This is a genomic window from Paramagnetospirillum sp., assembly GCF_058402745.1.
Window position 1 is genome coordinate 448,713 of record NZ_JBZVFI010000018.1, and the last position, 108,934, is coordinate 557,646.

Below are 108,934 nucleotides of genomic sequence, written 5' to 3' on the forward strand. Positions count from 1 at the left end.
TGGGCTGGCTGGTCTTCGCCGAGATTCCCACCCTCAACACCCTGGCCGGCGCGCTGGTGGTGATGGCGTCCGGCCTTTACGTGATGCGGAGCGAGAGACGGCCGTCCGTCACATAGCCGGGGGCTGGCCCAAATAGCGCTTGGCCTGCCACCCGCCCCCGCGTATGCTCGGCCCGGCAAGCAACGAAGTCGCATAATTTTTTAGGAGGGGGGAATGGCGAGACCGGGGGCCGCGAGCCTGATCGCCTGCGTCCTGGGGCTGCTTCCCGGGGTGGCGGCGGCCCATTTCCAGGAGCTGATCCCCTCGGCCGACATCGTCGCCGAGCAGGATCCGCGCGACATCCGCCTGGACCTGGCCTTCACCCATCCCATGGAGCGGGGACCCGTCATGGAGATGGCCCCGCCGGTCCGCTTCGGCGTGCTGAGCGGCGGCAAGGTCCGCGACCTCAAGGCCAGCCTCGTGCCCGGCAAGGCCGGCGACAAGACGGTGTTCAGCGCCGGGTTCCGGCTGGACCAGCCCGGCGACCACGTGTTCTTCGTCGAGCCCGCCCCCTATTGGGAGAAGGGCGAGGGCAAGTGGATCGTCCACTACACCAAGGTGGTGGTGGATTTCGCGGGTGGCGGCGGCGGCTGGGACAAGGCGGTGGGCCTGCCCGTCGAGATCGAGCCGCTGGCGCGGCCCTACGGATTGTGGACCGGCAACCTGTTCCGGGGAATCGTCCGCAAGAACGGCAAGCCGCTGCCCTTCGCCGAGATCGAGGTGGAATGGCGCAACGACGGCTCGGTCAAGCCGCCGTCGGACCCCTTCGTCACCCAGGTGATCAAGGCCGATGCCTCGGGCCAGTTCGCCTATGCCATGCCGCGCGCCGGCTGGTGGGGCTTCGCCGCCCTGGTGGACGGCGACAAGCCGGCGAAAAGCCCCGATGGCAAGCCGGCCAAGACCGAACTGGGCGGCCTGATCTGGGTGCGCGCCCAGGACATGAGGTAGGGAGCCCCGCCGCCCATGGCCCATATTCCCGATGGCGTGCTGTCCAATCCGGTGCTGGTGGCGGGGGGAATCCTCGCCGCCACCGGGGTGGCGCGCGGCCTGAAGGAGCTGGAGCCGGCCCGCGTGCCCAAGGTGGCCATGCTGTCGGCGGTGATGTTCGTCGCCTCCCTGATCCACCTGCCGGCCGGTCCCGCCTCGGTGCATCTGCTGCTCAACGGCATGGCCGGCATCGTGCTGGGCTGGGCCGCCTTTCCCGCCCTGCTGGCCGCCCTGCTGCTGCAGGCGGTGATGTTCGGTTTCGGCGGCCTGCTGGTGCTGGGGGTCAACACCGTCAACATGGCCGTGCCCGCCGTGCTGGCCGGGCTGGTGTTCCGCCGCCTGTGGCGCCCCGACCGACCCCGCCGTACCGCGTGGGTCGCCGCCCTGTGCTCGGGGGGTGCCGTGCTGCTGACCGGGCTGATGGTGGCCGGCTCGCTGGCGGCGTCGGGCCGCGAATTCGAGGCCGCCGCCCGTCTGGTGGTGCTGACCCATCTGCCGGTGATGGGGATCGAGGCGGTGTTCGCCTCCGCCGCCATCGGCCTGCTCTCCCGGGTCAAGCCGGAGGCCCTGGCATGAGGGGCGCGGCCGCATTCCTCGCCGTTCTGCTGCTGGCCGCCCCCGCCCAGGCCCACAAGCTGAAGGTGTTCGCCACGGTGGAAGGCGCCGAGATCGCCGGCTCGGCCTATTTCGTCGGCGGCGAGAAGGCCGCCGGCGTACCGGGCCGCATCCTGGGGGGCGACGGGTCGCTGGTCACCGGCTTCGTCACCGGTCCCGACGGCGGCTTCCGCCAGAGGGTGGCGGCGCGCATGGACCATATGGTGGTGGTGGAGTCCGAGGACGGCCACGCCGCCCAGTTCACCATTCCCGCCGCCGAGTTCCCGCCAAGCCTTCCCGAGGGCAAGGCGGCGTCACCCGCCAGCACCGACACCGCCGCCCTGGAAGCCGCCATCGCGCGGCAGATCCGGCCGCTGCGCGAGCAGCTGGACGCCTACGAATCCCGGGTCCGCCTGCATGACCTGATGGGCGGCATCGGCACCATCTTCGGCCTGTTCGGCTGCTGGGCCTGGCTGCAATCGCGGCGGAGGGGATCATGAGCCTGATCGAGCGTCTCGACCCCCGCACCCGGCTGGTGGCCGCCCTGCTGTTCGCCCTGGCCGAGGTGACGGTGCCGTCGCTGGCGGCCCAGGGCGCCGGTCTGGGCCTCGCCGTGGCCGCCGCCGTGGCCGCCCGGCTGCCGCTGGCCGCCACGGCGCGCCGCCTGCTGTGCCTGGAAGGCTTCATGCTGCTGGTGCTGGTCATGCTGCCCTTCACGGTGCCCGGCCGGACGGCGTTCAGCCTGTGGGGCCTGGAGGGGTCCGAGGAGGGATTGCGCCAGGCGGCGGGCATCGCGCTCAAGGCCAATGCCGTGGCGGTGGCGCTGTTCGCCCTGGTGGGCTCCATGGAGGCCCCGGTGCTGGGCCGCGCCCTGGCCCGGCTGGGGGTGAGCGAGCGTTTCGTCCACCTGTTCCTGTTCACCACCCGCTACCTGTCGGTGCTGGAAGACGAGTACCGCCGCCTGCGCCTCGCCATGCGGGCCCGCGCCTTCCGCCCCAGTACCGGCCCGCATTGCTGGCGCTCCATCGGCCATCTGTTCGGCATGCTGATGGTCCGCTCGCTGGAGCGGGCCGAGCGCATCGACGCCGCCATGCGCTGCCGCGGCTTCACCGGCCGCTTCCCCAGCCTGGACGACGACGCCGTCGCCGGGCCGGGCCGCCTGGATCTCGGCTTCGGCGCGGCGTCGGCCGCCGGCCTGGTCCTGGTCATCGCCGTGGGGATGGTGTGAGCCAGCTCATCCGCCTGGAAGGCGTCCGTCACGCCTTCGATGCCGCCCATCCGGTGCTGGACGGCGTGGATTTCGCCCTGCAGGCGGGCGAGCGAGTCGCGCTATTGGGTGCAAACGGCAGCGGCAAGACCACGCTTCTGCACGTCATGGTCGGGCTGATCCGGCCCAAGGCGGGCACCGTTCACGCCTTCGGGCGGGAGCGCCGCGCCGAGGCCGATTTCGTCGAGGTCCGCGCCAAGGCGGGATTGCTGTTCCAGGATGCCGACGACCAGCTGTTCTGCCCCACCGTGGCGGAAGACGTGGCCTTCGGTCCGCTGAACCTCGGCAAGAGCAAGGCGGAGGCGCGCGACATCGTCCGCGCCACCCTGGAGCGGCTGGGCCTCGCGCCCCTCGAGAACCGCGTCACCCACAAGCTGTCGGGCGGGCAGAAGCGGCTGGTGTCCCTGGCCGCCGTGCTGGCCATGGAGCCCGAGGCCCTGCTGCTGGACGAGCCCACCAACGCGCTGGACGAGGCGACCAGGGAAAGGCTGGTGGACATCCTGGCCGGGCTGCCCCAGGCCATGGTGATCGTCTCCCACGACCGCGAGGTGGTGGAAAGCCTCGCCACCCGTCGGGTGGTTCTGGAGAACGGCGCCCTAACCTGAAATGGACATGGGCTTGGAGGTGGGGCCCAGGGCGTCCAGGGCCTGCTTCAGTCTGGGCTGCTTGTCGATGCGCGACGGCCCGGCCTCGACGCCGCCCACATAGGCGGTGGACAGGAGCGCGCCGTAGACCCGCTTCATATCGTCGAGACAGGGCGGCGGCAGCTCGGCCTTGGCCAGGCGCTCGGCCAGCTTGCGCGCCGCGTGCACCTGCCCGCTCTGGCAGAAATCCTGCTTGAAGCGCTGCTCGCCCAGGGTGGCGAAGGCGATCATCAGGAAGGCGGTGAAACGCCGGATGTCGCCGCCCAGAACGGGAAGCAGCGAGCGGATGACGTCCACATGGGTGGCCGACACCTGAGCCACCGCCCGCCGGGGCTGGTTGGTGTCGGTCTTGGGAAACAGCCGGGCCAGATCCATCTGTTGCACCACCCGCCACAGGATGTCGGCATCGATGGTGTCCTTGCCCGCCACCAGCAGCCGCCCGGCCTCGTCCAGCAGCAGGGGCTTCCTGCCGTCGCGGGGCATGTTGCCGGGCGAGGACAGGGCCTGCAGCTCGGCGGCCTCGCGGATGTCCAAGAGGCGCGAGCCGAGATCGCTGACCAGCGACGGGCTCATGGGGGTGTAGTGGGGGATCAGCAGCACCTGCCAGTCGAAGCGCAGGTTCTCGCGGATGGCCTGGTACAGGGCTTCCGAGCGCGAATGGGGCTTGGCGGCGTGCTTGGGGGCCGGCGGCGGATGGGCGAGCCCCAGGGCGAGCCCCACGCGCTTCATCAGGGACGGCTTGGGCGGCGGCGCCTGGAACTTGCTGCGGAAGTCCAGCTTGGCGCGGAAGTAGCGCCGCGCCGAAGCGCGCACCACCAGGGCCACCGCCTCGGCCAGAGTGCGGCCGCAGGCCAGGACGTCGTGATCGGCGGTGATCGGCCGCCTGCCGGAATCCGTCACCACATTGGCGAACAGTTCGGGGCGGGTGCGGAACAGCCGCAGGCATTCGTCGAGCATCTTGGGGTCGTTCATGGCCTTGTCATAGGCGGCATTGCGCGGCAGCCCCTTCAGCGCCAGCACCTCGTGCCGCAGAATCTCGATCACCGGCCCTTCCAGGGCGGCGCGAATCGCCTCGATCCCGGGGTCGGCGTTGGACCAGCGGGAATTCGCCGCATTGGCTTGGGTTTTCTTCGGGCCGTGTCCAGACATGGCGTTTACAACTCAAGCGTACTTGTTCACATCCGGTTCACACTGCGCCTTTGCCTTGAAGAATTCAACACTTATAATGGGATGATCACTTGTATTACGTACGTCATAACTTTCGAACCAATAACGAGCACATGGAAACATCTTTGAATAAAATTTTATCTAATTTTATTATTTATTTCCCTTACGGGTGACGCCGCCATTCCGATTCGTCGGCGACCGGCGTAGAATGGTGCCTCGCATCTGACCGGGAGAAGCGAATGCACGGCGGCCACCATCACGACGAATCCAGCGGGCACGAGCACAAGCATCATCACGCCCACGAGCACAGCCACGTCCATGCCCATCCCCACTCTCACGGCGACGTGACCCATACCCATGCGCACGCCCATACCCATGCGCATGAACACCTGCACCAGCACAGCCACCCCCACGGCCACACCCCCGAGGGCGGGCACGACCACGAGCACGAGCAGTCGAGGCACGGCTGGAAGCCGCACGAGCACAAGCACGCCGAGGAAGACCTGGGCGGCCACGATCACGAGCATTAAAGCGGCCAGCCCTGAATCAGAGACAGAGTGTCACCCTGAGCCCTGGCGAAGGGGCTTTCAGGCACAGGCGGCAATCGCCTCGGGCTGAAAGATGCTTCGCTGCGCTCAGCATGACAGTGCGTCTCGTCGTTGACGCTCGCCGTCTAAGGGGAGTTAATCCTCGCTTTCCAGCGAGGCGACGTAGCGCAACCCGTCCAGCGCGGTGTCGAACCAGTCCTCGCGGGTTTCGTCCTCGGCATGGACCAGGTAGGCCGGGCGGCGGAATTCCGGAGCGCCGGTCACCTCGAACAGCCGGCCGGCCGACAGGTACGAGCGCACCACCCGCATGGGGAAATAGCCGGTGCCGCCATAGGCCAGGATGTGCTGCAACCCCAGCGCGCCGAGCCCCACCGACACCGCCGGGGTCTTGAGGTCGGGGAAGGCTTGGCTGTGGGCGGCGCGGAATTCCGGCCCCCAATCCACCAGGACGTAATCCTCGTCCCATTCCGCCACGGCGCGCCGCCGGGTGGAGACCAGGATCAGCCGCTCTTCCAGCAGCTTCTCGATGTGCAGGCCGGGGCGCGACAGCGGCGAGTACATCACCACCAGATCCAGCATCCCCTCGATCAGCTGGCGCATCAGCTGATCGGAGGCTCCGACCTCGGCCTTCAGCGCCACGTCGGGCATGGCGGTGCGCATCCAGGGAATCCACTGGACCAGCAGGCGGTCCCACAGCGAGAACTGGCCGCCCACGTTGAGCACGGTACGGAATCCCGCCGGCAGGGCCAGTTCCTGGCGCGCCTGCTCCCAGACGCGGACCATGGTGGTGGCGTAGCGGCGGAACTGCATGCCGGCGGCGGTGAGCTGGGTGCCCGACTTGGAGCGCACGAACAGGGGCCGCCCCAACTCGTCCTCCAGCGCCCGGATGCGCATGCTGACCGTCGACTGGGTCACCGACAGGCGCTCGGCGGCCTTGTTGAAGTTTCCGGTGTCGACGATTTCCAGGAAGGTACGGGCGAGATCGATATTCATGACGCGGCCAGAAGGAGTGCAGCCTTATGCTGCGCTGCAATAGATGGCAGCGTTTTATCCGAACCGCGCGGAAACTTCAACTACCCCGCGGCCGGTAATCGGAAAGCTTGATGCATGGGTGGGTCCAGCCCACCCATGCCGGTAGGAAGGACTAGGCCTGGGCACGCGCCTTGACGTTGCCGCGCTGGCGGTCGACGTATTCCTTCAACTGGCGCTCCATGCCGGCGAAAGCCTCGCGCAGCGCCACGTAGATGTCCTCGTTGACATGGCTGTCCTTGGGATCGCGCTTCACCACCAGCTCGTCGCCGGGGACCGTCAGGGCGAGACGGATGTGGAAGGGCTCGCCCTTGTGGTGCAGGTTCGAGGTGTTCTTGTGGTGCTGCTCGATCACCACGCGGCAGCTGGTGATGCGATCGAAGAGATGCTCCAGTTTGGCCACCTTTTCGCGGATGCGGGTTTCGACGGCGTCAGAGTGATCGACACCGTGAAAGGTGATCTGGAGGGGAATCTGCATCAACATCTCCATTCTCTCGGTTCGCCTTCGGCAGGCTCTTGGCGGCGGGCCGGGCGACTCGGTTCTTTTAATCAGTTCCGCCGTCCGGGCGGGACCTTGAAGCTCGGGGCGCCATACATAGCCATTTCCCATGGCCTTGGCAACGCCGGGAGCGAACCTTCATTGTCTCGGAGAATCGCCGCACTTGCAAGCTGGCGCCGCTCCCCTCATATCAGAGCGCCTTTTCATGCAACCCCAGCCCAAGGGAGACGGATAAGCCATGGCCGAAGAAAAGCGTCAATTCCAGGCGGAAGTCGGCAAGTTGCTCGACATCGTCGTTCACTCGCTCTACTCCAACAAGGAGATCTTCCTGCGCGAGCTGATCTCCAACGCCTCGGATTCATGCGACCGGCTGCGCTACGCCGCCATCACCGATCCCGACCTGCTGGAAGGCGAGTCCGAGTTCCGCATCCGCCTGGTTCCCGACAAGGATGCCGGCACGCTCACCATCATCGACAACGGCCTCGGCATGAGCCATGACGAGCTGATCGCCAATCTGGGCACCATCGCCAAGTCGGGCACGTCGGAATTCCTGTCGCGGCTGACCGGCGACGCCAAGAAGGACGTCACCCTGATCGGCCAGTTCGGCGTCGGCTTCTATTCCGCCTTCATGGTGGCCGGGGAAGTCACCGTGGTCACCCGCAAGGCCGGCGAGGCCAAGGGCTGGAAGTGGGTGTCGGACGGCAAGGGCGAGTTCACCGTCACCCCGGCCGAGGACGCGGCGCGCGGCGCCGCCATCATCTTGAAGCTGCGCGACGGCGAGACCGAGTTCCTCGACGCCTGGCGCCTGAAATCCATCGTCAAGCGCTACTCCGACCACATCGCCATTCCGGTGCGGCTCAGGGACGGCGACAAGGACGAGGAAACCATCAACTCGGCCAACGCCCTGTGGACCCGGTCCAAGTCCGAGATCACCCCGGAGCAGTACAAGGAATTCTACCACCACGTGGCGCATGCCTTCGACGAGCCGTGGAGCACGCTGCACTACAAGGCCGAAGGGGCCATCGAGTACACCGGCCTGCTGTTCATTCCCTCCTCCAAGCCGCTGGACATCTTCCACCCCGACCGCAAGCAGCACGTGAAGCTCTACGTGAAGCGGGTGTTCATCACCGACGATTGCGAGGAGCTGCTGCCGCCCTATCTGCGCTTCGTCAGGGGCGTGGTGGACAGCCAGGACCTGCCCTTGAACGTCAGCCGCGAGATGCTGCAGCACAATCCGGTGCTGTCCAAGATCCGCACCGGCCTGGTCAAGCGCATCCTGGGCGAACTGAAGAAGAAGTCCGAGGATGCCGAGGGCAGGTACGAGGATTTCTGGACCGCCTTCGGCCCGGTGCTGAAGGAAGGCATCTACGAGGATTTCGAGCGCAAGACCGACATCCTGGAACTGTGCCGCTTCCGCTCCACCCATGGCGACGGCCTGACCACGCTGGCCGATTACGTGGCGCGCATGAAGGAGGGCCAGGACGCCATCTACACCATCACCGGCGACGACCTCGACAAGCTGAAGGCCAGCCCGCAGCTGGAAGGCTTCCGGGCCAAGGGCGTCGAGGTGCTGCTGCTCACCGACCCCATCGACGAGTTCTGGCCGTCGGCGGTGCCGTCCTATGCCGACAAGCCGTTCCGCTCGGTGGCTGCCGCCGATGCCGACCTCTCGAAGGTCCAGGCTCCCGAGGGCGCCGACGACAAGAAGGCGGACGAGGCGCCCGCCGACGAGCTCACCACCCTGATCGAGGCGGTGAAGCTGGCGCTGGGCGACAAGGTCAAGGACGTGCGCCCCTCGGCCCGCCTGACCGAATCCGCCGTCTGCCTGGTGGCGGCCGAGGGCGAGATGAGCATGCATCTGGAAAAGATGCTGCGCGCCCACAATCAGTCGCCGGGCGAACGCGCCCGCATCCTGGAGATCAATCCCCGCCACGCCTTGATCAAGGGCCTCGCCGCCCGCGTCAAGACCGGCGGCACCGATGGAAGCGTGGAGGACGCCGCCTTCCTGCTGCTGGACCAGGCCCGCATCATCGAGGGCGAGCCCCCCGCCGACCCGGCCGCCTTCGCGCGGCGCATGGTGGCGGTGATGGAAAAGGGCCTGCTGGGGTAAAGTCCGCCGCCCCGGCCCTCCTCCGCGTGCGGGAGAGGGTCGGGGCGAGGGCTCCTCTCTTCTTCTCACGCCGCCTTGTCGAACAGGTCGTAGAGGCGGCTTTCCTCGCGTTCCACCCGCGCCTTGAACAGGCCCAGGATCTCTCGCGTCGCCGCGACGAAGGCGGCGGGATCGCGGCCGATGGCCAGCGGGCCGGCCCAGGCCTTCTTGTAGGCGTCGAAGCGCTGGGACAGGCTGCCCATCTCCGCCTGGAACTCGGCGGCGGTGCGGCGCAGCGCCGCGTCGGCATGGGCGGCGCATTTCGGGTACAGCGTGTTGTCCTCGATGGCCAGATGAATGGAAAACTTGCCGAACAGGTCGAGCACCACCTTGGACACCGAAGCCGGGTCCTCGGCGATGCGGGCCGGCACCAGCATGGGCTCGAGGCGGCCGACGACCTCCCGCAGGCCATCATGATGTTTACGGAAACTGTCGGTCTTTCTCATGGCGGTATTCCTTCGCTTCAGGCAACTGAGGCGACAATACCCAACTAACCAACTATGGTACTTGACGGCGGTCAAGCGCTGCCGGGCGTCATTTGAACCGAGCTGTCATCCTGACGACCGCAGGGAGGAAGGATCTTTCAGCCGCAAACGTCTGCCGCCATGGCGTGAAAGATCCCTCGCAAAGGCTCGGGATGACATGAAGGGTCACTTCTATGGATAGGCCCAAAGGGCCGCGCCGCTTATGCGGCGGGAGCCCAGCCGCCACAGGTGGCGCCCGGCGATTGAGGGCGATGCACTGATCGGTTCCGATCAGTGCATCTTGGTATGAGTGGAGCGCTTCGGGCGGGCTCTACCGCCGCCCGAACAGCTTCTCGATATCGGCGAGACTGAGGGAAACGTGGGTGGGCCGCCCGTGGTTGCACTGGCCCGACAGCGGCGTGGCCTCCATGCGGCGCAACAGGGCGTTCATCTCGGGGATGGTGAGCCGGCGTCCCGCCCGCACCGAGCCGTGACAGGCCATGGTGGCGCAGATGTGCAGCAGGCGCTCCTCCAGCGCGGTGGCGGCACCCCATTCAGCCAATTCGTCGGCCAGGTCGCGCACCAGCCCCTGGACGTCGCCATCGCCCAGCAGCGCGGGGACTTCCCGCACCACCACGGCACCGGAGCCGAAGGGCTCCACCCCCAGGCCCAGGCGGGCCAGTTCCTCGGCGCGCTCGGCGATGCGGGCGGCGCCGGCCTCGCCCAGGTCCACCACCTCGGGCAGCAGCAGGCCCTGGCGGGCCACCTTGCCATCCTCCAGCCCCAGCTTCAGGCGTTCGAACACCAGACGCTCGTGGGCGGCGTGCTGGTCGACGATCACCAGCCCCTGGGCGGTCTCGGCGACGATATAGGTGTCGTGCAGCTGGGCCTTGGCGGCGCCCAGGGGATAATCGGCGGCGGGCTCCTCCACCTCGTCGGCCCGGGCGGCAGGCGCGGCGGGCGGCAGGTCGAGGCCCAGGCTCTGCTCCGCCAGCCCCATGGGCGCCTGGGCGTTGATGCCGGCGCGGACCAGGGCCGAGGAGGGGCGGGCCGGCGGATGATGGCCGAAGGAGGGCGGCGCGGCACTGCCGCTCCCCAGCGCGCCCAGCGCCACGCCGGTGAGCGTCGAGCTGGACCGGTGGCCGGCTCCGGCCAGGGCGTGGCGGATGGCGCCGACGATCAGGCCGCGCACCAGCCCGGAATCGCGGAAGCGCACCTCGGCCTTGGCGGGATGGACGTTGACGTCCACCTGTTCGGGGTCGAGCTCCAGGAACAGGGCGACCACCGGGTGGCGGTCGCGGGCCAGCACGTCCTGATAGGCCCCCCGGACCGCGCCGATCACCAGCCGGTCCTTGACGGGGCGTCCGTTGACGAACAGGTACTGGGCGGCGGAGGTGGCGCGGTTGTAGGTGGGCAGACCGGCCCAGCCGGTGAGGCGCACTCCGTCGCGCTCGGCATCCAGCGCCAGGGCGTTGGGTTCGAATTCGCGCCCCACCACCTGGGCGATGCGGGCCAGCCGGGCGGCGGCGGGCTCGCCGCGCTTGGGCGCCAGGTCCAGCACCTTGCGTCCGCCGTCGGACAGCGAGAAGGCGATACCGGGATGGGCCATGCCGAGGCGCTCGATCACATCGGCGGCGTGGGTCAGCTCGGTGCGGGCCGCCTTGAGGAACTTGAGCCGCGCCGGGGTGGCGTAGAACAGGTCGCGCACCTCGATGCGGGTGCCGAACGGATGGGCGGCGGGCACCGGCTCGCCCTTGGCGCCGCCCTCCACCGACAGGCTCCAGGCGGAGTCCGCGCCCCGGGGCCGGCTGGTCAGCGTCAGGCGCGCCACCGAGCCGATGGAGGGCAGCGCCTCGCCGCGGAACCCCAGGAAGCGGACGCGCACCAGATCGTCGTCGGGCAGCTTGGAGGTGGCATGGCGCTCCACCGCCAGCATCATCTCGTCGGGGCCCATGCCGCTTCCGTCGTCGGCCACCGCGATCAGCGCCTGACCGCCCTCGGCCAGGGTGACGTCGATGCGGGTGGCCCCGGCATCGATGGAATTCTCCACCAGTTCCTTGACGGCGGAGGCGGGACGCTCGACCACCTCGCCGGCGGCGATCTGGTTGACCAGGGTGGGGGGAAGAAGGCGGATGGGCATGGTTACGCCGAACTCTCGCCAAGAACCGCAGCGAGGCGCTCGACAAATCGCCCCGCCCCGGCGACCGCCATGACAGCCCGGTCGAGGGGAATTTCCGCATCGTCGCCAATCTCATAATCGGCGACGGCCTTCAGGTTGTAGCTCTGGGCAAGAAACCGGCGGCACTCGGCATCCAGCCCGGACTCCGCCAGGGCTAGTCGATTGAATTCCGCATGGATCCCATGATGGGATTTGGCAATCTTGCCGATTCGTTCAAAAATCAGGGCCTGATCCGCGTGAAAGGCGGCAAGGTAAGCATTGCGGCCAGCGTCGTTGCCGAGCCCGACATCGAGATTGGTGCGGGCGAAGGCCAGGCAGCGGCGGGCCTTGTTCAGATAGCCGGAGGCCTCGGGCGTCACAGATCGAGTCCCTCGCGGCGAATCTCATGCATCAGCGGGGTGCGTTCGGTCCAGGCGCCGGCCCGGTAAGGCATGGCATGAATGAAGGCACCTGTATCGTCGAGAACCTGGGTGGTGATTTCGGCGATGCGGTCCGCCTCGGCCCAGCGGTCGCCGAGATTGGTCAGGAACACGGCCACATCGTAATCGGAATCCGGGCGGGCATCACCCCGAGCCCTTGAACCGAACAGGACCACCCTCTGGAGGCGTTTGCCGTAGGCCAGGGTCAGGGATTCGCGAAAACGGTTCAGAATCGGATCAACGACAGCCATGCCGAACCATAACATGGAATCCGGCGACCGGACTATTGCCTCTATCCCACCGCCACCCTGTTGCGGCCCGAGCGCTTGGCGGCATAAAGCGCCATGTCGGCGCGCGACAGAACGGAATCGATGGAGGAATCGCCCTCCAGCCGTTCGGCGAGGCCGATGCTGGCGGTGAAGGCGACGTCTCCCTGATCGGTGGGAATTCGGATGGCGGCCACCGCCTGGCGCAGGCGCTCGGCCACCAGCAGGGCGCCGTCCAGGTCGGTCTCGGTCAGCGCGATGGCGAATTCCTCGCCGCCCATGCGGCCCAGCACGTCCTCGTGGCGGATCTCGCGGCCGCAGATATCGGCCAGCGCCCGGATGGCCACGTCGCCCACCGGATGGCCGTAGGTGTCGTTGATGCGCTTGAAATGATCGATGTCGAGCATCAGCGCCACCAGCGGACGGTGATGGCGGCGCGCCCGGTCCAGCTCGGCCCCGGCCAGTTCCATGAAATGGCGGCGGTTCAACGTGCCGGTCAGCACGTCGGTGGTGGCCAGCCGGCGCAGCTCGGCCTCCATGCGCTTTCTTTCGGTGATGTCGAGCAACACGCCGATCACCCCTTCGGCCTTGCGGTCGCGGCCCTGCCAGACGGTCTTGCTGACCACCACGTCAAGATGCTCGCCCAGGCGGACGTCAAGCCGGGCCTCGAACTGGACGCGGCGCTGCTCCCTCAGGGCCTCGGCATCGGCCCGGCCGGAAGCGGCGGCGAAATCCCGGTTGACCGTGGCCTCCATGGTCCGCCCGATCCACTCGGTGGCGTCGATGCCGTGCAGTTCGCGGAAGGCGCCGTTATAGCCGAGATAGCGGCCGTCGGTGTCCTTCCACCACAGGGGATTGGGCACCGCCTCCAGCAGGCTTTCCACGAAGGCGCGGGCCTCGACGGCGCGCGAGCGCTCCTCGGCCAGTTCGCGGGTGCGGGTGACCACCTTCTGCTCCAGGGTGTCGTTCATGTGGCGCAGCGCCGCCACCGCGCGGTTGTGGGCGGTGATGTCGCGGGCCTCGACCATGTATTCCGGCGCCGCGCCGCGCGACGGCAGCCGGGTGGCCTTGATCTGGGCGTCGAACACCGAGCCGTCCAGGCGGGCCAGGCGCATGGGCATGATGCCGCCCTCGTCCAGCAGGGCGGGCAGGTCGGCGGCGACGATCTCGCGGTATTCTCCGGCGAAGATCTCCGACAGCGGGGTGCCGACGAACTGGCTGGCATCGCTGCCGCCCAGGACGTGGACACCGGTGCCGTTGATGTAGCCGATGCGCCCGCCGTGGCACAGCAGCACCAGATGCATGGAGCGCTCCACCAGCGCCTGGAAGCGGTCCTCGCTGTGCCGCGCCGTGCGGGCCAGATGCCCCTGGTGGGAGATGTCGCGCGCGGTCACCACCGCGTGGGCCGGGCCCAGCTCGCGGGCGGGATGAATCTGCAGCTCGGCCTCGAAGGCGGTGCCGTCCAGGCGGAGAATCTTGATGGGAAAGGCGGAATCCTCGATTTCCTTCAGGTGCAGCAGGTCGTCGATCACGCCGGCGTAATCGCCGCCCACCAGATCGCGGAAGGTCCGGCCGGTCACCGCCTCGCCCTCGCTGGCGCCCAGCATGGCGATGCCGGCGCTGTTGACGTCGATCACCACGCCCTCGGCGCACAGGCAGACGAGGTCGCGGGACACTTCCAGCACCGTCATGAAATTGGCGCCGAAGCGCGGCCCCTTGCGCCGCCGCTCGGCCGGCGTCTCCACCCGTCCCATGCTGCCCATCCGTGGCCTGCCCTTCCCGGGATCCCTATCTCAGGTATGGGGCATGCATATACCGGTTCGGCCGCCCCGATACCAGCCCAAATACCGCCTTACGTCAAAGCGGATAAGTTCTGTTGAAACATTGATCATTATTACCGCATTGAGCGGATGGCATTGATGAGATTCTCCGTCGAACAGTCATGGCCGCCGGGTGTACTGCCCGATGAAAGTTCCGGCAGGATGGCCTTGGCCAGCACCTTGCCCAGTTCCACGCCCCACTGGTCGAAGCTCGGCACGTCCCAGATCACGCCCTGGGCGAACACCTTGTGCTCGTAGAGCGCGATCAGCATGCCGAGCGTGAAGGGGTCCAGGCGGGGATAGAGCAGCATGTTGCTGGGCCGGTTGCCGGGAAACACCCTGTGGGGCAGCTGGAAGGCGATCTCGGCCGCGTCCATGCCGGCCTTTTCCAGCTCGGCGCGGGCCTCGGCCTCGGTCTTGCCCTTCATCAGCGCCTCGGCCTGGGCCAGGACGTTGGACAGCAGCAGCAGGTGATGCTCGCCCAGGGGGTTATGGCTGTTGGCGGCGGCGAGGAAGTCGCAGGGAATCAGGCGGGTGCCCTGATGGATCAGCTGGTAGAAGGCGTGCTGGCCGTTGGTGCCGGGCTCGCCGAACACGATGGGGCCGGTGTCCCAGGCGACGCGGGCCCCGTCCCGGGCGGTGCCCTTGCCGTTGCTTTCCATGTCCAGCTGCTGGAGATAGGCCGGCAGGCGGTGCAGGTACTGGTCGTAGGGCAGCACGGCATAGGAATCGGCGCCCAGGAAGTTGGCGTTCCAGATGCCGATCAGCGCCAGGATCACCGGCAGGTTGGCGTCCAGCGGCGCGGTCTGGAAATGCCGGTCCATGGCGTGGCCGCCGTCCAGCAGACGCTGGAAATCGTCGAAGCCCACCGCCACGGCGATGGACAGGCCGATGGCCGACCACAGGGAATAGCGTCCCCCCACCCAGTCCCAGAACTCGAACATGTTGGCGGTGTCGATGCCGAACTCGGCCACCGCCCGGGCATTGGTGGACAACGCCACGAAGTGGTTGGGAATGGCCGCCTCGCCCAGCTTTTCCACCAGCCAGGCGCGGCAGGTCCGGGCGTTGGCGATGGTCTCCTGGGTGGTGAAGGTCTTCGACGCCACGATGAACAGGGTGGTCTCGGGATCGCAGAGCTTCAGCACCTCGGCGGCGTGGCTGCCGTCCACGTTGGAGATGAAGCGCACCGCCAGCCCGTCCTTGTGGTAGGGCTTCAGCGCCTCGGTGACCATCACCGGCCCCAGGTCGGAGCCGCCGATGCCGATGTTGACCACGCTGGCCATGGCCTTGCCGGTGGCGCCCTTCCACTCGCCCGAACGCACCCGGCCGCTGAAATCCTTCATGCGGGCCAGCACGGCATTCACCTCGGGCATCACGTCGGCCCCGTCCACCATCACCGGCCGGCCCGAACGGTTGCGGAGCGCGGTGTGCAACACGGCGCGGCGCTCGGTGACGTTGATGCGGGCGCCCTGGAACATGGCGTCGCGGGCCTCGGGCAATCCGGCCTGTTCCGCCAGACGGACCAGGGCGGCCATCACCGGCCCATCGATGCGGTTCTTGGAGTAATCCAGCAAAAGGTCGCCCAGGCGGGCCGAGAAGCGGTCGAAGCGGCCGGGATCCTCGGCGAACATGTCGCGCATGGGGCGCCGGCCGGTGGTGGCGGCCAGCGCCTCCAGTTCCGTCCAGGCGGGAAGCGTCGTCGGATGTGCCATGGGATCCCCCCTCTTGCCTGGGGGAATCCTACCCTACCAGACGAAGAAGAACACCCCCCACATGCCGATCTGGGCGAAGGCTCCGGCCATGCCCAGCGGCCAGGCGGCCAGACGGCGGGACAGGGGGGCGGCCGGCAAGGAACGCCACAGCAGCACTCCGCTCCAGACCAGCCCCGTCGCCAGGATGCCGGCGCGGGCCTCGGGAACCCAGGCGAGGAAGAGTCCCTCGGCGGTGAGCTGGGTCAGGGTCATGGACGACAGGCCGACGATCAGCCCCGCCGCCCCCGCCGGCACCAGGCCGTAGCCCAGCCGCCACAACAGCTCCGGCCGGCCCACCACCCGGGCGCTCAGTCCCAGTCCGGCCAGCCCGATGGCCCCGAACAGCAGCGCCGCGCCGCCCATGTAGGCCAGGATGCAGAAGCCGTCCAGCAGGGTGAAGACCTCGCCGGTCTCGTCGGAATTGGTGAGCAGCCACCAGGGCAGCGTCCCGGTCATGGGAAACAGGATGTCCCGCTCCACCAGGATCCTGGCCAGCCCCTGCTTCAGCGCGATGAACAGCGGCGAGCCCGCCCACTGGAAGGCGCCCGTCGCCACCCCCATCACTCCGAACAGCAGCAGGACGATGTCCCAGGGCGATACCTCGCGGCCGGGAAGGGCGGCGATCTCGGAACCCGGCAGGCGGGGAGCCAGTTCCACCGCCTCCCGGTGGCCGGAACAGCGGCCGCACATGTGGCACGAGCCGCCGCCGGTCATGGCGCGCACGTCCACCAGGGTGGCGCAGTCCACCGCATGGGTGCGCGGCGCCGCCTTCCAGGCTTCGGCATCGACGCGGAAATGGACGGGGGCGAGGCGCGACAGCAGCGAGAACACGCCGCTGGCCGGGCAGAGATAGCGGCACCACACCCGCTTTCCCCGCCCGTAGACCAGACCGATGCCCAAAGCCATCACCGTCGAGGCCCCCAGAATCAGCAGGGCCGCCTTGGGGTATTCATAGACGGTGATCATCTGGCCGTAGACGGTGGTGCAGACGAAGGCCACGAACGGCCAGCCCTTCCAGCGCAGCCAGGCGGGAATGGCGCGGCCCAGGCCGTGGCGGCTGACCCATTCGGTCATGGTGCCCTCGGGGCAGAACAGGCCGCACCAGGCGCGCCCCATGGCCAGCATGCTGATCATGACGAAGGGCCACCACACCCCCCAGAAGGCGAACTGGGCGAACAGCACCAGATCGTCCCAGATATGCTTGGAATCATCGGGCACCGGCAGGAAGGCCGGCAGCGTCACCAGGACCAGATAGATCACCACCATGCCCCATTGCATCGCCTGGATGGCTCCGGAATGGCGGGCGAGGAAATGGCCGAGGGCGGCCAGGGGGGCGGAGCGGGGCGAAAGGGCGGTCATGGCAGGTCCTCAAGACATGACCATGCCCGGCGCGAAGCCGGGCATGGCCGAGATGCGATTTTCCAAGAACGCGCGTTGGCGTCGCATGGCTAGTAGGTCAGCTGGCCTCGCAATCCCAGGGCGTAGACCACGGCGCTGGACGGGTCGCCGCCGGGGTGGCGGATCATCTGGACATCCGGGGTCAGCTCGAAATTGGGGAGCAGGCGGTAGCGGTAATAGAGTTCGGCCAACTGCTCGAAGGACCCCGCGCGGTAGCCGAAATCCGGATTGCCGTCGTTGTCGTTGTCCAGCGTCGCCGACTTGTCCCGGAACTTCTTGTTGACGTGCGAGGCCACCAGGGCGAGCCCCAGACCGTCGGTGCCGCGCCCCCAATAGGACCCGCCGATCTCGCCGCCGACGCTCAGGCTCTGGTCGAAACGCGGGTCGCCTTTCACCTCGTAGCCGTAGCGGGTGAACAGCGTCACGTAATCATCCACCTTCTGGTCGATGCTGATGCCGAGGCCGGCATGCTTGGCGCGCTTGCCGTCGAAATTGGAGGCGCGGTCGTTGGTCCAGCCGTAGATGCGGTAATTGCCTTCCAGGCCGCCGAAGAAGCGCTGGGTGGTTTCCGCCTGGACGATGCGGAAGGGAAAGTCGGTGGAATTCTGGAAGGCGGCGCCGTTGCCGGTCTCGAAGATGCCCGCCTGCAGGCGCCAGACCTGCGACTTGTCGGATTCGTTGGTGTAGGCCACCCGCAGGCCGGGGGTGAAGCCCACCGCGTCCACGCCGACGTCGCCGCCGGCGTCCAGCAGCGGGTTGTGCACCAGGGCCTGATTCATGAAGAAGCGGGTCTCGTCGGCGGCCACCGTGTTCTGGTCGAAGAACACGAAGGGGTCCATCTTGCCGACGGTGGCCTCCAGCTTTCCGCCCAACCCGTTGGTTTCCAGCATGTAATACGCTTCCACCAGGCCGATGGCGGCATCCGAGGTGTTGGCGTCGGGGCGCTGGAAGGCGGTGGCGTTGACCGAGGAGAAGGAGTTGTTGACCGAGCCGACGCCCTGGCCCTGGCCCATGCGCACATGGGTGAAGATGGTGCCCTTGATTCCGGCGGCCTCGCCGCCGGGCAGGGTGACGGTGACGTCGCCGCGCCAGTTGAGCTGGCTTTCCTTGTCCAGCTGCTGGCCGACCAGGTTCTGGCCGACCATGGTCATGCCGGCACCCACCTTGACGTCGCCCAGGGCGTCGAGGATCTTCTTGCCCTTGCGGTAGGACAGCACGTCGGTCTCGGTGGCCTTGACCCGGGCGGCGATCTGCGGCTCGTTCTCGCTGATGGTGTCCTGGTCCAGGGCCTTTTCCACCGCGGCGTTATGGCTCTCCAGCTTCTGGATGCGCTGCTCGGTCTCGGCGGCGACGGTCTTCCGGCGCTCCAGTTCCTCGACGCGGTTGGCCAGGCGCTTGATCTCGGCCAGCAGCTCGGCGGTGGAGGGGTCCCTGGCCGGGGCGGCCCAGGCCGGGGCGGCGGCGATCAGTCCGATCGCGGCCGCCGTGGCAAGGAAACGGGCGTTCATCAGTACCCGCCCTTCTTGCCGATTCCGGCGAAGACGAATTCATAGTCCAGGGAGAAGGCGGGGAACCACGGACGCACGCCGGTGGCGCGGTCGGTGTGGCGGCCGTAATGCTTGCCGGACGCGTTCTCCGGGGCGTTGGGCGGCAGGATGGTGTACTTCACCTTGTACTTGCCCGGCCCCTTCAGCTTGATGTTGTCGCCGTAATGGGGGCCGTCGCTGGCCACCATGGGCATCATGTCGCCCTTGACCACCTCGCCGGTGTCGACCTTGGTGACCTCGTACTTCACCAGCAGATAGGGAATCCAGGCGCCCTCGGGATAGCCGTTGGGGTTGCCCTGCAGCGCCTTGATGTCGGCCTCGATGTGGATGTCGGACTGCTCGGGCTGCAGCATCATGCCATCGGGCTCCATGCGCACCGCCTGGAGATAGACGGCGCCGATCTCCATGCCGTAGCGGGTCTCGGGGGCGCCGATGGGGTATTCCACCGCCAGGGCCGGGGCGGAAGCGGCGGACAGCCCGGCCATGACGGCGAGGGCGGGAAGGAGGGTCTGACGTTTGATCATGATGGCCTCTATACCAATGGCGATGAAAGTGCAAATGACTCGCAGTTGCCTTTGGTTAAGTCCTGAGACCCTCCCTGTCAACACCCGTAATTTTGCTCCGGTTTTGCCGGCCCGGGGAAAGGGGCGGCGGGGTTCAGGGAAAAATAGCGTGAAAACAACAGATTAATCCTTGATCGACTGATTTCCACAATCCCTGTCTGGACAAAGCGCTAGGACTTGCGTATGAGAATGAGAGTCGCTTTCAGCGAATGAGGGGTGCGTCATGCCGGCCAAACTGCGAATCATTCTCTCTTTCCTGCTGCTTGCCTTATGGAATCCAGGTGCCGAGGCGGCCGACGAGGTGCTGGTCAGGCTGACCATCAAGGATCACCGCTTCAGTCCCGAGCGGCTGGAGATTCCGGCCAAGACCAAGGTGGTCCTGCTGATCAGGAACGAGGATTCGGAGCCCGAGGAATTCGAGTGCCTGCCGCTGCGGCGCGAGAAGATCGTCTTTCCCGGCACCGAGGTCAGGGTGGTGCTGGGGCGGGTCGATCCCGGCGAGTATCCTTTTTTCGGTGAGTACCACGAGGCCACCGCCAAAGGGATGATCGTCGCCCGGTAAAGACCTTAATACGCATGCGCCGTCGCATTTCCCCGCCCGGTGGCGCTTTAATAGCCACTCGTGAAGTATGGTTATTCTCCGGCATGGGGAGGGCGCGGCCATGAAGGATCTTTCCGGTAATCTGCTGATCGCCGCCTTGCCTGGCGGCAGCTACTGGCTGCTGGGGCTGCTGTTGCTTTAGTCGCGGTGGTCATCCGTCTTCCGCCGTGTCAGGATTTGCCGGCGCGGCCGGGAGAGATGGCATGAGGGACGAGGTCGAGATCGTGGCGGGGTGGCAGCCGGGAGCCATCGGCGACATCGTGGCCATGCATTCGCGCTATTATGCGCTGCACTGGAATTTCGGCCCCTATTTCGAGGCCAAGGTGGCCACCGAGCTGGCCGCCTTCGTGCGCGACCGCCATCGCTTCGACAGCCAGTTGTGGTGCGCCGTGGATATCCGGGAACGGATGATCGGTTCGGTGGCCATCGACGGCGCCAAGGGGCTGGAGGCGGGCGCCCACCTGCGCTGGTTCATGGTCGATCCCAATCGCCAGGGCATGGGGGCGGGCTCGCGCCTTTTGGATTCCGCCCTGGATTTCTGCCGCGAGAAGGGTTTCGCCTCGGTCCACCTGTGGACCTTCGCCGGCCTGCACGCGGCGCGGCGGCTGTACGAGGCGCGCGGCTTCACGCTCACCCAGGAGATGACCGGCGAAACCTGGGGCAAGCCGGTGACCGAGCAGTGCTTCCAGCTGGATCTGGCGGGATGAGCCCTTGCGTCGGCCAAGGCTTGCGCCAATAGTGCGGCCATGAACCTGTTCCGCTCCATCGCCACGGTCGGCGGCTTCACCATGCTGTCGCGGGTCACCGGCCTGATGCGCGAGATGATGATCGCCCATTTCCTCGGCGCCGGCGCGGTGGCCGACGCCTTCTTCGTGGCCTTCCGTTTTCCCAACCTGTTCCGCTCGCTGTTCGCCGAAGGGGCGTTCAACGCCGCCTTCGTGCCGCTGTTCACGGCCAAGATGGCCACCGAGGGAACCGAGGCGGCGCGCCGCTTCGCCGAGCAGGCCTTCACGGTCATGGCCCTGGTGCTCACCCTGTTCGTGGCGCTGATGGAGCTGGCCATGCCCTGGGCGGTCTACGGCCTGGCTCCCGGCTTCGCCGACGTGCCGGGCAAGATGGCCCTGGCCGTCGAATTCTCGCGCATCTGCTTTCCCTACCTGCTGTTCATCTCGCTGGTGTCCCTGCAGGCCGGCGTGCTGAACTCCATGGGCCGCTTCGCGGCGGCCGCCGCCACGCCGGTTCTGCTCAACCTCACCTCCATGGCCGGGCTGTGGTTCCTGATCCCCTATTCCGAGACCGCCGGCCATGCCATGGCCTGGGGCACCTTCGCCGCCGGCGTGGTGCAGTTCGTCTGGCTGTCGCGCGCCGCCCGCCGGGTGGGCATGGGCCTGGGCTTCACCCGCCCCCGCCTCTCTCCCGAGGTGGGCCTGCTGTTCAAGCGCATCGTGCCCGGCGCGGTGGGCGCCGGGGTCTATCAGGTCAATCTGGTGATCAACACCATGATCGCGTCCACCGTGGCCGACGGCGCGGTCAGCTACCTCAACTACGCCGACCGGGTGAACCAGCTGCCCCTGGGCGTGGTGGGCATCGCCATCGGCACCGCCCTGCTCCCCACCCTGTCGCGCCAGTTGAAGACGGGCGAGGCCGAGGCGGCGCGGCACAGCCAGAACCGCGCCATGGAGCTGGGGCTGGCCCTGACCCTGCCGGCGGCGGTGGCGCTGATGGTCATCGCCGTTCCGGTGATCCGGGTGCTGTTCGAGCGGGGCAGCTTCGGCCCCGACGAGACGGCGGCCACCGCGTCGGCCCTGGTGGCCTTCGCCATCGGCCTGCCGGCTTACGTGCTGGTCAAGGTGCTGGTCCCCGGCTTCTTCGCCCGCGAGGACACCTCCACGCCGGTGCGGGTGGCCGGCGTGGCCATGGTGCTCAACGTCGCCCTCAACCTGTCCCTGGCCAAGCCGCTGGGCCATGTGGGCATGGCGCTGGCCACCGCCATCGCCGCCTGGGCCAACGTGGTCATCCTGGGCGTGCTGCTGGCCCGGCGCGGCTATTTCACGCTCGACGACCGCCTGAAATCCAAGGCGCCCCGCATCGTCGCCGCCTGCGCCGTGATGGGGGCGGTGCTGTGGAGCGGAAAATGGGCGCTGTGGCCCCTGGCCCAGGGCCAGCTGATGGCGGTCGCCATCCTGGCCGGGCTGGTGGTTGCCGGCGTGCTGGCCTTCGTGGCGGCGGCCCAGCTGTTCGGCGCCTTGAGCCTCGGCGAGATCAAGGGGATGATGCGCAGGAAGCGGGGTTGATTTGGCCGGGCCAGGGAGTATACCTCTCCCCCTGACAGTCGCTCAACGGAGTCCAAACCCGTCATGAACCGCATCTTTTCCGGCGTCCAGCCCACCGGCAACCTCCATCTCGGCAATTACCTGGGGGCCATCCGCAACTGGGTGCGGCTTCAGAACGAGTTCGAGTGCATCTTCTGCATCGTCGACATGCACGCCATCACCCTGTGGCAAGACCCCAAGGAGCTGACGCGGAACATCCGTGAGGTCGCCGCCGGGATGATCGCCGCCGGTGTCGATCCGGCCAGGCACATCGTCTTCAACCAGTCGACGGTTCCCGCCCATGCCCAGCTGGCCTGGATCTTCAACTGCGTGGCGCGCATGGGCTGGCTGAACCGCATGACCCAGTTCAAGGACAAGGCGGGCAAGCACAAGGAGAACGCCTCGGTCGGGCTGTTCGCCTATCCCAACCTGATGAGCGCCGACATCCTGGCCTACAAGGCCACCCACGTGCCGGTGGGCGAGGATCAGAAGCAGCATCTGGAACTGGCCCGCGACACCGCCCAGAAGTTCAACAACGATTTCGGCGTCGAATTCTTCCCCCTGCCCGAGCCCATCATTCCGGGCGTGGCGGCGCGCATCATGAGCCTGCGCGACGGCGCCAAGAAGATGAGCAAGTCGGACGAATCCGATTATTCGCGCATCAACATGACCGACGACGCCGACACCATCGCTCTCAAGATCAGGAAGGCCAAGACCGACCTGGAGCCGCTGCCCGGCACCCTGGACGGGCTTGAAGGCCGCCCCGAGGCCTCCAACCTGCTGGGTATCTACGCCGCCCTGTCGGACAAGGAGAAGGCCCAGGTGGTGACCCAGTTCGAAGGCAAGCAGTTCTCGGACTTCAAGAAGGAGCTGGTGGAACTGGCCGTCTCGGTGCTGGGCCCCATCAACGCCGAGATGAAGCGCCTGATGACCGACACCAGCCATATCGACGCCATCCTGCGCTCGGGCGCCGAACGGGCCGATGCCATCGCCCGGCCGATCATCAGGGACGTCTACGACATCGTCGGGTTCCTGCGCCCATGACCGCACGCTTCGCCGAAGGCCTGCTGAACGCCATCGCCGCCGCCCTGTCGGGGCTCGCCACGGTGCTGCGCCACCCGTCGCGCCGCTTCGTGCTGTGGGCCTTCGCCATCGTGGTGGTGCTGGTCTTCCCCGTCGCCATGCTGGTGATTTCCAAGGTGGACGACAATCCCGACTTCGCCGCCGGCACGGTGGCCGGTCCGCGCTCGCACGGGGTGGCGGTGGCCGCCGCCCTGATCACCCGCGAGCTGGACGTCAGCAAGTGGCACGCCAACGACCCGTTCTTCATGCCCGGCGCCTGGCTGCGCGACATGCCGGCCTTTCAGCTGGGACTGGTGGGCGGGCTGGCCCGCATGGTCGGCGCGCTGAATTCCGAGAAGGGGGTGGCGTTCGGCCCCAATGGCGCCGACGTCAACCTGAACCACGCCGCCGGCCTGCTGAAGTATCCCGGCACGGTGTGGAAGTTCGACACCCGCAAGTCCTGGCTGCCCACCGCCTCGGCCGAGAAGCAGTACCGCAACGCCCAGCGCTCGCTGGACCTCTACAACGACATGGTGGCGGCCGGCCAGGCCCCGTTCGAGCGCCGGCCCGAGGCCCTGGCCTCCATCGTCGAGGCGCTGATCCGCGACCTGGACGAGGTCACCGAGTCCATCGAGCACCATCTGGCCGCCGGACGTCCGGTCCTGCTGGATTTCGGGGTGGACGGGGTGTTCTACGGCAACAAGGGCCGCCTCTACGCCCATTCCATCGTGCTGCGCGAGCTGGGCCGCGATTTCGAGAAGGTGCTGGCCGATCGCCGCCAGCTGGAGGCCTGGACCCGCATGGTGGACCATCTGGCCGCCGCCGCGCGGCTCAAGCCCTGGCTGGTGTGGAGCGCCGCCCCCGATTCCAGTTTCCTGCCCAACCATCTGGCCGCCCAGGGCTACGGCGCGCTGCGGGTGCGCATGCAGGCCGCCGAGGTGCTGGCGGCGCTGAAATAAGGCGGAGGGTCTGTCATGCTGAGCGTCAGCGAAGCATCTTTCAGCCGTCGACGGTTGCCGTCCTGCCTGAAAGATCCTTCGGCTACGCCCACTGCTGTCCGGTTCAATTGCCTGGGTTCTGGCGGACGGGTTTTTTCACCACCAAGACACCAAGGACACCAAGAGGACATTCCAGGTGCGTCGTGCCCGGACTTGTTCCGGGCATCCACGCCCATCGGCAGGGACTATTGTTTCATGAGGCATTCCAGCGGATCCGCGTGGATGGCCGGGACGATGCCCGGCCATGACGGTGAGGTTGGGCGGGGCGATCAGCTCCGTCCTCTTGGTGTCCTTGGTGTCTTGGTGGTTGAAGAGGCTTTTCCGTATCCCCATTCCGGTGGAGCCATCTCAAACCAAGCCTGGGCAAGGCGAGAGACCAGTGCTGGCCGAAGTAAACCGGACGGCGGTGGGCTACGCCTCGGGATGACAGGTCCGGGCACCGAACATTAGAGAACCGTAAAATTCCTGTTGCCATCATACCCCGGTTGGAGCGACAACCTAGGAACCCCGAAAGCGCCGTGTGAGAGCGCAAGGGGCAGGGGGCGGAAGGAATGCAGATCTACCTTCCCATCGCCGAGATGTCGGTGAACGTCTTCGTCATCCTGGGACTGGGTGGCGCAGTGGGATTCATGTCCGGCCTGTTCGGGGTCGGCGGCGGCTTCCTGATGACGCCGCTGCTGATCTTCCTGGGCGTGCCGCCCACCGTGGCGGTGGGGACCGAGGCCAACCAGATCGTCGCCTCGTCGGTGTCCGGCGTGCTGGCCCATTGGCGGCGCGGCAACGTGGACGTCAAGATGGGGATGATCCTGACGCTGGGCGGCTTCGTCGGCTCGACGCTGGGCGTCTATCTCTTCAAGTGGCTGCGCGGCCTGGGCCAGATCGATCTGGTCATCTCGCTGTGCTACATCATCTTTCTCGGCATCGTCGGCTCGCTGATGCTGGTGGAGAGCATCCAGGCGCTGCTGGCCAGCAAGCGCCATGGCGGCAACATCCCGGTGCGCAAGAAGCATCAGCACAGCTGGATGCACGGCCTGCCCTTCAAGATGCGCTTCCGCCGCTCGCAGCTCTACATCAGCGCCATCGTCCCGGCGGTGATCGGCCTGTTCGTCGGCATCCTGGCGGCGCTGATGGGTGTGGGCGGCGGCTTCATCATGGTGCCCGCCATGATCTACCTGCTGGGCATGCCCACCTCGGTGGTGGTGGGGACCTCGCTGTTCCAGATCATCTTCGTCACCGCCAACGCCACCTTCCTGCAATCGACCATGAACCACACGGTGGACGTGGTCCTCGCCCTGCTGCTGCTGCTGGGCGGCGTGATCGGCGCCCAGATCGGCGCCCGCTTCGGCGTCAAGCTGAAGGGCGAGCAGTTGCGCTCGCTGCTGGCGCTGATGGTGCTGGGCGTCTGCCTCAAGCTGCTGTTCGACATGGTGACGGTGCCCAGCGAGCTGTTCGCCGCCGGGACGGGGGGCAAGCACTGATGAGACGGCTGGCGCTCCTCCTCCTCCTCGTGCTGCTGCCCCTGCAAGGCGCCCGCGCCGCCGAGCCGCTGGTCGCCGACCTGTCCAAGCATCTGGTGGCCATCACCACCGGCTTCGCCGGCACCGACGTGCTGCTGTTCGGCGCCATCGAGGAGGCCGGCGACGGCAAGACCGGCGACGTGGTGGTGGTGGTGCGCGGCCCCAACAAGGCCGAGACCCTGCGGCGCAAGGATCGCGCCGCCGGCATCTGGATCAATTCCGGCATCGCCAAGGTGGACAACGCGCCGTCCTTCTATCAGGTGGCCTCGACCCGCCCGCTGGAGGAACTGGCCCCGCCCGCCATCCTGGGCCGCCACCAGATCGGCCTGGACCACCTGGATCTCGCCATCCGGGTCAAGGACAGCGGGGCCGACACGGCGGAGTACCGCAAGGCGCTGATCCGCCTGAACCAGAAGAAGGGGCTTTACGGCGACAAGGTGCTGGACATCGGCATGCTGAGCCAGCGCCTGTTCCGCACCGACGTGCACTTTCCCGCCAACGTGCCGGTGGGCGTCTACATGGTCGAGGTCTACCTGATGGTGGGCGGGCAGGTGGTCAGCGCCCAGACCACGCCGCTGGTGGTCAGCAAGATCGGCATCGGTGCCGACGTCTACGACTTCGCCCACCAGCAGGCGGCGGCCTACGGTCTCATCGCCATCGCCCTGGCCGCCTTCGCCGGCTGGCTGGCGGCGGTGGTCTTCAAGAAGGCCTGAACTTTCCCCCGGAGGACATCATGCCGACCAATCGCGTTTTCCTGGTGGTGGTGGACGATTCGCCCGAGATGCAGGCGGCGCTGCGCTTCGCCTGCCGCCGCGCCTATTCCTCCGGTGGACAGGTGGCGCTGCTGCGCGTGATCGAACCCACCGAATACGAGCACTTCGCCTCCATCGGCAATCTGATGCGGGCCGAGGCGCGCGAGGCGGCCGAGGAACTCCTCAACCGTCTGGCCGGCGACGTCAACCAGCTGTCCGGCCACATGCCGGTGCTCTATGTGCGCGAAGGCACGCCCAGGGACGAATTGATCGCCCTGATCGCCGAGGAGCCGTCCATCTCGGTGCTGGTGCTGGCCGCCGACACCGGGCCGGGTGGGCCGGGGCCCCTGGTTTCGGCGCTTTCCGGCAAGTATATCGGCAAGCTGCGCGTGCCCCTCACCCTGGTGCCGGGCAGCCTGACACCCGAGCAGATCGACGCCATTTCCTGAGAAGGGTCCGGTCGCCGGCCGGCGTGATTCATCCTACTCCTTGACTCGGAGATCGGTGACGCCATCTACTAGGGGCAGTTTTCGTGCCCCGGAGCGTAAGGACCCCCATGTTCATCCAGACCGAACCCACCCCCAATCCCGCCACCCTGAAGTTCCTGCCCGGCACCGTGGTGATGGGGCAGGGCACCGCCGATTTCGCCGATTCCTCGCGCGCCTCGGGCTCGCCGCTCGCCACCCGCCTGTTCGCCATCGACGGCGTGAGCAGCGTGTTCCTCGGCACCGACTTCATCACCGTGGCCAAGGCCGATTCCGCCGACTGGCAGGTGGTCAAGCCGCAGGTGCTGGCGGCCATCATGGACCATTTCAATTCCGGCGACCCGGTGATCAACCCCGGTTCCGAGGCGGCCGCCGCCTCGGGCGACGATGACGGCATCGTCATGCAGATCAAGGAACTGCTCGACACCCGCGTCCGCCCGGCCGTGGCCCAGGACGGCGGCGACATCATCTTCCGCGCCTTCGAGGACGGCATCGTCTACCTGCACCTGCAGGGCGCCTGCTCGGGCTGTCCCAGCTCCAGCGCCACCCTGAAGCACGGCATCGAGAACATGCTGAAGTATTATGTTCCCGAGGTGATGGCCGTCCAGGCCGTGGACTAAGCATCTCTTTTTTCAACGTTTCGTCGGCACGCCCCGTGGCTTCGGCCCGGGGCGTGTTCTTTTTCCGTTCGTATGGCGGGCGGAATTTGGTTGATCTATCTCAATCGCCTCGGGTAAGGTCGTTGCCGATATTGCACTGCAACAAAATGGAGGCAGGCCGATATGCGACGCGGGTCGATCGGATCCCGAATCTTCACAGCCGCCAGTTTCGCCGCCCTTCTCGGCGCGGTTGGCGGGCTTTACTGGATGGTTCTTCAAGACAAGGCCGCGCCCGTCGCGGCACCCCGCCCCCTGGCGAGCGAGGCCACGCCGCAGCAGCAGGCCGCGCCCCTGACCGGCGACGACGTCAGCAGCGCCGCCCGGCTCAACGCCGCCCTGGACCGCATGGGCTATCGCCTCGAGGCGGTGGCGGCCGGTCAGGCCGACGTGCCGCCGCTGTTCCTGCCCAATATTCCCGGCGACATCGACGACCTGCCCGACATCGAGGGCAGGAAGGCCGTGTTCCTGCGCGTCATGCTGCCGCTGGTGCTGGCGGTGGACGAGGAAATCGCCGCCGAACGCTCGCGCCTGCTCGACATCATGAACCGCAAGGCCAACCGCCTGCATATCGCCGCTTCGGATCAGGCCTGGCTGGCCGATCTCGCCCGGCGCTACGAGGTGGAGGACGGCAATCTGCGCAAGCTGCTGTCGCGCGTCGACGTGGTGCCGCCGTCCCTGGCCCTGGCCCAGTCGGCCGAGGAATCCGGCTGGGGCACCTCCAAACTGGTGCGCCGCTCGCGCAACCTGTTCGGCCATACGGTCGAGGTGTCGGCCGACGGGTCGGGCATGCGCAACTTCACCACGCTGTACGAGGCGGTGCGCGCCTATGTGCACAATCTCAACACCCACCGGGCCTATGAAGGCCTGCGCCGGGCACGCGCCCAGGCCCGCGGCGAGGGCGGCCGGCCCGACGGCCATGCCCTGGCGGCGGCGCTGTCGGCCTATTCCGAGCGGGGCGACGCCTATGTGCAGACCATCCGCGCCCTGATCCGCCACAACGATCTGAACCGCTACGACCAGGCCCGCCTCGCCCGGCTGCAGGTCCGGCGGGGCTGAACCACGGCAAGGCGGGTGGGACGCCCGCGCTCCCGCACCATCACGGAGCGCGGGCGTCCCGCCCGTCACTCCCAAGGTCCTGGCGGTCGATGCCCAGGATGTGCTCCATCACCCAGAACCGCAGGTAATGGTCCACCAGAATGCCCAGGCCGTGCCCGCCGGTAGCGGCCAGGTCGTCCAGTTCGGCCAGCATGCGGACATGATCGGCACGGTGGTGCGGCAGCGGCTTGCCCCGGGACTCCAGATACGTCTCCTCGGCGGCGAAGTGGCGGCGGGTCAGATCGAGAAACCGGCGCAGCAGATCGGCGCAGACGGCGTCTTGCCCGCTCCGGGTGGCCCGTGACAGCTGGTTGAACAAATCCACCATGCTCCGATGCTGGTCGTCCACCCAATCGATGCCGATGACCATCAGATCGGCCCATTTCAGGGTCGGGCTGCCGGAATGGGCGCGGATGGCGTCCCAATAGGTGGCATCCTCCAGCATTTCGTGGTCGAGCAGGGTCTGTTCCAGCTCGTCGAGGATGTGATGGCGGGAGGTGGGCGTCGACAAGGTGTCGAGGGTCGCCAGAATGTGATCCAGGCGCCGAAGGATCCGGATGTGGGCGCCGTCATGGCTGGAGGCGGCGTCGAAGCCCGCCCCGCTGAAGATCACCTTCTCCACCGCGAAATGACGCGCGAGCACGCGGCGGAAATCGGCGAGGGCGATCCCGAACGCCGCCGGGTCGCCGCTGTCGCGCGCCGCCAGGGCCGCCCGCTGGATCAGCCCGGTCAGCTGGTCATGCTGCTGGTCGATGAGGGGATTGCCGCTGGGCGGAATCCGGTGTGCCGGAGGCATGTTCTCCACCACGGAACGTGGGGTTGAAGACCAGCATGCCATGATGGTGACGGAACGGCAACGATCATCAGAAAGAGAAAAACCCCCGCCGGCTGCCCGACGGGGGTTTCGCCTGATCACTTGACCCGGGTCAGACGGCGACCTTGGCGGCCATCTCGCTGAACTCGGCGATCTGGTCGAAGTTCATGTAGCGATAGACGTCGGCGGCCTTGGCGTTGACCACGTTCACCTGCTCCAGATACTCGGCCACGGTCGGAATCTTGCCCATCAGGGCGCAGACGGCGGCCAGCTCGGCGGAGCCGAGATAGACGTTGGTGTCGATGCCCAGACGGTTGGGGAAGTTGCGCGTCGAGGTGGACATGGCGGTGGACCCCTTGCGGATCTGCGCCTGATTGCCCATGCACAGCGAACAGCCGGGCATTTCCATGCGGGCGCCCGACTTGCCCAGCACCGAGTAGTAGCCCTCCTCGTTGAGGATCATGGCGTCCATCTTGGTGGGCGGCGCGATCCACAGGCGGGTGGGGATGTCGGACTTGCCCTCCAGCACCTTGCCGGCGGCGCGGAAGTGACCGATGTTGGTCATGCACGAGCCGATGAACACCTCGTCGATCTTGGCCCCGGCCACCTCGGACAGCAGCTTGACGTCGTCGGGGTCGTTCGGGCAGGCGACGATGGGTTCCTTGATGTCGGCCAGATCGATCTCGATCACCGCGGCGTATTCGGCGTCGGCATCGGGGGCCAGCAGGTCCGGCTTGGCGATCCACTCCTCCATGGCCTTGATGCGGCGGCCCAGCGTGCGGGCGTCCTCGTAGCCATTGGCGATCATCCACTTCATCAGGGTGATGTTGGAGCGCATGTACTCGATGATCGGCTCCTTGTTCAGCCGCACGGTGGCGGCGGCGGCGGAGCGCTCGGCGGCGGCGTCGGTCAGCTCGAACGCCTGCTCGACCTTGAGGTCGGGCAGACCTTCCATCTCGAGGATACGGCCGGAGAAGACGTTCTTCTTGCCCTTCTTCTCCACGGTCAGCAGGCCGGCGCGGATGGCGTAGAGGGGGATGGCGTTGACCAGGTCACGCAGGGTGACGCCGGGCTGCATCTTGCCCTTGAAGCGGACCAGCACCGATTCCGGCATGTCCAGCGGCATCACGCCGGTGGCGGCGGCGAAGGCCACCAGACCCGAGCCGGCCGGGAAGGAGACGCCGATGGGGAAGCGGGTGTGGGAATCGCCGCCGGTGCCCACGGTGTCGGGCAGCAGCAGGCGGTTCAGCCACGAGTGGATGACGCCGTCGCCGGGACGCAGGGCCACGCCGCCACGGGTGGAGATGAAGCCCGGCAGCTCGCGGTGGGTCTTGACGTCCACCAGCTTGGGGTAGGCGGCGGTGTGGCAGAAGGACTGCATCACCATGTCGGCGGAGAAGCCGAGGCAGGCCAGATCCTTCAGCTCGTCGCGGGTCATGGGGCCGGTGGTGTCCTGGGAGCCGACCGTGGTCATGCGGGGCTCGCAATAGGTGCCGGGACGCATGCCCTTGCCCTCGGGCAGGCCACAGGCGCGGCCGACCATCTTCTGGGCGAGCGAGAAGCCCTTGCCGGTGTCCTTGGGAACGGCCGGCAGGCGGAACAGGGTGGAGACCGGCAGGCCCAGGGCCTCGCGCGCCTTGGCGGTCAGGCCACGGCCGATGATCAGCGGAATGCGGCCGCCGGCGCGCACCTCGTCGAAGATCACCTCGGACTTGACGGTGAATTCGCTGATGACCTTGCCGTCCTTCAGCGCCTTGCCCTCATAGGGGCGCAGCTCGACCACGTCGCCCATGTTCATCTGGTTGACGTCCAGCTCGATGGGCAGCGCGCCGGCGTCTTCCATGGTGTTGTAGAAGATGGGGGCGATCTTGGTACCCAGGCACACGCCGCCGAAGCGCTTGTTGGGGACGAAGGGGATGTCCTCGCCGGTGAACCACAGCACCGAGTTGGTGGCGGACTTGCGCGACGAGCCGGTGCCCACCACGTCGCCCACATAGGCCACCAGGTTGCCCTTGGCCTTCAAGGCCTCCAGCTGCTTGACCGGGCCGCGGTTGCCGGGCTCGTCCGCCTCGATGCCGGGGCGGGGGTTCTTCAGCATGGCCAGGGCATGCAGCGGGATGTCGGGGCGGCTCCAGGCGTCGGGAGCGGGCGACAGGTCGTCGGTGTTGGTCTCGCCGGTCACCTTGAAGATGGTGACGGTGAGGCTTTCCGGCACCGCCGGGCGCGAGGTGAACCATTCGGCGTCGGCCCAGGACTGCAGCACCGCCTTGGCGTTGGCGTTGCCCTTGTCGGCCAGTTCCTTGACGTCGTGGAAGAAGTCGAACACCAGCAGGGTCTTCTTCAGCCCCTCGGCGGCGACGCCGCCCACCTTGGCGTCGGACAGCAGCTCGATCAGCGGCTTGACGTTGAAGCCGCCCAGCATGGTGCCCAGCAGCTCGGCGGCCTTCTCGCGGCTGATCAGCGCGCAGGCGACGGTGCCCTTGGCCACCTTGTCCAGGAACTCGGCCTTGATCTTGGCGGCGTCGTCCACGCCGGCGGGAACGCGATAGGTGATCAGATCGACGAGGGCCTGTTCCTCGCCCTTGGGCGGGTTCTGCAGCAGGCCCACCAGGGCCTCGGTCTGCTCCGCCGACAGCGGCAGGGGGGGAATCCCGAGCGCGGCGCGTTCGGCGACATGCTGGCGATAGGCTTCAAGCACGGCGTAATCCTCTCGATCAAGGTTGCGGCCCCACTTCCGGGTGGTTCGGCCGATCCGTTGGACGCGCGCAAACGCCGCGACCTTGGCTGTTGCCGAGGTCCCCGGTGTCCGGCGCGCAGGATACCACCCTTAAGTGGGGGTTCAAGCGGAAGAAAACTACCCCCAACCCCTGCCCGGGGAAAAGACAATTTCTTTGGCCCGGTTCGCATGCCGCCCATGAAATCGCCACAATTGGCCCCGATGATCCCCGTCATGGCCCTCCGCAAGGCCGTCGCTCCCCCGTCCCCTCTCGAGCGACAGCCGGCCAGACGCGGCGGCCGATGCTTCCCCCCCTGGCATCGGCCGCCGCACTTATTTTCAAGGTCCCTCAGTCGCCGGGCGCCGCCGGTGGCGGCTTGGCTCCCGTCGCATAAGCGGCCTTTGCGTCACAGCAATGTCGGCGGCTTTTCCTCTTGCTCCAGCCAGGGCGGCGGCAGCAGGAATTCGGACTCGGGGTCGTGTTCGGCGTAACGGCGCTTGGCCAGGGTGCGGGACCCCACCGCGTAGCAATAGGTGCAGCCGTGCGGGCAGGTGTCGTACTCGCCCAGATCCCGGCTTTCATGGCACAGGCAGCCGGGACGGTTGCCCTTGACCTTGGCGTTGATCCGCCGGTCCAGGCCCCAGCCCCTGGCCACGTCCTCCAGCCTTCGTGCGTCGATGCATGACGACGGTTCGATGCCGGGCGCCAGCAGGTCGGGCTGCGAGCACAGGGTCAGACGGATGCCGTGGGCGGCCCCCAACCCGGTCAGCCGGAGCAGCAAAGCCCGCTTGTCGTCGGCTGCCGGATCGCTCCAGGCGAAACGGTGGGCGCGGGCGGCGGCGGCCAGATTGCGTTCGGTCTTGCGATAGACGGTGGCGAACGACACCGACACCTCATCGGTGACTCCTTCGAGGCGCGCCGCGAGGCGGGCGAAGTTCGCCTCGTGCCAGTCGAGCGGCGTCAGCGAGGTGGCCAGGATGGGATCGTAGCGCCACACCACGGCGCGGGGACCATGGGCGCGGGCCAGATCCGCCATCAGGGCCAAAGAGCGCTCCACCTCGATCACCGAACGTTCCAGGACACGGGGATAGCCGGTCAGCGTGCACTGAAGGACGAAGGGCATGTCCGCCCGCCGGACCTCGGCCAGCGCCTCTTGGAACGGCCCGGGATTGCGCGTCCAGAACACGAAGCCGTCCACGCCCCGGCGCAGCGGGATGGTGGAGACCTGCCGCCCATAGGGATTGACCGCCTTGGCCCAGCCCGCCCGGAAGCGGTTGAGGAACCAGGGGCCGTAGAAGGCGGGAATGTCGGTGCGATAGCTGGCCGAGACGATCATTTCCCCATTATGGAGGTTACGGCCGAGTCCTGTCACCACGACTCGGGAGCAAAGTTTAATTCATTGTTTTTACAGGTGAATTTACAATCCATTCACGAATCGCGAGTCGTTTTTCGTTGCCCTGGCGGGGGGCGTCATTTATAAAACCGCTGACCACGATTGGTTTTGTCGATAACCCCGTGGTCCGGTCCCGGCGCGCGATCCGCGAGCGACGGGTGAATCGGACCACCCGCGTATCAGAGGAGAACAGCCTTGCGCGACAGGCTCCTCCCGGCAGTGATGCTGGCGATCATGGCAGCCACCTCCCCGGCCCTGGCGGGCGAAGCCGCCAAGACGGAAAAGGTGCGAATCGCCGCCGCCGATGGCGCCCGCACGGCGGCCATTCTCCCCGGCTCCAATCGCGAAGCCCGCGTCGCCCCCCTGCCCAAACCCCTTTCCGCCGCCGACGCCGAACTCTACAAGCGGGTGATGGCGCTGCAGGCCTCGGGTCAGCTGGCCGCCGCCGACCGCGAGCTGGGCAAGGTCCACGACGAATTGCTGAAGGGCCACGTGCTGGCCGCCCGCCTGCTGGCGCCGGGGGCCAAGCCCAAGTTCCAGGAAATCCGCGCCTGGCTGTCCGAATACGCCGACCTGCCCCAGGCCGAGGCGGTCCACAGGCTGGTCAAGGGCGCCAAGGGCCTTGGCGCGTTGCGCGCTCCGGCCAAGGGCGGGCTCAAGGGCACCAGCATCGAGTTCGAGGCCGATGGCGCCACCTGGGAAGAGGTGGCCTATGACGTGGATTCCTCGCCCGCCAAGGTCAGGACCTTCAAGGCCCGGCTGCGCCAGGCCCTGCGCGACGAGGAGCCGGCCCGCGTCGAGGCCATGATGGCATCGAATGAAGCCCAGGCCATGTCCGCCCTGGATTTCGACCGCATGCGGCTGATGGTCGCCGCCGACCACTTCGCCGGCGGCCGCGACGAGCCCGCCGCCACCCTGGCCGGCCGGTCGGCCGAACGCTCGGGCGAGCAGCTGCCCGCCGCCCACTGGATCGCCGGACTGGCCCAGTGGCGCATGGGCAAGCCCGATTCGGCGCGCCGCCATTTCGAGGAGGTGGCCAAGCTGGCCGACGGCCAGGACTGGCTGTCCGCCGCCGGCGCCTTCTGGGCGGCGCGGGCCAATTTGGTCACCCGGCGCCCCGAGGCGCACAATCACTGGCTGGAATTGGCCGCCACCTCGTCGCGATCCTATTACGGCCTGCTGGCCCGTGCCGAGCTGGGCCACGAGAACCAGTTCTCGTGGGAGGTCCCGCCCTTCACCGAGGGCGATGCCGATCTCCTGATGCGCATCCCCGGAGCGCGCCGCGCGCTCGGCCTGCTGCAGCTGGGCGACCGCGCCGGCGCCGAGGAAGAGCTGCGCAAGCTCTATCCCAATGCCGGCAAGGGGGTGCGCCAGTCCATGCTGGTCCTGGCCTATGCCGGCCAGATGCCCGCCCTGGCGGTGCGCCTGGGCGGCTCGTCGCTGCCGCGCGACAACGGCCGCCTGCACGACGCCGCCGCCTTCCCGGTGCCCGACTGGACGCCCAAGGGCGGCTGGCAGGTGGACAAGGCCCTGGTCTTCGCCCTGGTCCGCCAGGAATCCTCGTTCAACCCCAATGCCCGTTCGGGCGCCGGCGCCGCCGGGCTGATGCAGCTGATGCCGGCCACCGCCGTGGCCGTCGGCGGCCGGGGCGCGCGGGACCGCCTGCACGATCCCGAGCACAATCTCGGGCTGGGCCAGCGCTACGTCGCCAAGCTGCTGGCTGAGGAGCCGGTCAACGGCAACCTGCTGCTGATGGCCGCCGCCTACAACGCCGGCCCCGGCAATCTGAGCCGCTGGCTGGCCAATATCCGCCACAACGACGATCCGCTGCTGCTGGTGGAAAGCCTGCCGTCGCGCGAGACCCGCGCCTTCGTTCAGCGGGTGATGACCAGCTACTGGATCTACCAGAGCCGGCTGGGCCAGCAATCGGACACCCTGGAAGCGGTGGCGTCGGGGGAATGGCCGCTCTATTCCGGCCAGGATCCGGTGCAACCCGTGGCCCGCAAGGCGTCCCGCTGAGTCCTTCCCGGCGCGGCTTGACTCGGGCGGGTGGCGCGGTCACCCTTCGACCATGATTCTCGTCCACGGCACCTGCGTGGCTATCGGCGGGCGCGGCGTCCTGCTGCGCGGCCCCTCCGGAAGCGGCAAGTCGGATCTGGCGCTCAGGCTGATCGATGGCGGCGCCCTGCTGGTGGCCGACGACCAGACCCGGCTGGAGCGGGATGGAGACATCCTGGTCGCCCGCCCGCCCGCCACCATCGCCGGCATGATCGAGGTGCGCGGCCTGGGACTGGTTCGCATGCCCTATCTGGAGCGGGCGCCGCTGAATCTGGTGATCGATCTGGTCGCCCCATCCGAGGTGGAACGGCTGCCGGAAGCGAACGCCTTGGAATTGCTGGGATTGGCGCTCCGGCACCTGTGTCTGGCCCCCTTCGAGGCGTCGGCGGCGGCGAAGGTTCGCCTTGCGATGCGCGACGCGACGCGAGATATAATGCCGCCGTGATGAGCGACCTGCATTCCAGCCCGACGGATTCGACCCCGGCCAGCCCCCAGGCGGGCGGCAGCCGCGTGGTCTTCGTCACCGGCATGTCCGGGGCGGGCAAGACCATGGCCCTGAAGGCGCTGGAGGACATGGGCTGGGAGGCGGTGGACAATCTGCCGCTGGCGCTGGCGGCCAGCCTGGCGCGCCCGGGCGAGGGCATGGCGCGGCCCCTGGCGCTGGGGGTCGATATCCGCACCCGCGATTTCGGGGTGGAGCCGGTCCTGGCGGCGCTGGACCGCCTGATGGGCGAAAGCGGCCTGGACGTGCGCCTGCTGTTCCTCGATTGCGAGGACGACGTGCTGTGCCGTCGCTTCACCGAGACGCGGCGGCGCCATCCCATGGCGGTGGACCGGCCGCTGCTGGACGGCATCCGCCACGAGCGCGCCCTGGTCTCGCCGCTCAGGTCCCGCGCCGACGTGATGATCGATACCACCAATCAGCCGCCCGCCGAGTTCAAGCGGGTGCTGGCCGGGCATTTCGGACTGGAAAGCGCCGGCGGCCTGGTGGTGTTCGTCACCTCCTTCGCCTATCGCAACGGCCTGCCGCGCGAGGCCGACCTGGTGTTCGACGCCCGCTTCCTGGCCAATCCCCATTACGTCCCCGAGTTGAAGCCGCTGACCGGCCGCGACGCGGCGGTGGCCGAATACGTGGCCGCCGACCCGGCCTTCGGCCCCTTTCTCGACTCGCTCACCCGCCTCTTGGAGCCGCTGCTGCCGCGCTTCGCCGCCGAGGGCAAGAGCTACCTCACCATCGCCATCGGCTGCACCGGTGGCCGTCACCGTTCCGTCACCATCGCCGAGCGCCTCACCGACTGGATGAAGCGTCGCGGCGGACGGGTCGAGCTTCGCCATCGCGAACTCGACGAAGGGGGTTCATGATGTCACTGTGCAAGACAAGCGGGATCGGGGCCGGTGGGGCCGGCTCTTGTCCGCTCAAGGGGGATTGAGATGATCGGACTGGTACTCGTCACCCACGGCCGGCTCGCCGACGAACTCGTCGCCGCGCTCGAGCACGTGGTCGGACCGCAGCCCAATGTCGGGGCGGTCTGCATCGGCCCCGACGACGACATGGAGCAGCGCCGCAACGACATTCTGTCCAGCGTGGCCCGTTGCGACGACGGCGCCGGCGTGGTGGTGCTGACCGACATGTTCGGCGGCACGCCGTCCAACCTGGCCATCTCCATCATGGACAAGGCCAAGGTCGAGGTGATCGCCGGCGTCAACCTGCCCATGCTGATCAAGCTGGCCAGCGTGCGCCATTCCGAGCCCCTGGCCGACGCCGTCGCCAGCGCCCAGGAGGCCGGACGCAAGTACATCAACGTCGCTTCCAAGCTGTTGACCCAGGATCGCAAGTAATGTCGGACGTGACCCATACCGGCGGCGAGCTGGTCCGCACCGCCGCCATCACCAACCAGCGCGGGCTGCACGCCCGGGCCGCCGCCAAGTTCGTCAAGCTGGCCGCCACCTTCGATGCCCAGGTCACCGTCGGCCATCGCGGCACCGAGGTGTCGGGGCTGTCCATCATGGGACTGATGATGCTGGCCGCGGCACCCGGCTGCTCCATCGAGCTGAAGGTGAGCGGGGCCCAGGCCGCCGAAGCCATGGAGGCTTTGTTCGACCTGGTCGACCGCAAGTTCGACGAAGACTGACGCCAAGTCCATGACGACGCGCGGGGGAGGCACGGCGGGCGGACGAAGCAGGGCGGGAAGCCACCCGACCGGCATGTCCGGCGGGGAGATCGTCCGCGACGGCCTGGGCGTGTCGCGCGGCATCGCCATCGGGACTCTTTATCTGCACGATTCCGGCACCATCGCCGTGCCCGAATTGCGCATCGCCGCCAACCGGCTGGACGCCGAGTGCGCCCGCTTCGCCGAGGCCGCCGCCAATGCCGGCCGTCAGGTGGAGCAGTTGCAGGACAAGGCGGGGCGCCTGGGCGGCGCCGCCGGCGAGGAACTGGGCTACCTGCTGGACGCCTACCGCCAGATGCTGCACGGCTCGCGCCTGCTCAGGGGCGTGGAAAGCCGCATCCGCACCGAACGCATCAACGCCGAAGCTGCCGTCCAGCAGGAAATCAACGAGATCGTCCGCGGCTTCGAGGCCATGGAGGATCCCTACCTCGCCGCCCGCGTCGCCGACATCAAGGATATCGGCCGGCGTCTGCTGCGCGCGCTGACCAACACCGCCTATCGCCCCTTCACGGCCCTGCCCAGGAATGCGGTGATCGTCGCCGAGGAGATGACGCCCGCCGACACCGCCCTGCTCGATCCCGCCCTGGTGGCCGGACTGGCGGCCACGGTGGGCGGCAGTGAAAGCCACACCGCCATCATGGCCCGCTCGCTGGGCCTGCCCTCGGTGCTGGGCATCGCCGATCTGCTGACCGGGGTCAGGGGCGGCGAGACGGTGATCGTCGACGGCACCAACGGCCTGGTGGTGATCAATCCCCTGCCCGAGACCCTGGCCTTCTACCGCCGTGAGCGCGCCGCCTTCCTGAAGGCGCGCCGCGTGCTGGCCCGGTTGAAGGACGTGCCGGCCGTCACCCGCGACGGCGGGCGGATCGGGCTGCAGGCCAACATGGAGCTGCCCAACGAGGTGGGAGCGGTGCTGGATTCGGGGGCCGAGGGCATCGGCCTGCTGCGCAGCGAGTTCCTGTTCATGAACCGCGACGACGTGCCGAGCGAGGACGAGCAGTACCGTATCCTCAGGGACGTCATCGAGCGCATGGGCGGGCGGACCGTCACGGTGCGCACCTTCGACGCCGGCGGCGACAAGCTGGCCCCCGCCTTGGGCTGCACCATCGGCCCCAATCCCTCGCTGGGCCTGCGCGCCATTCGCCTGGGGCTGGCCCGCCAGGATCTGCTGGAGGCCCAGCTGGCCGCCATCCTGAGGGCGTCGGTTCACGGCCCCGTCCGCATCCTGATTCCCATGATCGCCACGGTGGGCGAGCTGCGCGCCACCCGCGAGGTCATGAACCGGGTGGTGCGTCGCCTGCGCAAGGCCAAGGTTTCCCTGCCCGATCCCCTGCCGCCGCTGGGCGCCATGATCGAGATTCCCGGGGCGGCGCTGTCGGCGGATGCCATCGCCTGGCACGCCGATTTCTTCGCCATCGGCACCAACGACCTGGTGCAGTACACCCTGGCCATCGACCGCGCCGACGAGGCGGTGGCCCATCTCTACAATCCATTGCACCCGGCGGTGCTGCGCCTGATCCAGTTCACCGCCCAGGCCGCCCAGCGGGCCAACATCCCGGTCAGCGTCTGCGGCGAGATGGCCGGCGATCCGCGCTACGCGCCCTTGCTGCTGGGGCTCGGCCTGCGCGAGCTGTCCATGACCACGTCGAACCTGCCGGTGGTGAAGAACCGCATCCGCGCCATGTCGCTGGCCGCGGCGGAAGGCCTGGCCCGCACCATCATGGAGCAGACCGATTCGGGACGGATCGGCCAGTTGCTCGACGATTTCGAACGTCGCTGAAGCATAAGGGGGAAACGCCATGCGTGTCTTGTTTGCGGCGGTGATGCTGCTGCTGGGGCCTGTGGCCGCCTGGGCGCAGCAGGCCTATCCCTCGGTGGAGCTGTTGTCCACCACCACCACGGTGATGGGCGAGCCCATCCGCTATCCCGACAGCGGCCCGGCCAAGGTCACCTCCACCATCGTCACCCTGGGTCCCCACTCAGAGGCGGCGCTGCATCTCCATCCCGCCCCCATGTACGCCTACATCCTGGAGGGCGAGGTGGTGGTGGATTACGGGTCGCACGGCCGGCGCACCTTCACCCAGGGCCAGGCCCTGATGGAGACCATGGCCGTTCCCCACAAGGGCATCAACCTCACCGACCGGCCGGTGCGCATCCTCTGCGTCTTCATGGGCGCCGAGGGGACGGCCAATGTGAGTCTGGTGAAGTAGGTTATGCCGGCTGAACGCCCCTGGATGTGGATCATCGGCGGCCCCAACGGAGCCGGCAAGACCACCCTGGCCAAGGCGATTCTGGGCGAAGCGCTGGAAACGGCTGTTTTTCTCAATGCCGATGAGATCGCCAAGGAACTGGTGGACTTCCGTGCACCACAGGTGAGATGGACTCACATTTCAAGTGCAACACCGAGATCGATGGCTTTTCCGAGGAAAGCCTCAAGCGGAGTTCGATATCCGAGGCACTTTCGCGGGGTGAGGTTGTAGTCCATGGCCAGGTCGTCCAGATCGGCCTGGGAAACTGCCGCGAGATCTGTTTTTCGCGGCAGTCCCCGCCGCATTCGCCCGATGGCGTTCTCGACGCCGCCCTTCTGCCAGGGGCTATGGGGATCGCAGAAATAGGTTTTCATGCGAAGCCTTGTCTTCAGGCGGCGATGGGCCGCGAATTCAGAGCCGTTATCGAAGGTGATGGTGCGGCGCTGCTCGGCAGGAAATCGCCGCAGCATGGCGGTCAGGCTGTCGGCGATTGGCTCGGCGGCTTTGCTGAGGTGATGCCGGAGCAGAAGCAGGCGCGAGCTACGTTCGTGCGCCACCAGGACGGCTTGGCGATAGCGGGAGAACAGCATCAGATCGGCTTCCCAGTGGCCGGTCTGGCGCCGGTCGGCGACCTCGGCGGGACGCTCGGCTACCGGCACTCGCTGGGGAATGAAATGCACCGAGCTGCCGCCCTTGCGGCCACGCCAGCCACGCTGAAACTTGGCGCGCGGCAGCAGCCGGTGCAGATAGTCCTTGTGGCTGTTCACGCGCCAGTAGATGTAGCGGTAAATTGACTCGTGGCTGATCACCGGCCTACCTTGCTCAAGCTCGAGCCGCCCGGCGATCTGCTCCGGGGACCATCCCATCGCAAGGCCGTCCAAGGTCAGTTTCCTGAGCGCGCTCGAGCGCTCCAGTTTGTAAAGCTTGCGCCGCCGCCGGGCGCGGGCCTGGATCATCGCCCAATCCACCTTGTAGCCGACTTGGGCGCCACTGTTGCGCTCCAGCTCTCGGCTGATTGTTGACGCCGCCCGGCCCAAGGCCCGGGCAATGGCTCGCCGAGATTTACCGTCTGCATGCAGACGGTAAATCTCGCACCGCTCATCCAGACTGAGCTGATTGTATCGTTGTCCCATCGCAGCACCCATTATAGCGGGTGTTGCACTTCGATCGTGAGCTTAGGTGATGGCGGCCAGGATGCTGATCGATGCCGTCGATTTCTCCATCGCGGCCAGGCGGTCCTTTGCCGTGGAAACGACGCTTTCAAGCCGCCGCTATCTCCGTATTGCCCAACAGGTTCAGACCGGTGGGGTCTTTGGCAACAATTTCTGGCGAGTCGGACTTCTGTACGTGGGACTGAAGAACGCTGACATGGCGGTTGCCAGAGTTGCTCGCCGCGTCGCCTCGGGGGGCCATCACATCCCCGAGGAGGACATTCGACGGCGCTTTGTCCGGTCTTGCGGACTGCTCCCACATTATACCAACCTGCATTGATTAGAGCATCGGACCTGAAATCTGAATCGCAGGGGATTCCCTTGTAGGCGAAAAAGTGATTCAACCTCATTGGAGGTGGATCATGGGCAAATGGCTATCATCAGATCTTCGGGTCCGTGTTTACGGTAAGATCGAACACGGCGAATCGCGGCGAGCGGCGGCTCGGCATTTTGGAGTGAGCGCCGCGACCAGCGTCCGTCTTGCACAACGGATGGCGGCGACGGGTTCGTTGGAGCCCTTGCGGCAAGGCCGTCCGCCGGGCGGTGGTAAGCTGGCGGCCTTTGCCGCTCTTCTGACCGGCTGGGTGGAGGCGCAAGGCGACATCACGATGCCGGAACTGGCGGCCAAGCTGAAGGCCGAATGCGGCGTCACGGCCCACCCGGCGTCACTCTCGCGGTTTCTGATCGGGCAAGGCTTCAGCGTCAAAAAAAACGCTGCTGGCCACCGAAGCCGGTCGCGATGATGTGGTGGCGGAGCGCCGGACCTGGCTGAGCCACCGCCAGCCCCGGATGTGCCAGGAGCCTCACCGGCTGGCGTTCATCGACGAGACCGCCACCACCACCAAGATGACCCGGTTGCGGGGACGGGCACCGCGAGGGCAACGGTTCAAGGCCCGCGCGCCATTCGGCCACTGGGGAACCCAAACCTTCATCGCCGCCTTGCGCTGTGACGGTCTGACGGCACCCTGGATCATAAACGGCCCCATGAACCGACAAACCTTCGAGGTCTACGTCGAGACCCAACTGGCCCCGACGCTCCAGCCGGGCGACGTCGTCATCCTCGACAACCTCTCCAGCCATAAAAGCGAGAAGGCCAAGGCCATCCTCAAGGAGAGAGGCGCCTGGTTCCTGTTCCTACCCCCATACAGCCCAGACCTAAACCCAATCGAGATGGCCTTTGCCAAACTCAAGGCTCATCTCCGACGGATCGGCGCGCGCACCATCGACGACCTCTGGAAGGCCGTCGGCAATATCTGCGATCTCTACACCCCAGACGAATGCTGGAACTACCTCAGGGAAGCCGGGTATGTTTCAGATTAAACGCACGCCGCTCTAAAACCCATGGGCCCACTGGCGCCGACCGATGGAGATGATTTTCCATGGCTGGTCGATGAGCTTGTTCCAGGCATGGCAGCACAGAGCGATGATCTGATCGTAGGATTCGAAGACACGGTTGGAGAGCCAGTTCTGGCGGATGAACTGCCAGATGTTCTCAACCGGGTTGAGTTCCGGCGAGCGGGGCGGCAAAGGTAGGATGGTGATGTTGTCCGGCACGGTCAGCTTGTCGGTGGTGTGCCATCCCGCTTGATCGAGCATGAGGACGGCGTGGGCTCCCGGCCTCACCTGGGATGCGATCTCATCCAGGTGCCACTGCATGGCCAGGGTGTCGCAGCGCGGCAGGACCAGGGCGGCACCGACGCCGCGCTCGGGGCAGATGGCGCCGAAGATGTAGGCGGACTGGGTGCGCTGGTCATGGGGAGCCGAGGGGCGTGTTCCCCGCTTGGCCCACCGCCGCGTGATCTTGTTTTTCTGCCCGACCCTGGCCTCGTCCTGCCACCAGACCTCTACGTCGGTTCCGTGAGGCAGCTTGGCCCGGATCGCCGCCAGCTCGGAGGGGAAACTTTTTTAAAATCCTCGACGGCATCGCCGTTCTGGGCATGATGGCGGGGGCGGGCCGACAGCTTGCGGAAGCCCAGGGCCTTCAGTTCCCGCCCCAGCGTCGTCTCATCCAGCGAGATGCCGAAATCCTCGAAAATCCACAGGGCCAAATCCTTGAGCCGCCAGCGGACGACGCCATCCACCGCCGGGATCGGGCCGCGCTCCACTTTGTCCACCAAGGCCTGGCGTTGGGCGGTGTTCAGTTTCGACACCGGACCAGGAGCCTTGCGGTCGATCAGGCCAACCGGGCCGTGCGTGTTGAACCGAACAACCCAATCCCGGACAATTTGCAGGCCAACCCCGCCCAGCTTGGCCGCCGATCTCCTGCTGCCACCGTCGTAGATTGACGCCAGCGCCAGAAGACGACGCGTCTGGTCAGCATCCCTCGACCGACGAGCAAGAGCCCGAAGGACGGGACCATCATAATCGAGGCGAAGGGGGATCGGCGCTGCCACGGCAAATCTCCGGCTGTTTGCCAGAGTGACTCACATTCTGCCCTTCTTGGGAATCCCCTTCGTGAGTCGCGGTCAGCGCAGGCTGGTATTACATGCATGGGGTTGATCGGTGCTTGGTGTTCGACAACAGCGGCACCGTTCCCCATCTATTGCTTGATCATTGGGGAGCGCCCGATCCGAAGGAGCCGGCCTGCTTTCCTTGGGATATGGAGAGAGAGTCCGATGACTGAGCGCCAGCGGTTCGATGGTGTCTGGGCCCGCGAGATCGAACGCCGTTTCCAGGCCGAGGTTCTCCGTGAAACGACGCAATGGTGGACCCGCAAAGCCATTGAAGGCTTGGCCGATTCCCATGGGCTGAAGCTCCGTTGGCAATCGGAATCGCTGTGCTTCGTCTCTCATCCTATCGGTCTTGATGGCCTGGTTGCCCTTCGTATCGGTGAGCGAATCACGGACGACCAGATTGCCCAGCTGGAGGATTTGAAGGGGCTGATCGCCACTTCAAGCCCCATACCCACATAAAGATATCTTTATATCATGTTGCGTTTTGGCCGAAGGCCTGCTACACAGGCCCCAGCTGGAACATCATGTCTCAAGGGACCGCCATGACCGCCTTCACCGATTACAAGGTTGCCGACATTTCCCTGGCCGATTGGGGCCGCAAGGAACTGGACATCGCCGAGAGCGAGATGCCCGGCCTGATGGCCACCCGCGAGGAATTCGGCCCGCAGCAGCCGCTCAAGGGCGCGCGCATCGCCGGTTCGCTGCACATGACCATCCAGACCGGCGTGCTGATCGAGACGCTGAAGGCGCTGGGCGCCGACATCCGCTGGGCGTCGTGCAACATCTTCTCGACCCAGGACCACGCCGCCGCCGCCATCGCCGCCGCCGGCATCCCGGTGTTCGCCGTCAAGGGCGAGACCCTGGAAGAGTACTGGGACTACACCCACCGCATCTTCGAGTGGGCCGACGGCGGCTGCCCCAACATGATCCTGGACGACGGCGGCGACGCCACCCTGCTGATCCATCTGGGCATGCGTGCCGAGAAGGACATCTCGGTGCTGAACAACCCGACCTGCGAGGAAGAGGAAGTCCTGTTCGCCTCCATCAAGAAGAAGCTGGAGTCCGACAAGACCTTCTATTCGCGCAACGGCGCCGCCATCAAGGGCGTGACCGAGGAGACCACCACCGGCGTGCACCGTCTCTACGAGATGGAGAAGAAGGGCACCCTGCTGTGGCCGGCCATCAACGTCAACGATTCGGTGACCAAGTCCAAGTTCGACAACAAGTACGGCTGCCGTGAATCGCTGGTCGACGGCATCCGCCGCGCCACCGACGTCATGCTGGCCGGCAAGGTCGCCGTGGTCTGCGGCTTCGGCGACGTGGGCAAGGGCTCGGCCGAGTCGCTGGCGTCGCAGGGCTGCCGCGTCATCGTCACCGAGATCGACCCCATCTGCGCGCTGCAGGCCTGCATGGAGGGCTACGAGGTCGCCACCATGGAAGAGGCCGCGCCCCGCGGCGACATCTTCGTCACCACCACCGGCAACGTGGACGTGATCACCGTCGATCACATGCGGGCCATGAAGGACCGCGCCATCGTCTGCAACATCGGCCACTTCGATTCCGAGATTCAGGTCGCCGGCCTGAAGAACTTCGAATGGAAGAACATCAAGCCGCAGGTGGACGAGATCAAGTTCCCCAACGGCAACCGCATCCTGCTGCTGGCCGAGGGCCGTCTGGTCAACCTGGGCTGCGCCACCGGCCACCCCTCCTTCGTGATGAGCGCCTCGTTCACCAATCAGGTGATGGCCCAGATCGAGATCTTCACCAATCCCGGCAAGTACGAGAAGAAGGTCTACGTCCTGCCCAAGACCCTGGACGAGAAGGTGGCCAAGCTGCACCTCGCCAAGCTGGGCGCCACGCTCACCAAGCTGAACCAGAAGCAGTCCGATTATATCGGCGTGGCGGTCGAAGGCCCCTTCAAGCCGGAAACCTATCGGTACTAAGCTGCGAATACGTTAGACCGACGAAGGCCCCCTTCCGGTGACGGAAGGGGGCTTTTTCATGGGGAGATGCCGTCCGATGTGTACCTGTGGCAAGTCCGGACCGAACCGCCGCCGTCTGCTGACCGGCATGGCCGCCCTGGCGGCCTTCGGCGCCCTGCGCCCCGCCGCCGCCATGACGCCCGAAGGCGGCAGCCTGCGCCAGAGCGGCGGCGCGGTCCTGATCAATGGCCGGCCGGCCCAGGCGGGCAGCGCCGTCGCCGCCGGCGACCGGGTCACCACCGGACCGGGGGGGCAGGCGGTGTTCACCCTGGGCGACGACGCCTTCCTGCTGCGTTCCGATGGCGCGGTGACCGTCGCCGATGGCCCGGCCGGGCGCCGGGTCGATCTGGAGAACGGCGGATTGCTGTCGGTGTTCGGCCCCAAGGCCATCACCCTGAAGACTCCCCACGCCAGCGTGAGTATCCGGGGCACCGCCGCCTATCTCGAGGCCCGCCCGGCCATCACCGACATCTGCCTGTGCTACGGCCATGCGGTGCTGAGGCCCGATGCGGCCCCGGACAGGGCCGAGGAGGTGCGGACCCGCCACCACGACGCGCCCCGCCGCGTCTTCGGTCCCGGACGCCAGCCGGTGATGGAGCCCTATATGGTCACCAACCACACCGACGAGGAACTGGTGATGCTGGAAGCCCTGGTCGGACGGGTGCCGCCGTTCGTGACGAGGTAACGCCCCCCTTGCTCCAAGCCGCGCTTGGCCCCAAACTCTGGCCCCATGCGTCCCCTGATCCTCGCCCTTTGCCTGCTGCTTGCCGCCCCCGCCGCCGCCGAGACGGTGGTGCCGGTGCACGGGCTGGCCATGCACGGCGCGCCCAAATACGGGCCGGGCTTCAAGCATTTCGATTACGTCAATCCCAATGCCCCCAAGGGCGGCGAGATCCGGCTGGCCGAGATCGGCGGCTGGGACAATCTCAATCCCTTCATCGTCAAGGGCGACCCGCCGGCCGGGGCCGATCTGCCGTTCGAGACGCTGATGGTGTCGTCGGCCGACGAGGCGTTCTCCGAGTACGGCCTGATCGCCGAGACGGTGGAGGTGCCCGCCGACCGCTCCTGGGTGGTGTTCAACCTGCGGCCCAAGGCCCGCTGGCATGACGGCAAGCCCATCACCGCCGAGGACGTGGCGTTCTCGTTCGAGATCCTGAAGACCAAGGGCCATCCCCGCTACCGCTTCTACTACGCCGCCGTGGACAAGGTGGAGGTGCTGGGACCGCGCCGGGTGCGCTTTGCCTTCAAGCCCGGCGACAACCGCGAGCTTCCCCTCATCGTCGGGCAGTTGCCCATTCTGCCCAGGCACTACTGGCAGGGCCGCGACTTCGCCGCCACCACGCTGGAACCGCCCTTGGGCAGCGGTCCCTACCGGATAGCCGGTTTCGAGACCCAGCGCACCATCACCTTCGAGCGGGTCAAGGATTACTGGGGCGCCGACCTGCCCGTCCGCAGGGGCGAGCACAATTTCGACCGTATCCGCTATGATTCCTACCGCGACACCACCGTGGCGCTGGAGGCGTTCAAGGGCGGCGAGTACGACTGGCGGGCCGAGAACGAGGCCAAGAAATGGGCCACCGCCTACGAGGATTGGGGGGCGCTGAAGGACGGCCGGGGCCGGAAGCAGGCCTTCGCCAACCAGCGCCCGGCCGGCATGCAGGGCTATGCCTTCAACCTGCGCCGCCCCCTGTTCGCCGATGTCCGGGTGCGGCGCGCCCTGGCCCTGGCCTTCGATTTCGAGTGGACCAACAAGACCCTGTTCCATGGCCAGTACAAGCGCACCGGCTCGTATTTCGCCAATTCGGAACTGGCCGCCACGGGCCTGCCGTCCGCCGCCGAGCTGAAGGTGCTGGAGCCCCTGCGCGGCCAGATCCCGCCCGAGGTGTTCACCACCGAGTTCAAGCCTCCCGCCACCGATGGCGACGGCAACATCCGCCCCAATCTCCGCGCCGCCATGAAACTGCTGGAAGAGGCCGGCTGGGACGTGGTGGACGGCAAGCTGGTCAAGGACGGCAGGCCCTTCGCCTTCGAGATCCTGCTGGTCCAGCCGGCATGGGAGCGCATCACGCTGCCCTTCGCCCGCAATCTGGCCCGCCTCGGCATCGAGGCATCCGTGCGCACCGTCGACACCGCCCAGTACAAGAACCGCCTCGACCACTTCGATTTCGACATGGTGGTGCATGTTTGGGGTCAGTCCCAGTCGCCGGGCAACGAACAGCTGGGCTTCTGGGGGAGCGATTCCGCCGACGCGGCGGGCGGCCAGAATCTGGCCGGCATCAAGAACCCGGCCATCGACACCCTGATCGAGCAGGTGATCTCGGCGCCTGACCGGGAAGCCCTGGTGGCCCGTACCCGGGCGCTGGACCGGGTGCTGCTGTGGAACGACTACGTCATTCCGCAATGGCACCTCGGTCTCGACCGCCTCGTCTGGTGGGACAAGTTCGGCATGCCCGAGGTGACGCCGGCCAACGGGGTGCAGCTGATGACCTGGTGGGTGAAGAAATGATCGCCTACACGCTGCGCCGTCTGCTGCTGATCCCGCTGACCCTGTTCGGCATCATGCTGATCAACTTCACCGTGGTGCAGTTCGCCCCCGGCGGGCCGGTGGAGCTGATGATCTCCAGGCTGCAGGGCACCGCCGTGGACGCCGCCGCCCGCGTCTCGGGCACCGGTTCGGGCGAGACCGTCCAGGCCAAGCCGCCGCCCGGCCAGGGCAGCCAGGGGGCCTATCGCGGCGCCCAAGGGCTGTCGCCCGACTTCATCAAGGAGATCGAGAAGCAGTTCGGCTTCGACAAGCCGGCGCACGAGCGGTTCTGGCTGATGATGGGCCAGTACGCCCGCTTCGATTTTGGCAAGAGCTTCTACCGCGACGTCTCGGTGGTGGGACTGGTCCTGGAGAAGATGCCCACCTCCATTTCCCTCGGCCTGTGGAGCACGCTGATCATCTATCTGGTCTCCATACCGCTCGGCATCTGGAAGGCGCGGCGCGACGGCTCGCGCTTCGACGTCGCCACCTCGTGGGCGGTGATCATCGGCTATGCCGTGCCGGGCTTCCTGTTCGCCATCGCCCTGATCGTCCTGTTCGCCGGCGGCACCTATCTGTCGTGGTTCCCGTTGCGCGGCCTCACCTCGCCCGGCATGGAGGGCGCGTCCCTGGCGGCCCGCGCCGCCGATTACTTCTGGCACCTGGCGCTGCCCGTAACCGCGTTGGTGGTTGGCGGATTCGCGGGTCTCACCATGCTGACCAAGAACTCCTTCCTGGAGGAGATCAACAAGCAGTACGTGGTCACCGCCAGGGCCAAGGGCCTGTCGGAGCGACGCATCCTCTACGGCCACATCTTCAGGAACGCCATGCTGCTGATCGTGGCGGGCTTTCCCCGCGCCCTGGTGGGAATTCTCTTCACCGGCTCGGTGCTGGTCGAGATCATCTTCTCGCTGGACGGCATCGGCCTGTTGGGTTTCGAGGCGGTGAGCAACCGCGATTACCCGGTGATGTTCGGCACGCTGTACGCCTTCTCCCTGCTGGGTCTGGTGCTCAACCTGGCCAGCGACCTCACCTACCACTGGGTCGATCCCCGCATCGATTTCGAGGGGAGGGGGGGATGAGAACGAGGCTGCCGAAAAGCCCCTCTCCCGCGCCAGTGGGAGAGGGAGGGGCCCACCCCTCAAGGGGTGGGAGGGTGAGGGATTTCCAGCGCCTCCTGAATCCGTGCCGCCACGCCCTCGATATTGCCAAGGATGTCGTTGTTCCAGAAGCGCAGCACCCGCCAGCCCTCGCCCGCCAGCCATGCCGTCCGGCGCGCATCGCGTACGCTGTCGGCGTGCTGTCCGCCATCCGCCTCGATGGCCAGACGCAGCTCGACGCAGGCGAAGTCGAGGATGTAGGGGCCGACCGGGTGCTGGCGCCGGAACTTATGTCCGGCGATGCGTCGATCGCGCAGCGCCGACCACAGGCGGCGTTCGGCGTCGGTCATGTCTCGTCGCAGCATTCGGGCTTGGCGGTTGGGCATGTGTGGGACTCTAGCATTGATCCCTCACCCTCCCAAAGCTGCGCTTCGGGCCCCTCCCTCTCCCGCCTTGCGGGAGAGGGGCAGGTTGGGAGGCCCCCATGCACCTGACACCGCTGGACCGCCGCCGCCTCGACGCCTTCTGCCGCAACCGGCGGGGGTTCTGGTCCCTGTGGATCTTCCTGGCCCTGTTCCTGGTGACGCTCGGGGCCGAGCTGGTGGCCAACGACCGGCCCATCATGGTGCGCTATGACGGTGCCTTGTATTTCCCCATGGTCAAGGACTACCCCGAGGTGACCTTCGGCGGCGACTTCAAGACCTACGCCGATTACCGCGATCCCTACGTCGTGGCGAAGATCGCCGAGAAGGGCTGGGCCCTGTGGCCGCCGGTTCGCTACGATTACCGCGCCATCAATTACGACCCGCTGGCCAAGCATCCCTCGCCGCCCTCGCCCCGGAACTGGCTGGGCACCGACGACCAGGGCCGCGACGTGCTGGCTCGGCTGATCTATGGGCTTCGCCTGTCCATCTGCTTCGGGCTGGCGCTCACCCTGGTCAGCACGGTGATCGGCGTGGCGGCCGGCGCGGTGCAGGGCTATTTCGGCGGCAAGGTGGATCTGGCCTTCCAGCGCTTTCTGGAAATCTGGGGCGGGCTGCCGGAATTGCTGATCCTGATCATCATCGCCTCCATCATCAAGCCGGGCTTCTGGACGCTGTTGCTGGTCCTCGTGCTGTTTTCGTGGACCAATCTGGTGGGCGTGGTCCGGGCCGAGTTCCTGCGCGCCCGCAACTTCGATTACGTCCGTGCCGCCCGCACGCTGGGCATGAGCGATGCCCGCATCATGGTGCGACACGTGCTGCCCAACGCCATGGTGGCCACAGTGACCTTCATGCCGTTCATCTTGAATTCCTCCATCGTGTCGCTGACCGCGCTGGATTTCCTCGGCCTGGGGCTGCCGCCCGGCTCGGCGTCGCTGGGTGACCTGTTGCGCCAGGGCAAGGAGAACCTCCAGGCCCCCTGGCTGGGCCTGACCGGCTTCGTGGTGGTCGCTACCCTGCTGTCGCTGCTGGTCTTCGTCGGTGAAGCGGTGCGCGACGCCTTTGACCCGAGGAAGACGACGTGATGAGTGAAAACCCCCCTCTCCTGGTCGTCGACGATCTGGCGGTGAGCTTCGGCCCCGTCCAGGCGGTCAAGGGCGTGTCCTTCTCGCTGAACAAGGGCGAGACCCTCGCCCTGGTGGGGGAAAGCGGCTCGGGCAAGTCGGTGACGGCGCTGTCCATCCTGCAATTGCTGCCCTATCCCCGCGCCGCGCACCCCAAGGGCTCCATCCGTCTGGACGGCGCCGAGCTGGTGGGCGCGCCGGAACCCGCCTTGCGCAAGGTGCGCGGCGGCCGTATCGCCATGGTGTTCCAGGAACCCATGACCTCGCTCAACCCCCTGCATTCCATCGAGAAGCAGGTGGGCGAGGTTTTGGAACTGCATCTGGGCCTCAGGGGCGCGGAATTGCGGTCGAGGGTGGTGGAACTGCTGTCCCTGGTGGGCATTCCCGAGCCGGAGAAGCGCCTGTCGGCCCTTCCCCACGAACTGTCGGGCGGCCAGCGGCAAAGGGTGATGATCGCCATGGCCCTGGCCGGCGAACCCGACATCCTCATCGCCGACGAGCCCACCACGGCGCTGGACGTCACCATCCAGGCGCAGATCCTGGCGCTGCTGAAGGACCTCCAGGCCCGGCTCGGCATGGCCCTGCTGTTCATCACCCACGATCTCGGCATCGTGCGCAAGATGGCCGATAGGGTGTGCGTCATGAACGGGGGCGAGATCGTCGAGGCCGGCCCGCTGCCCCGGGTGTTCGACGCGCCGGAGCACCCCTACACCCGGCGCCTGCTCGCCGCCGAGCCCAAGGGCAAGCCCCATCGTCCGCCGGAGGGCGAGCCGGTGGTGATGGCCGCCCGCGACCTCAGGGTATGGTTTCCCCTCAAGGCGGGCCTTTGGCGCCGGACCATCGGCCACGTCAAGGCGGTGGACGGAGTCAGCCTGGAATTGAGGCGCGGCCACACCATCGGCGTGGTGGGGGAATCGGGCTCGGGCAAGACAACCTTGGGCCTGGCGCTGTTGCGGCTGCTGGACTCCGAGGGCGAGATCGTCTTCGGCGGCACGGCGATCCAGTCCATGGGTGCCGGCGCGCTGCGCCCGCTGCGCCGCCAGATGCAGATGGTGTTCCAGGACCCCTACGGCTCGCTCAGCCCCCGCATGTCGGTGGGCGACATCGTCGGCGAGGGACTCGAGGTGCACGAGCCCGCCATGCCCACGCCCGAGCGCGAGCGGCTGATCGCCGAGGCCCTGGCCGAGGTGGGCCTCGACCCCGCCACCAGGGACCGCTATCCCCACGAATTCTCGGGCGGCCAGCGCCAGCGCATCGCCATCGCCCGCGCCCTGGTGCTCAAGCCCAGGTTCATCGTGCTGGACGAGCCCACCAGCGCGCTGGACGTCTCGGTCCAGGCACAGATCGTCGATCTCTTGCGCGACCTCCAGGCCCGGCATTCCCTGGCCTATCTGTTCATCAGCCACGACCTGCGGGTGGTGCGCGCGCTGGCCGACGACCTGATGGTGATGAAGGACGGCAAGGTGGTGGAGGCCGGCCGGGCCGAGGACCTGTTCAAGGCTCCCAAGACCGCCTATACAAGCGCCCTGATGGCGGCGGCCTTCGATCTGGAGGTGGCGTGACTCCCCAACGCCACACCCATCTCGACGCCCTGGCCATGACCCTGATGGTCGGGCTGTGCGCGTTGTGGGGCCTCAACCAGGTGGCGGCCAAGGTGGCCAATGCCGGCATCTCGCCGGTGCTGCAGGCGGGCATCCGGTCGGCGGGGGCGGTGCTGCTGCTGATGATCTGGTGCCGGTTCAAGGGCGTCCGGCTGTTCGACGCCGACGGCTCGTTCCGGGCCGGGCTGGCGGCCGGCCTGCTGTTCGCGGGCGAGTTCGCCCTGATCTTCTGGGGGCTGGAATACACCCCGGCGTCGCGCGCCGTGGTGTTCCTCTACACCGCGCCTTTCGTGGTGGCGGTGGGATTGCATTGGCTGGTTCCGGCCGAGCGTCTGACCCGCAATCAGGTCGTGGGGCTGCTCTGCGCCTTCGCCGGCATCGTGCTGGCCTTCGGCGACAACCTGTCGCTGCCCGATTCCCGCCAGATGATCGGCGACGTCATGCTGCTGGTGGCGGCGGTCATGTGGGGCGCCACCACGGTGGTCATCCGCACCACCCGGCTGGCCACGGTCCGCGCCAGCAAGACCCTGTTCTACCAGCTGGCCGTCTCGGCGGTCGCCCTGCCCCTGGCCTCCCTGGCCCTGGGCGAGGCGGGAGTGATCGGCACGCCGTCCGCCCTGGTCTGGGCCTCGGTGGCGTTCCAGATCGTGATCGTCGCCTTCGCCTCGTACCTGACGTGGTTCTGGCTGATCTCGCGCTATCCCGCCACCAGGCTGTCGGCCTTCGCCTTCCTCACCCCTCTGTTCGGCCTGCTGTTCGGTTCATGGCTGCTGGGCGAGCGCCTGACCTGGGGCCTTGGCGGCGCCATGGTGCTGGTGGCGGCGGGCATCTGGCTGGTGAACCGGAAGTGAGGGAAAGTGATTCCGGCCGCTTGCATTCCCGTATCGCCCAAGCTATAAGCGTCCCCTTCCTGAGCGGACAAGGCTGTCAGGGCTGCCTTGCCGTTCCTCGTCGCTGAACCATTCAGACTAAGGATAAGCGCAAATGCCCAAGATGAAGACCAAGAGCTCCGCCAAGAAGCGGTTCAAGCTCACCGGCACCGGCAAGGTGAAGGGCAACGTGGCGTTCAAGCGTCACTGCCTGTCGGCGAAGTCCCAGAAGATGAAGCGCCAGGCGCGCGGCACCTTCGTCCTGTTCAAGACGGACGGGGACAACGTCAAGAAGTACTTCCTGCCGAACGGAGGCTGATAAATGGCTCGCGTCAAGCGGGGCGTCACCACGCACGCCCGTCACAAGAAGATTCTCAAGCTCGCCAAGGGCTATCGCGGCCGGTCCAGCACCTGCTTCCGCGTTGCGATCCAGAAGGTCGAGAAGGCCCTGCGGTACGCCTATCGCGACCGCCGCGCCAAGAAGCGCAATTTCCGCGCGCTGTGGATTCAGCGCATCAACGCCGGCGCCCGCGCCAACGGCCTGCCGTATTCGCGTTTCATGGACGGCCTGAAGAAGGCCGGTATCGCGCTCGACCGCAAGGTGCTGTCCGATATCGCCATCCGCGAGCCCGATGCGTTCAAGTCGCTGGTGGAAAAGGCTCAGGCCGCCCTCCGGTAGGACTTCCCGCCGGGAAGCAATGTGTTGGAGAGGGGCCGGCCCGATCGGGGCGGCCCCTTTTCCTGTCTTTGGGGAACGAGAGACATGCAGGACCTCGACAAACTCCGCGCGCAAGCCCTGGCCGAATTGGCCGCCGCCACCACGCTCGACCAGCTGGACGCCGCCCGCGTCGCCGCGCTGGGCAAGAAGGGCAGCATCACCGGCCTGATGAAGACCCTGGGCGCCATGGGCCCCGACGAGCGCAAGGCCGCCGGCGCGGCGCTCAACGCCGCCCGCGACGAGATCGAGGGAGCTCTCGCCGCCGCCAAGGCCGGCCTGGAGGCCAAGGCGCTCGACGAACGCCTGGCGCGCGAGCGCATCGACGTCACCCTGCCGTCCCGGCCCGAATCCCTGGGGCGCATCCACCCCATCTCCCAGGTGATGGACGAGATGGCCGCCATCTTCGCCCAGATGGGCTTCGACGTGGCGGAAGGTCCGGACATCGAGGACGACTTCCACAATTTCAACGCGCTGAACATTCCGCCCGAGCATCCGGCGCGGCAGATGCACGACACCTTCTATTTCGGCGAGAAGCCCGACGGCGGCCGCCACCTGCTGCGCACCCATACCAGCCCGGTGCAGATCCGCACCATGGTGGCCAACAAGCCCCCCATCCGCATCATCGCCCCGGGCCGCACCTATCGCTGCGACTCGGACATGACCCACACCCCGATGTTCCATCAGATCGAGGGTCTGGTCATCGACGAGATCACCCATATGGGCCATCTCAAGGGCTGCCTCTTAGAATTCGTCCGCGCCTTCTTCGAGGTGGACGACGTGCCGGTGCGCTTCCGCCCCAGCTTCTTCCCCTTCACCGAGCCCTCGGCCGAGGTGGATATCGGCTGTTCGCGCGAAGGCGGCGAGCTGAAGATCGGACCCGGCGCCGGCTGGCTGGAAATCGGCGGCTCGGGCATGGTCCATCCCAACGTGCTCAGGAATTGCGGCATCGACCCCGACCGCTACCAGGGCTTCGCCTTCGGCATGGGCGTCGAGCGCATGGCCATGCTGAAATACGGCATCCCCGATCTGCGCACCTTCTTCGATTCCGATCTCCGGTGGCTGAAGCATTACGGCTTCGTGCCCTTGGACGTTCCCACGCTGGCGGGAGGGCTGACCCGATGAAGTTCACGCTGGACTGGCTGAAGACCCATCTCGACACCACCGCCACCCTGGCCGAGATCGAAGTGGGCCTCACCGCCATCGGCCTCGAGGTCGAGGGCATCGACGATCCCTCCAAGCATCTGGGCGGCTTCGTGGTCGGCCATGTTCTCGAGGCCGAGAAGCACCCCGACGCCGACAAGCTGAAGCTGTGCAAGGTGGACAGCGGCTCGGGCATCCTCCAGGTGGTGTGCGGCGCCCCCAACGCGCGGGCCGGGCTCAAGGTCATCCTGGCCCAGCCGGGCACCACCATCCCCGTCACCGGCGACGTGCTGAAGAAGGGCAAGGTCAGGGGCGTGGAAAGCCAGGGCATGATGTGCTCGTGGCGCGAACTCAAGCTGGGCGAGGACCACGACGGCATCGCCGAACTGGACGCCGATTCCCCGGTGGGCGCCAGACTGCTGGACGTCATGAGCTTCGATCCCATGATCGAGATCTCGGTGACTCCCAACCGGGTCGATTGCCTGGGGGTGCGCGGCATCGCCCGCGATCTGGCCGCCTTCGGCATCGGCACGCTGAAGCCCCTGAAGGTCGAGCCGGTGCCCGGCAGCTTCAAGAGCCCCATCGGCGTGCGCCTGGAGTTCCCGCCCGAGGCCGCCAATGCCTGCCCGCTGTTCGCCGGCCGCCTGATCCGGGGCGTCAGGAATGGCGAGTCCCCCCAATGGCTGAAGGACAGGCTCACCGCCATCGGCCTGCGGCCCATCTCGGCCCTGGTGGACATCACCAATTTCTTCGCCTACGACCTGTGCCGCCCGCTGCACGTCTTCGACGCCGCCAAGGTCAAGGGCGACATCCGCGCCCGGCTGGCCCGTGACGGCGAGACCCTGGCCGGCCTCAACGGCAAGACCTACACGCTGGAAGCCGGCATGACGGTCATCGCCGACGAGAACGGCCCCGAGGCCCTGGGCGGAATCCTGGGCGGCGAGCATTCGGGCTGCACCGGGTCCACCACCGAGGTCTTCCTGGAAGCCGCCTATTTCGACCCCATCCGCACCGCCGCCACCGGGCGCAAGCTGGATGTCCTGTCCGACGCCCGCTTCCGCTTCGAGCGCGGCGTCGATCCCGCCTTCGTGGTCGCCTCCATGGAGCTGGCCACCCGCATGATCCTCGATCTGTGCGGCGGCGAGGCCTCGGAAGCGGTGATCGCCGGCACCGAGCCCGACTGGCAGAAATCCATCGTGCTGCGTCCCGGCCGCGTCGCCGAGCTGGGCGGCGTCGAGGTGCCCACCGCCCGCATGGAGGCCATCCTCAACGATCTCGGCTGCGCCGTGGCCGAGCATGCCGACGGCCTGCTGGTCAACCCGCCGTCCTGGCGCGGCGACATCACCGCCGAGCACGATCTGGTGGAAGAGGTCATCCGCATCAACGGCTACGACAACATCCCCGCCACCCCCATGCCGCGCCCGGCCATGCCCAAGCCCGTGCTGACGCCGGGCCAGCGCCGTTCCGGCTGGGTGCGCCGCCAGCTGGCGACGCGCGGGCTGGTGGAGACGGTGACCTGGTCGTTCCTGCCCGAGGCCCAGGCCGTGATGTTCGGCGGCGGCGCCCCGGAAATGCATCTGGCCAATCCCATTTCCGCCGATCTCGACGTCATGCGTCCCTCGGTGCTGCCCAATCTGGTGACGGCGGCCGGCCGCAACGCCGATCGCGGCATGAAGGATCTGGGCCTGTTCGAGCTGGGGCCGCAATTCGACGGCCCCGAGCCCGGCCAGCAGCGTCTGGTGGCCGCCGGCATCCGTGCCGGCAAGGCCCGTGGCCGCCACTGGGCCGAGCCGGCGCGGCCCGTGGACGCCTTCGACGCCAAGGCCGACATCCTGGCCGCCGTGGCGGCCGCCGGGGCCAATCCCGACTCGCTCCAGGTGGTGGCCGAGGCTCCCGCCTGGTACCACCCCGGCCGCTCGGGCACATGCAAGCTCGGCAACAAGCCGGTGGGCTTCTTCGGCGAGATTCACCCGGGCATCCTGGCCCAGCTGGACGTCAAGGGTCCGGTGGTCGGCTTCGAGCTGTTCCTGGAGGCCCTGCCGGCGCAGAAGGCCAAGGCGACCAAGGCCAAGCCGCTGCTCAAGGCCTCGGCCCTGCAGCCGCTCGACCGCGACTTCGCCTTCACCCTGGATTCGGGCGTGGCGGCCGACACGGTGGTGCGCGCCGCCAGGAACGCCGACAAGGCGCTGATCACCGACGTGGCGGTGTTCGACCTCTACGAGGGCGACAAGATGGCGCCGGGCAAGAAGTCGCTGGCCATCACCGTGACCTTGCAACCCAGCGAAAAGACGCTGACCGACGAGGAGATCGAGGCGGTGGGCGCGAAGATCGTCGCGGCGGTGGCCAAGGCCACCGGCGGCGAGCTTCGGGGCTGATGGTCTTGACGCGAAGGGTGAATGTCACTAAGGTGATGAATCGGGTTGAGGGAGTGTGCCGCAATTGCGACGGAATCGCATTCCCTGCACGCGGAAGCAAGAGAAGGCCATGACCGACGCCGTTTCCCAGGTGCCGCAGAAGCGGCCGATTCCTCCGGCAAGCGTCCTTGCCCATTGGACTTTGAAGAATTCCTCGCCGACATTTCCAGATGGCAAGGCGGTCGTCTACCTCGACCGCACGCACGATGCCTATGTGCAGCGCGAAAAGAGAATGATCGCCCGGCTTCTCCGCACTCTGCCGAACGAGTGACGGTCCATGGTGTCGGGGGATAGCCGCCGCCTGCAGAGGCGGACCACCCTGGCGCGGGTCGGGGAGCAGGTGGCCGAGGCTCTGTCGGGAAGCCTCTCGGAGGAGTTCGGTCTCGAGGAACCTGTAACCTTCCACAATCGGCACACCTTGCTGGACGCCATCGTCGATTCCTATTTCACCAGGGTTGCCACCTTCAAGGCGCAGCATGGCTTTGCGCCGGACGAGAAGATCAATCAGACCAAGATTGCGGCGCTGATGGTCGAGACGATCCTGTCCTTCAACGACCTGAAATCACTTTTCGGCTTTCCCGCCGCCGCGGTGGGTTCGGCCATCGAGGCTTACAGTTCGGCAGCCTTCGCCTACCGCGCCATGTGCACCTTTCTGTTCGTCGAGGTGGAGCGCGTCCCGGAAGACCTGGAACTGGACATAAAGTTCAATCTCCTCAGGCACGAGCCCATCCACCATGACTGGCTGTGCAGCTTCGCGGCAATCTTGTACGAAGCGTTCGGGGACAAATCCCAGGTTTCCGCCGACTGATGCCGACCATCATCCTCGTCCGCCACGGGGAAACCCGCTGGAACCGCGAGGGCCGCGTCCAGGGTCACGGCGATTCGCCGCTGACCCCCAAGGGGGCGGCCCAGGCGCGGGCCTACGGATTGCGGCTGCGCGACATCCTCGGCGACCGGGAGCAGTGGCGGGTGGTGTCCAGCCCGCTGGGCCGCTGCGTCCAGACCACCGGCATCCTGTGCGAGGTGGCCGGGCTGGATTTCCGCGCCATCACCTTCGACCAGCGCCTGCGCGAGGTTCACACCGGCCAGTGGTCCGGCCTTTCCAAGGCCGAACTGGCGGCCGGGCATCCCGGCATGATGGAGGGCGAGGGCCTGGATCACTGGGTGTTCCACTGCCCCGGCGGCGAAAGCCATCAGGCGGTGACGGCGCGACTGACCGACTGGCTGGCCGACCTGCGGCCGGGCGACAAGGTGGTGGCGGTCAGCCACGGCATCGCCGGGCGGGTGCTGCGCGGCCTCTATTCGCGGGAGGACCCCGACCGGGCCATGCGGGGGGATTCTCCCCAGGATGCCCTGTTCCTTATGTCAAAAGGGTGTGTCGAACGAATTAGAGCGGCGTGCGTTTAATCTGAAACATACCCGGCTTCCCTGAGGTAGTTCCAGCATTCGTCTGGGGTGTAGAGATCGCAGATATTGCCGACGGCCTTCCAGAGGTCGTCGATGGTGCGCGCGCCGATCCGTCGGAGATGAGCCTTGAGTTTGGCAAAGGCCATCTCGATTGGGTTTAGGTCTGGGCTGTATGGGGGTAGGAACAGGAACCAGGCGCCTCTCTCCTTGAGGATGGCCTTGGCCTTCTCGCTTTTATGGCTGGAGAGGTTGTCGAGGATGACGACGTCGCCCGGCTGGAGCGTCGGGGCCAGTTGGGTCTCGACGTAGACCTCGAAGGTTTGTCGGTTCATGGGGCCGTTTATGATCCAGGGTGCCGTCAGACCGTCACAGCGCAAGGCGGCGATGAAGGTTTGGGTTCCCCAGTGGCCGAATGGCGCGCGGGCCTTGAACCGTTGCCCTCGCGGTGCCCGTCCCCGCAACCGGGTCATCTTGGTGGTGGTGGCGGTCTCGTCGATGAACGCCAGCCGGTGAGGCTCCTGGCACATCCGGGGCTGGCGGTGGCTCAGCCAGGTCCGGCGCTCCGCCACCACATCATCGCGACCGGCTTCGGTGGCCAGCAGCGTTTTTTTTGACGCTGAAGCCTTGCCCGATCAGAAACCGCGAGAGTGACGCCGGGTGGGCCGTGACGCCGCATTCGGCCTTCAGCTTGGCCGCCAGTTCCGGCATCGTGATGTCGCCTTGCGCCTCCACCCAGCCGGTCAGAAGAGCGGCAAAGGCCGCCAGCTTACCACCGCCCGGCGGACGGCCTTGCCGCAAGGGCTCCAACGAACCCGTCGCCGCCATCCGTTGTGCAAGACGGACGCTGGTCGCGGCGCTCACTCCAAAATGCCGAGCCGCCGCTCGCCGCGATTCGCCGTGTTCGATCTTACCGTAAACACGGACCCGAAGATCTGATGATAGCCATTTGCCCATGATCCACCTCCAATGAGGTTGAATCACTTTTTCGCCTACAAGGGAATCCCCTGCGATTCAGATTTCAGGTCCGATGCTCTAGCGTTCAATAACCTCTCGCTCCGTTGCGCCGCACAAAAGCCCGTGCGATGATGAATCATGATGGACGGTAACAGCAGATTACGCTTCTCGGCCCGCGCGGCCGCGGAGGCCATGGCGCAGATCGTGCGGCTGGCCAACGGGGCGGCCTTTGCCGGCGGCTTGAATCCCGCCCAGTGGAGCGCGCTGCGTTACCTTGCCGACGCCGTGCCCGAATCGCGCACCGTCACCGCCTTCGCCCACTACCATGCCACCACCAGCGGCACCGCCAGCCAGACGGTGGCCGCCCTGGTGCGCAAGGGCCTGGTGGAACGCCTGCCCGAACTGGGCGACCGCCGCCGCAACCGCCTGGAACTCACCTCGTCCGGGCATGAATTGCTTCGGGACGACCCCCTGGGCAGCATCGCCGCCGCCATCGCCGCCCAGTCGGCCGAAGTGCAGGAAGCCCTGGCCCTGGGCCTGGAGGCGACGCTGCGCACCTTGATGCCGCCCGGAGACGGGCGGGGCTGAGGCCCACCCGTCCTCATCCCGTCCTTCTTTACCCCACGCCGTTGGCCTTGAACCAGGCCAGGGCCTTGGCCCAGCCGTCCCTGGCCGGCGCCTCGCGGTAGGAGGGGCGGTAATCGGCGTGGAAGGCGTGAGGGGCGTCGGGATAGACCACGATCTCCGCCCTGACCTGGGCCAGTTTGACCGCCGCCCGCATCTTCTCGACGCTGTCCTGGGGAATGCCCTGGTCGGCGCCGCCATAGAGGCCCAGCACCGGCGCCAGCAGACCGGCGGCGACATCGACGGGTTGCTTGGGTGTCTCGGGCGTGGTGTTGCCCACCAGCCGGCCGTACCAGGCCACCGCCGCCCTCAGCTTGGGGTTATGGGCGGCATAAAGCCAGGCGGCGCGCCCGCCCCAGCAAAAGCCGGTGACGCCCAGCCTGTCCGCGTCGCCGCCATTGGTGGCCGCCCAGGCGGCGGTGGCGTCCAGGTCGGACATCACCTGGCCGTCGGGCACCCGGGCGACGATGGAGGACAGGATGGTGGGGATGTCGGTGAGGATCGCCGGGTCGCCCTGGCGGAAATACAGTTCGGGCGCCACGGCCAGATAACCCAGCTTGGCGAAACGGCGGCAGACGTCGCGGATGTGTTCGTGGACGCCGAAAATCTCCTGGATCACCAGGATGGTGGGAAACGGACCCTTGCCCGCCGGCATGGCGGCATAGGCGGGCATGGGATGGCCGCCCGGGGTGGCGATCATCACCGCCCCGGCCGACAGGCCCTGCGCGTCGGTGCTGATGGCCCCGGCGGCGGCGGGGCTGACCGCCAGGGCGTAGCCGGTGGCCAGCACGGCGGCCGACACGAAGCCGCGCCGCGTCATGTCGGCGCTGGGCATCAGGCTCTTGACGTCGTCGTTCATGCTCTCCCTCCCTGCATTGCGTGCTTTCCAAGATGGCATCGGCGGCCTTGCGCGACAAGGCTGGCTTGGATAGGTTTGGGCGCCATTGGAACCGCCCGCGCAGGTGCCGCCCATGTCTGTGATTCTGAATACGCTGATCGAAGTCGTTCTGATCGCGCTGAACCTGTACTGGTACGTCATCCTGGCGTCGGTGATCGTCAGCTGGCTGGTGGCCTTCGGGGTGATCAACACCTACAATTCGGCGGTCCGCACCATCCTGGACGTGATCTACCGCCTGACCGAGCCGGCGCTCAGGCCCTTGCGCCGCGTCCTGCCCGATTTCGGCAATGTGGACCTGTCGCCCATCGCGCTGTGGCTGATTCTGTATTTCGTCATCCGGGTGCTGGAGCAGGTGCGGTTCAGTCTTTGAGTCCGTCGCCCTTCACACCCTGCGCCGGCGGCCTGAAGGTCGCCTTGCGCCTCACCCCCAAGGCGTCGCGCGACCGCATCGCGGGCGTGGGCCAGGAGGCGGACGGCGGCGTGGTGCTGAAGGCCCAGGTCACCGCCGTGCCTGAGGACGGCAAGGCCAACGCGGCGCTGTTGAAGCTTCTGTCCAAGGCCTGGAAGATCCCCAGGTCGGACATGGACATCGTCCTGGGCGCCACCGACCGGCGCAAGGTGATCCTGATTTCCGGCGATTCCGAGGATCTGCGGCGTCGCCTCGACGAGTGGATGGCAAGCAACCATGACTGACGCGAAGCTGATCGACGGCAACCTGTTTTCCGGCAAACTGCGCGAGACCATCGCCGCCCGCGTGGCCGAGATGAAGGACAAGCACCGCATCACCCCCGGCCTGGCGGTGGTGCTGGTGGGCGAGGATCCGGCCAGCCAGGTCTACGTGCGCACCAAGGGCAAGCGCACGCTGGAAGCCGGCATGAACTCGTTCGAGCACAAGCTGCCCGCCGACACGCCGGAAGACGCGCTGCTGCTGCTGATCGAAAGCCTGAACAAGGACCCGGCGGTCCACGGCATCCTGGTGCAGTTGCCCGTCCCGAAGCACATCGACACCCAGAAGGTGATCGAGGCCATCGACCCGGCCAAGGACGTGGACGGCTTCCATCCCGTCAACGTGGGCCGGCTGGCGGCGGGCATGGATTCCATGGTGCCCTGCACGCCGCTGGGCTCGCTGCTGCTGCTGAAAGACAATCTGGGCAAGCTGGGCGGCCTGGACGCCGTGGTGATCGGGCGGTCCAACATCGTCGGCAAGCCCATGGCCCAGCTCCTGATCAAGGAAAGCTGCACCGTCACCGTCGCCCATTCCCAGACCAGGAACCTGCCGGACGTGGTGCGCCGCGCCGACATCGTCGTCGCCGCCGTGGGCCGGCCCGAGATGGTCAAGGGCGACTGGATCAAGCCGGGCGCCACGGTCATCGACGTGGGCATCAACCGCATCGACCTGCCCGACGGCAAGACCCGGCTGGTGGGCGACGTGGATTTCGCCTCGGCGGTCAAGGTGGCGGGCGCCATCACCCCGGTGCCCGGCGGTGTCGGCCCAATGACCATCGCCTGTCTGCTCCGGAACACCGTGGTGGCCTGCGCCCGCCTGCACGGCCTGCCCGAGGTGGAGTTCTAGCACCATGGCCCTGACCGGCGAGGTGAGCCATCTCGTCCTGTCTGTAGCGGTGTTTCTGGGAGCGCATTCGGCGTCCAACTGGAAGCCGGTGCGCGGCCCCGTCGAGGCCCGCTTCGGCAAGGCCGGCTTTTATGCCGGCTATTCGGTGGTCTCCACCATCCTGCTGGTCTGGGTGATCGCCGCCGCGCTGGATTCCCCCACCGTGGTGGTGTGGGAGCAGCAGCCCTGGATGCGCTGGGTGCCGCCGCTGGCCATGCCCGTCGCCTGCCTGCTGTGGGTGCTGGGCCTTTCCCAGAAGAACCCCTTCTCCATCGGTCCGGGCGGGGCCGGCTATGATCCGGCGCGGCCGGGCATCGTGCGCCTTACCCGCCATCCCATCATCTGGGGATTGGGGATCTGGAGCGCCGCCCACATCGTGCCCAACGGCCATCTGGCCGGGCTGCTGCTGTTCGTGCCGCTGCTGCTGCTGTGTCTGGTGGGGCCGCGCATCCTCGACGCCAAGCGCCGCCGGTCCCTGGGCGAGGAGCGCTGGCGGGAAATGGCCGGCATGGCGGCCTTCGATCCGCGCGCCCTGCTGGCCGAGCTGGGCTGGGCCCGCGTCGCCGGCGGCCTGGCGCTCTATCCCGTGCTGCTGTGGCTGCACCCCGTGGTGATCGGGCTGTCGCCCCTGCCATAGAATTCTCTTTGCCTGCCCTTCCGTCCGCGGGAAACGGCCTGGGCCGCTTCACCACGAAGGCACGGAGACACGAAGGAGCACGAAGGAAAGAGAATTAAAATTTCTTCTCTGTTCTTCGTGCCTCTGTGCCTTCGTGGTGAACCCGGCCATTGACGCCCATCCCGGTGCCGGCGGTTCCCCCCTTTACGCCGCCCCGGAATCAAGGCAGCCTGAATGCCCCCCTTTCGGAGCCGCCGCCATGTCCGGGATTGCCCCCCTCGATCTGCTGAGTGATCTGGTCGCCGATGCCCGCAAGGCCGGAGCCGAGGCCGCCGACGCCGTGCTGATCGATTCCGCCTCGCTGTCGGTGGGAATGCGGCTCGGCGCCCTGGAGCGCCTCGAGCGCGCCGAATCCGGTGACGTGGGCCTGCGCGTGCTGATCGGCAAGCGCCAGGCCTTCGTCTCGTCGTCGGACCGGTCCAAGACGGCGCTGGCCGAACTGGTGGAACGCGCCGTGGCCATGGCGCGGGCCATCCCCGAGGACCCCTATTGCGGCCTCGCCGATCCCGCCGAGCTGGCCCGCGACTTCCCCGACCTGGACGTCTGCGACCCCGACGAGCCCTCGGCCGAGACGCTGATCGGCATGGTGCGCGCCGCCGAGGATTCCGCCCGCGCGGTCCCCGGAATCACCAATTCCGAAGGGGCCGAGGCGGGCTGGGGCCGCTCGGGCGTCGCCATCGTCGCCTCCAACGGCTTTGCCCATTCCTACGCGGTGACCTCGTCGTCGCTGTCGGTGTCGGTGCTGGCCGGCACCAGCGAGCAGGGCATGGAGCGCGACTACGACTATTCCTCGGCGGTGTTCCTGGCCGATCTGCGGGAAGCCGAGGAGATCGGCTTCGAGGCGGGGCGCCGCGCCGTCCGCCGCCTGGGCGCCCGCAAGGTGCCGACCAGGCAGGTTCCGGTGATCTACGACCCGCGCGTGGCGCGCGGCCTGCTGTCCAGCCTGGCCGGGGCCATCAACGGCGCCGGGGTGGCACGCGGCACCAGCTTCCTCAAGGACAGGCTGGGCCAGGCCGTCTTCGCCCGCGGCGTACGGGTGGTGGACGACCCCCACCGCCGGCGCGGCCTGCGCTCGCGTCCCTGCGACGGCGAGGGCATCGCCACCCGGCGCCGCGCCATCGTCGAGGACGGGGTGCTGACCACCTGGCTGCTGGACCTGCGCTCGGCCCGCCAGCTGGGGCTCGCGTCCACCGGCCATGCCAGCCGGGGTACCTCGTCGCCGCCCTCGCCCTCGGCCAGCAATTTCTATCTGGAAGCCGGCCATATCACGCCGGCCGAGATGATCCACGACATCTCCGAAGGCTTCTACGTCACCGACCTGTCGGGCCAGGGCGTCAACGGCGTCACCGGCGATTATTCGCGCGGGGCCTCGGGCTTCTGGATCAAGGGTGGCGAGCTGGTCTTCCCCGTCAACGAGGTGACGGTGGCGGGCAATCTCAAGGACATGTTCCTCAACCTCACCCCGGCCAGCGACCTCAGCCTGCGCCACGGCATCGACGCCCCCACCTGCCGCATCGATGGCTTGATGGTGGCGGGGCGGTAGGGCCTTTGGCCCAAGCGTTCCATTTCGTCGTCATGGCCGGGCTTGACCCGGCCATCCATGGACCCCCGGATCAAGTCCGGGGGTGACGGTGATGAGGAATGAGTTACGGCTCCACCCCGATATTGTCGATCAGCCGGGTGGCGCCCAGGCGGGCGGCGGCCAGGATGCGCAAGGGACGGTCCAGGGTCTCGGCCGGAGCCAGGGAGGCGGCGTCGCGCACCTCGATGTAATCCACGGAATTGAAGCCGGCTTTCAGCAGGCCCGAGGCCGCCATGGGGCAAAGATCGGACGCCTTGGCCCCGGCCCGCAGACCATCGGCCACGCCGGAGAGCGCGCGGATCAGCCAGGGCGCGATGGCCCGCTGTTCGGGCGTCATGTAGGCGTTGCGCGACGACATGGCCAGCCCGTCGTCCTCACGTAGCGTCGGCACGCCCTCGATGCGCACCGGAATGTCCAGGTCGCGGGCGAAGCGGCGGATCACCGCCAGCTGCTGGTAATCCTTCTCGCCGAACAGGGCGACATCGGGCAGGCATTGCAGCAAAAGCTTGGTCACCACCGTGGCGACGCCGGCGAAATGGCCGGGGCGCACCGCCCCGCACAGTCCGTCCGACACGCCGGTGACGGTTACCGTGGTGGCGAAGCCGTCGGGGTACATCTCGGACACGGTGGGGGCGAACAGCAGCTGGCAGCCGGCCGAGGTCAGCGCGGCGGCGTCCTTCTCCTCCTGGCGGGGATAGCGGGCGAAATCCTCGTTGGGGCCGAACTGGGTGGGATTGACGAACACCGAGGCGACGCAGCGATCGGCCAGTTCCAGCCCGCGCCGCACCAGGGACAGGTGGCCGTCATGCAGCGCCCCCATGGTGGGGACCAGGGCGACGGACAGATTCCGGTCGCGCCAGGCCCCCACCTGGGCGCGCAGGGCGGCGACGGAACGGACGATGGCGACGCTCATTTCTTCGCCACCCCGAAGCAATGTTCCGGCCCCGGGAAGGTGCGGGCCTTGACCTCGGCGGCGTAATCCTCGGCCGCCTTGGTGATGATGGGGCGCAGATCGGCGTAGCGCTTGACGAATTTGGGGGTGAAGTCGTCGAACAGCCCGACCAGATCGTCGATCACCAGCACCTGGCCGTCACAAGCAGCGGAAGCGCCGATGCCGATGGTGGGAATGCTGATCTCCGCTGAAAGGGCCTTGGCCACCGGCTCCACCGTGCCTTCGACCACCACCGAGAAGGCGCCGGCCTCGGTGATGGCGCGGGCGTCGGCGCGGATGGCCTCGGCCTCGGCGTCGATGCGGCCCTGGGCGCGGAAGCCGCCGGCGGCATGCACCGCCTGGGGCTTCAGGCCGATATGGGCCATCACCGGAATGCCGCGATCGACCAGGAAGCGAATGGTCTCGGCCAGTTCGCGACCGCCTTCCAGCTTGATGGCGGCGCACCCCGTTTCGGCCATCACCCGGGCGCAGTTGCGGAAGGCCTGTTCCTTGCTTTCCTGGTAGGAGCCGAAGGGCATGTCCACCACCACGCAGGCCTTGGACGACGAGCGCACCACGGCGGCGCCGTGGTTGATCATCATGTCCAGGGTCACGCCCAGCGTAGTCTCCATGCCGTAGACCACCATGCCCAGCGAATCGCCCACTAGCAGGATGTCGCAGACGGGATCGAGCAGGCGGGCGATGGGGGCGGTATAGGCGGTCAGCACCACCAGCGGCTCGCCCCCCTTGCGGGCGCGGATGTCGCGCGTGGTGATGCGTTTGATCCTGACTTCGGTGCTCACCGGAGGGCCTCTTTCACTGGGGAACCTGATGGATAGATGGGGGCTCAGGCGCCTTCGGCCAGCTCTCTGAGCGCGTCCCAGTCATTGACGATGCAATGACCCGACGCCGGCAGGCCGATGATGCCGTCGCGCTTCAGCTGGGTGAAGGTGCGGCTGACCGTCTCGATGGTCAGGCCGAGATAGTCGGCGATGTCGGCGCGGCTCATGGGCAGCGCCACCGGGCTGGCCGCCCCGCCCGCCTGCAGCGAGCGCTGGGAGAGCCGCAGCAGGAAGGTGGCCACCTTCTCCCGCGCCGTCTTGCGCCCCAGCAGCAGCATCTGGTCCTGGGCCGACACCAGATCCTTGACCGCCATGGTGAACATGCGCCGCTCCAGGCGGGGAATCTCGCTGATCAGGCTGTCCAGCTTGCGGTGGGTGAAGCGGCACAGATGGGTCGGCGTGATGGTCTCGGCGGTGTAGCAATAGCCGCCGTCGATGCCCAGGCCGAACAGATCGCCCGAGAACAGGAAGCCGATGATCTGGCGCCGCCCGTCGGGCATCAGCTTGTACAGCTTCACCGCGCCGTTGGAGATGGAATAGACGTTGTCCACCTCGTCGCCTTCGCGGAACACCGTGAAATTGGCGGGCAGCGCCGCGTGGCAGCGCACGGTGGCCAGGCGCTTGACCTCGTCCTGGGACAGATCGGCGCAAAAGGCGATTTCGCGCACGATGTCGCAGTTGCGGCACTGGGGCGAGCGCAGGTCGGCGATGTGCGGCGTCTTGTGGGCGTCGTAATCGAGGGGCGGCATGTGCAGGCTACCCATTCCCCTCAGGCCCCGGTCTTGGGCTGTTCGTCGTCGTCGAAGAGAATGCGATGCGCCGCCCCGTCGAGGTCATCGAACTGACCCGACTTCAACGCCCACAGGAACCCGAGCAATCCCACGAAGCCCAAACCGAGGGCCACCGGGATCAGCATCAACAGATTGTCCACTACCCTCTCCGGCGCGATAGACGCAGAGCGTTCCCAATTACTACCAGCGACGAGGTGGACATGGCAATCGCGGCGATGAGGGGGGTGACCATTCCGGCTATGGCCAGCGGCACCGTGAAGATGTTGTAGCCCAGCGCCAGGGCGAAATTCTGCTTCACCAGGATTCGCGACAGCCGGGCGACGTCCAGGGTTTCGGTGACGGGCGCCAGGCGGGCGCCCTGGAACACCACGTCGGCGGCGGTCTGGCTGACGTCCACCGCGGTCGACGGCGACATGGAGACGTGGGCGGCGGCCAGGGCCGGGGCGTCGTTGAGGCCGTCGCCGATCATCAGCACCTTGCGGCCCTGGGCCGCCAGCTCGGCCAGACGGGCGCATTTGTCGGCCGGCGCGCAGCCGGCCCGCCATTCAGGCAGGCCCAGCGCCTCGGCCACCTTGGCGGCGGCGGCGGGGCGGTCGCCCGACAGCAGCTCGACGGCAAGGCCCATGCGGCGCAAATCCGCCACCACCTGGACGGCATCGGCGCGCAACGCGTCGGTGAAGGAAAACCGTACCGGAGCGCGGCCGGGGCGCGACAGCCACAATTCCGGACCGTCCCCGGTGGAATCGTCGGCGATTCCGACGAATTTCCGGCTGCCCAGGCGGATGCCGGCGGCGGGAATCTCCAGGCCCATGCCCGGCACCTCGACCACGCCGTCGGCCACCGGGGCGCCGGGACAGGCATGGGTGACGGCGCGGGCCAGGGGATGGCGCGACGCGGGCGACAGGCCGGCGGCGACCATCAGGTCGTCCTTGCTCCAGCCGCCATCCTCGGCCAGGACCGGCTTGCCCAGCGTCAGGGTGCCGGTCTTGTCGAACACCACGGTGTCGGTGTCGGCGAAGCGTTCCAGCGCGGTGGCCGATTTGACCAGCACGCCCTGGCGCATCAGCCGCCCCGAGGCGATGACCTGCACCACCGGCACGGCGAGCGCCAGGGCGCAGGGGCAGGTGATGATCAGCACCGCGACGGCGTAGAGCAGCGCCTCCTGCCACGGCGTGGCGGTCAGGAAGGTCCAGCCGCAGAAGGTGGCCAGCGCCGCCACATGCACCACGGGGGCGTACCAGCGCGATACCCGGTCGGCCAGGGCCACGTAGCGGGCGCGGCCCTGTTCGGCCACCTCCATCATGCGGACGATCTCGGCCAGCAGGGTGCGTTCGCCCACCGCCGCCACCTCCAGGCGCAAGGGCGCCGACAGGTTGATGGTGCCGGCGAACACCTGGGCGCCGGGGGCGACCTGGACCGGCAGGCTCTCGCCGGTCAAGAGGCTGGTGTCCACGTCGGAGCGGCCATCGACGATGCGGCCGTCCACGCCGATGCGCTCGCCCGCCGCCACCAATACCCGAGAGCCGGGGGCCACCTTGTGGGGGGGCAGCATGCGCTGCGAGCCGTCGTCCTCCAGCACGGTGACCGCCACGGCGTCCAGCGCCAGCAGGTGTTCCACCGTGGTGCGCGCCCGACCGCGCGCCCGCGAATCCAGGTAGCGGCCGATCAGCAGGAAGAACAGCAGGGTGATGGCCGAATCGAAATAGGCGTATTCGCCCCCGTTGATGGTCTCCCACAGGCTCATCAGCGACGCCAGGGTCACGCCGATGGTGATGGGCACGTCCATGTTGGTGCGCCCGGCCCGCAGCGCCGAGAGAGCGGAGCGGGCGAAGGGCCGCACGCACCACGCCACGGCGGGCAGCACGATCAGGGCGGAAATCCAGTGCATCAGGCCGCGCGTCGCCGGCCCCATATAGGAGAAATGCCCGGCCCACACCGAGACCGAGAGCAGCATGACGTTGCCGGCGGCGAAGCCGGCGATGGCCATGGCGCGCAGCAATTCCTTTTCCTGGCGGTGGGTCTCGACGCTCAGACGCTCGGGATCATAGGGCACCAGGCGGTAGCCCACGGCCATGACGGGGGCGAGCAGGGTTCCGGGCTCGGTCAACTCGGGCTTCCAGCGCACCACCAGGCGCCGGGTGGTCATGTTGACCCGGGCCCAGGTGACGCCCGTCTGCTTGTTCAAAAGGGCCTCGATCAGCCAGATGCAGGCGCCGCAATGCAGCCCCTCGATCATCAGGTGCAGGCTGGCCTCGCCCCGGTCGTCGGTGATGACATGGGCGGAAAAGTCGTGATAGCGCTCGGCATCCTCGTCGGGCCTGAGCGGCCGGGCCGCCGGATCGGTGGTGCGCCGGGCGTAGTATTGCTCGAGGCCCAGGCCCTCGACCAGATGGTAGGCGCCCTCGCAGCCGCGGCAGCAGAACGCGCCGCCCAGCTCGGCCGGAACCGGTCCTCCGCAATGGCGGCAGAGCGCGGCTGTGGTCACGGCACCACGATGCGGCGGTTGACCGAATAGGGCTGGTCCTTGCCGGTGGCGACGATCCCAAGGTCCCACACCCCGGCCATGGGCAGCTCCTGCATGGTGGCGTAGGTTCCCGGGCCGACGGGGGCCAGCAGCACCTCGCGGTCATGGCCCTTGGCGGTGGGACGGACGAACAGGGCCTTGACCTGCATGCCGTCCACCGGCTTGCCGGCGCCATCCACATAGGTGACGGTGACGTGCGCGCCGTGATTGGCGGCGGGGTCCACCTGCAGATCCACCGACCAGTTCAGCGCTTCCTGCTTGCGGGCCGCCTCGATGGTCTGGTTGAAGGCCAGACCCTTCTCGTAGGGACGCTCGGTGGAGATCCCGGAGAAGGTGGAATTGGCCACGTACGCCATGGTGAAGTTCACCGCCAGCACCACCATGAAGCCGCCGACGAAGATATAGGGATACCACCAGCCGGGCTTGCGCTGTTCGGTCATGTGCATTTACCTCTCCGGGCTCGCGAACAGGGATTCGAGGCGGTTGCTTCCGCCCTTGGCCGTCTCGCGCAGGGTAAAGTACAGCGGCGTGCGCTTGCCCTGCAACTTGTCCAAGGGCGCGGTGACGAAGACATTGTAGGTGCCCACCGCGTCGGGCTCGACCCGCAGCATGGCCTTGGCGCCGCTGGCCTGGCCGCCCACCACGGCGAGGCCGGCGCCGTCGATGCCCGAGACGGAAATCTCGAACTCGCGCTCCTCGCGCACCATGTTGAGAATCTTCACGGTATAGCCGTTGCGGATGGACCCGTCCGACAGCTGGACGAACATGGGCGAGCGCTCGTGCTGCACGGCGATGTCGAAGCTCTTGCGCGACGACAGGCCGAACACCATCAGGCCGCTGACCGCGGTGATAATCGCCACGTAGACGATGGTGCGCGCGCGGACCAGCTTGATGGTGGTCTTCTCGCCCTTCTCCCGCGCCGCCAGATTGGCCGAGGAATCCCAGGCGATCAGGCCGCGCGGCAGGTTGTACTTGTCCATCATGGTGTTGCAGGCGTCGATGCACAGGGCGCAGCCGATGCAGCCCATCTGCATGCCGTCCCGGATGTCGATGCCGGTGGGGCACGAGGTGACGCACATCTTGCAGTCGATGCAATGCCCGCGATTCTCGAAGGTCTCGGTCTTGCGGATGGGCTTCCTGGGCTCGCCGCGCCATTCCTCGTAGGTGATGATCAGCGAGTGCTCGTCGAACATGGCCGACTGGAAGCGGGAATAGGGGCACATGTAGAGGCAGACCTGCTCGCGGGCGTAGCCGGCCAGCAGGAAGCAGCAGCCGCCCACCACGGCGATGGTGCCGTAGACGGCGCTGTCCTCGCGGCCCAGGAGGATGTCTCGCAGCATGGTCGGCGCGTCGCCGAAATAGAGCGTGAAGCCGATGCCGCACGAGGCGGAGATCAGCAGCCACACGGCGTTGACGATGGCCTTCTTCGCCAGCTTGTCGGCCGTCCACTTGGCGCGGTCCAGCGCCATGCGCTTGGCGCGGTCGCCCACCACCACCCGCTCCACGTACATGAACAGGTCGGTGTAGACGGTCTGGAAGCAGAAGAAGCCGCACCAGACGCGGCCGGCCAGCGAGCTCATGAAGAACAGGGCGATGGCCGCCAGGAACAGCAGGCCGGTGATGTAGTAGACCTCCTGCGGCCAGATCTCCAGGAAGAAGAAGTAGCCGCGCCGCCCGGTCAGATCGGCCAGGATGGCCTGGCTGGGAGCATCGGGGCCGCGATCCCAGCGCAGGAACGGCGCGACATGATAGATCGCCAGCAGGACGATCATGGCCGCCCATTTCCAATTGCGGAAGGTGCCCTTCACCGTGCGCGGATGAATCATGACGGTCTCGGCGTAGAGCGGGCCGTCGCCGTCACCGGCATGCTTCTTCAGGGAGGGGTCGATCTTCGGACTGGCCATGATGTTCGAACGCTCTGCTGCGAAAGGGGGGCCAAAAGACAAGGCGGGGGACCGTGTGTCACGATCCGTCCCCGCCATGTCGGCTGTGATACCCCAAAATCGATGAATCTAGAATGCTTCTTTTGTCGTCCCCATCCTGCGCGGATGGGGTCCAGATATGCCGATGGGGTGCGCCCCTGTCGCCAGGCACGCACCCCACCGGGTCCCCCCACTTACACTCTTACTTGCCGCCGCCCAGGTTGTGGACGTAGACGGCCAGCATCTTGACGGTGCTCGCGTCCAGACGCTCGGACCAGGCCGGCATGGCGCCGTGCTTGGGCTTGGCGATCTGGGCCGCGATGGCGTCCTTGGAACCCTTGTACAGCCAGATCTGGTTGTTCAGGGCAGGCGCGCCGAGGTCCTTGTTGCCGGTGCCGTCGTCGGCATGGCAGGCGGCGCAGTTCTCGGCATAGACGGTCTCGCCCGCCGAGCCCTTGGCCGGAGCCTTGGAGGCCAGCGACAGCACGTAGTCGGTGACCGCGGTGATCTGCTCGGGCTTGAGCAGGCCGTCGGCGCCGAACTTCGGCATCTCGCCCTGGCGGGAGTTGGCGTTGGCGTTACGGACACCGAACTTGATGCTCTGCTCGATGTCGACCAGCGCGCCGCCCCACAGCCATTCGTCGTCGGCCAGGCTGGGATAGCCGAAGGCACCGACGCCGCCGACGCCGTGGCAAGGAGCGCAGTTCTCGTTGAACGCGATCTTGCCGCCGGCCATGGCATAGCGCAGCAGGTCCTTGTCCTTCTCGACGGCGGCCACGTCGGACGCCTCGATCTTGGACAGCCAGGCCGAACGGGCCTTCTTCTGGGCGGCCAGCTCGTTGTCCAGCTCCCCGCGGGACGAATAGCCCAGGCTGCCCTTGGTATAACCGTTGACCAGCGGCCACGCCGGGTACGCGACCCAGTAGCCGATGGCCCACAGGACGGTGGCCCAGAAAACGTAGACCCACCACTTCGGCAGAGGAGTATTCAGCTCCTTGATGCCGTCCCACTCGTGACCGGTAGTGTTCTGACCGGACACCGAGTCCTTTTCAATGGTCGCCATTGTTAGCGCTCCTCATTGTCGTCCCTCAACGGGATGTTTCCGTAGTCTTCCAGCCGAGACTTGTTCTTCGGCCAGTAGGCATAGAAAACGATCCCGGTGAAGATCATCATCACCCACAAGACCCAGAAGGGCCGGAGTACATTGTCGACGAATGCGACGAACAAACTCCGTACTCCTCTAGCGGCGGATCGCCTCGGGCTTCACGGTCGAGAAGTCGACCATGGTTCCCAGCACCTGCAGATAGGCGACAAGGGCATCCATTTCGGTGACCTTGGCATTGCCGGACGCCGAGCCGATATGGGCCTTGGGATAGCTGGCGGCGACGGCCGGCTTGGCGGCCGGATCACCGAACACCTGCTCTTCCAGGTCCTTCTTGGCATTGGCGATCTGCGCATCCGTGTAGGGCACGCCGACAGCCTTGAGGGCCTTCATGTTGGCCTGGATGTCGGAGTAGTCCAGCGGACGCATCAGGTGCTTGTAGCCCGGCATGATGGATCCGGGGACCACGTCACGCGGGTTGATGAGGTGGCGAACCTGCCAGTCGTCGGTGTACTTGCCACCCACGCGGGCCAGATCGGGACCGGTACGCTTCGAGCCCCACTGGAAGGGGTGATCGTACTTGGACTCGGCCGCGAGGCTGTAATGGCCATAGCGTTCGACCTCGTCCTTGAAGGGACGGATCATCTGGCTGTGGCAGTTGTAGCAGCCTTCGCGGATGTAGATGTCGCGGCCCTTCTGCTCCAGGGGAGAATAGGGACGGACGCCATCCACCTTCTCGATCGTCGATTCGATCGAGAACAGCGGCACGACTTCCACCAGGCCACCGACGACGATCGTGAGAAGGATGCCGACGGCCAGGAAGAAGATGTTGGTTTCGAGCTTAGCGTGATGCTTGAACATGGGTCGGTCTCCTTAGCGCGCCGCGCCAGCTGCGGGAGCCATGGCCTCATCCGCGACGTCGCCCTTGATGGTCTTGTAGACGTTGTAGACCATCACCAGCGAGCCGACGACGAAGAGCAGACCGCCCAGAGCACGGATCATGTAGTACGGACGCATGGCCTCGACAGTCTCGATGAACGAGTACTGCAGGAAGCCCAGGCTGTCGTACGCGCGCCACATGAGGCCCTGCATGATGCCGGAGATCCACATGGCGGTGATGTAGAAGACGATACCCACGGTGGCGATCCAGAAATGGACGCCCACCAGCTTCAGCGAGTACAGCTCCTTGCGGCCCCACAGCTTGGGAACCAGGTAGTACAGAGCGCCGAAGGAGACGAAAGCCACCCAGCCCAGAGCGCCGGAATGGACGTGGCCGATGCCCCAGTCGGTGTAGTGCGACAGCGAGTTCACCGCCTTGATCGACATCATCGGACCTTCGAAGGTCGACATGCCGTAGAACGCCACCGACGAGACCAGGAAGCGCATGACCGGGTCGGTCCTAAGCTTGTCCCAGGCGCCCGAGAGCGTCATCAGGCCGTTGATCATGCCACCCCAGGACGGCATCCACAGCATCACCGAGAAGGTCATGCCCAGGGTCTGCGCCCAATCGGGCAGGGCGGTGTAGTGCAGGTGGTGCGGACCGGCCCAGATGTACAGGAAGATCAGCGCCCAGAAGTGCACGATCGACAGACGGTAGGAGTACACCGGACGCTCGGCCCGCTTCGGCACGAAGTAGTACATGATGCCGAGGAAGCCGGCGGTCAGGAAGAAGCCCACCGCGTTGTGGCCGTACCACCACTGGGTCATGGCGTTCTGCACGCCGCCGAAGATGTTGTAGCTCTTCATCCAGCTGCCGCCGAAGAAGGCCGCCGGAACCGCGATGTTGTTGCCCAGATGGAGCATCGCGATGGTCAGGATCATGGCGAAGAAGAACCAGTTGGCCACGTAGATGTGGGGTTCCTTACGCTTCATGATGGTGCCGGCGAAGGCGATCAGGTAGGCCACCCAGATGACGGTGAGCCACAGATCGATCCACCATTCCGGCTCCGCGTATTCCTGACCCTGGCTGAAGCCCAGCACGTAGGTCAGCGCGGCGACGACGATCAGCGCCTGGAAGTTCCAGAAGATGAAGCCGCCCAGGCCCGAGCCGCCGAACAGGCTGGCGCGGCTGGTGCGCTGCACGATGTACAGCGACGTGGAGAAGAGAACGTTACCGCCGAACGCGAAGATCACCGCGGAGGTATGAACGGGACGCAGGCGCCCGAACGTGGTCCACTCGAGATCGAGGTTCAGAACGGGAAAGGCCAACTGCAGGGCGATGAAGTCGCCCGCCAGGAAGCCCACGACGCCCCAGAAAATCGCGGCGATCGTGAAATTCTTGATCACGTCGTCGCAATAGGGCGTGGCTTCGGTGTTGATGCTCATGCCGAACTCCTGTTTCGACCGGAAAAGGGTCCACCTGAAGCATCCGGCCGGATCCATGGCGACACCATGCCCCCGGGGCCGATGGCGGCCGGGTGGTTCTTTGCTTCAAGTGTGGGCACTATGCCCAGCGAGCGGAGGGCCGCCATTGATATATATCAAAGTATGAGGATTTTTAGGCGCTTCAGGCCCTTGGCGGGAACGATTCCCGGACGTAGAGTGCCCGCCATGACACAGATTCATCCCGACACCCCCGCCGCCCGCCCCGTGATCCGCCTGGCCAAGGGGCGCTCGAAGCGCCTGCGGGCCGGCCACCCCTGGGTCTTTTCCAACGAGATCGAGATGGGGGCCGAGGCCAAGGCCCTGCCCCCCGGCAGCCTGGTCACCCTGATGGACGCCGGCGACGAGCGGCTGGGAATCGCCACCTTCAATCCCCATTCGCTGATCGCCGCGCGGCTGCTGTCGCGCCGCGCCGCCGACGGCGTGGACGCGGATTTCCTGGCCGAACGCCTGCGCGCCGCGCGAGCCTTGCGCGACACTCTGTTTTCCACCCCCCATTACCGGCTGGTCCATTCCGAGGCCGACCGCCTACCCGGGCTGATCATCGACCGCTACGGCGACGTGCTGGCGGTGCAGACCAACACGGCGGGCATGGAACGGCTGCTGCCCGTGCTGCTCGACGCGCTGAGGGCGGTGCTCGACCCGCGCGCCGTGGTGCTGGTCAACGACAGCCCGGTCCGCAAGCTGGAAGGCCTGGAGCCGCGTCACGAGGTGGTCCTCGGCCAGGTGGACGGGCCGGTGGAGCTGGTGGAGGGCGGTTGCCGCTTCGTCGCCGACCTGACCGGCGGCCAGAAGACCGGCTGGTTCTTCGACCAGCGCGACAACCGCGCCTTCGTCGCCGGCCTCGCCCGGGGGCGCCGGGTGCTGGACGTCTACACCTATGCCGGCGGCTTCGCCGTGCAGGCGGCCATGGCCGGTGCCGCCGAGACCTGGGCGGTGGACCGCTCGGAGCATTCCCTGGCCCTGGCCGACCAGGCGGCCCGGCTGAACGGCGTCGCCCTGCGCACCATCCGCGCCGAGGCCTTCGCCGAGATGGAGCGCCTGGCCCTGGCCGGCGAGCGCTTCGGCGTGGTGGTCGCCGACCCGCCCGCCTTCGTCAAGTCCAGGAAGGACCTGGGCGCCGGTGCCAAGGGCTACCGCAAGATGGCCCGCCTGGCCGCCGCCCTGGTGGAGCCCGGCGGCTTTCTGCTGTGCGCGTCGTGCTCCCACCACATGCCGGCCGACACCTTCGCCGAGGAGATCGGCCACGGCCTGCATCTGGCCGGGCGTTCGGGCCGCATCCTCAGAAACGCCGGAGCGGCGCCCGACCATCCGGTCCATCCCTGGCTGCCGGAAAGCGCCTATCTCAAGGCCCTGGTCTTCCAGCTGGATTGAATTACAGCGACCCAAAGCAAATACCGCAACAGACCCAACCTTAAGGCATACAGTAACCGTATCAATCGAAATGACCAGCCGATGGGCATGTTGGGGGGTCACAGCTTGGGGCGGGTCAACAGAGATACATCCAAACGGTTGTCAAATAGATAGAGTTTGAATCCGGGTTTGTGTGTGTTTAGCCAACTTGTTGGTTTTTCTATTATTTAGAGCGCTGTTTCCCTCTTGCGTTTGTAAAATTACTAGAGCAAGTATTGGGCGCTTCATGGATCAGAGGGAAACATGCCGCGCAGAAAGGCAAATCGGGGTCGTACACCGGCCGGGGCGCCCAATCCGATCGATGTCCATGTCGGATCACGCATGCGCCTTCGGCGGACGTTACTGGGACTCAGCCAGGAAAAGCTTGGCGAGATGATCGGTCTTACCTTCCAGCAGGTGCAGAAATACGAGCGCGGCGCCAACCGGATCAGTTGTTCGCGTCTGTTCGATTTGTCCCGCTCGCTGGAAGTGCCGATTTCCTACTTCTTCGACGACATGGCCGAGGAAACCAAGGGTCTGTCGCCGGTGCAGATGGTGCGCGAGCCTCCCAAGGAAGAACCGCCGGCCGCCGAGGCCGACCCCCGCCTGCGCCGCGAGACCCTGGAACTGGTGCGCAATTACTACAGCATCACCGATCCCGACGTGCGGCGGCGCATATACGACTTGGCCAAGGCCCTGTCCGACCGCGGCGGCGACGAGGAATAACCCCCTACTCTCCCGCCGGCGGATGCACCGGCAGGGGATAGACGGCCCGGGGCGGCAGGCGGTGAATCAGCACCGCCACCGCCACCAGGGTGACCGCTCCCGCCAGGACCGGCAGGAGCAGGAAGCTCCAGCCCGGATGGCTCATCATCACCACCAGCGGGTCGGCACCCGCCGGAGGATGGGTCAGGCGCAATCCCGCCAGCACCACCATCACCACCGCCACCGACAGCGCCATGCTGACCCAGCCGCCCGGCAGGTACTGGTCGAACAGCAGGCCGATGAGAGTGGCGATCAGGTGGCTGCCGATCACGCTGGCCGGCTGCGACAGAGGCGAGTCCGGCATGCCGAACACCAGCACCGCGGAAGCCCCCAGCGGCGCCGCCAGCAGGGGCGCGCCCCCCGCCTGGCCGAGGCCGGCCACCGTCCCCAGTGCCAGGACGACCCCCAGGCTGGCCTTGGTCCAGGACGGCAGGCATTGACGCGGCTGATGACGGTGGATGAAGCGGCGGGGCATGGCTCCTCCCTGAGGGTGGTACGAAAGTGGGGCAAAAATACATCTTTATGGCCGCCGCCTTCCATGATGAGGGTCAAGGGTGGTGTCGATTCCCCGAGCCTGGGAGAGAAGAGCGATGCTCGAACGCCTGTTCCGCCTGTCCGAGCACCGGACCGATCCCCGCACCGAGGTGATGGCCGGGGCCACCACCTTCCTGACCATGGCCTACATCATCTTCGTCAATCCGGCCATGCTGGCCGAGGCCGGCATGGACAAGGGAGCGGTGTTCGTCGCCACCTGTCTGGCCGCCGCCCTGGGCAGCGCCGCCATGGGCCTCTTGGCCAACTACCCCATCGCGCTGGCGCCGGGCATGGGGCTCAACGCCTATTTCACCTATGGCGTGGTGATCGGCATGGGCGTGCCCTGGCCGGTGGCCCTGGGGGCGGTGTTCGTCTCCGGCGTGCTGTTCCTGGTCCTGGCCGTCACCCGGGTGCGCGAAGCCATCATCAACGCCGTGCCGCAATCCCTGAAGCTGGCCATCTCGGCGGGAATCGGCCTGTTCCTCGGCCTGATCGCCTTTGAAAACGCCGGGCTGATCGAGGGCCACAAGGCGACGCTGATCACGCTCGGCCATCTCAACCGGCCCGAACCGCTGCTGGCGGCGGCCGGCTTCATGGTCATGGTCGGGCTGGAGGCCCGCAAGGTTCCGGGCGCCATCATGATCGGCATCCTGGGCACGGCGGCGGCGGGCATGGCGCTCGGCGTCACGCCCTTCGGCGGCGTCACCGCCTGGCCGCCCTCCATCGCCCCCACCTTCCTGAAGATGGACGTGGCGGGAGCGCTCAACCTGGGGCTGGTGACCATCGTCTTCGCCCTGCTGTTCGTGGACCTGTTCGACAATGCCGGCACATTGATCGGTCTGGGCCACCGGGCCGGCATGCTGGACGACAGGGGCAGGCTGCCCCGCCTGGGCCGCGCCCTGGTGGCCGATTCCGTGGCGGCCATGGCCGGCGGCGCCCTGGGCACCTCGACCACCACCAGCTATATCGAAAGCGCCTCGGGCATCAATGCCGGCGGACGCACCGGGCTGGCGGCGGTGGTGACGGGTCTGCTGTTCGTCGCGGCCCTGTTCCTGGCCCCCCTGGCGGCAGCCATTCCCGCCTACGCCACCGCGCCCGCCCTGCTGTTCGTCGCCTGCCTGATGGCGCGATCCCTGGCCGACATCGCCTGGGACGAGGTCACCGAGGCGGTCCCGGCCTTGGTGACCGCCATCGCCATGCCCTTCACCTTCTCCATCGCCCACGGCATCGCGTTCGGCTTCATCACCTATGCGGCGGTCAAGCTGCTGGGCGGACGGGCGCGCGAGGTCGGCCCGGCGGTCTGGGCGCTGGCCGCCGCCTTCGTGCTGAAATTCGTGTTGCTGGGAAGCGTCTAAAAAAGACCGCGATGCGGCCGGGCTATCGCCCGGACCCATTCGGAGGCACAGCCTCCGAACCTCCAGAATATTTATTCATAAAAAAACTGGAGGGTTGGGGAGGCTGTGCCTCCCCATAGGGGGATCGGGGGCAAACGCCCCCGATGTGCTCGGCCTCAGCCCGCCTTGATCAGCGTTCCCACGCCGTGGGGGGTGAACAGCTCCAGCAGGATGGCGTGGGGCACGCGGCCGTCCAGGATGACGGCGCCGTCCACGCCCTGGCGCACGGCGTCCAGGCAGGTCTCCACCTTGGGGATCATGCCGCCCGAGATGGTGCCGTCGGCGATGTAGGCCTTGACCTGGGCCTCGGTCATCTCGGGGATCAGGTTGCCGGCCTTGTCCAGCACCCCGGCCACGTCGGTCAGCATCAACAGGCGCTTGGCGTTGGTGGCCCCGGCGATGGCGCCGGCCGCCGTGTCGGCGTTGATGTTGTAGGTCTCGCCCGCCCCGCCCATGCCGACGGGGGCGATCACCGGAATGGTGTCGGACTTCTTGAACTGCTCGAGGATGTGGGGGTTGATCTCGGCCGGCTCGCCGACGAAGCCCAGGTCCAGCACCCGTTCGATGTTGGAATCCGGGTCCTTCTTGGTGCGGCGCAGCTTGCGGGCGCGGATCAGGTGGCCGTCCTTGCCCGACAGGCCCACGGCGAAGCCGCCGGCCTCGTTGATGGCCGAGACGATCTGCTTGTTGATCTTGCCGGCCAGGATCATCTCCACCACCTCGACGGTGGCCTCGTCGGTGAAGCGCAGCCCGTCGACGCGCGGCGTCTGGATGTCGAGGCGCTTCAGCATGGCGTCGATCTGCGGCCCGCCGCCGTGGACCACCACCGGGTTGATGCCCACCTGCTTCAGGAGCACCACGTCGCGGGCGAAGAGGCGCGCCAGATCGTCGGATTCCATGGCGTGGCCGCCGAACTTGATGACCAGCGTCTCGTCATTGAACTGGCGCATGAAGGGCAGCGCCTCGGACAGGGTCTTGGCGCGGTCCAGCCAGGCCTTGCGGTCGTGCAGGATGTCGGCGGTGGTGTCGGTGCTCATGGTGACAAGCTCCTCAGGCGAGAGAGGCCAGCTCGGCGCGCAGCTCGGGGATGCCGGTCCCCTTTTCCGAACTGGTGACGATCAGGGTGGGATGGGCGGCGACGCGGGACCGGATCTCGTCCAGCGTCCGGGCCTGGACGGATTCCAATTCGGCGGCCTTCAGCTTGTCGGCCTTGGTCAGCACCACCTGATAGACCACGGCGGCCTTGTCCAGCATCTTCATCATGTCGCGGTCGCTGTCCTTGAGGCCGTGGCGGGAATCCACCAGCACCATGGTCCGGCGCAGCACCGAGCGGCCCTTGAGGAAGCCGTTGACCAGCCGGGTCCACTTCTCCACCACCCCCTTGGGGGCCTGGGCGAAGCCGTAGCCGGGCATGTCCACCAGCACCAGCCGGCCGCCCAGATTGAAGAAGTTCAGCTCCTGGGTGCGGCCCGGCGTGTTGGAGGTGCGCGCCAGGGTGTTGCGCCCCGTCAGCGCGTTGATCAAGGACGACTTGCCCACGTTGGAGCGCCCGGCGAAGGCCACCTCGGCCAGCGTGGCGTCGGGCAGGTGGTCCAGGCCGGACGCGCCCTGCATGAAGGTGCATTCGCGCGCGAACAGCAAGCGGCCGGCTTCGAGGAAGCCGGCCTTCTCGTCGTCGACGCTGGCGGGAGAATCGCTCAGCTCAGGTCTCCTCGGCCTTCTTCATGATCACCCATTGCTGCAGGATCGACAGCGCGTTGCTCCAGGCCCAGTAGATCACCAGACCCGAGGCGAAATTGGCCAGCAGGAAGGTGAACACGATGGGCAGGAAGCTCATCATCTTGGCCTGCACCGGGTCGGTGGGCTGGGGATTGAGCTTCTGCTGCAGCCACATGGTGACGCCCATGATCAGCGGCCAGACGCCCAGATGCATGAAGCTGGGCGGCGTCCAGGGGATCATGCCGAACAGGGTGAAGATGTTGGTGGGATCCTGGGCCGACAGATCGCTGATCCAGCCGTAGAACGGCGCGTGCCGCATCTCGATGGTGACGAACAGCACCTTGTACAGCGCGAAGAACACCGGAATCTGAATCAGGATGGGCAGGCAGCCCGAGACGGGATTGACCTTCTCGGCCTTGTAGAGCGCCATCATCTCCTGCTGCAGCCGCATCTTGTCGTCGGCGTAGCGGGCCTGCAACTCCTGCACGCGGGGCTGCAGCTTCTTCATCTTGCCCATGGCCACGTAGGACTTGTTGGCCAGCGGGAACATGGCGAGCTTGAGCACCACGGTCAGCGCCAGGATGGCGAGGCCCATGTTGCCGAGCGCCGAGTGCAGCATCTGCAGCAGATAGAAGAACGGCTTGGTCAGGAAGTAGAACCAGCCGAAATCGATGGCGAGGTCGAAACGGTCGATGCCCAGCTTCTCGGCGTAGCCGTCCAGCAGCGCCACCTGCTTGGCGCCGGTGAACAGGTGGAAGCCGGCCTCCTCGGCCTTGCCGGGTTCGACCAGGCGGGCCGAGGCCAGGTAATCCACCTGATAGCGGTCGGCGTTGCCCAGGCGCTGATGCACGAAGCGGCCGGTGACCTCGGTCTTGGCCTGCGGCACCAGGGCGGTCAGCCAGTACTTGTCGGTGATGCCGGCCCAGCCGCCGGTGGTCTTGTGGCGGGACGAGCCCTCCTTGCGGAGGTCGTCGTACTTCACTTCCTTCAAGGTGCCGTCGAACACGCCGAGCGGCCCCTCGTGCAGGATGTACATGCCCTCGGTCTTGGGCGTGCCGGTGCGGGCCAGCAGGGCGTAGGGGTGCAGGCTCACGGCCTTGGCGCCGTAATTCTCCACCCGCTGGGTGACGCCGAACATGTAGTTCTCGTCCACGGTGTAGGTGCGCACGAAGCGCAGCCCCTCGCCGTTGTCCCAGGTGAGAACCAGCGGCGCGGCCGGGGTCAGCGGGCCGTTGCCCTGGGCCTGCCACACCGAATCGGGGCCGGGAACCTTCACGCCGGCCTCGGCGGCGACCCAGCCGAACTCGGCCCAATAGGGCTCGGGCGATTCGGCGGGCGACAGCAGGTCGATCTCGCGCGAATCGGCGGCGGGAGTCTCGCGGTACTTCACCAGGGTGATGTCGTCGATGCGTGCCCCCGTCAGCGCGATGGAGCCGTGCATGGCCGGGGTCTGGATGGCGACGCGGCGGCTCTTGCCCAGGGCGTCGTTACGGGACGCGCCGGTCGGGGCGGCGGCGGGCGTGCCGGGGGCCTGGGCCGGGCTGGACGCGGTGGCCGGAGTCGGCGCGGTGGCGGGCGAGGCCGCGGTCTTGGCGTCGGCCGCCTGCTGCTGGGCCACCGGCTCCACCGGCTTGGTCGGGAAGAAGTACTGCCAGCCGATCAGGATGGCGACCGAAATGGCGATGGCGACGAAGAGATTGCGCTGGTCGTTCATGTCATCCTATTCCGGCAGTCGCGACGGACGGAAGGGTCCGCCGTTCTCGGTATTGGCAGGGGGAACGGGGTCGTAGCCCCCATCGTTCCAGGGGTGGCAGCGGCAGATTCGCTTGACGCCGAGCCAGGAGCCGCCGATGGGGCCGTGCTCCTCGATGGCTTGCATGGCATAGGCGGAGCATGACGGCGTGAACCGGCAGCTGGCCGGCAGCACCGGGCTCAGCAGCAGCTGGTACAGGCGGATCAGGCCGCGCAATCCCAGACCGATGGGGTTCATGCCTCTCCTGGTCGTTACCGGCTCACCGGTAGCCCGGTGCGCCGTATTGCCCTCAATCGCCGGGCGCCTCGGCAGCATGCGTCTTTTGCAGCGCGCCGACACGTTTTAACGCCGCCAGCAAATCCTGCAAGAGAAGAGAATATGGCCGTTCCAGCGTCTCCTTGCGGCCGATCACCACGTAATCGACGCCCGCGCTGGCATGGGCCGGAAAAACCTCGGACACCGCCGCCTTGAGCCGGCGTCTGGCCCTGTTGCGGCACACCGAATTGCCCACCTTCTTGGAAACGGTGAAGCCGACCCGGAGCGAGTCGGCTTGCATTTCCGTTCCGGGAGCGGGCGCGGCCTGGAGAATCAGGCCCGGCGCCGCCCACTTTCGCCTCAGGGCCGCGACACGCAGGAAATCGGCCCGTACTTTAAGCCGATCCAGCCGCACGGCCATGGGGATTTAAGCGGACAGCTTCTTGCGGCCCTGGCGGCGGCGGTTGGCGATGACCTTGCGGCCGCCGACGGTGGCCATACGAGCGCGGAAGCCGTGGCGGCGGGCGCGGACGAGCTTGCTCGGCTGATAGGTACGCTTCACGGGAGGTACTCCAAACTGGAACGGACTTGAAAATGAGCGGACGTGTATAAGCCGGGCGATCCCAAGAGTCAATGCGCGGAGTGCACGGGTTTTAGAACCCCTTCCGAACGTCTACACTGAGGCACTTTTCCAAGAGGAGCCGCCATGGCCTGGGACCCCGCCATCTATTCCGCCTTCGCCCAGCCGCGCCTGCGTCCGGCGCTCGACCTGATGGCCCGCATCGATCTGGCCGACGCCGGCCGCGTGGTGGACCTGGGCTGCGGCACCGGCAACGTCACCCGCATCCTGAAGGAGCGCTGGCCCCGGGCCGACGTCATCGGCATCGATTCCTCGCCCGAGATGCTGGCCACGGCGCGCGACCACGGCGGGGCGGTGCGCTATCTCCAGGCCGACGCCGCCGGCTGGGCGGAAGACGGCGGCGAGGTGGACATCCTGTTCTCCAACGCCGCCCTGCACTGGCTGGGTAATCACCAGACCCTGTTCCCCAAGCTGCTGAAGCGCATCGCCCCGGGCGGCGTACTGGCGGTGCAGATGCCCCACAACCACTATGCCGCCTCCCACACCATCATGGCCGAAGCCGCCGCCGCCGGACCGTGGTCCGAGGTGTTGAGCCCGCTGGCGGCGCGCTTTCCCGTCGGCGAGCCCTCCTTTTATTACGACCTGCTGGCCGGGGGCTGCTCCCACATCGACATCTGGGAGACCGAATACCTGCACGTGCTGGAAGGCGACAACCCGGTGGTCACCTGGACCAAGGGCACGGCGCTCAGGCCCCTGATGGACGCGGTGGACGGCGCCTGGGCCACCGGCTTCCTGGCCGAATACGCCAGACGCATCCAGGCCGCCTATCCGCCGCGCCCCGACGGCAAGACCCTGTTCCCCTTCCGCCGCCTGTTCATGGTGGCAAGGAGAACCTAGGGCGCCAGATAGCCCCGCCGCACCGACTCCTCCACCAGGGCGCGGGCATAGGCGCCCAATTGCTTGGAGCCCGCATCGATACGGGGCAGCAGCTTGTCCACCTGGGCGCGGGTGACGCCATGGGGCTTCCAGGTGGCGCCCTCGGTCTCGAAATTGTGCAGGAGCGGCTGCAGGCGGTCCAGCGCGTCGGCGAAGCGGGCATCGGCCGACCGGCGTTCCTCGTATTCCTGCCACAGGGCGGCATACTCCCCCGCCTGATCGGCGGGCAACAGGCCGAACAGGCGCGCCGCCGCCTTGCGTTCGCGCTCTTCCTTGTCCTCGTGCCCGGCCTCGTCATGGATGAAGGTGTCGCCGGCGTCGATCTCGACGATGTCGTGAATCAGCAGCATGCGCGCCGCCCGGGCCACGTCCACCGCCTCGCCGGCGTACTCGGCCAGCAGGAAGGCCATGGTGGCGATGTGCCAGGAATGCTCGGCGTCGTTCTCCCGCCGGGACGAATCGGTCAGCAGGGTCTGGCGCAGCACCGACTTCAGCTTGTCGATCTCGACGATGAAGGCGATCTGGGCGGCAAGGCGGGAATCGGCGAAGGGAATCACGGCGGGCCTTTCGGTGGAACGAAAGGAGTCTACTTACCCTTGCCAACCGGGCGCAACCGGTGTAAACGACCCGCTTCCGCGTGGCACCCCTGGAGGCCGCGCTCATATACGTTTGTCAGGAGAGTTCAATGTCCGAAGCAATCGCCATCGCCGCCGAAGTGCGCGACGGAAGCGGAAAGGGGGCCGCCCGCGCCACTCGTCGTGCTGGTCTCGTTCCCGGCGTCATCTACGGCGCCAAGCAGCCCGCCATCTGCATCCAGATGGACCCCCGCGTCGTCTGGGCCCAGATTTCCAAGACCGGCTTCTTCACCCAGCTGTTCAACGTCGATCTGGGCAAGGACGGCAAGCACCTGTGCCTGGCCCGCGACGTCCAGATGCATCCGGTGACCGATCAGCCGATCCACGTCGACTTCATGCGCGTCCCCACCGACCACGCCATCCACGTGAAGGTGCCGGTCCACTTCGCCAACGAGACCAAGTCTCCGGGCATCAAGAAGGGCGGCGTGCTCAACGTCGAGCTGCACGAAATCGAGATCACCTGCAACGCCGAGAACATCCCCCACGAGATCGTGGTGGACCTGACCGGCCTGGAGATCGGCTCGTCGATCCATCTTTCGGACCTGAAGCTCCCCGAGGGCGCCAAGCCCTATCACGTGGCCGCCGGTGCCACCGTGGCCTCCATCGCGGCTCCCACCGTGAGCCGTGCCGAGACCACCGAGACCGAGGCTGCCGGCTAAATGATCCTGCTGGTCGGACTGGGCAATCCCGGCTCCGACTACGCCAGGAATCGGCACAATATCGGCTTCATGGCGGCGGACGTCATCGTCCGCCGCCATTCCTTTGGGCCCTGGCGCTCCAAGTTCCAGGCCGAGATGGCCGAGGGCATCGTCGGCGGCGAGAAGGTCGTGGCCTTGAAGCCCCAGACCTACATGAACCTGTCGGGCCAGTCGGTGCAGGCGGCTTCACGCTTCCTGAAGATTCCGGTGGACGATGTGGTGATCCTCCATGACGAGCTGGACATCGCGCCGGGCCGCCTCAAGGTCAAGCGGGGCGGCGGTGCCGGCGGCCATAACGGGCTCAAAAGCATCGATGCCCATCTGGGCCAGAATTACCGCCGGGTCCGCCTCGGCATCGGCCATCCCGGCGACCGCGATCTGGTGTCGGGCTATGTGCTGCACGACTTCGCCAAGGCAGACGAGGCGTGGCTGGTGCCGCTGCTCGACGCCGTGGCCGACACCTTCCCCATGCTGGTGTCGGGCGACGATGCCGGCTTCATGACCCGGGTGGCGCATCTCACCGCTCCGCCTAAGCCGCCGAAAAAGGACAAGCCGCCCGAGGCGGCGCCTGCTCCGGCGGTCCAGGTTTCCCCCCCGCCGTCCGCCCCTCCCGGTTCAGGCGGCAGCCTCGCCGAGGCGCTGAAGGCGGCTATGACCAAGATCACCAGGAAGGACTGAGTCCATGGGTTTCAACTGCGGTATCGTCGGCCTGCCCAACGTGGGCAAGAGCACCCTGTTCAACGCGCTGACCCAGACGGCGGCGGCCCAGGCGGCCAATTATCCCTTCTGCACCATCGAGCCCAATGTGGGCCGGGTGGCGGTGCCCGATCCCAGGCTGGACAAGCTGACCGCCATCGCCAAGAGCCAGAAGGAAATCCCCACCCAGCTGGAATTCGTCGATATCGCCGGTCTGGTACGCGGGGCAAGCAAGGGCGAGGGCCTGGGCAACCAGTTCCTGGCCAACATCCGCGAGGTGGACGCCATCGTCCACGTGCTGCGCTGCTTCGTCGATGACGACATCAAGCATGTGGAGGATTCGGTCGATCCGGTGCGTGACGCCGAGATCATCGAGACCGAGCTGATGCTGGCCGACCTGGATTCGCTCGAGCGCCGCATCGTTCCCCTGGAGAAGAAAGCCAAGGGCGGCGACAAGGACGCCAAGCATCAGGTGGACGTCATGACTCCCATCCTGGCGTGCCTGCGTGACGGCAAGCCCGCCCGCGCCGTCAGGTTCGACTCGGAAGAGGACCGCATCGCCGCCAGCCGGCTGGGCCTCTTGACCATCAAGCCGGTGGTCTACGCCTGCAACGTCGAGGAAGCGTCCGCCGCCACCGGCAACGCGCTGTCCGAGAAGGTCTTCGCCATGGCCGCCGCCGAGGGCAATTCGGCGGTGGTGATCTCGGCCGCCATCGAGGCCGAGGTGGCCCAGCTGGCCAGCGACGAGGAGAAGGCCGAGTTCCTGGAGACCCTGGGACTGGAGGAGACGGGCCTGGCCCGCGTCATCCGCGCCGGCTACGAGTTGCTCCACCTCATCACCTTCTTCACCGTCGGCCCCAAGGAGGCCCGCGCCTGGACGGTGCAGAAGGGCGCCAAGGCCCCCCAGGCGGCCGGCGTCATCCACACCGATTTCGAGAAGGGCTTCATCCGCGCCGAGACCATCTCCTATGACGACTTCATCGCGCTGGGCGGCGAGGCCGGCGCCAAGGAAGCGGGCAAGATGCGCCTGGAAGGCAAGGAATACGTCGTCCAGGACGGCGACATCTTCCACTTCCGCTTCAACGTGTGATATCGGCCGTCATTCGAACCGACGTGTCATCCTGACGACCGCAGGGAGGAAGGATCTTTCAGCCTGAAGCGGCTGCCGCCATGGCGTGAAGGATCCCTCGCCTCCGGCTCGGGATGACAGGAAGAGTCGGTTCTTTCGACGGACGGTATGAGAAAGGATGCCCGCGCTCCGTTGGTCCGTGCCATGGAGCGCGGCCGTCCCGGCCGCAGACCGGCTACCCCAGGAACGCCGCCCCGGCCAGACTGAGCCCCCCCAGCAGGTGGATGGCCAGGGTGATGCGGATGGCGGCCAGCTGGCCCGTCCGCCCGCCCGCCATCAACGGCGCGGCCGCCAGGGCGGCCAGCATGGCCAGCAGCGGCGGGACCACCGCCCAGGGCGGCAGATGCGACAGCCAGCCCAAGGCCAGCATCAGGGCCGAGGCCACCGCCTGCACCGAGAGATAGAGCGACGGCGCCCCCTTGGTGCCCAGGCGCACCACCAGGGTGCGCTTGCCCGCCTGGGAATCGGCGGCCAGATCGGGCACCTCGTTGACGATCAGGATGGCGGCGGTCCAGGCGCCGACGATGGCCGAGCACAGCACCGCCTCCAGCCCGATGGTTCCGCTTTGCAGCCGGAAGCAGGCCGCCACCGGCAGGCCGAAGGCGATGGCCACCGCCGCCTCGCCCAGGCCGCGCGACGCCAGGCTGAAGGGGGGCAGGGAGTAGGCCAGCGCCAGCCCGCCACCCACCAGACCGAACCAAATCACCCACTCGCCCTTGGTCAGGCTGAGGACGCCGCCCAGCGCGCCGGCCCCCAGCAGCAGGAGCACGCCCCAGGCCGCCATGGTCCTGATCCCCAACCTCCCCTCCTGGATGAAGCGCGAGCCGCCGGTGAAGGGGGAGATGCGGTCCTGATTGAGACGGTCGGCGCCGTTCAGCTCGTCGCCCACGTCGTTGAGCACGTTGGCCCCGGCATGCAGGCAGGCCATGCCGGCCGTCGCCAGACCCAGGGCCAGGGGATCGAGGGCATGGGCGCGGTGAACGCCCCAGCAGGTGCCCACCAGCACCGGAATCAGGGCGGCGGGCAGGAACATGGGGCGGGTGGCGAGAAACAGGGTTCGGGGCAGGCTGGGCATGACCTTAGACTGACCTTGCGGAAAGCTGCTGGCGTTGACGCGGATCAAGAGCGCGGCGTCCCTCTGCTCCGATGGTATAGACGGGAGTCCACCCGATTGTTCCGGCCCGGACGATGGGCGTAGAGTCCCGGTTCCATAATTGGCGACGCAGTCTTTGGGGGACGCGCGATGCCGGACAAGATACGCAGTTTCCAGGCGATGATCCATGTCTCGCTGGGCCTGGGCGCCGTGGCGTCCTTGCTGCAGGCGGGCCGGATGGCCGAGAACGGTGATGCCGGGTTCGTCATCATCGTGCAGGTGGCATCCATGGCCGCCTTGGCATTCTTCACCTACCTGATCACCCATCACGGGGGAAACTGGGCCCGCTGGACCTGTGCCATCCTGTGGTGCGTCAGCTTGCCCTTCCTGATGATGGCCCTGATGCTGGCCTATCGCGACGACGTGGTGATCGGCGGCCTGCTGGGCGCCCAGATGCTGATTCAGGGCGCCGCCGTGGCCTTGCTGTTCACCGAGGATGCCGGGAACTGGTTCGAAGCCTGATGTTGTGATACCAGTGAGGCATGGGGAGGACGTAATTCCATGCGTGATCTGGTCCATGCGTGATCTGGTAGCCCGGGTGATGGATTCCCGCTTGGCCGATCTGCTGGCCCGGTGGCGGCGGGACGGAACGGACGGCGGCGATCCGGCGGCGCGCTTCGCCGCCCATGCCGATCATCTGCTGGTCATCGAGGCCGAGGACGGCGCCAACCGCTACGCCCATTACGGCAAGGCCTTCGCCGATTGCTTCGGCAACGACCTCACCGGACAGGTCATCCACCTGCTGCCCCCCGACATCCTGCCCGCCGACCGCCGGTTCATGCTGGAATTCGAATACGGCTTCGTGCGGCGCGGCTTGCGGCCCCTGTGGCGCTCCTACACCGCCCTGTTCGGCCAGGACCTGCCCCAGACCTGGCAGCGTCTGGTGCTGCCCGCCGGCGGCGGGCGGCTGGTGGTGGGGGCCTATCCGAGCGAGGAGACGTCCTCCGGCGACGGCGCCGAGGCGCTGCTGCGTCTGGTCATCGACCGGGTTCCGCTGGTGCTGGCCGAAGACGGCGGCGTCGAGGATCTGGCCCTGTCGCTGGGAGCCTTCTGCGACACCAGCCGGCACATGGCCGAGCTGGAAGAGCTGGCCAGCCGCGATTCGCTGACCGGCGTGGCCAACCGCCGCCATTTCGAGCATCTGGCCGGGCTGGAACTGGACCACGCCCGGCGCATGGGCCGCTCCTTCGCCCTGCTGGCGCTGGACATCGACCATTTCAAGCGCATCAACGACACCTGGGGCCACGCCGCCGGCGACGAGGCGCTGAAATCCTTCGCCGGCGCCTGCCGGCAGGGCTTGCGCGAATATGACATCCTGGGCCGCATCGGCGGCGAGGAATTCGCCGTGGCCCTGCCCAATACCGGCCCCGACGGCGCCCGGGTTATCGCCGAGCGCCTGCGCGCCACGGTGGCGGAACTGGTGGTTCATCCGGCCAAGGGTCAGGTCTTCGACCTGACGGTCAGCATCGGAATCGCCCAGCTGCGCGACACCGACACCGGCATCGCCGGCCTGCTCGGCCGCGCCGATCAGGCCCTTTACCGCGCCAAGAACGGCGGACGCAACCGGGTGGTGGCCGAGGAATAGTCATCCGCCGTAGCGGATCTCCACCACCTCGATCATTTCCACGCCGGACGGGGTCCGCACCGGCACGGAATCGCCCTCGAACGCCTTCAGGAGCGCCCGGGCCACCGGCGAGATCCAGCTGATCAGGCCCTGCTCCAGATCGGCCTCGTCGATGCCGACGATGGTGACGGTGATCTCCTCGTCGCGGGCGTTGGCGTAGGTGACGGTGGCGCCGAAGAACACCTGATCGCGCTTCTTCTGCTGGTCGGGATCGACCACATGGGCGGATTCGATCCGCTTGGTCAGGAAGCGGATGCGGCGGTCGATCTCGCGCAGCCGCTTCTTGCCGTAGAGATAGTCGCCGTTTTCCGAGCGGTCGCCATTGCCCGCCGCCCACGACACCACCTCGACCACCTTGGGCCGCTCCACCTTGAGAAGATGGGCCAGCTCGGTCTTCAAGGCGGCGAAGCCCTGGGGCCGCATGTAGTTCTTCGATCCCGGCGGCAGGCCCTTGGGCGTATCCTCGTGTTCGTCGTCGCCGTCGCTTTCCTTGGTGAAGGCCTTGCTCATGCCTTGGCTCCCTTCCTGGCGCTGGGGTCCAGCGGCCAGCGCGGGCGCGGCGCGAAGTCCAGCCCGTCGCTCTGGCCCAGGCGCAGCCGCTCGATTCCCGCCCAGGCGATCATGGCGGCGTTGTCGGTGCACAGCTTCAGGGGCGGGGCCAGGAAGTCCAGGCCCGTCTCGGCCCCGATCCGGACCAGCACCTGCCTGAGCGCGGTGTTGGCGGCGACGCCGCCCGCCACCACCAGATGGCGGGTGGCGGGGAAGCGGATCTTCATCTCGCGCACGCCGCGCCGCACCCGGTCGGCCATGGAATCGGCCACCGCGTCCTGGAAGGCGCGGGCCACGTCGGCCCGGTCCTTGTCCGACAACGGCTGGGGCAGGCTTTCGATCAGCAGGCGGGCGGCGTTCTTCAGCCCCGAGAAGCTGAAGTCGCAGCCCGGCTTGCCCTTCATGGGACGCGGCAGGGTGAAGCGGGCGGGATCGCCCGTGGCCGCCGCCTTCTCCACCGCCGGACCGCCGGGATAGCCGAGGCCGGCCATCTTGGCCACCTTGTCGAAGGCCTCGCCCGCCGCGTCGTCGATGGTGGTGCCCAGCCTTGTGTACTTGCCCACCCCTTCCACCGCCAGCAGCTGGCAATGCCCGCCCGAGGCCAGCAGCAGCAGGTAGGGAAAGGGAATGTCGTGGGTCAGGCGCGGCGTCAGGGCGTGGCCTTCCAGGTGGTTGACCGCCAGGAACGGCTTGCCCGAGGCCAGCGCGATGGCCTTGCCGGTCATCACGCCGACGATGACGCCGCCGATCAGGCCGGGGCCGCCGGTGGCCGCCACCGCGTCGAGATCGGCGAAGCCCAATCCGGCCCGGCGCATGGCTTCCGCCACCAGCCGGTCCATATGGGCGAGATGGGAGCGCGCCGCGATTTCCGGCACCACGCCGCCGAACGGGCGGTGCTCGTCCAGTTGCGACAAGACCACCTCGCCGAGAATCGCCCGCTCGCCGCTGACGATGGCGGCGGCGGTTTCATCGCACGAGCTTTCGATACCCAAAACAAGCAAGATGGAAATCCCTTTGCACAGCGGCGTCCGACTTACTACAACAACCACACCATGACCGCAAAACTTCCCATCCTCCGCATCGGAACCCGTGGCTCGCCGCTGGCCCTGGCCCAGACCCACGAGACCCGCGACCGCCTCGCCGCCGCCTGGGCCCCCCTGGGCCAGGACGGCGCCATCGACATCGAGGTCATCAAGACCACCGGCGACCTGGTGCAGGACCGCGCGCTGTCCGAGATCGGCGGCAAGGGCCTGTTCACCAAGGAACTGGACGAAGCCATGTTGGCGGGCCGCATCCATCTGGCCGTCCATTCCATGAAGGACGTGCCGACGGTGCTGCCCGACGGCATCGTGCTGCCCTGCATCCTGCCGCGCGAAGACGTGCGCGACGCCTTCATCAGCCGCAAGTACCGCTCGCTGGCCGACCTGCCCCAGGGCGCCGTGGTGGGAACCTCGAGCCTGCGGCGCGGCGCCCAGATCCTGCACCGCCGCCCCGACCTCAAGGTGGTGAACTTCCGCGGCAACGTCCAGACCCGCCTGCGCAAGCTGGACGAGGAGGTGGTGGACGCCACCATGCTGGCCATGGCCGGATTGCGGCGCTTGGGGTTGGCCCAGCACGCCACCTCGGCGCTGTCCGAGGACGACATGCTGCCCGCCGTGGCGCAAGGCGCCATCGGCATAACCTGCCGTGCCGACGACCAGGCCGCGCTGGACTATCTGGCCGCGCTGAACTGCCCGGATTCTTTCGTCCGCGTCGCGGCGGAGCGGGCCTTCCTCACCCGTCTCGACGGGTCCTGCCGCACCCCCATCGCCGCCCTGGCGGTGCTGGACGGCGACAGGCTGTCGTTCCGGGGCCTGATCGTCAGCCCCGACGGCACCACCGTCCACGCCACCCAGCGCACCGGCACCCGCGCCGACGCCGATGCCATGGGCAAGGACGCCGCCGAGGAACTGATCAAGGTGGCGGGGCCGGGATTCTTCGACCTGATCAAGCCGCACTGAGCCATGCGCGCTCTGGTGACCCGCCCCAAGGAGGATTCCGAAGGCGTGGCCCGCGCGCTGGCCCAACGCGGCCTCGAGGTGATGGTCGAGCCGCTGCTCGACATCGCCCCGGTGGAGGGCGCCGTAATCGACACGACCGGCGCCCAGGGCATCCTGGTGACCAGCGCCAACGGCATCCGCGCCCTGGCCCGCCTGTATCCGGGCCGTGATCTGCCCGTCTGGGCGGTGGGCGATTCCTCGGCGCGGGCGGCGCGAGAGATGGGCTTCGCCCGCGTGGAAAGCGCCGGCGGCGACGTGGACACCCTGGCCGAGCTGGTGGCGGCCCGCGTCGAGCCCGAGGCGGGCGCCCTGCTGCACGCCGCCGGAACCGTGGTGGCGGGCGACCTGTCGGGGCGGCTGTCGGCGCTGGGCTTCCAGGTGCGGCGCCAGGTGCTCTATCAGGCGGTGACCGCCACGACCCTGTCGCCGACGCTGCGGGACGCGCTGAGGGCCGGTGGTCTGGACCTCGCCCTGTTTTTCTCTCCCCGCACCGCGCGGACCTTTGCTACCCTGGCTAAGGACGCGGGGCTACAGGGGTGTCTCGCCACCATCGCCGCCTACGGCCTGTCGGCCAACGTCTCGGCCGAGCTGGCCTCGCTGCCCTGGCGGGTGCTGCGCCAGGCGGCCGAACCCACCCAGGCCGCCCTGCTGGCCGCCATCGACGATGATCTCAACCGGGGATTCAGCCCATGACGTCAGAGCCCGCTTCCGAGCCCAATGCTCCCGTGGAGGCGCCGACTCCCCCGCCGCGCCGGTCCTCGGGCCGCCTGATCGGGCTGCTGGCGATTCTTGTCCTGGGCGGCGCCGCCTATGGCACCTTCCCGCTGTGGCAGGCCCGGCTGGGACTGTCCCAGGCTTCCGCCCCGGACTCCTTCGAGATCGAGACTCTGCGGGCGGAACTGTCGGCCGCCGCCGGCCGTATCGCCCAGCTGGAGGCCCGTGCTCCCGCCGCCGCTCCGGGCAGTGTTGACGCCGCCCGCCTCGACCGGCTGGAGGAGGCGCTGAGGGCGGTGCAGGCCCCGGCGGGTGGTCCCGCTCCCGAAATCGAGTCCCTGAGCCGGCAGGTGGCCGACCTCAAGCGCAATTCCGCCGAGGCCAGCGCCATGCTGCGTCTGGCCGAGCGTCTGGAGCAGGTGGAGGCCGGCCTGCGCGACCTGCAGGGCAAGCGCTCCTCGGCCGCCGCCATGCTGCTGGCCGCCGGCCAGTTGCAGGGCGCGGTGGCGGCCGGTCGGCCCTACGACGCCGAATGGCGCGCCGCCCGCACCCTGGCCGGCGATGATTCCGAAAGCCTGGGCCTGCTCGACCAGCTGAAGGACAACGCGTCGGCCGGCATCGCGCCGCGCGCCGCCCTGATCCAGCGCTTCGACGCCCTGGCCCCCGCCCTGATCCGCGCCGAGATCCTGCCCGAGGGCGACGGCTGGTGGCGCCGTACCGCCGACCGCCTGCTGTCACTGGTCACCATCCGCCGCGAGGACGGCGCCGTCATCGGCGCCAATGCCGCCGCCGTGGTGGGGCGCGCCCAGGCGGCGCTCTCCCGGGGCGAGCTGGGCGCCGCGCTCTACGAGCTGGAGGCGCTCAGCCCCGGCCCGGCCGAGGCCGCCGCCCCCTGGATCGCCGAGGCCAAGGCCCGGCAGACGGCCGACAAGGCCCTGTCGCAGCTCTCCGCCCATTCCCTGGCCCTGGCCGGAGCGAAACCATGAGGCGGCTGCTCGCCTTCCTGGTCCTCACCGGTCTGGCGGTGGCCGGGGCCGTCTGGCTGGCCGACCGGCCGGGCGAGGTCACCATCCGCTGGCAGGGCTGGCGGGTCGATACCACCGTGCCGGTGCTGCTGGCCTTCCTGGCGGTGCTGCTGGTGGCGCTCTCGGCTCTCGGCCGTCTGGTCCGCGCCGTGTTCGGCGCCCCCGGCCGCTGGAGCCAGTCGCGCCGCCTGGGACGCCAGCGCAAGGGCTACGCCGCCCTGGCCGACGGTCTGGCGGCGGCCGCCTCGGGCGATTCCCTGCGCACCGCCCGGCTGGCCCGCAAGGCGGACAAGCTGCTGAAGGACCCGGCGGTGACCGGCCTGCTCACCGCCCGGGCCGCCCAGCTGAGCGGTGACGACGGCCAGTTGCGCCAGCGCTGCGAGGCCATGACCGGGCGCAAGGAAACCGCCTTCCTGGGCCACAAGGGACTGGCCGAACTGGCCCTGAAGCAGGGCGACCGCGCGAGCGCCCGCGAGCAGGCGGCCAAGGCCTTCGAGCTGCAGCCGGGCGCCGAGGGTCTGGCCGCCCTGCTGCTGGACCTGCAGGTGGAGGCCGGCGCCTGGGCCGAGGCCGAGCAGACGCTGCGCGCCGCCCGGCGCCGCGACGCCCTGCCCGCCGCCCAGCTGGCGCGCCGCCGCGCCCTGATCGGACTGGGCCGCGCCGAGGAGGCCCTGGCCGCCGGCAACCAATCCCAGGCCCTGGACTGGGCGCTGGAGGCCCGCGACGCCGACCCCCTGTTCGCCCCGGCCGTCGCCCTGGCCGCCGACCTCTACCGGCGACGGGGCAAGGGGCGCAAGGCGGCGGCCCTGCTGAAATCCGCCTTCAAGGCCGCCCCCCACCCCCTGCTGATCGCCGGCTGGCTGGCACTGGGCGAGGGTGAGGGCGCGCTCGACCGGGTGAAGCGGGTGCAGGAGCTGGTCCAGGCCAACCCCGACTCGCCCGACGGCCACGTCGCCCTTGCCGAGGCCGCCCTGGCCGCCCAATTGTGGGGTCAGGCCCGCACCCACCTGGTGAAGGCCCTGGAGCAGCGGCCGACGCGGGCCGTGTTCGAGCTGCTGGCCCGCGTCGAGCGGGACGAGCGCCGGGACGAGGCCGCCGCCACCGCCTGGATCGCCAGGGCGGCAACCGAATCGGTGCCGGAACCGTCCTGGGTCTGCGGCGGCTGCGGCCATCATAGCCCCGGCTTCGCCGTATGCTGCCCGGCCTGCGGAATCGCCGGCCGACTGGAGTGGACATGAACCGCTATGCCCTGATCGCCGCCGTCCTGGCGGCCCTGATCGCCTCGCCCGCCCTGGCCGCCGACGGCAAGGCCATCTATGCCGCCAAGGGCTGCCAGGCCTGCCACGGCGAGAACGGCGCCAGACCCATCGCCGGCACGCCGGTGATCGCCGGCCAGCACTCGGCCTATCTGCTGCGCCAGATGAACGAGATCGCCAGCGGAATGCGCAGCTCCCAGCCCGTCAAGGTGATGCAGCCGGTGATCGAGAAGACCAGCCCCGACGACCGCATCGCGCTCGCCGACTGGCTGGCGGCGCAGAAGCCGGCGGAGCCCCAGGCGGGGGACGCGGCCGGCGGTGATCGGGCCAAGGCGGAGAAGGGCGCCGAGCTGTTCGACGAGAAGGGCTGCATCGGCTGCCACGGCGCCGACGGGGCCAGGCCGCTGTCGCCGGACTATCCCTATCTGGCCGGCCAGCGCAAGGACTACCTGATGGTCCAGATCAAGGCCATCCGCGACGAGATCCGCTCGACCCGGCGCGCCCGCATGATGACGGCCAACGTGCGCAAGCTGTCGGATGCCGAGGTGGAGCAGCTGGCCGAGTTCCTGTCGCGGAACAAACGGAAATAGGCGGCCGGGATGAGCGTGCTTCCCCTTAGCTCCCTGGTTCTGGGCGGTGCCCGCTCGGGCAAGTCGGCCTATGCCGAATCCCTGTTCGGCGACCAGCCCGCCCTTTATCTCGCCACCGGCCAGGCCCTGGACGGCGAGATGGCCGAGCGCATCGACCACCATCGCCGCCGCCGGGGACCGGGCTGGAGCACGCTCGAGGAGCCCCTCGACCTGCCCGAGACGCTGGACAACGTCATGCGCCCCGACCGGCCGGTGCTGGTGGATTGCCTGACCATGTGGCTGTCCAACCTGATGCATGCCGGACGCGACGTGGACCGCGCGGCGGAGCGGCTGTGCGAGGTGCTGGCCGCACCCGCCGGGCCGGTGGTGCTGGTCTCCAACGAGGTGGGCCTCGGCCTGGTGCCCGAGACCCGGCTGGGCCGCGAATTCCGCGACCACCAGGGCCGCGTCAACCAGCGGGTCGCCGCCCAATGCCGCCGGGTGGTGTTCGTCGCCGCCGGCCTTCCCCTGATTCTCAAGGATGTCCCCTAGGATGCGCAAGGTTCCCGCCACCATCGTCACCGGCTTCCTGGGGGCCGGCAAGACCACCCTGGTCCGCCATCTGCTGACCCATAACCAGGGTCGGCGCATCGCCCTGATCGTCAACGAATTCGGCGATATCGGGGTGGACGGCGAGCTGCTGGCCGCCTGCGGCGTGGCCGGCTGCAAGGAGGACGACATCGTCGAGCTGGCCAACGGCTGCCTGTGCTGCACCGTGGCCGACGAGTTCCTGCCCACCATGCAGGCCCTGCTGGACCGGCCCGATCCACCGGACCATATCGTTATCGAGACGTCCGGCCTGGCCCTGCCCAAGCCGCTGGTCAAGGCCTTCCACTGGCCGGAAATCCGCTCGCGCGTCACCGTGGACGGCGTGGTCGCCGTGGTGGACGCCCCGGCGGCGGCGGCGGGACGCTTCGCCTCGACGCCGGAAGAGATGGCGCGGCCCGACCACGACAATCCGCTGGAAGAGGTGTTCGAGGACCAGCTGGCCTGCGCCGACCTGATCCTGCTGAACAAGTCCGACCTGATGGACGGGGAGTCCCTGGCCGCCCTGCGCTCGGAGATCGAGGCGCGGCTGCGTCCCGGGGTCAAGACCCATCCCACCCGCCTGTCGGCCATCGACCCGCTGGTGGTGCTCGGCCTGTCGGCGGCGGCCGAGGAGGATCTGGCGGCGCGCCCCTCCCACCACGATGCCGAGGATGGCCACGACCACGACGATTTCGAAAGCTTCGCCGTGTCCCTGCCCGTGGTCGACGACCCGGCAATCATCGAGGCCCGCGCCGTTTCCGCCATCGCCGCCCACGACATCCTGCGCCTGAAAGGCTTCCTGGCGGTGACGGGAAAGCCCGCCCGCCACGTGGTCCAGGCGGTCGGCACCCGGGTGGAACGATATTTCGACCGCCCGTGGAAACCCGAGGAGGAGCGGATCGGCACCCTGGTGGTGATCGGCCGCAAGGGTCTCGACCGCGCGGCCATCGAAGCCGTGCTTCAAGGGCTCTGATGCACCTCCTCGCCGCCCAGCCCGGCACCATCTCCGACGGGACCGAGGCCGTCGATCTCGGCCAAAGCCCCGCCGACATGGTGGTGCTGTCGGCGGCCGATACCGAGCTGGCGGCGCTATCCGCCGCTTTCGGGGCCTGGAGAGACGCGCCGTTCACCCTGCGGCTGGCCAACCTTACCCGCCTTAACCACCACATGTCGGTGGACCTGTATCTCGAGCAGGTGGTGGCCAAGGCGAAGCTGGTGGTGGTGCGGCTGCTGGGTGGGCGCTCCTACTGGCCCTATGGCGTCGAGCAGATCGCCGGCATCTGCCGCCGCTTGGACATTCCGCTCGCCCTGCTGCCCGGGGCCGACCAGCCCGATCCCGATCTTGCCGCCGAGTCCACCCTTCCCCCCGAGGTGTTGGAGCGCCTGTGGGCCTATCTGCTGCATGGGGGGCCGGACAATTGCCGCTGCTTCCTGGCCCATGCCGCCGGCCTGATGGGTCACGCGGCGGAATGGCTGGAGCCCCGGCCGCTCCCCCAGGCCGGGCTCTACGGGATTGCCGATTCCCTGGACCAGCGGCCCCGCGCCCTGGTGGTGTTCTACCGCGCCCTGGTGCTGGCCGGCGACACCGCCCCCATGGACGCAATGCTGGCCGAGTTGCGCCGGCGGGGACTGGCGGCCTCGGCGCTTTACGTCCACAGCCTGAAGGACCCGGTGAGCGCCGCGCTGACCCGCACCCTGCTGGCCGAGAGCCCGCCCGACGTCATCGTCAACGCCACCGGCTTCGCCGTCTCCTCGCCGGGCAAGGCGGAAGCCGGCCCCTTCGAGTCCGCCGATTGTCCGGTGCTGCAGGTGATTCTGGCCTCGGGCACCGAGGAGGCCTGGGCGGCGGGCAACCAGGGCCTGGGGCCGCGCGACATCGCCATGAACGTGGCCCTGCCCGAGGTGGACGGCCGCCTGATCACCCGGGCCGTCTCCTTCAAGCGGGCGCGGCGCGACGAGGCCACCCAGTGCGACCTCGCCACCCACGCCCCCGTCGCCGACCGCGTCGAGTTCGTCGCCGCCCTGGCCGCCAACTGGGCCAGGCTGCGGCGCAAGGACCCGGCCGAGCGGCGAATCGCCCTGGTGCTGGCCAACTACCCCAACCGTGACGGCCGCATCGGCAACGGCGTCGGCCTCGACACCCCGGCCGGCACCATCCAGGTGCTGCGCGCCCTGGAGGCGGCCGGCTACCGGGTGGCTGGCATCCCCGACAGCGGCAACGCCCTGATCGAGCTGATGCAGGCGGGCGCCACCAACGACTGGCGGGCGCTGGGCCATCGCGAGCGCCGCGAAATCCTGTCGCTGCCCGACTATCTCGCCTGGTTCCAGTCCCAGCCTCAGGCCCTGCGCGACAGGGTGAACGCCCGCTGGGGAGCGCCGGAAGCCGATCCCTTCTTCGCCAAGGGCGAACTGCATTGCGGCGACTTCATCCTGCCCGCCACCCGATTCGGCTCCGTCACGGTGGCCGTGCAGCCGGCCCGTGGCTACAATATCGATCCCTCGGCCAGCTACCACGACCCCGATCTGGTGCCGCCCCACAACTACCTGGCCTTCTACGCCTGGGTACAGGACTCGTTCCGCGCCGACGCGGTGGTCCACATGGGCAAGCACGGCAATCTGGAATGGCTGCCCGGCAAGGCGCTCTCCCTGTCGGCGGAGTGCTTCCCCGAGGCGGCCTTGGGCGCGCTGCCCCACCTCTACCCCTTCATCGTCAACGATCCCGGCGAGGGCACCCAAGCCAAACGCCGGGCGGCCGCCGTGATCATCGACCATTTGACCCCGCCGCTGACCCGCGCCGAGAGCTATGGCCCGCTGCGCGAGCTGGAGCGGCTGGTGGACGAGTATTACGAGGCGGCGGGCGTCGATCCCCGCCGCCTTTCCCTGCTGCGGCGCGAGATCCTCACCCTGTCGGCCGCTGCCGGTTTGGACGAGGATCTGGGCATCACCCGCGACGACGACCCCGACGAGGCCTTGAAGAAGCTCGACAACCATCTGTGCGAGCTGAAGGAGTTGCAGATCCGGGACGGCCTGCACGTCTTCGGACTCTCGCCCCAAGGCGACCAGCGAACCGACCTGCTGGTCGCCCTGGCCCGGGTACCCCGGGGCGGCGGACCGGAAGGCGCCTCGCTGCCCCGCGCCCTGGCCGCCGACCTGGGACTGGACGGTTTCGATCCCCTGGATTGCGTGCCGGGTGAAGCCTGGGCCGGCCCCCGCCCCGCCGCCCTGGACGGTCCTGATCCCTGGCGCAGCCACGGCGACGCGGTGGAGCGGCTGGAAGCCTTGTCCCGCGCCCTGATCGCCGGGGAACGCCAACCCGAGCCCGGCTGGGCCAGGACGATGCCGGTGCTGCGATGGATCGAGGGGATCCTTCGCCCCATGGTCGAATCCTGCGGCGCGGCCGAGATCGAAGGGCTGCTGAAGGGACTGGCCGGCCGCTTCGTCCCCCCCGGACCCTCCGGCGCCCCCACCCGGGGGCGGCCCGACGTGCTGCCCACCGGGCGCAACTTCTATTCCGTCGATACCAGGGCGGTACCGACGCCCGCCGCCTGGAGCCTGGGGTGGAAATCGGCGCAGCTGCTGCTGGAGCGCCACCTGCAGGAGCATGGCGACTGGCCCAGGGCCCTGGCGCTCACCGCCTGGGGCACGTCCAACATGCGGACGGGTGGCGACGACATCGCCCAAGGCCTCGCCCTGATGGGGGTCAAGCCCCGCTGGGACGTGGGCTCCAACCGGGTGGCGGGTTTCGAGATCCTGCCGGCCTCGGTGTTGGACCGCCCCCGAATCGACGTCACGCTGCGGGTGTCGGGCTTCTTCCGCGACGCCTTTCCCGGGCTGATCGACCTGTTCGATTCCGCTTCCCGCGCCGTCGCCGCCCTGGACGAGCCCATCGACGTCAATCCGCTTGCCGCCCGTGTCCGGGCCGAGCGCGCCCGGCTGGAGGCCGAGGGCGTTCCTCCGGATCAGGCGGCGCGGCGCGCCGGCTTCCGGGTGTTCGGCTCCATGCCGGGGGCCTATGGGGCCGGGTTGCAGGCCCTGATCGACGAGAAGGGCTGGACCACCCGGGCCGATCTGGCCGAATCCTACATCGCCTGGGGCGGCTGGGCCTATGGCGCGGGGGCGGAGGGCGAAGCCGGCCACACCCTGTTCCGCCACCGCCTCGCCAAGGTCGAGGCGGTGGTGCAGAACCAGGACAACCGCGAGCACGACCTTCTGGATTCCGACGATTACTACCAGTTCGAAGGCGGGCTGGCGGCGGCGGTGGAAACCGCCTCGGGCAAAGCGCCCACAATCTACCACGCCGATCATTCCCGTCCCGAAACGCCCCGCATCCGAACTTTGGATGACGAGATCGCCCGGGTGGTGCGCGCCCGGGTGGTCAATCCCAAATGGATCAAGGGCGTGATGCGCCACGGCTACAAGGGCGCCTTCGAGATGGCGGCCGGGGTGGATTACCTGTTCGCCTTCGCCGCCACCACGCGGGCGGTCAAGGACCACCATTTCGACCTGGTGGCCGAGGCCTATCTGGGCGACGAGGCGGTGCTGGAGTTCCTCGAGGCCAACAACCCCGCCGCCCTGGCCGAAATCCGCGCCCGCCTGCAAGAAGCCGTCGAGCGCGGCCTGTGGCGTCCGCGCCGCAACTCCACCCACCGATTGCTGGAGCCCGATCCGTCATGATGAGCCCCCGCGCCCTGATCCTCGCCGCCCTGGCCTTCGCCGGCACCGTCGGCGGCTATCTGCTGTCGCGCGGCATGTTGCCTTGGCCCAAGGGCTGAGGTCAGGCCCTCATGCCAGCCCCTCGGCCCTGAGGGCCGCCTGGGTGGCGGGGCGGGACCTGATGCGTTCGAAATGGGCGGTGACGTGGGGCCAGGGGGCGGTGTCGATCTTGAGGCGCGGCAGCCACGAGATCACCGTGAACAGGTAGAAATCGGCAACGGTGATGCGCTCGCCCATCAGGAAGGGGCCCTTGCCCAGCGCCTTGTCCAGGTAATCCAGGCGGCGGCCCAGGATGGTCCTCAGCACCGCCTTGCCCTCTTCGGGCATGGCCGGGTTGAACTGGGTGCCGGCCGGCTTGTGCAGTTCGGTGGCGATGAACACCAGCCATTCCACCAGCTTCATGTAATCCTGGGTCCCCACCGCCGGAGCCAGGCCCTTCTCGGGCGCCATGGCGGCGATGCGCAGCAGGATGGCGACGCCTTCGGTCAGCACCGCGCCGTCGTCGATCACCAAAGCGGGGATGTAGCCCTTGGGGTTGATGGCCAGGAAGTCCCCGCCGGTCTCCGTCTTCTTGGTCACCAGATCGACCGCTTCGAGGGCATGGGCGATGCCGGCCTCTTCCAGGGCGATGTGCGACGCCAGCGAGCAGGCGCCCGCCTTGTAATAGAGCTTCATGGATAAAGACTCCTCGGTCTAGAGCGGCGCAAGCCGCGACTTGCGGCCATTGAGGCCGCGGCCAAGCACGCGGAGGCGTGCGCCCGGCGAGGGCAAAACAAAGCTTGAGGCGTGATGCGGATTTACCGCATCACGCGTCGGGCGGCAGTTCGTTGAGGGAATCGCACCCGGCACAGCGGTAGAGCAGGTTGACCTTCATGGTCCTGATGGGCATGTCGTGCATCATCTCACGGCCGCAGACGCCGCAGTGAACGTTATCGCCGCCCAATCCCAGCATGGCGGCGCCGGTATCGACGATCTCGCGGTCGCCCGCCTTGTCCTCGGCGACGTGCTTCAGCACAATGGTAGCCATGGGTTCTGATCCTCTCGTCTTTGGATCATCATGCGCCATCCTTGGCGCACGATGATCCAGAGTTTATGTTCGCCCCTCGCCGGGCGCGGCCGTCCGGCCGCTTGGCCGCCGCCTCAATGGCGGCTGATCACGACGCGCGCCGGGTTAGGCGCACGCCGCTCTAAAATGCCGCCACCACCCCGTCGGCGCGGGGGTCGGCCGCTCCCTCGATGAGCCCGTCGGCCCGGCGCATCAGCGCCCCGGCATGGCCCAGCAGCGAATCCCATTCTCCCACCACATGGACATGGTGCCCGGCATCCGCCAGTTGCCCCAGCACCTCGGCGGGAATGCGCGCCTCCACCTGAATGCCGGACGGAGGCGGCGCCCCGTCCAGGGAGCGGGCCAGACACCAGCGCGGCGCCGACACCGCCTGCTGCAGGCCCTGGCCGTAGAGCGCCACGCGGGTGAAGATCTCGGCCTGGACCAGCGGCTGGGAATCGCCGCCCATGGTGCCGTAGACCAGGGTGCGGCCGTCCTTGAGGCGCGCCAGTCCGGGCGACAGGGTGTGGAACGGGCGGCGCCGGGGTTCCAGCGCGTTGCGGTGATCTGGGTCGAGGCTGAACGAGCAGCCCCGGTTCTGCCAGACCACGCCGACCTCGGGCAGGACCACGCCGGAGCCGAAGGCGTGGTACAGGCTTTGGATGAAGCTGACGGCGCGGCCCTGGCCGTCGATCACCCCCAGCCACACCGTGTCGCCCTCGGCGCCGGCGCCGGGCGACGGGCTGGCCTTGGCCTTGTCGATCTCCCAGGCCATGCGGTCGAGGATTCCGTCCTCGAGATAGGTGGTGGCATGGATGGACATGCGCGCCGGATCGGTGACGTGGGCGTCGCGGATGCGGTAGGCCAGCTTGGCCGCCTCCACCAGGCCGTGGATGTGGTCGAAGCCGTCGGCCTCGGCCACGCCCAGACGCTGGTAGAGCCCCAGCAGGATCAGCGAGGCCAATCCTTGGGTGGGCGGCGCGGTGTTGAACAGGTGCCCCGACGGCAGGTTGAGCGACAGGGGCCGGCGGCGCATGCCGCGGTGGCGCGCCATGTCCTCGGCCCGCAAGGGCGATCCGGCCGCCTGCAACCCGGCGGAAACGGCGCGGGCCACCTCGCCGCGATAGAAATCGTCGAGCCCGGCATTGGCCAGCCGCTCCAGGGTGTCGGCCAGGGCCGGCAGGCGCAGCAGCGAACCGGCGGCGGGCGCCTTGCGTTTGACCAGGAAGGTGTCGGCGAAACCGGGCTGACGACGCAGGTCGGCCAGCCCGCGAAGGGTGGCGGCCGCCTGATGCCGGGACACGGCGAAGCCTTCCCGCGCCGCGAACACCGCGTCCTCGAACAGCCGGCGCAACGGCAGACGCCCGCCCCAATGGCCCGAGACGTCCAGCGCCAGCTGCCAGCTGGACACGGCGCCCGCCACGGTATTGGCGGCCAGCGGCCCGCGTGTGGGAATGCGCTTGTGGCCGGCCTTGCGGTAAAGCTCGGCATCCACCTTGGCCCCGGCGGCGCCCGAGCCGTCGATGGAGACGGGCGGCTTGCCCGGCTCGGCGATCAGCCAGAAGGCGTCGCCGCCCAATCCGGTCATGTGGGGATAGACCACGCCCAGCATGGCGGCGGTGGCGATGGCCGCCTCGATGGCGGTGCCGCCCTCGCGCAGCACGGCCAGCCCCGCCTGGGAGGCGAGGTGGTGGGGAGAGGTCACCATGCCCCGGCGGGCCATGGGCGAATGAAGCATCGGGCGGGGTCCTTTTGTGGCAGGGCGATTGTTGCGAAAATGCCGCCCGCCGTCCAGAGTGGCGATACCACTCACCATCACCCGGCCGCCGCTCCATGGATCTCGACCCCGCTTTTTCCCGCACCCGCTCCCTGTCCTGGGAGGAGATTCACGCCGTTTCGCGCCGGCTGGCGCGCGGTTTGCGCGACAAGGGACCGTTCGCCGGCATCATCGCCATCGCCCGCGGCGGGCTGGTTCCCGCCGCCATCCTGGCGCTCGAACTGGACATCCGGCAGGTGGACACCGTGTGCATCGCCGGCTACGACCAGAGCACCCGCCACGACCTGGAGGTCCTGAAGCGCGTCCAGGGCGACGGCACCGGCTGGCTGGTGGTGGACGATCTGGTGGATACCGGACGCACCGCCCAGGCGGTGCGCGACATGCTGCCCGGCGGCCATTACGCCACGCTTTACGCCAAGCCCTCTGGAAAGCCCCTGGTCCATACCCATGTGGAGGACGTGGAACAGGAGACCTGGCTGGTGTTCCCGTGGGAGGAGACCGAACGGGTTTGACCCGTCCGCCCCGGCGGTGAATAATCGGCATCGAAATACCGATTTCGCGGAGGCCGGTCCGGATGAGCGTGTTTTTCGTCACCAGACGGGTGAGCTGGGGGGATTGCGACCCGGCGGGCATCCTTTACACCCCGCGCGTCTTCGACTACTGCACCGAGGCCATCGAGCGCTGGTATGCCGGTCCCATGGGCACCGACTGGCCGACCATGAACCGGCGCGACAACATGGGCTCGCCCACCGTCCACGCCGAATGCGACTATCTGGTGCCCATGGCGCCCGGCCTGGAGCTGGAGGTGCGGGTCCTGGTCACCAAGGTCGGCACGTCGAGCGTCAATTTCCAGGTGGAGGGCGTCGCGGCCGACGGCACCGTCCATTTCCGCGCCCGCTACGTCGCCTGCATCACCGATTTCGCCAAATCCAGGGCGGTGCCCATCCCCGAACCCTTGCGCAGCCGCATTTTGGCCTATGGAAACGCCTGTGGGGCGTAACCATGTATGAAAAATGGCGATTTCAGCCAAGTCCCTAATACTAAAGCCCTAACTGCCAAAAAAAATGGCTCTATGGGACTTTATCTTTCGAAGAACTCTATGTTAGCGTTGAGATAGATCAATTCCATCCCACCCCGAAAGGGCGGTTGCCACCATGACCATGATCACCGTTCGCCCCTACAGCCACGCCCTGGACCGGCTCCGCGCCGTGGGTCTGCGCCCCACCCGTCAGCGTCTGGCCCTGGCCCGTCTGCTGTTCGACGGCGGCGACCGCCACATCTCGGCCGAGCAGTTGCACACCGAGGCGCTGTCGTCGAGCATCCGGGTCTCGCTGGCCACCGTCTACAACACGCTGCACCAGTTCACCGATGCCGGCCTGCTGCGCGAGATCGTGGTGGATGCGGGGCGCAGCTACTTCGACACCAACACCAGCGACCACCACCACTTCTTCTACGAGAAGAGCGGCAAGCTGTGCGACATCCCCGCCGACCTGATCGCCGTGGCCAAGGTGCCCGACGCCCCCGAGGGCTTCAACATCAGCCGGGTGGAAGTGATCGTCCGGGTGGACGGCTGAGGATTGGAGTTTACGGTTCCCTCATCTCCAAGGGAACGAACCGGCCCCGGGGTGCCTCTCGCGAGAGAGGCACCCCGGAGTCGTATGAGCCTTGCATCTCAACTCGTCGGCACGCCGTCGCGCCGCGCCAGCACCTCGTCCAGACAGGCCACGTCGCCCATGAAGCCGCCGCTGGGGGCGCGCACCGCGTAATGGGCCACGGTCATCCGCCCCCTCTCCTCGTAGAGGAACAGGTCCAGGGTGCAGACCTTGACCCGGTACTGCCAGATCTCGGCGGGCGGATCGCGGCGCACGAAGGCGGGCTTGCCCAGGACATGGCGGATGGCGGCGGCGCTCATACCCTTCAGCGCCGACGGCGCCATGGTGCCCGGCGCGGGCGGCGCCATCAGCGCCAGCTGCTCCTCGTTCTCGGCCCCCGACGCGCCGGTCACCGGACCGCCGCCGGTGGCCGAGCCCCCCGCGCCGTTGCAGGCGGCGACCAGGAGAGCGAGTGACGCAGAGACGAAGCGCTTGATCATGACTTCCTCAGGGACTGGACGACGTGGACCATGAACGCGGCGGCCACCACCGGGGCGGTCAGGTTCAGCAGCGGAATCTGGAACAGCAGGTTGATCACCGCGCCGCACAGCCACAGGCGCCCGAGATTGTTGCGGAACACCACGCGCATGGCGGCGGGCTCCATCCGCCGCACCGCCACCATCTCGAAATACTCGCGGCCCAGCAGGTAGCCGTTGACCGCGTAATTGAGGATGATGCCCAGGCCGAAGAACAGCAGCGCCAGATAGAACGGCGCCGCCACGGCGGTGATCAGGCCCATGACCAGCAGGAAGCGGGCGGCCAGGCCCAGGATTTCGGCCCAGCCCATCGCCCGCGCCGGCCCCAGCTGGGGATAGTGCTCCGCCTCGACGATGTCGGCCACGTCGTCCAGCCAGAAGCTCATGACGAAAGTGGCCAGCGCCGAGAAGAACAGCATGGGCAGCACCAGGGCGGTCAGGCCCAGGGCGGCGTCGGCCCCGGTCTCGGCCCAGGTGTTCTCGAACCACCGCATGTTCTTCAACACCGCCGCCGCCGCCAGCGCCAGTCCGATCCAGCAGGCCAGGGCGGCGGCCACCCCGATCTTGAGGATACGGCGCAGGCGTGGATCGCTCAGTTGGGCGAAGGCCTTGTAGAGGGCGGCGGGAATGATCATGGGCGTGGGCGGCGACAGGGAGGGGAAACGGTCGATTCAAGCACGCAACGGGCCATTCGCCAAGCGTCAAGGCGGTTTTTGTTGTTTATGGCCGCTTCCTGGCTATACTGCGCCGCAAAATGCCTCCGAATTCGGCGCGCCCGCGCCCGGGGCGCCGACTTTCCTTGCGAGAAGGCCCGTATCTGACCATGGTGGACAAGACCATTCACGTCGCCGGCATCGGCAACGCGATCGTTGATGTGCTGGTGCACGCCGATGACCTGCTGCTGCACCGGCTCGGCCTGACCAAGGGCGTGATGACCCTGATCGACGCCGAGCAGGCCGAATCCATCTATGCCCAGCTTCCCCCCGGCATCGAGTGCTCGGGCGGCTCCGCCGCCAACACCATCGCCGGCATCGCCGCCCTTGGCGGGCGCGCCGCCTATGTGGGCAAGGTCAAGAGCGACCAGCTGGGCCAGGTCTTCCGCCACGACATCCGCAATTCCGGCGTCCATTTCGAGACGCCCGCCGCCGATGGCGGCCCCTCCACGGCGCGCTGCTTCGTGCTGGTCACCCCCGACGCCCAGCGCACCATGCTGACCTATCTGGGCGCCTGCGTCGAACTGGGGCCGGACG

General features: G+C 67.7%; 117 protein-coding genes (2 of these 117 only partly in view). 70 read left to right on the forward strand and 47 right to left on the reverse strand.

Features of this window, described 5'->3' with window-relative positions; all coding sequences use genetic code 11:
• The 6 genes from ACV4UZ_RS18045 to ACV4UZ_RS18070 form a co-directional block, all read left to right on the forward strand.
• Positions 1–116, forward strand: partial view of a DMT family transporter gene (locus ACV4UZ_RS18045; protein ID WP_491602173.1) — the final stretch only. The gene continues 739 nt to the left of window position 1, outside the view; the window shows 116 of its 855 coding nt (coding positions 740–855); its start codon lies beyond the left edge, outside the window; the stop codon is at positions 114–116.
• Positions 117–213: 97 nt separating this feature from the next.
• Positions 214–987: a DUF4198 domain-containing protein gene (locus tag ACV4UZ_RS18050; RefSeq protein WP_491602174.1), complete on the forward strand. Its 774-nt coding sequence runs from the start codon at positions 214–216 to the stop codon at positions 985–987.
• A gap of 15 nt (positions 988–1,002) precedes the next feature.
• On the forward strand, positions 1,003–1,602 hold the full coding sequence (cbiM, locus tag ACV4UZ_RS18055) for a cobalt transporter CbiM (protein ID WP_491602175.1): 600 nt from the start codon (positions 1,003–1,005) through the stop codon (positions 1,600–1,602).
• The gene (locus ACV4UZ_RS18060) at positions 1,599–2,120 is read left to right on the forward strand and encodes a NikL family nickel/cobalt ECF transporter subunit (protein WP_491602176.1); all 522 of its coding nucleotides are present in this window, start codon (positions 1,599–1,601) and stop codon (positions 2,118–2,120) included. The genes cbiM and ACV4UZ_RS18060 overlap by 4 nt, the downstream gene beginning before the upstream one ends.
• Positions 2,117–2,848 carry a cobalt ECF transporter T component CbiQ gene (gene cbiQ, locus ACV4UZ_RS18065; RefSeq protein WP_491602177.1) on the forward strand — a complete coding sequence of 244 codons (732 nt, stop codon included), beginning with the start codon at positions 2,117–2,119 and terminating at the stop codon, positions 2,846–2,848. The genes ACV4UZ_RS18060 and cbiQ overlap by 4 nt, the downstream gene beginning before the upstream one ends.
• Positions 2,845–3,492, forward strand: coding sequence for an energy-coupling factor ABC transporter ATP-binding protein (locus ACV4UZ_RS18070; protein WP_491602178.1), 648 nt, complete (start codon positions 2,845–2,847; stop codon positions 3,490–3,492). The genes cbiQ and ACV4UZ_RS18070 overlap by 4 nt, the downstream gene beginning before the upstream one ends.
• On the opposite strand, the gene ACV4UZ_RS18075 is transcribed toward ACV4UZ_RS18070, so the two are convergent.
• Positions 3,484–4,680 carry a hypothetical protein gene (locus tag ACV4UZ_RS18075; protein ID WP_491602179.1) on the reverse strand — a complete coding sequence of 399 codons (1,197 nt, stop codon included), beginning with the start codon at positions 4,678–4,680 and terminating at the stop codon, positions 3,484–3,486. The two genes, ACV4UZ_RS18070 and ACV4UZ_RS18075, sit on opposite strands and share 9 nt — an antisense overlap.
• 257 nt (positions 4,681–4,937) lie before the next feature.
• Here ACV4UZ_RS18075 and ACV4UZ_RS18080 point away from each other — a divergent pair, with 257 nt between their 5' ends.
• Complete coding sequence (locus ACV4UZ_RS18080) at positions 4,938–5,228, forward strand: hypothetical protein (RefSeq protein WP_491602180.1); 291 nt, start codon at positions 4,938–4,940, stop codon at positions 5,226–5,228.
• Between the two features lie 153 nt (positions 5,229–5,381).
• Here the strand turns inward: ACV4UZ_RS18080 and ACV4UZ_RS18085 are convergent, their stop codons facing one another.
• Both ACV4UZ_RS18085 and ACV4UZ_RS18090 read right to left on the reverse strand, forming a co-directional pair.
• Entirely contained in the window at positions 5,382–6,239 is an 858-nt protein-coding gene (locus ACV4UZ_RS18085; protein WP_491602181.1) for a LysR family transcriptional regulator, read from the reverse strand.
• A gap of 151 nt (positions 6,240–6,390) precedes the next feature.
• On the reverse strand, positions 6,391–6,753 hold the full coding sequence (locus ACV4UZ_RS18090; protein ID WP_491602182.1) for an HPF/RaiA family ribosome-associated protein: 363 nt from the start codon (positions 6,751–6,753) through the stop codon (positions 6,391–6,393).
• 259 nt (positions 6,754–7,012) lie between these two features.
• Here ACV4UZ_RS18090 and htpG point away from each other — a divergent pair, with 259 nt between their 5' ends.
• Positions 7,013–8,884 (forward strand): molecular chaperone HtpG, encoded by a 1,872-nt coding sequence (gene htpG / locus ACV4UZ_RS18095; RefSeq protein ID WP_491602183.1) that lies wholly within the window; start codon positions 7,013–7,015, stop codon positions 8,882–8,884.
• Positions 8,885–8,949: 65 nt separating this feature from the next.
• Here htpG and ACV4UZ_RS18100 read toward each other — a convergent pair whose 3' ends face one another.
• The 9 genes from ACV4UZ_RS18100 to ACV4UZ_RS18140 all read right to left on the reverse strand — a co-directional run bounded on the left by ACV4UZ_RS18100 (position 8,950) and on the right by ACV4UZ_RS18140 (position 19,291).
• Positions 8,950–9,369, reverse strand: coding sequence for a hemerythrin domain-containing protein (locus ACV4UZ_RS18100; protein ID WP_491602184.1), 420 nt, complete (start codon positions 9,367–9,369; stop codon positions 8,950–8,952).
• Positions 9,370–9,718: 349 nt separating this feature from the next.
• On the reverse strand, positions 9,719–11,527 hold the full coding sequence (gene mutL / locus ACV4UZ_RS18105; RefSeq protein WP_491602185.1) for a DNA mismatch repair endonuclease MutL: 1,809 nt from the start codon (positions 11,525–11,527) through the stop codon (positions 9,719–9,721).
• A 2-nt stretch (positions 11,528–11,529) separates the two neighbouring features.
• On the reverse strand, positions 11,530–11,925 hold the full coding sequence (locus ACV4UZ_RS18110) for a HEPN domain-containing protein (protein ID WP_491602186.1): 396 nt from the start codon (positions 11,923–11,925) through the stop codon (positions 11,530–11,532).
• Positions 11,922–12,251, reverse strand: a complete 330-nt coding sequence (locus ACV4UZ_RS18115; RefSeq protein WP_491602187.1) for a nucleotidyltransferase domain-containing protein — start codon at positions 12,249–12,251, stop codon at positions 11,922–11,924. The genes ACV4UZ_RS18110 and ACV4UZ_RS18115 overlap by 4 nt, the downstream gene beginning before the upstream one ends.
• Positions 12,252–12,277: 26 nt before the next feature.
• The gene (locus tag ACV4UZ_RS18120) at positions 12,278–14,005 is read right to left on the reverse strand and encodes a sensor domain-containing diguanylate cyclase (protein ID WP_491602188.1); all 1,728 of its coding nucleotides are present in this window, start codon (positions 14,003–14,005) and stop codon (positions 12,278–12,280) included.
• A gap of 140 nt (positions 14,006–14,145) precedes the next feature.
• Positions 14,146–15,783, reverse strand: a complete 1,638-nt coding sequence (gene pgi / locus ACV4UZ_RS18125) for a glucose-6-phosphate isomerase (RefSeq protein ID WP_491602189.1) — start codon at positions 15,781–15,783, stop codon at positions 14,146–14,148.
• A gap of 33 nt (positions 15,784–15,816) precedes the next feature.
• The gene (locus ACV4UZ_RS18130) at positions 15,817–17,181 is read right to left on the reverse strand and encodes a 4Fe-4S binding protein (protein ID WP_491602190.1); all 1,365 of its coding nucleotides are present in this window, start codon (positions 17,179–17,181) and stop codon (positions 15,817–15,819) included.
• 89 nt (positions 17,182–17,270) lie between these two features.
• Positions 17,271–18,728 (reverse strand): carbohydrate porin, encoded by a 1,458-nt coding sequence (locus tag ACV4UZ_RS18135; RefSeq protein WP_491602191.1) that lies wholly within the window; start codon positions 18,726–18,728, stop codon positions 17,271–17,273.
• Complete coding sequence (locus ACV4UZ_RS18140) at positions 18,728–19,291, reverse strand: iron transporter (RefSeq protein WP_491602192.1); 564 nt, start codon at positions 19,289–19,291, stop codon at positions 18,728–18,730. Before ACV4UZ_RS18140 ends, ACV4UZ_RS18135 begins: the two co-directional genes overlap by 1 nt.
• A gap of 262 nt (positions 19,292–19,553) precedes the next feature.
• Here ACV4UZ_RS18140 and ACV4UZ_RS18145 point away from each other — a divergent pair, with 262 nt between their 5' ends.
• The 10 genes from ACV4UZ_RS18145 (at position 19,554) to ACV4UZ_RS18190 (ending at position 28,772) form a co-directional block, all read left to right on the forward strand.
• Positions 19,554–19,892, forward strand: coding sequence for a cupredoxin domain-containing protein (locus ACV4UZ_RS18145; protein ID WP_491602193.1), 339 nt, complete (start codon positions 19,554–19,556; stop codon positions 19,890–19,892).
• Positions 19,893–20,134: 242 nt separating this feature from the next.
• On the forward strand, positions 20,135–20,638 hold the full coding sequence (locus tag ACV4UZ_RS18150; RefSeq protein ID WP_491602194.1) for a GNAT family N-acetyltransferase: 504 nt from the start codon (positions 20,135–20,137) through the stop codon (positions 20,636–20,638).
• 39 nt (positions 20,639–20,677) lie between these two features.
• Positions 20,678–22,225, forward strand: a complete 1,548-nt coding sequence (murJ, locus tag ACV4UZ_RS18155; RefSeq protein ID WP_491602195.1) for a murein biosynthesis integral membrane protein MurJ — start codon at positions 20,678–20,680, stop codon at positions 22,223–22,225.
• A 63-nt stretch (positions 22,226–22,288) separates the two neighbouring features.
• Positions 22,289–23,287 carry a tryptophan--tRNA ligase gene (trpS, locus tag ACV4UZ_RS18160; protein ID WP_491602196.1) on the forward strand — a complete coding sequence of 333 codons (999 nt, stop codon included), beginning with the start codon at positions 22,289–22,291 and terminating at the stop codon, positions 23,285–23,287.
• Complete coding sequence (locus tag ACV4UZ_RS18165; RefSeq protein ID WP_491602197.1) at positions 23,284–24,264, forward strand: DUF2333 domain-containing protein; 981 nt, start codon at positions 23,284–23,286, stop codon at positions 24,262–24,264. The genes trpS and ACV4UZ_RS18165 overlap by 4 nt, the downstream gene beginning before the upstream one ends.
• Before the next feature lie 590 nt (positions 24,265–24,854).
• Complete coding sequence (locus ACV4UZ_RS18170) at positions 24,855–25,781, forward strand: sulfite exporter TauE/SafE family protein (RefSeq protein ID WP_491602198.1); 927 nt, start codon at positions 24,855–24,857, stop codon at positions 25,779–25,781.
• Positions 25,781–26,533 (forward strand): TIGR02186 family protein, encoded by a 753-nt coding sequence (locus ACV4UZ_RS18175; protein WP_491602199.1) that lies wholly within the window; start codon positions 25,781–25,783, stop codon positions 26,531–26,533. The genes ACV4UZ_RS18170 and ACV4UZ_RS18175 overlap by 1 nt, the downstream gene beginning before the upstream one ends.
• 20 nt (positions 26,534–26,553) lie before the next feature.
• A complete protein-coding gene (locus ACV4UZ_RS18180) occupies positions 26,554–27,021 on the forward strand; it encodes a universal stress protein (protein WP_491602200.1) in 468 nt (155 codons plus the stop codon).
• 107 nt (positions 27,022–27,128) lie between these two features.
• Positions 27,129–27,677, forward strand: a complete 549-nt coding sequence (locus ACV4UZ_RS18185; protein ID WP_491602201.1) for a NifU family protein — start codon at positions 27,129–27,131, stop codon at positions 27,675–27,677.
• A gap of 246 nt (positions 27,678–27,923) precedes the next feature.
• Positions 27,924–28,772, forward strand: coding sequence for a glucosaminidase domain-containing protein (locus tag ACV4UZ_RS18190; RefSeq protein ID WP_491602202.1), 849 nt, complete (start codon positions 27,924–27,926; stop codon positions 28,770–28,772).
• Between the two features lie 40 nt (positions 28,773–28,812).
• Here the strand turns inward: ACV4UZ_RS18190 and ACV4UZ_RS18195 are convergent, their stop codons facing one another.
• From ACV4UZ_RS18195 to ACV4UZ_RS18205, 3 genes are all read right to left on the reverse strand, one after another.
• Complete coding sequence (locus ACV4UZ_RS18195; RefSeq protein ID WP_491602203.1) at positions 28,813–29,607, reverse strand: hemerythrin domain-containing protein; 795 nt, start codon at positions 29,605–29,607, stop codon at positions 28,813–28,815.
• Between the two features lie 130 nt (positions 29,608–29,737).
• Positions 29,738–32,323, reverse strand: coding sequence for a bifunctional aconitate hydratase 2/2-methylisocitrate dehydratase (gene acnB / locus ACV4UZ_RS18200; RefSeq protein ID WP_491602204.1), 2,586 nt, complete (start codon positions 32,321–32,323; stop codon positions 29,738–29,740).
• 425 nt (positions 32,324–32,748) lie between these two features.
• Positions 32,749–33,678, reverse strand: coding sequence for a DUF1848 domain-containing protein (locus tag ACV4UZ_RS18205; protein WP_491602205.1), 930 nt, complete (start codon positions 33,676–33,678; stop codon positions 32,749–32,751).
• Positions 33,679–33,930: 252 nt separating this feature from the next.
• Between ACV4UZ_RS18205 and ACV4UZ_RS18210 the strand changes: the two genes are divergently transcribed.
• The 8 genes from ACV4UZ_RS18210 to ACV4UZ_RS18245 all read left to right on the forward strand — a co-directional run bounded on the left by ACV4UZ_RS18210 (position 33,931) and on the right by ACV4UZ_RS18245 (position 40,444).
• Positions 33,931–35,754, forward strand: coding sequence for a lytic transglycosylase domain-containing protein (locus tag ACV4UZ_RS18210; RefSeq protein ID WP_491602206.1), 1,824 nt, complete (start codon positions 33,931–33,933; stop codon positions 35,752–35,754).
• Positions 35,755–35,806: 52 nt separating this feature from the next.
• Positions 35,807–36,238: an HPr kinase/phosphorylase gene (locus ACV4UZ_RS18215; RefSeq protein WP_491602207.1), complete on the forward strand. Its 432-nt coding sequence runs from the start codon at positions 35,807–35,809 to the stop codon at positions 36,236–36,238.
• The gene (gene rapZ, locus ACV4UZ_RS18220; RefSeq protein ID WP_491602208.1) at positions 36,238–37,155 is read left to right on the forward strand and encodes an RNase adapter RapZ; all 918 of its coding nucleotides are present in this window, start codon (positions 36,238–36,240) and stop codon (positions 37,153–37,155) included. Before ACV4UZ_RS18215 ends, rapZ begins: the two co-directional genes overlap by 1 nt.
• Positions 37,156–37,224: 69 nt before the next feature.
• Complete coding sequence (locus ACV4UZ_RS18225; protein ID WP_008616805.1) at positions 37,225–37,632, forward strand: PTS sugar transporter subunit IIA; 408 nt, start codon at positions 37,225–37,227, stop codon at positions 37,630–37,632.
• Complete coding sequence (locus ACV4UZ_RS18230) at positions 37,632–37,925, forward strand: HPr family phosphocarrier protein (protein ID WP_491602209.1); 294 nt, start codon at positions 37,632–37,634, stop codon at positions 37,923–37,925. Before ACV4UZ_RS18225 ends, ACV4UZ_RS18230 begins: the two co-directional genes overlap by 1 nt.
• Positions 37,926–37,935: 10 nt before the next feature.
• Positions 37,936–39,744, forward strand: coding sequence for a phosphoenolpyruvate--protein phosphotransferase (gene ptsP / locus ACV4UZ_RS18235; protein WP_491602210.1), 1,809 nt, complete (start codon positions 37,936–37,938; stop codon positions 39,742–39,744).
• A gap of 19 nt (positions 39,745–39,763) precedes the next feature.
• Positions 39,764–40,174, forward strand: a complete 411-nt coding sequence (locus ACV4UZ_RS18240; protein WP_491602211.1) for a cupin domain-containing protein — start codon at positions 39,764–39,766, stop codon at positions 40,172–40,174.
• A 24-nt stretch (positions 40,175–40,198) separates the two neighbouring features.
• On the forward strand, positions 40,199–40,444 hold the full coding sequence (locus tag ACV4UZ_RS18245) for an AAA family ATPase (protein WP_491602440.1): 246 nt from the start codon (positions 40,199–40,201) through the stop codon (positions 40,442–40,444).
• Here ACV4UZ_RS18245 and ACV4UZ_RS18250 read toward each other — a convergent pair.
• On the reverse strand, positions 40,348–41,358 hold the full coding sequence (locus ACV4UZ_RS18250) for an IS30 family transposase (protein ID WP_491599453.1): 1,011 nt from the start codon (positions 41,356–41,358) through the stop codon (positions 40,348–40,350). The two genes, ACV4UZ_RS18245 and ACV4UZ_RS18250, sit on opposite strands and share 97 nt — an antisense overlap.
• 49 nt (positions 41,359–41,407) lie before the next feature.
• Between ACV4UZ_RS18250 and ACV4UZ_RS18255 the strand changes: the two genes are divergently transcribed.
• Positions 41,408–41,704: a hypothetical protein gene (locus ACV4UZ_RS18255; RefSeq protein WP_491602212.1), complete on the forward strand. Its 297-nt coding sequence runs from the start codon at positions 41,408–41,410 to the stop codon at positions 41,702–41,704.
• A gap of 82 nt (positions 41,705–41,786) precedes the next feature.
• Positions 41,787–42,744, forward strand: a protein-coding gene (locus ACV4UZ_RS18260; RefSeq protein WP_491599710.1) for an IS630 family transposase whose coding sequence is annotated in 2 segments (ribosomal slippage) — positions 41,787–42,118 and positions 42,117–42,744 — 960 coding nt in all. Because the reading frame shifts where the segments join, the coding sequence is not laid out codon by codon here.
• 12 nt (positions 42,745–42,756) lie between these two features.
• Here the strand turns inward: ACV4UZ_RS18260 and ACV4UZ_RS18265 are convergent.
• A protein-coding gene (locus tag ACV4UZ_RS18265; RefSeq protein WP_491599526.1) for an IS630 family transposase occupies positions 42,757–43,817 on the reverse strand; the annotation gives its coding sequence in 2 pieces (ribosomal slippage) (positions 42,757–43,325 and positions 43,325–43,817; 1,062 coding nt in all).
• A 222-nt stretch (positions 43,818–44,039) separates the two neighbouring features.
• On the opposite strand from ACV4UZ_RS18265, the gene ACV4UZ_RS18270 reads away from it, so the two are divergent.
• The 5 genes from ACV4UZ_RS18270 (at position 44,040) to ACV4UZ_RS18290 (ending at position 49,465) form a co-directional block, all read left to right on the forward strand.
• The gene (locus ACV4UZ_RS18270; protein ID WP_491602213.1) at positions 44,040–44,336 is read left to right on the forward strand and encodes a hypothetical protein; all 297 of its coding nucleotides are present in this window, start codon (positions 44,040–44,042) and stop codon (positions 44,334–44,336) included.
• A gap of 83 nt (positions 44,337–44,419) precedes the next feature.
• Positions 44,420–45,820 (forward strand): adenosylhomocysteinase, encoded by a 1,401-nt coding sequence (gene ahcY, locus ACV4UZ_RS18275; protein ID WP_491602214.1) that lies wholly within the window; start codon positions 44,420–44,422, stop codon positions 45,818–45,820.
• Positions 45,821–45,896: 76 nt separating this feature from the next.
• Entirely contained in the window at positions 45,897–46,544 is a 648-nt protein-coding gene (locus ACV4UZ_RS18280; RefSeq protein WP_491602215.1) for a FecR family protein, read from the forward strand.
• 45 nt (positions 46,545–46,589) lie between these two features.
• Positions 46,590–48,365, forward strand: a complete 1,776-nt coding sequence (locus tag ACV4UZ_RS18285; protein WP_491602216.1) for an extracellular solute-binding protein — start codon at positions 46,590–46,592, stop codon at positions 48,363–48,365.
• The gene (locus ACV4UZ_RS18290; protein ID WP_491602441.1) at positions 48,362–49,465 is read left to right on the forward strand and encodes a microcin C ABC transporter permease YejB; all 1,104 of its coding nucleotides are present in this window, start codon (positions 48,362–48,364) and stop codon (positions 49,463–49,465) included. Before ACV4UZ_RS18285 ends, ACV4UZ_RS18290 begins: the two co-directional genes overlap by 4 nt.
• Positions 49,466–49,524: 59 nt before the next feature.
• On the opposite strand, the gene ACV4UZ_RS18295 is transcribed toward ACV4UZ_RS18290, so the two are convergent.
• Entirely contained in the window at positions 49,525–49,869 is a 345-nt protein-coding gene (locus ACV4UZ_RS18295; RefSeq protein ID WP_491602217.1) for an endonuclease domain-containing protein, read from the reverse strand.
• A gap of 98 nt (positions 49,870–49,967) precedes the next feature.
• Here ACV4UZ_RS18295 and ACV4UZ_RS18300 point away from each other — a divergent pair, with 98 nt between their 5' ends.
• The 10 genes from ACV4UZ_RS18300 (at position 49,968) to ACV4UZ_RS18345 (ending at position 59,178) form a co-directional block, all read left to right on the forward strand.
• Positions 49,968–50,990: an ABC transporter permease gene (locus ACV4UZ_RS18300; RefSeq protein WP_491602218.1), complete on the forward strand. Its 1,023-nt coding sequence runs from the start codon at positions 49,968–49,970 to the stop codon at positions 50,988–50,990.
• Positions 50,990–52,591: an ABC transporter ATP-binding protein gene (locus ACV4UZ_RS18305; protein WP_491602219.1), complete on the forward strand. Its 1,602-nt coding sequence runs from the start codon at positions 50,990–50,992 to the stop codon at positions 52,589–52,591. Before ACV4UZ_RS18300 ends, ACV4UZ_RS18305 begins: the two co-directional genes overlap by 1 nt.
• Positions 52,588–53,481 (forward strand): DMT family transporter, encoded by an 894-nt coding sequence (locus ACV4UZ_RS18310; protein ID WP_491602220.1) that lies wholly within the window; start codon positions 52,588–52,590, stop codon positions 53,479–53,481. The genes ACV4UZ_RS18305 and ACV4UZ_RS18310 overlap by 4 nt, the downstream gene beginning before the upstream one ends.
• Before the next feature lie 133 nt (positions 53,482–53,614).
• Positions 53,615–53,818: a 50S ribosomal protein L35 gene (gene rpmI, locus ACV4UZ_RS18315; RefSeq protein ID WP_085373778.1), complete on the forward strand. Its 204-nt coding sequence runs from the start codon at positions 53,615–53,617 to the stop codon at positions 53,816–53,818.
• Positions 53,819–53,821: 3 nt separating this feature from the next.
• Positions 53,822–54,178 carry a 50S ribosomal protein L20 gene (gene rplT / locus ACV4UZ_RS18320; RefSeq protein ID WP_068429145.1) on the forward strand — a complete coding sequence of 119 codons (357 nt, stop codon included), beginning with the start codon at positions 53,822–53,824 and terminating at the stop codon, positions 54,176–54,178.
• A gap of 84 nt (positions 54,179–54,262) precedes the next feature.
• Positions 54,263–55,339 carry a phenylalanine--tRNA ligase subunit alpha gene (gene pheS / locus ACV4UZ_RS18325; RefSeq protein WP_491602221.1) on the forward strand — a complete coding sequence of 359 codons (1,077 nt, stop codon included), beginning with the start codon at positions 54,263–54,265 and terminating at the stop codon, positions 55,337–55,339.
• Positions 55,336–57,732: a phenylalanine--tRNA ligase subunit beta gene (gene pheT / locus ACV4UZ_RS18330; protein ID WP_491602222.1), complete on the forward strand. Its 2,397-nt coding sequence runs from the start codon at positions 55,336–55,338 to the stop codon at positions 57,730–57,732. The genes pheS and pheT overlap by 4 nt, the downstream gene beginning before the upstream one ends.
• Before the next feature lie 109 nt (positions 57,733–57,841).
• Entirely contained in the window at positions 57,842–58,042 is a 201-nt protein-coding gene (locus tag ACV4UZ_RS18335) for a hypothetical protein (protein ID WP_491602223.1), read from the forward strand.
• 6 nt (positions 58,043–58,048) lie between these two features.
• On the forward strand, positions 58,049–58,579 hold the full coding sequence (locus ACV4UZ_RS18340; protein ID WP_491602224.1) for a hypothetical protein: 531 nt from the start codon (positions 58,049–58,051) through the stop codon (positions 58,577–58,579).
• Positions 58,579–59,178 carry a histidine phosphatase family protein gene (locus ACV4UZ_RS18345; RefSeq protein ID WP_491602225.1) on the forward strand — a complete coding sequence of 200 codons (600 nt, stop codon included), beginning with the start codon at positions 58,579–58,581 and terminating at the stop codon, positions 59,176–59,178. The genes ACV4UZ_RS18340 and ACV4UZ_RS18345 overlap by 1 nt, the downstream gene beginning before the upstream one ends.
• Here the strand turns inward: ACV4UZ_RS18345 and ACV4UZ_RS18350 are convergent.
• A protein-coding gene (locus tag ACV4UZ_RS18350; RefSeq protein ID WP_491599710.1) for an IS630 family transposase occupies positions 59,175–60,132 on the reverse strand; the annotation gives its coding sequence in 2 pieces (ribosomal slippage) (positions 59,175–59,802 and positions 59,801–60,132; 960 coding nt in all). The two genes, ACV4UZ_RS18345 and ACV4UZ_RS18350, sit on opposite strands and share 4 nt — an antisense overlap.
• A 138-nt stretch (positions 60,133–60,270) precedes the next feature.
• Here ACV4UZ_RS18350 and ACV4UZ_RS18355 point away from each other — a divergent pair.
• The gene (locus ACV4UZ_RS18355) at positions 60,271–60,720 is read left to right on the forward strand and encodes a MarR family winged helix-turn-helix transcriptional regulator (RefSeq protein WP_491602226.1); all 450 of its coding nucleotides are present in this window, start codon (positions 60,271–60,273) and stop codon (positions 60,718–60,720) included.
• Positions 60,721–60,748: 28 nt separating this feature from the next.
• Here the strand turns inward: ACV4UZ_RS18355 and ACV4UZ_RS18360 are convergent, their stop codons facing one another.
• The gene (locus tag ACV4UZ_RS18360) at positions 60,749–61,615 is read right to left on the reverse strand and encodes a dienelactone hydrolase family protein (RefSeq protein WP_491602227.1); all 867 of its coding nucleotides are present in this window, start codon (positions 61,613–61,615) and stop codon (positions 60,749–60,751) included.
• 112 nt (positions 61,616–61,727) lie between these two features.
• Between ACV4UZ_RS18360 and ACV4UZ_RS18365 the strand changes: the two genes are divergently transcribed.
• The 5 genes from ACV4UZ_RS18365 (at position 61,728) to ACV4UZ_RS18385 (ending at position 65,485) form a co-directional block, all read left to right on the forward strand.
• Entirely contained in the window at positions 61,728–62,024 is a 297-nt protein-coding gene (locus ACV4UZ_RS18365) for a YggT family protein (protein ID WP_491602228.1), read from the forward strand.
• Positions 62,021–62,347: a DUF167 domain-containing protein gene (locus ACV4UZ_RS18370; protein WP_491602229.1), complete on the forward strand. Its 327-nt coding sequence runs from the start codon at positions 62,021–62,023 to the stop codon at positions 62,345–62,347. The genes ACV4UZ_RS18365 and ACV4UZ_RS18370 overlap by 4 nt, the downstream gene beginning before the upstream one ends.
• Positions 62,340–63,227: a bifunctional methylenetetrahydrofolate dehydrogenase/methenyltetrahydrofolate cyclohydrolase FolD gene (gene folD, locus ACV4UZ_RS18375; RefSeq protein ID WP_491602230.1), complete on the forward strand. Its 888-nt coding sequence runs from the start codon at positions 62,340–62,342 to the stop codon at positions 63,225–63,227. Before ACV4UZ_RS18370 ends, folD begins: the two co-directional genes overlap by 8 nt.
• 4 nt (positions 63,228–63,231) lie before the next feature.
• Positions 63,232–63,903 (forward strand): NnrU family protein, encoded by a 672-nt coding sequence (locus tag ACV4UZ_RS18380; protein ID WP_491602231.1) that lies wholly within the window; start codon positions 63,232–63,234, stop codon positions 63,901–63,903.
• 238 nt (positions 63,904–64,141) lie between these two features.
• Positions 64,142–65,485 carry a TldD/PmbA family protein gene (locus tag ACV4UZ_RS18385; protein ID WP_491602232.1) on the forward strand — a complete coding sequence of 448 codons (1,344 nt, stop codon included), beginning with the start codon at positions 64,142–64,144 and terminating at the stop codon, positions 65,483–65,485.
• 103 nt (positions 65,486–65,588) lie between these two features.
• Here the strand turns inward: ACV4UZ_RS18385 and panC are convergent, their stop codons facing one another.
• The 11 genes from panC to ccoN form a co-directional block, all read right to left on the reverse strand.
• Positions 65,589–66,437: a pantoate--beta-alanine ligase gene (gene panC / locus ACV4UZ_RS18390; protein WP_491602233.1), complete on the reverse strand. Its 849-nt coding sequence runs from the start codon at positions 66,435–66,437 to the stop codon at positions 65,589–65,591.
• Positions 66,434–67,258, reverse strand: coding sequence for a 3-methyl-2-oxobutanoate hydroxymethyltransferase (gene panB, locus ACV4UZ_RS18395; RefSeq protein WP_491602234.1), 825 nt, complete (start codon positions 67,256–67,258; stop codon positions 66,434–66,436). Before panB ends, panC begins: the two co-directional genes overlap by 4 nt.
• 44 nt (positions 67,259–67,302) lie before the next feature.
• Positions 67,303–68,046 (reverse strand): helix-turn-helix domain-containing protein, encoded by a 744-nt coding sequence (locus tag ACV4UZ_RS18400; RefSeq protein WP_491602442.1) that lies wholly within the window; start codon positions 68,044–68,046, stop codon positions 67,303–67,305.
• A 20-nt stretch (positions 68,047–68,066) separates the two neighbouring features.
• A complete protein-coding gene (gene ccoS / locus ACV4UZ_RS18405) occupies positions 68,067–68,228 on the reverse strand; it encodes a cbb3-type cytochrome oxidase assembly protein CcoS (RefSeq protein WP_009870367.1) in 162 nt (53 codons plus the stop codon).
• A complete protein-coding gene (locus tag ACV4UZ_RS18410) occupies positions 68,228–70,573 on the reverse strand; it encodes a heavy metal translocating P-type ATPase metal-binding domain-containing protein (protein ID WP_491602235.1) in 2,346 nt (781 codons plus the stop codon). Before ACV4UZ_RS18410 ends, ccoS begins: the two co-directional genes overlap by 1 nt.
• Entirely contained in the window at positions 70,570–71,058 is a 489-nt protein-coding gene (locus tag ACV4UZ_RS18415) for a FixH family protein (protein WP_491602236.1), read from the reverse strand. Before ACV4UZ_RS18415 ends, ACV4UZ_RS18410 begins: the two co-directional genes overlap by 4 nt.
• The gene (gene ccoG, locus ACV4UZ_RS18420) at positions 71,059–72,516 is read right to left on the reverse strand and encodes a cytochrome c oxidase accessory protein CcoG (RefSeq protein WP_491602237.1); all 1,458 of its coding nucleotides are present in this window, start codon (positions 72,514–72,516) and stop codon (positions 71,059–71,061) included.
• Between the two features lie 220 nt (positions 72,517–72,736).
• A complete protein-coding gene (ccoP, locus tag ACV4UZ_RS18425; RefSeq protein ID WP_491602238.1) occupies positions 72,737–73,597 on the reverse strand; it encodes a cytochrome-c oxidase, cbb3-type subunit III in 861 nt (286 codons plus the stop codon).
• Positions 73,598–73,599: 2 nt separating this feature from the next.
• Positions 73,600–73,761 carry a cbb3-type cytochrome oxidase subunit 3 gene (locus ACV4UZ_RS18430; RefSeq protein WP_491602239.1) on the reverse strand — a complete coding sequence of 54 codons (162 nt, stop codon included), beginning with the start codon at positions 73,759–73,761 and terminating at the stop codon, positions 73,600–73,602.
• 13 nt (positions 73,762–73,774) lie between these two features.
• Positions 73,775–74,497, reverse strand: coding sequence for a cytochrome-c oxidase, cbb3-type subunit II (ccoO, locus tag ACV4UZ_RS18435; protein ID WP_491602240.1), 723 nt, complete (start codon positions 74,495–74,497; stop codon positions 73,775–73,777).
• Between the two features lie 12 nt (positions 74,498–74,509).
• A complete protein-coding gene (gene ccoN / locus ACV4UZ_RS18440; protein WP_491602241.1) occupies positions 74,510–75,961 on the reverse strand; it encodes a cytochrome-c oxidase, cbb3-type subunit I in 1,452 nt (483 codons plus the stop codon).
• 225 nt (positions 75,962–76,186) lie between these two features.
• On the opposite strand from ccoN, the gene ACV4UZ_RS18445 reads away from it, so the two are divergent.
• A complete protein-coding gene (locus ACV4UZ_RS18445) occupies positions 76,187–77,392 on the forward strand; it encodes a class I SAM-dependent rRNA methyltransferase (RefSeq protein WP_491602242.1) in 1,206 nt (401 codons plus the stop codon).
• 282 nt (positions 77,393–77,674) lie between these two features.
• Complete coding sequence (locus ACV4UZ_RS18450; protein WP_491602243.1) at positions 77,675–78,136, forward strand: helix-turn-helix domain-containing protein; 462 nt, start codon at positions 77,675–77,677, stop codon at positions 78,134–78,136.
• Positions 78,137–78,140: 4 nt separating this feature from the next.
• Here ACV4UZ_RS18450 and ACV4UZ_RS18455 read toward each other — a convergent pair whose 3' ends face one another.
• Positions 78,141–78,650 (reverse strand): HPP family protein, encoded by a 510-nt coding sequence (locus tag ACV4UZ_RS18455; protein ID WP_491602244.1) that lies wholly within the window; start codon positions 78,648–78,650, stop codon positions 78,141–78,143.
• A gap of 115 nt (positions 78,651–78,765) precedes the next feature.
• Between ACV4UZ_RS18455 and ACV4UZ_RS18460 the strand changes: the two genes are divergently transcribed.
• Positions 78,766–80,064, forward strand: a complete 1,299-nt coding sequence (locus ACV4UZ_RS18460; protein ID WP_491602245.1) for an NCS2 family permease — start codon at positions 78,766–78,768, stop codon at positions 80,062–80,064.
• Between the two features lie 155 nt (positions 80,065–80,219).
• Here ACV4UZ_RS18460 and argB read toward each other — a convergent pair whose 3' ends face one another.
• The 6 genes from argB to rpmH form a co-directional block, all read right to left on the reverse strand.
• The gene (gene argB, locus ACV4UZ_RS18465; protein ID WP_491602246.1) at positions 80,220–81,140 is read right to left on the reverse strand and encodes an acetylglutamate kinase; all 921 of its coding nucleotides are present in this window, start codon (positions 81,138–81,140) and stop codon (positions 80,220–80,222) included.
• A gap of 13 nt (positions 81,141–81,153) precedes the next feature.
• On the reverse strand, positions 81,154–81,744 hold the full coding sequence (gene yihA / locus ACV4UZ_RS18470) for a ribosome biogenesis GTP-binding protein YihA/YsxC (RefSeq protein ID WP_491602247.1): 591 nt from the start codon (positions 81,742–81,744) through the stop codon (positions 81,154–81,156).
• A gap of 61 nt (positions 81,745–81,805) precedes the next feature.
• A complete protein-coding gene (gene yidC, locus ACV4UZ_RS18475) occupies positions 81,806–83,536 on the reverse strand; it encodes a membrane protein insertase YidC (RefSeq protein ID WP_491602248.1) in 1,731 nt (576 codons plus the stop codon).
• Between the two features lie 6 nt (positions 83,537–83,542).
• The gene (gene yidD / locus ACV4UZ_RS18480; RefSeq protein ID WP_491602249.1) at positions 83,543–83,812 is read right to left on the reverse strand and encodes a membrane protein insertion efficiency factor YidD; all 270 of its coding nucleotides are present in this window, start codon (positions 83,810–83,812) and stop codon (positions 83,543–83,545) included.
• 52 nt (positions 83,813–83,864) lie between these two features.
• The gene (gene rnpA, locus ACV4UZ_RS18485) at positions 83,865–84,251 is read right to left on the reverse strand and encodes a ribonuclease P protein component (RefSeq protein ID WP_491602250.1); all 387 of its coding nucleotides are present in this window, start codon (positions 84,249–84,251) and stop codon (positions 83,865–83,867) included.
• Between the two features lie 6 nt (positions 84,252–84,257).
• A complete protein-coding gene (gene rpmH, locus ACV4UZ_RS18490) occupies positions 84,258–84,392 on the reverse strand; it encodes a 50S ribosomal protein L34 (protein ID WP_008619694.1) in 135 nt (44 codons plus the stop codon).
• A 144-nt stretch (positions 84,393–84,536) separates the two neighbouring features.
• Here rpmH and ACV4UZ_RS18495 point away from each other — a divergent pair, with 144 nt between their 5' ends.
• On the forward strand, positions 84,537–85,307 hold the full coding sequence (locus ACV4UZ_RS18495) for a methyltransferase domain-containing protein (RefSeq protein WP_491602251.1): 771 nt from the start codon (positions 84,537–84,539) through the stop codon (positions 85,305–85,307).
• On the opposite strand, the gene ACV4UZ_RS18500 is transcribed toward ACV4UZ_RS18495, so the two are convergent.
• The gene (locus ACV4UZ_RS18500; protein WP_491602252.1) at positions 85,304–85,903 is read right to left on the reverse strand and encodes an HD domain-containing protein; all 600 of its coding nucleotides are present in this window, start codon (positions 85,901–85,903) and stop codon (positions 85,304–85,306) included. The genes ACV4UZ_RS18495 and ACV4UZ_RS18500 overlap by 4 nt on opposite strands.
• Before the next feature lie 128 nt (positions 85,904–86,031).
• Here ACV4UZ_RS18500 and ACV4UZ_RS18505 point away from each other — a divergent pair, with 128 nt between their 5' ends.
• From ACV4UZ_RS18505 to ychF, 3 genes are read left to right on the forward strand one after another with little or no spacing between them, the layout of a single operon-like run.
• Positions 86,032–86,640 (forward strand): 50S ribosomal protein L25/general stress protein Ctc, encoded by a 609-nt coding sequence (locus ACV4UZ_RS18505; protein WP_491602253.1) that lies wholly within the window; start codon positions 86,032–86,034, stop codon positions 86,638–86,640.
• On the forward strand, positions 86,641–87,357 hold the full coding sequence (gene pth, locus ACV4UZ_RS18510) for an aminoacyl-tRNA hydrolase (protein WP_491602254.1): 717 nt from the start codon (positions 86,641–86,643) through the stop codon (positions 87,355–87,357). It begins immediately after the preceding gene.
• A gap of 4 nt (positions 87,358–87,361) precedes the next feature.
• The gene (ychF, locus tag ACV4UZ_RS18515; protein ID WP_491602255.1) at positions 87,362–88,465 is read left to right on the forward strand and encodes a redox-regulated ATPase YchF; all 1,104 of its coding nucleotides are present in this window, start codon (positions 87,362–87,364) and stop codon (positions 88,463–88,465) included.
• Between the two features lie 214 nt (positions 88,466–88,679).
• Here ychF and ACV4UZ_RS18520 read toward each other — a convergent pair whose 3' ends face one another.
• Positions 88,680–89,579 carry a prenyltransferase gene (locus ACV4UZ_RS18520; protein WP_491602256.1) on the reverse strand — a complete coding sequence of 300 codons (900 nt, stop codon included), beginning with the start codon at positions 89,577–89,579 and terminating at the stop codon, positions 88,680–88,682.
• A 168-nt stretch (positions 89,580–89,747) separates the two neighbouring features.
• On the opposite strand from ACV4UZ_RS18520, the gene ACV4UZ_RS18525 reads away from it, so the two are divergent.
• On the forward strand, positions 89,748–90,119 hold the full coding sequence (locus ACV4UZ_RS18525; RefSeq protein ID WP_491602257.1) for a hypothetical protein: 372 nt from the start codon (positions 89,748–89,750) through the stop codon (positions 90,117–90,119).
• Between the two features lie 55 nt (positions 90,120–90,174).
• The gene (locus tag ACV4UZ_RS18530) at positions 90,175–91,242 is read left to right on the forward strand and encodes a GGDEF domain-containing protein (RefSeq protein WP_491602258.1); all 1,068 of its coding nucleotides are present in this window, start codon (positions 90,175–90,177) and stop codon (positions 91,240–91,242) included.
• Here the strand turns inward: ACV4UZ_RS18530 and greB are convergent, their stop codons facing one another.
• Both greB and tsaD read right to left on the reverse strand, forming a co-directional pair.
• A complete protein-coding gene (greB, locus tag ACV4UZ_RS18535) occupies positions 91,243–91,791 on the reverse strand; it encodes a transcription elongation factor GreB (protein ID WP_491602259.1) in 549 nt (182 codons plus the stop codon).
• Entirely contained in the window at positions 91,788–92,831 is a 1,044-nt protein-coding gene (gene tsaD, locus ACV4UZ_RS18540) for a tRNA (adenosine(37)-N6)-threonylcarbamoyltransferase complex transferase subunit TsaD (protein ID WP_491602260.1), read from the reverse strand. Before tsaD ends, greB begins: the two co-directional genes overlap by 4 nt.
• Positions 92,832–92,882: 51 nt before the next feature.
• Between tsaD and hemC the strand changes: the two genes are divergently transcribed.
• The 8 genes from hemC to cobN are packed head-to-tail and all read left to right on the forward strand — an operon-like array spanning position 92,883 to position 102,695.
• Positions 92,883–93,830: a hydroxymethylbilane synthase gene (hemC, locus tag ACV4UZ_RS18545; protein ID WP_491602261.1), complete on the forward strand. Its 948-nt coding sequence runs from the start codon at positions 92,883–92,885 to the stop codon at positions 93,828–93,830.
• 3 nt (positions 93,831–93,833) lie between these two features.
• A complete protein-coding gene (locus ACV4UZ_RS18550) occupies positions 93,834–94,562 on the forward strand; it encodes a uroporphyrinogen-III synthase (RefSeq protein WP_491602262.1) in 729 nt (242 codons plus the stop codon).
• Positions 94,559–95,569, forward strand: a complete 1,011-nt coding sequence (locus ACV4UZ_RS18555; protein ID WP_491602263.1) for a COG4223 family protein — start codon at positions 94,559–94,561, stop codon at positions 95,567–95,569. Before ACV4UZ_RS18550 ends, ACV4UZ_RS18555 begins: the two co-directional genes overlap by 4 nt.
• Positions 95,566–96,846, forward strand: a complete 1,281-nt coding sequence (locus ACV4UZ_RS18560) for a heme biosynthesis protein HemY (protein WP_491602264.1) — start codon at positions 95,566–95,568, stop codon at positions 96,844–96,846. Before ACV4UZ_RS18555 ends, ACV4UZ_RS18560 begins: the two co-directional genes overlap by 4 nt.
• Entirely contained in the window at positions 96,843–97,454 is a 612-nt protein-coding gene (locus ACV4UZ_RS18565) for a c-type cytochrome (RefSeq protein ID WP_491602265.1), read from the forward strand. The genes ACV4UZ_RS18560 and ACV4UZ_RS18565 overlap by 4 nt, the downstream gene beginning before the upstream one ends.
• Positions 97,455–97,463: 9 nt before the next feature.
• Positions 97,464–97,985 (forward strand): bifunctional adenosylcobinamide kinase/adenosylcobinamide-phosphate guanylyltransferase, encoded by a 522-nt coding sequence (cobU, locus tag ACV4UZ_RS18570; protein ID WP_491602266.1) that lies wholly within the window; start codon positions 97,464–97,466, stop codon positions 97,983–97,985.
• Between the two features lies 1 nt (position 97,986).
• Positions 97,987–98,994: a cobalamin biosynthesis protein CobW gene (gene cobW, locus ACV4UZ_RS18575; protein ID WP_491602267.1), complete on the forward strand. Its 1,008-nt coding sequence runs from the start codon at positions 97,987–97,989 to the stop codon at positions 98,992–98,994.
• Entirely contained in the window at positions 98,994–102,695 is a 3,702-nt protein-coding gene (gene cobN, locus ACV4UZ_RS18580; RefSeq protein ID WP_491602268.1) for a cobaltochelatase subunit CobN, read from the forward strand. Before cobW ends, cobN begins: the two co-directional genes overlap by 1 nt.
• 108 nt (positions 102,696–102,803) lie before the next feature.
• On the opposite strand, the gene gstA is transcribed toward cobN, so the two are convergent.
• The 3 genes from gstA to ACV4UZ_RS18595 all read right to left on the reverse strand — a co-directional run bounded on the left by gstA (position 102,804) and on the right by ACV4UZ_RS18595 (position 105,517).
• The gene (gene gstA, locus ACV4UZ_RS18585) at positions 102,804–103,409 is read right to left on the reverse strand and encodes a glutathione transferase GstA (RefSeq protein WP_491602269.1); all 606 of its coding nucleotides are present in this window, start codon (positions 103,407–103,409) and stop codon (positions 102,804–102,806) included.
• A 130-nt stretch (positions 103,410–103,539) separates the two neighbouring features.
• Positions 103,540–103,761: a hypothetical protein gene (locus ACV4UZ_RS18590; RefSeq protein ID WP_491602270.1), complete on the reverse strand. Its 222-nt coding sequence runs from the start codon at positions 103,759–103,761 to the stop codon at positions 103,540–103,542.
• A 160-nt stretch (positions 103,762–103,921) separates the two neighbouring features.
• Positions 103,922–105,517 (reverse strand): gamma-glutamyltransferase family protein, encoded by a 1,596-nt coding sequence (locus tag ACV4UZ_RS18595; protein WP_491602271.1) that lies wholly within the window; start codon positions 105,515–105,517, stop codon positions 103,922–103,924.
• Positions 105,518–105,612: 95 nt separating this feature from the next.
• Between ACV4UZ_RS18595 and gpt the strand changes: the two genes are divergently transcribed.
• The 3 genes from gpt (at position 105,613) to irrA (ending at position 107,130) form a co-directional block, all read left to right on the forward strand.
• Positions 105,613–106,068 carry a xanthine phosphoribosyltransferase gene (gene gpt, locus ACV4UZ_RS18600; RefSeq protein WP_491602272.1) on the forward strand — a complete coding sequence of 152 codons (456 nt, stop codon included), beginning with the start codon at positions 105,613–105,615 and terminating at the stop codon, positions 106,066–106,068.
• A 62-nt stretch (positions 106,069–106,130) separates the two neighbouring features.
• Complete coding sequence (locus ACV4UZ_RS18605; protein ID WP_491602273.1) at positions 106,131–106,556, forward strand: acyl-CoA thioesterase; 426 nt, start codon at positions 106,131–106,133, stop codon at positions 106,554–106,556.
• Between the two features lie 154 nt (positions 106,557–106,710).
• Positions 106,711–107,130 (forward strand): iron response transcriptional regulator IrrA, encoded by a 420-nt coding sequence (gene irrA / locus ACV4UZ_RS18610; protein ID WP_068429339.1) that lies wholly within the window; start codon positions 106,711–106,713, stop codon positions 107,128–107,130.
• A 98-nt stretch (positions 107,131–107,228) separates the two neighbouring features.
• On the opposite strand, the gene ACV4UZ_RS18615 is transcribed toward irrA, so the two are convergent.
• Both ACV4UZ_RS18615 and ACV4UZ_RS18620 read right to left on the reverse strand, forming a co-directional pair.
• Positions 107,229–107,648 (reverse strand): hypothetical protein, encoded by a 420-nt coding sequence (locus tag ACV4UZ_RS18615; RefSeq protein ID WP_491602274.1) that lies wholly within the window; start codon positions 107,646–107,648, stop codon positions 107,229–107,231.
• Positions 107,645–108,319 (reverse strand): EI24 domain-containing protein, encoded by a 675-nt coding sequence (locus ACV4UZ_RS18620; RefSeq protein WP_491602275.1) that lies wholly within the window; start codon positions 108,317–108,319, stop codon positions 107,645–107,647. Before ACV4UZ_RS18620 ends, ACV4UZ_RS18615 begins: the two co-directional genes overlap by 4 nt.
• A 188-nt stretch (positions 108,320–108,507) precedes the next feature.
• On the opposite strand from ACV4UZ_RS18620, the gene ACV4UZ_RS18625 reads away from it, so the two are divergent.
• Positions 108,508–108,934 carry the beginning of an adenosine kinase gene (locus ACV4UZ_RS18625; RefSeq protein ID WP_491602276.1) on the forward strand. 590 nt of this gene lie beyond the right edge of the window, so only the first 427 of its 1,017 coding nucleotides appear in the window; its start codon is at positions 108,508–108,510; its stop codon lies off the right edge, out of view.

Bases quoted from the DNA above. Each gene is read 5' to 3' on its own strand.
- ACV4UZ_RS18050 (WP_491602174.1), top strand. From the start codon at position 214: ATGGCGAGACCGGGGGCCGCGAGCCTGATCGCCTGCGTCCTGGGGCTG.
- cbiM (WP_491602175.1), top strand. From the start codon at position 1,003: ATGGCCCATATTCCCGATGGCGTGCTGTCCAATCCGGTGCTGGTGGCG.
- ACV4UZ_RS18060 (WP_491602176.1), top strand. From the start codon at position 1,599: ATGAGGGGCGCGGCCGCATTCCTCGCCGTTCTGCTGCTGGCCGCCCCC.
- cbiQ (WP_491602177.1), top strand. From the start codon at position 2,117: ATGAGCCTGATCGAGCGTCTCGACCCCCGCACCCGGCTGGTGGCCGCC.
- ACV4UZ_RS18075 (WP_491602179.1), bottom strand. From the start codon at position 4,680: ATGTCTGGACACGGCCCGAAGAAAACCCAAGCCAATGCGGCGAATTCC.
- ACV4UZ_RS18080 (WP_491602180.1), top strand. From the start codon at position 4,938: ATGCACGGCGGCCACCATCACGACGAATCCAGCGGGCACGAGCACAAG.
- ACV4UZ_RS18085 (WP_491602181.1), bottom strand. From the start codon at position 6,239: ATGAATATCGATCTCGCCCGTACCTTCCTGGAAATCGTCGACACCGGA.
- ACV4UZ_RS18090 (WP_491602182.1), bottom strand. From the start codon at position 6,753: ATGCAGATTCCCCTCCAGATCACCTTTCACGGTGTCGATCACTCTGAC.
- htpG (WP_491602183.1), top strand. From the start codon at position 7,013: ATGGCCGAAGAAAAGCGTCAATTCCAGGCGGAAGTCGGCAAGTTGCTC.
- ACV4UZ_RS18100 (WP_491602184.1), bottom strand. From the start codon at position 9,369: ATGAGAAAGACCGACAGTTTCCGTAAACATCATGATGGCCTGCGGGAG.
- mutL (WP_491602185.1), bottom strand. From the start codon at position 11,527: ATGCCCATCCGCCTTCTTCCCCCCACCCTGGTCAACCAGATCGCCGCC.
- ACV4UZ_RS18115 (WP_491602187.1), bottom strand. From the start codon at position 12,251: ATGTTATGGTTCGGCATGGCTGTCGTTGATCCGATTCTGAACCGTTTT.
- ACV4UZ_RS18120 (WP_491602188.1), bottom strand. From the start codon at position 14,005: ATGGGACGGGTGGAGACGCCGGCCGAGCGGCGGCGCAAGGGGCCGCGC.
- pgi (WP_491602189.1), bottom strand. From the start codon at position 15,783: ATGGCACATCCGACGACGCTTCCCGCCTGGACGGAACTGGAGGCGCTG.
- ACV4UZ_RS18130 (WP_491602190.1), bottom strand. From the start codon at position 17,181: ATGACCGCCCTTTCGCCCCGCTCCGCCCCCCTGGCCGCCCTCGGCCAT.
- ACV4UZ_RS18135 (WP_491602191.1), bottom strand. From the start codon at position 18,728: ATGAACGCCCGTTTCCTTGCCACGGCGGCCGCGATCGGACTGATCGCC.
- ACV4UZ_RS18140 (WP_491602192.1), bottom strand. From the start codon at position 19,291: ATGATCAAACGTCAGACCCTCCTTCCCGCCCTCGCCGTCATGGCCGGG.
- ACV4UZ_RS18145 (WP_491602193.1), top strand. From the start codon at position 19,554: ATGCCGGCCAAACTGCGAATCATTCTCTCTTTCCTGCTGCTTGCCTTA.
- ACV4UZ_RS18150 (WP_491602194.1), top strand. From the start codon at position 20,135: ATGAGGGACGAGGTCGAGATCGTGGCGGGGTGGCAGCCGGGAGCCATC.
- murJ (WP_491602195.1), top strand. From the start codon at position 20,678: ATGAACCTGTTCCGCTCCATCGCCACGGTCGGCGGCTTCACCATGCTG.
- trpS (WP_491602196.1), top strand. From the start codon at position 22,289: ATGAACCGCATCTTTTCCGGCGTCCAGCCCACCGGCAACCTCCATCTC.
- ACV4UZ_RS18165 (WP_491602197.1), top strand. From the start codon at position 23,284: ATGACCGCACGCTTCGCCGAAGGCCTGCTGAACGCCATCGCCGCCGCC.
- ACV4UZ_RS18170 (WP_491602198.1), top strand. From the start codon at position 24,855: ATGCAGATCTACCTTCCCATCGCCGAGATGTCGGTGAACGTCTTCGTC.
- ACV4UZ_RS18175 (WP_491602199.1), top strand. From the start codon at position 25,781: ATGAGACGGCTGGCGCTCCTCCTCCTCCTCGTGCTGCTGCCCCTGCAA.
- ACV4UZ_RS18180 (WP_491602200.1), top strand. From the start codon at position 26,554: ATGCCGACCAATCGCGTTTTCCTGGTGGTGGTGGACGATTCGCCCGAG.
- ACV4UZ_RS18185 (WP_491602201.1), top strand. From the start codon at position 27,129: ATGTTCATCCAGACCGAACCCACCCCCAATCCCGCCACCCTGAAGTTC.
- ACV4UZ_RS18190 (WP_491602202.1), top strand. From the start codon at position 27,924: ATGGTTCTTCAAGACAAGGCCGCGCCCGTCGCGGCACCCCGCCCCCTG.
- ACV4UZ_RS18195 (WP_491602203.1), bottom strand. From the start codon at position 29,607: ATGCCTCCGGCACACCGGATTCCGCCCAGCGGCAATCCCCTCATCGAC.
- ACV4UZ_RS18205 (WP_491602205.1), bottom strand. From the start codon at position 33,678: ATGATCGTCTCGGCCAGCTATCGCACCGACATTCCCGCCTTCTACGGC.
- ACV4UZ_RS18215 (WP_491602207.1), top strand. From the start codon at position 35,807: ATGATTCTCGTCCACGGCACCTGCGTGGCTATCGGCGGGCGCGGCGTC.
- rapZ (WP_491602208.1), top strand. From the start codon at position 36,238: ATGAGCGACCTGCATTCCAGCCCGACGGATTCGACCCCGGCCAGCCCC.
- ACV4UZ_RS18225 (WP_008616805.1), top strand. From the start codon at position 37,225: ATGATCGGACTGGTACTCGTCACCCACGGCCGGCTCGCCGACGAACTC.
- ACV4UZ_RS18230 (WP_491602209.1), top strand. From the start codon at position 37,632: ATGTCGGACGTGACCCATACCGGCGGCGAGCTGGTCCGCACCGCCGCC.
- ptsP (WP_491602210.1), top strand. From the start codon at position 37,936: ATGACGACGCGCGGGGGAGGCACGGCGGGCGGACGAAGCAGGGCGGGA.
- ACV4UZ_RS18240 (WP_491602211.1), top strand. From the start codon at position 39,764: ATGCGTGTCTTGTTTGCGGCGGTGATGCTGCTGCTGGGGCCTGTGGCC.
- ACV4UZ_RS18245 (WP_491602440.1), top strand. From the start codon at position 40,199: ATGTGGATCATCGGCGGCCCCAACGGAGCCGGCAAGACCACCCTGGCC.
- ACV4UZ_RS18250 (WP_491599453.1), bottom strand. From the start codon at position 41,358: ATGGGTGCTGCGATGGGACAACGATACAATCAGCTCAGTCTGGATGAG.
- ACV4UZ_RS18255 (WP_491602212.1), top strand. From the start codon at position 41,408: ATGCTGATCGATGCCGTCGATTTCTCCATCGCGGCCAGGCGGTCCTTT.
- ACV4UZ_RS18270 (WP_491602213.1), top strand. From the start codon at position 44,040: ATGACTGAGCGCCAGCGGTTCGATGGTGTCTGGGCCCGCGAGATCGAA.
- ahcY (WP_491602214.1), top strand. From the start codon at position 44,420: ATGACCGCCTTCACCGATTACAAGGTTGCCGACATTTCCCTGGCCGAT.
- ACV4UZ_RS18280 (WP_491602215.1), top strand. From the start codon at position 45,897: ATGTGTACCTGTGGCAAGTCCGGACCGAACCGCCGCCGTCTGCTGACC.
- ACV4UZ_RS18285 (WP_491602216.1), top strand. From the start codon at position 46,590: ATGCGTCCCCTGATCCTCGCCCTTTGCCTGCTGCTTGCCGCCCCCGCC.
- ACV4UZ_RS18290 (WP_491602441.1), top strand. From the start codon at position 48,362: ATGATCGCCTACACGCTGCGCCGTCTGCTGCTGATCCCGCTGACCCTG.
- ACV4UZ_RS18295 (WP_491602217.1), bottom strand. From the start codon at position 49,869: ATGCCCAACCGCCAAGCCCGAATGCTGCGACGAGACATGACCGACGCC.
- ACV4UZ_RS18300 (WP_491602218.1), top strand. From the start codon at position 49,968: ATGCACCTGACACCGCTGGACCGCCGCCGCCTCGACGCCTTCTGCCGC.
- ACV4UZ_RS18305 (WP_491602219.1), top strand. From the start codon at position 50,990: ATGAGTGAAAACCCCCCTCTCCTGGTCGTCGACGATCTGGCGGTGAGC.
- rpmI (WP_085373778.1), top strand. From the start codon at position 53,615: ATGCCCAAGATGAAGACCAAGAGCTCCGCCAAGAAGCGGTTCAAGCTC.
- rplT (WP_068429145.1), top strand. From the start codon at position 53,822: ATGGCTCGCGTCAAGCGGGGCGTCACCACGCACGCCCGTCACAAGAAG.
- pheS (WP_491602221.1), top strand. From the start codon at position 54,263: ATGCAGGACCTCGACAAACTCCGCGCGCAAGCCCTGGCCGAATTGGCC.
- pheT (WP_491602222.1), top strand. From the start codon at position 55,336: ATGAAGTTCACGCTGGACTGGCTGAAGACCCATCTCGACACCACCGCC.
- ACV4UZ_RS18335 (WP_491602223.1), top strand. From the start codon at position 57,842: ATGACCGACGCCGTTTCCCAGGTGCCGCAGAAGCGGCCGATTCCTCCG.
- ACV4UZ_RS18340 (WP_491602224.1), top strand. From the start codon at position 58,049: ATGGTGTCGGGGGATAGCCGCCGCCTGCAGAGGCGGACCACCCTGGCG.
- ACV4UZ_RS18345 (WP_491602225.1), top strand. From the start codon at position 58,579: ATGCCGACCATCATCCTCGTCCGCCACGGGGAAACCCGCTGGAACCGC.
- ACV4UZ_RS18355 (WP_491602226.1), top strand. From the start codon at position 60,271: ATGATGGACGGTAACAGCAGATTACGCTTCTCGGCCCGCGCGGCCGCG.
- ACV4UZ_RS18360 (WP_491602227.1), bottom strand. From the start codon at position 61,615: ATGAACGACGACGTCAAGAGCCTGATGCCCAGCGCCGACATGACGCGG.
- ACV4UZ_RS18365 (WP_491602228.1), top strand. From the start codon at position 61,728: ATGTCTGTGATTCTGAATACGCTGATCGAAGTCGTTCTGATCGCGCTG.
- folD (WP_491602230.1), top strand. From the start codon at position 62,340: ATGACTGACGCGAAGCTGATCGACGGCAACCTGTTTTCCGGCAAACTG.
- ACV4UZ_RS18380 (WP_491602231.1), top strand. From the start codon at position 63,232: ATGGCCCTGACCGGCGAGGTGAGCCATCTCGTCCTGTCTGTAGCGGTG.
- ACV4UZ_RS18385 (WP_491602232.1), top strand. From the start codon at position 64,142: ATGTCCGGGATTGCCCCCCTCGATCTGCTGAGTGATCTGGTCGCCGAT.
- panC (WP_491602233.1), bottom strand. From the start codon at position 66,437: ATGAGCGTCGCCATCGTCCGTTCCGTCGCCGCCCTGCGCGCCCAGGTG.
- ACV4UZ_RS18400 (WP_491602442.1), bottom strand. From the start codon at position 68,046: ATGCCGCCCCTCGATTACGACGCCCACAAGACGCCGCACATCGCCGAC.
- ACV4UZ_RS18415 (WP_491602236.1), bottom strand. From the start codon at position 71,058: ATGCACATGACCGAACAGCGCAAGCCCGGCTGGTGGTATCCCTATATC.
- ccoG (WP_491602237.1), bottom strand. From the start codon at position 72,516: ATGGCCAGTCCGAAGATCGACCCCTCCCTGAAGAAGCATGCCGGTGAC.
- ccoP (WP_491602238.1), bottom strand. From the start codon at position 73,597: ATGGCGACCATTGAAAAGGACTCGGTGTCCGGTCAGAACACTACCGGT.
- ccoO (WP_491602240.1), bottom strand. From the start codon at position 74,497: ATGTTCAAGCATCACGCTAAGCTCGAAACCAACATCTTCTTCCTGGCC.
- ccoN (WP_491602241.1), bottom strand. From the start codon at position 75,961: ATGAGCATCAACACCGAAGCCACGCCCTATTGCGACGACGTGATCAAG.
- ACV4UZ_RS18445 (WP_491602242.1), top strand. From the start codon at position 76,187: ATGACACAGATTCATCCCGACACCCCCGCCGCCCGCCCCGTGATCCGC.
- ACV4UZ_RS18450 (WP_491602243.1), top strand. From the start codon at position 77,675: ATGCCGCGCAGAAAGGCAAATCGGGGTCGTACACCGGCCGGGGCGCCC.
- ACV4UZ_RS18455 (WP_491602244.1), bottom strand. From the start codon at position 78,650: ATGCCCCGCCGCTTCATCCACCGTCATCAGCCGCGTCAATGCCTGCCG.
- ACV4UZ_RS18460 (WP_491602245.1), top strand. From the start codon at position 78,766: ATGCTCGAACGCCTGTTCCGCCTGTCCGAGCACCGGACCGATCCCCGC.
- argB (WP_491602246.1), bottom strand. From the start codon at position 81,140: ATGAGCACCGACACCACCGCCGACATCCTGCACGACCGCAAGGCCTGG.
- yidC (WP_491602248.1), bottom strand. From the start codon at position 83,536: ATGAACGACCAGCGCAATCTCTTCGTCGCCATCGCCATTTCGGTCGCC.
- yidD (WP_491602249.1), bottom strand. From the start codon at position 83,812: ATGAACCCCATCGGTCTGGGATTGCGCGGCCTGATCCGCCTGTACCAG.
- rnpA (WP_491602250.1), bottom strand. From the start codon at position 84,251: ATGGCCGTGCGGCTGGATCGGCTTAAAGTACGGGCCGATTTCCTGCGT.
- ACV4UZ_RS18495 (WP_491602251.1), top strand. From the start codon at position 84,537: ATGGCCTGGGACCCCGCCATCTATTCCGCCTTCGCCCAGCCGCGCCTG.
- ACV4UZ_RS18505 (WP_491602253.1), top strand. From the start codon at position 86,032: ATGTCCGAAGCAATCGCCATCGCCGCCGAAGTGCGCGACGGAAGCGGA.
- pth (WP_491602254.1), top strand. From the start codon at position 86,641: ATGATCCTGCTGGTCGGACTGGGCAATCCCGGCTCCGACTACGCCAGG.
- ychF (WP_491602255.1), top strand. From the start codon at position 87,362: ATGGGTTTCAACTGCGGTATCGTCGGCCTGCCCAACGTGGGCAAGAGC.
- ACV4UZ_RS18520 (WP_491602256.1), bottom strand. From the start codon at position 89,579: ATGCCCAGCCTGCCCCGAACCCTGTTTCTCGCCACCCGCCCCATGTTC.
- ACV4UZ_RS18525 (WP_491602257.1), top strand. From the start codon at position 89,748: ATGCCGGACAAGATACGCAGTTTCCAGGCGATGATCCATGTCTCGCTG.
- ACV4UZ_RS18530 (WP_491602258.1), top strand. From the start codon at position 90,175: ATGCGTGATCTGGTAGCCCGGGTGATGGATTCCCGCTTGGCCGATCTG.
- greB (WP_491602259.1), bottom strand. From the start codon at position 91,791: ATGAGCAAGGCCTTCACCAAGGAAAGCGACGGCGACGACGAACACGAG.
- hemC (WP_491602261.1), top strand. From the start codon at position 92,883: ATGACCGCAAAACTTCCCATCCTCCGCATCGGAACCCGTGGCTCGCCG.
- ACV4UZ_RS18550 (WP_491602262.1), top strand. From the start codon at position 93,834: ATGCGCGCTCTGGTGACCCGCCCCAAGGAGGATTCCGAAGGCGTGGCC.
- ACV4UZ_RS18555 (WP_491602263.1), top strand. From the start codon at position 94,559: ATGACGTCAGAGCCCGCTTCCGAGCCCAATGCTCCCGTGGAGGCGCCG.
- ACV4UZ_RS18560 (WP_491602264.1), top strand. From the start codon at position 95,566: ATGAGGCGGCTGCTCGCCTTCCTGGTCCTCACCGGTCTGGCGGTGGCC.
- ACV4UZ_RS18565 (WP_491602265.1), top strand. From the start codon at position 96,843: ATGAACCGCTATGCCCTGATCGCCGCCGTCCTGGCGGCCCTGATCGCC.
- cobU (WP_491602266.1), top strand. From the start codon at position 97,464: ATGAGCGTGCTTCCCCTTAGCTCCCTGGTTCTGGGCGGTGCCCGCTCG.
- cobW (WP_491602267.1), top strand. From the start codon at position 97,987: ATGCGCAAGGTTCCCGCCACCATCGTCACCGGCTTCCTGGGGGCCGGC.
- cobN (WP_491602268.1), top strand. From the start codon at position 98,994: ATGCACCTCCTCGCCGCCCAGCCCGGCACCATCTCCGACGGGACCGAG.
- gstA (WP_491602269.1), bottom strand. From the start codon at position 103,409: ATGAAGCTCTATTACAAGGCGGGCGCCTGCTCGCTGGCGTCGCACATC.
- ACV4UZ_RS18590 (WP_491602270.1), bottom strand. From the start codon at position 103,761: ATGGCTACCATTGTGCTGAAGCACGTCGCCGAGGACAAGGCGGGCGAC.
- ACV4UZ_RS18595 (WP_491602271.1), bottom strand. From the start codon at position 105,517: ATGCTTCATTCGCCCATGGCCCGCCGGGGCATGGTGACCTCTCCCCAC.
- gpt (WP_491602272.1), top strand. From the start codon at position 105,613: ATGGATCTCGACCCCGCTTTTTCCCGCACCCGCTCCCTGTCCTGGGAG.
- ACV4UZ_RS18605 (WP_491602273.1), top strand. From the start codon at position 106,131: ATGAGCGTGTTTTTCGTCACCAGACGGGTGAGCTGGGGGGATTGCGAC.
- irrA (WP_068429339.1), top strand. From the start codon at position 106,711: ATGACCATGATCACCGTTCGCCCCTACAGCCACGCCCTGGACCGGCTC.
- ACV4UZ_RS18615 (WP_491602274.1), bottom strand. From the start codon at position 107,648: ATGATCAAGCGCTTCGTCTCTGCGTCACTCGCTCTCCTGGTCGCCGCC.
- ACV4UZ_RS18620 (WP_491602275.1), bottom strand. From the start codon at position 108,319: ATGATCATTCCCGCCGCCCTCTACAAGGCCTTCGCCCAACTGAGCGAT.